Origin of the sequence: Sediminispirochaeta bajacaliforniensis DSM 16054 (assembly GCF_000378205.1) — a bacterium.
GTDB classification, from domain to species: domain Bacteria; phylum Spirochaetota; class Spirochaetia; order DSM-16054; family Sediminispirochaetaceae; genus Sediminispirochaeta; species Sediminispirochaeta bajacaliforniensis.
This window is the reverse complement of the sequence record NZ_KB899414.1, coordinates 57,672-173,014: the sequence shown is the minus strand read 5'-3', so window position 1 is coordinate 173,014 and position 115,343 is coordinate 57,672. Positions and strand designations below refer to the sequence as shown.

At 49.8% G+C, this 115,343-nt stretch carries 103 protein-coding genes and 1 tRNA gene (2 of these 104 cut by a window edge); 45 read left to right on the top strand and 59 right to left on the bottom strand.

Annotated elements, in window-relative coordinates; genetic code table 11:
* Together F459_RS0110375 and F459_RS0110370 are read left to right on the top strand one after the other, a co-directional pair.
* Positions 1-1,139: the 3' portion of an ABC transporter ATP-binding protein gene (locus F459_RS0110375; protein ID WP_020612661.1), read on the top strand. Its footprint begins 577 nt before the window's first position; only the last 1,139 of its 1,716 coding nucleotides appear in the window; its start codon lies beyond the left edge, outside the window; its stop codon occupies positions 1,137-1,139.
* A 59-nt stretch (positions 1,140-1,198) separates the two neighbouring features.
* Positions 1,199-3,010: a bifunctional diguanylate cyclase/phosphodiesterase gene (locus tag F459_RS0110370; RefSeq protein ID WP_020612660.1), complete on the top strand. Its 1,812-nt coding sequence runs from the start codon at positions 1,199-1,201 to the stop codon at positions 3,008-3,010.
* On the opposite strand, the gene F459_RS22190 is transcribed toward F459_RS0110370, so the two are convergent.
* Positions 2,992-4,137, bottom strand: coding sequence for a YibE/F family protein (locus F459_RS22190; RefSeq protein WP_020612659.1), 1,146 nt, complete (start codon positions 4,135-4,137; stop codon positions 2,992-2,994). The genes F459_RS0110370 and F459_RS22190 overlap by 19 nt on opposite strands.
* A 231-nt stretch (positions 4,138-4,368) precedes the next feature.
* Positions 4,369-5,850, bottom strand: a complete 1,482-nt coding sequence (locus tag F459_RS0110360) for an alkaline phosphatase (protein ID WP_020612658.1) — start codon at positions 5,848-5,850, stop codon at positions 4,369-4,371.
* Between the two features lie 214 nt (positions 5,851-6,064).
* On the opposite strand from F459_RS0110360, the gene F459_RS0110355 reads away from it, so the two are divergent.
* The 5 genes from F459_RS0110355 (at position 6,065) to F459_RS0110335 (ending at position 11,850) form a co-directional block, all read left to right on the top strand.
* Positions 6,065-7,594, top strand: coding sequence for an ABC transporter ATP-binding protein (locus F459_RS0110355; RefSeq protein ID WP_020612657.1), 1,530 nt, complete (start codon positions 6,065-6,067; stop codon positions 7,592-7,594).
* 4 nt (positions 7,595-7,598) lie between these two features.
* A complete protein-coding gene (locus tag F459_RS0110350) occupies positions 7,599-8,858 on the top strand; it encodes an ABC transporter permease (protein ID WP_020612656.1) in 1,260 nt (419 codons plus the stop codon).
* 4 nt (positions 8,859-8,862) lie between these two features.
* Positions 8,863-9,810 (top strand): ABC transporter permease, encoded by a 948-nt coding sequence (locus F459_RS0110345; RefSeq protein ID WP_020612655.1) that lies wholly within the window; start codon positions 8,863-8,865, stop codon positions 9,808-9,810.
* Positions 9,811-9,888: 78 nt separating this feature from the next.
* Complete coding sequence (locus F459_RS0110340) at positions 9,889-10,947, top strand: BMP family lipoprotein (protein WP_020612654.1); 1,059 nt, start codon at positions 9,889-9,891, stop codon at positions 10,945-10,947.
* 78 nt (positions 10,948-11,025) lie between these two features.
* Complete coding sequence (locus tag F459_RS0110335) at positions 11,026-11,850, top strand: purine-nucleoside phosphorylase (RefSeq protein ID WP_020612653.1); 825 nt, start codon at positions 11,026-11,028, stop codon at positions 11,848-11,850.
* A 12-nt stretch (positions 11,851-11,862) separates the two neighbouring features.
* On the opposite strand, the gene F459_RS0110330 is transcribed toward F459_RS0110335, so the two are convergent.
* Positions 11,863-13,179: an amidohydrolase gene (locus tag F459_RS0110330; protein WP_020612652.1), complete on the bottom strand. Its 1,317-nt coding sequence runs from the start codon at positions 13,177-13,179 to the stop codon at positions 11,863-11,865.
* Between the two features lie 41 nt (positions 13,180-13,220).
* On the opposite strand from F459_RS0110330, the gene F459_RS0110325 reads away from it, so the two are divergent.
* The 6 genes from F459_RS0110325 to F459_RS0110295 all read left to right on the top strand — a co-directional run bounded on the left by F459_RS0110325 (position 13,221) and on the right by F459_RS0110295 (position 22,183).
* The gene (locus F459_RS0110325; protein ID WP_020612651.1) at positions 13,221-14,495 is read left to right on the top strand and encodes a M24 family metallopeptidase; all 1,275 of its coding nucleotides are present in this window, start codon (positions 13,221-13,223) and stop codon (positions 14,493-14,495) included.
* 98 nt (positions 14,496-14,593) lie between these two features.
* A complete protein-coding gene (pheS, locus tag F459_RS0110320) occupies positions 14,594-16,135 on the top strand; it encodes a phenylalanine--tRNA ligase subunit alpha (RefSeq protein WP_020612650.1) in 1,542 nt (513 codons plus the stop codon).
* 2 nt (positions 16,136-16,137) lie between these two features.
* Positions 16,138-17,859 carry a phenylalanine--tRNA ligase subunit beta gene (gene pheT, locus F459_RS0110315; protein ID WP_020612649.1) on the top strand — a complete coding sequence of 574 codons (1,722 nt, stop codon included), beginning with the start codon at positions 16,138-16,140 and terminating at the stop codon, positions 17,857-17,859.
* Entirely contained in the window at positions 17,859-18,350 is a 492-nt protein-coding gene (locus tag F459_RS0110310; RefSeq protein ID WP_020612648.1) for an adenosine-specific kinase, read from the top strand. The genes pheT and F459_RS0110310 overlap by 1 nt, the downstream gene beginning before the upstream one ends.
* Before the next feature lie 135 nt (positions 18,351-18,485).
* On the top strand, positions 18,486-19,757 hold the full coding sequence (locus tag F459_RS0110300) for a response regulator (RefSeq protein ID WP_020612647.1): 1,272 nt from the start codon (positions 18,486-18,488) through the stop codon (positions 19,755-19,757).
* A gap of 8 nt (positions 19,758-19,765) precedes the next feature.
* Positions 19,766-22,183, top strand: coding sequence for a response regulator (locus F459_RS0110295; protein ID WP_020612646.1), 2,418 nt, complete (start codon positions 19,766-19,768; stop codon positions 22,181-22,183).
* On the opposite strand, the gene F459_RS0110290 is transcribed toward F459_RS0110295, so the two are convergent.
* The 5 genes from F459_RS0110290 to F459_RS0110270 all read right to left on the bottom strand — a co-directional run bounded on the left by F459_RS0110290 (position 22,150) and on the right by F459_RS0110270 (position 27,265).
* The gene (locus tag F459_RS0110290) at positions 22,150-22,878 is read right to left on the bottom strand and encodes a DUF4230 domain-containing protein (protein WP_020612645.1); all 729 of its coding nucleotides are present in this window, start codon (positions 22,876-22,878) and stop codon (positions 22,150-22,152) included. The two genes, F459_RS0110295 and F459_RS0110290, sit on opposite strands and share 34 nt — an antisense overlap.
* Positions 22,875-23,396: a DUF4230 domain-containing protein gene (locus tag F459_RS0110285; RefSeq protein ID WP_245540140.1), complete on the bottom strand. Its 522-nt coding sequence runs from the start codon at positions 23,394-23,396 to the stop codon at positions 22,875-22,877. The genes F459_RS0110290 and F459_RS0110285 overlap by 4 nt, the downstream gene beginning before the upstream one ends.
* Before the next feature lie 71 nt (positions 23,397-23,467).
* On the bottom strand, positions 23,468-26,071 hold the full coding sequence (locus F459_RS0110280) for a HEAT repeat domain-containing protein (RefSeq protein ID WP_020612643.1): 2,604 nt from the start codon (positions 26,069-26,071) through the stop codon (positions 23,468-23,470).
* Complete coding sequence (locus F459_RS0110275) at positions 26,068-26,502, bottom strand: GAF domain-containing protein (protein WP_020612642.1); 435 nt, start codon at positions 26,500-26,502, stop codon at positions 26,068-26,070. The genes F459_RS0110280 and F459_RS0110275 overlap by 4 nt, the downstream gene beginning before the upstream one ends.
* The gene (locus F459_RS0110270) at positions 26,462-27,265 is read right to left on the bottom strand and encodes a DUF72 domain-containing protein (RefSeq protein WP_020612641.1); all 804 of its coding nucleotides are present in this window, start codon (positions 27,263-27,265) and stop codon (positions 26,462-26,464) included. Before F459_RS0110270 ends, F459_RS0110275 begins: the two co-directional genes overlap by 41 nt.
* A gap of 207 nt (positions 27,266-27,472) precedes the next feature.
* On the opposite strand from F459_RS0110270, the gene fusA reads away from it, so the two are divergent.
* Positions 27,473-29,563, top strand: coding sequence for an elongation factor G (gene fusA, locus F459_RS0110265; RefSeq protein WP_020612640.1), 2,091 nt, complete (start codon positions 27,473-27,475; stop codon positions 29,561-29,563).
* 60 nt (positions 29,564-29,623) lie between these two features.
* Positions 29,624-30,325 carry a hypothetical protein gene (locus tag F459_RS0110260; RefSeq protein ID WP_020612639.1) on the top strand — a complete coding sequence of 234 codons (702 nt, stop codon included), beginning with the start codon at positions 29,624-29,626 and terminating at the stop codon, positions 30,323-30,325.
* Between the two features lie 131 nt (positions 30,326-30,456).
* Here F459_RS0110260 and trpA read toward each other — a convergent pair whose 3' ends face one another.
* From trpA to F459_RS0110215, 9 genes are all read right to left on the bottom strand, one after another.
* On the bottom strand, positions 30,457-31,239 hold the full coding sequence (trpA, locus tag F459_RS0110255; RefSeq protein WP_020612638.1) for a tryptophan synthase subunit alpha: 783 nt from the start codon (positions 31,237-31,239) through the stop codon (positions 30,457-30,459).
* Entirely contained in the window at positions 31,236-32,489 is a 1,254-nt protein-coding gene (gene trpB / locus F459_RS0110250) for a tryptophan synthase subunit beta (protein WP_020612637.1), read from the bottom strand. The genes trpA and trpB overlap by 4 nt, the downstream gene beginning before the upstream one ends.
* The gene (trpF, locus tag F459_RS0110245; RefSeq protein WP_020612636.1) at positions 32,486-34,066 is read right to left on the bottom strand and encodes a phosphoribosylanthranilate isomerase; all 1,581 of its coding nucleotides are present in this window, start codon (positions 34,064-34,066) and stop codon (positions 32,486-32,488) included. The genes trpB and trpF overlap by 4 nt, the downstream gene beginning before the upstream one ends.
* Positions 34,056-35,681: a bifunctional anthranilate synthase component II/anthranilate phosphoribosyltransferase gene (locus tag F459_RS0110240; RefSeq protein ID WP_020612635.1), complete on the bottom strand. Its 1,626-nt coding sequence runs from the start codon at positions 35,679-35,681 to the stop codon at positions 34,056-34,058. The genes trpF and F459_RS0110240 overlap by 11 nt, the downstream gene beginning before the upstream one ends.
* Positions 35,678-37,120, bottom strand: a complete 1,443-nt coding sequence (locus tag F459_RS0110235) for an anthranilate synthase component I (protein ID WP_020612634.1) — start codon at positions 37,118-37,120, stop codon at positions 35,678-35,680. Before F459_RS0110235 ends, F459_RS0110240 begins: the two co-directional genes overlap by 4 nt.
* A 261-nt stretch (positions 37,121-37,381) precedes the next feature.
* The gene (locus tag F459_RS0110230; protein ID WP_020612633.1) at positions 37,382-38,056 is read right to left on the bottom strand and encodes an endonuclease III domain-containing protein; all 675 of its coding nucleotides are present in this window, start codon (positions 38,054-38,056) and stop codon (positions 37,382-37,384) included.
* The gene (gene ispF, locus F459_RS0110225; protein ID WP_020612632.1) at positions 38,053-38,553 is read right to left on the bottom strand and encodes a 2-C-methyl-D-erythritol 2,4-cyclodiphosphate synthase; all 501 of its coding nucleotides are present in this window, start codon (positions 38,551-38,553) and stop codon (positions 38,053-38,055) included. The genes F459_RS0110230 and ispF overlap by 4 nt, the downstream gene beginning before the upstream one ends.
* Entirely contained in the window at positions 38,550-39,251 is a 702-nt protein-coding gene (locus F459_RS0110220; RefSeq protein ID WP_020612631.1) for an IspD/TarI family cytidylyltransferase, read from the bottom strand. The genes ispF and F459_RS0110220 overlap by 4 nt, the downstream gene beginning before the upstream one ends.
* Positions 39,248-39,763 (bottom strand): CarD family transcriptional regulator, encoded by a 516-nt coding sequence (locus F459_RS0110215; RefSeq protein ID WP_020612630.1) that lies wholly within the window; start codon positions 39,761-39,763, stop codon positions 39,248-39,250. Before F459_RS0110215 ends, F459_RS0110220 begins: the two co-directional genes overlap by 4 nt.
* A 77-nt stretch (positions 39,764-39,840) precedes the next feature.
* On the opposite strand from F459_RS0110215, the gene malQ reads away from it, so the two are divergent.
* The gene (gene malQ, locus F459_RS0110210) at positions 39,841-41,409 is read left to right on the top strand and encodes a 4-alpha-glucanotransferase (RefSeq protein WP_020612629.1); all 1,569 of its coding nucleotides are present in this window, start codon (positions 39,841-39,843) and stop codon (positions 41,407-41,409) included.
* On the opposite strand, the gene F459_RS0110205 is transcribed toward malQ, so the two are convergent.
* The 5 genes from F459_RS0110205 to F459_RS0110185 all read right to left on the bottom strand — a co-directional run bounded on the left by F459_RS0110205 (position 41,384) and on the right by F459_RS0110185 (position 48,423).
* Positions 41,384-43,051, bottom strand: coding sequence for a peptide ABC transporter substrate-binding protein (locus F459_RS0110205; protein ID WP_020612628.1), 1,668 nt, complete (start codon positions 43,049-43,051; stop codon positions 41,384-41,386). The genes malQ and F459_RS0110205 overlap by 26 nt on opposite strands.
* A gap of 3 nt (positions 43,052-43,054) precedes the next feature.
* Positions 43,055-43,414 (bottom strand): response regulator, encoded by a 360-nt coding sequence (locus F459_RS0110200; RefSeq protein WP_020612627.1) that lies wholly within the window; start codon positions 43,412-43,414, stop codon positions 43,055-43,057.
* A gap of 58 nt (positions 43,415-43,472) precedes the next feature.
* Positions 43,473-44,483, bottom strand: a complete 1,011-nt coding sequence (locus tag F459_RS0110195; protein ID WP_020612626.1) for a lipoate--protein ligase — start codon at positions 44,481-44,483, stop codon at positions 43,473-43,475.
* 89 nt (positions 44,484-44,572) lie between these two features.
* Positions 44,573-46,690, bottom strand: a complete 2,118-nt coding sequence (locus F459_RS0110190) for an ABC transporter ATP-binding protein (protein ID WP_020612625.1) — start codon at positions 46,688-46,690, stop codon at positions 44,573-44,575.
* The gene (locus F459_RS0110185) at positions 46,690-48,423 is read right to left on the bottom strand and encodes an ABC transporter ATP-binding protein (protein WP_154651665.1); all 1,734 of its coding nucleotides are present in this window, start codon (positions 48,421-48,423) and stop codon (positions 46,690-46,692) included. Before F459_RS0110185 ends, F459_RS0110190 begins: the two co-directional genes overlap by 1 nt.
* A gap of 91 nt (positions 48,424-48,514) precedes the next feature.
* Here F459_RS0110185 and F459_RS0110180 point away from each other — a divergent pair, with 91 nt between their 5' ends.
* Positions 48,515-49,288: a 16S rRNA (uracil(1498)-N(3))-methyltransferase gene (locus F459_RS0110180; protein WP_020612623.1), complete on the top strand. Its 774-nt coding sequence runs from the start codon at positions 48,515-48,517 to the stop codon at positions 49,286-49,288.
* Here the strand turns inward: F459_RS0110180 and F459_RS0110175 are convergent.
* Both F459_RS0110175 and F459_RS0110170 read right to left on the bottom strand, forming a co-directional pair.
* Positions 49,251-50,114, bottom strand: coding sequence for a zinc ribbon domain-containing protein (locus F459_RS0110175; RefSeq protein WP_020612622.1), 864 nt, complete (start codon positions 50,112-50,114; stop codon positions 49,251-49,253). The two genes, F459_RS0110180 and F459_RS0110175, sit on opposite strands and share 38 nt — an antisense overlap.
* 4 nt (positions 50,115-50,118) lie before the next feature.
* Positions 50,119-51,399: a hypothetical protein gene (locus F459_RS0110170; RefSeq protein ID WP_020612621.1), complete on the bottom strand. Its 1,281-nt coding sequence runs from the start codon at positions 51,397-51,399 to the stop codon at positions 50,119-50,121.
* Between the two features lie 112 nt (positions 51,400-51,511).
* On the opposite strand from F459_RS0110170, the gene thyX reads away from it, so the two are divergent.
* Positions 51,512-52,351 (top strand): FAD-dependent thymidylate synthase, encoded by an 840-nt coding sequence (thyX, locus tag F459_RS0110165; RefSeq protein WP_020612620.1) that lies wholly within the window; start codon positions 51,512-51,514, stop codon positions 52,349-52,351.
* Between the two features lie 14 nt (positions 52,352-52,365).
* Here thyX and F459_RS0110160 read toward each other — a convergent pair whose 3' ends face one another.
* The 5 genes from F459_RS0110160 to F459_RS0110140 form a co-directional block, all read right to left on the bottom strand.
* On the bottom strand, positions 52,366-54,801 hold the full coding sequence (locus F459_RS0110160) for a nucleotidyl cyclase domain-containing protein (protein WP_020612619.1): 2,436 nt from the start codon (positions 54,799-54,801) through the stop codon (positions 52,366-52,368).
* 53 nt (positions 54,802-54,854) lie between these two features.
* Positions 54,855-55,844: a LacI family DNA-binding transcriptional regulator gene (locus F459_RS0110155; RefSeq protein WP_211213999.1), complete on the bottom strand. Its 990-nt coding sequence runs from the start codon at positions 55,842-55,844 to the stop codon at positions 54,855-54,857.
* A 25-nt stretch (positions 55,845-55,869) separates the two neighbouring features.
* Positions 55,870-56,727 carry a carbohydrate ABC transporter permease gene (locus F459_RS0110150; RefSeq protein ID WP_020612617.1) on the bottom strand — a complete coding sequence of 286 codons (858 nt, stop codon included), beginning with the start codon at positions 56,725-56,727 and terminating at the stop codon, positions 55,870-55,872.
* On the bottom strand, positions 56,724-57,644 hold the full coding sequence (locus tag F459_RS0110145; protein WP_020612616.1) for a carbohydrate ABC transporter permease: 921 nt from the start codon (positions 57,642-57,644) through the stop codon (positions 56,724-56,726). The genes F459_RS0110150 and F459_RS0110145 overlap by 4 nt, the downstream gene beginning before the upstream one ends.
* Positions 57,645-57,713: 69 nt before the next feature.
* Positions 57,714-58,991: an ABC transporter substrate-binding protein gene (locus F459_RS0110140; RefSeq protein ID WP_020612615.1), complete on the bottom strand. Its 1,278-nt coding sequence runs from the start codon at positions 58,989-58,991 to the stop codon at positions 57,714-57,716.
* A gap of 229 nt (positions 58,992-59,220) precedes the next feature.
* Here F459_RS0110140 and F459_RS0110135 point away from each other — a divergent pair, with 229 nt between their 5' ends.
* Positions 59,221-60,126, top strand: coding sequence for a nucleotidyltransferase family protein (locus F459_RS0110135; protein ID WP_020612614.1), 906 nt, complete (start codon positions 59,221-59,223; stop codon positions 60,124-60,126).
* 22 nt (positions 60,127-60,148) lie between these two features.
* Here the strand turns inward: F459_RS0110135 and F459_RS0110130 are convergent, their stop codons facing one another.
* Positions 60,149-61,033, bottom strand: a complete 885-nt coding sequence (locus tag F459_RS0110130) for an SDR family oxidoreductase (RefSeq protein WP_020612613.1) — start codon at positions 61,031-61,033, stop codon at positions 60,149-60,151.
* A 99-nt stretch (positions 61,034-61,132) separates the two neighbouring features.
* Here F459_RS0110130 and F459_RS23205 point away from each other — a divergent pair, with 99 nt between their 5' ends.
* Positions 61,133-61,675: a TetR/AcrR family transcriptional regulator gene (locus F459_RS23205; RefSeq protein ID WP_020612612.1), complete on the top strand. Its 543-nt coding sequence runs from the start codon at positions 61,133-61,135 to the stop codon at positions 61,673-61,675.
* A gap of 57 nt (positions 61,676-61,732) precedes the next feature.
* Positions 61,733-62,653 (top strand): putative 2-dehydropantoate 2-reductase, encoded by a 921-nt coding sequence (locus tag F459_RS0110120; RefSeq protein ID WP_026294988.1) that lies wholly within the window; start codon positions 61,733-61,735, stop codon positions 62,651-62,653.
* Here the strand turns inward: F459_RS0110120 and F459_RS0110115 are convergent.
* Positions 62,650-63,093, bottom strand: a complete 444-nt coding sequence (locus tag F459_RS0110115) for a DUF3795 domain-containing protein (RefSeq protein WP_020612610.1) — start codon at positions 63,091-63,093, stop codon at positions 62,650-62,652. The genes F459_RS0110120 and F459_RS0110115 overlap by 4 nt on opposite strands.
* A gap of 67 nt (positions 63,094-63,160) precedes the next feature.
* Positions 63,161-63,934 carry an RNA polymerase sigma factor gene (locus tag F459_RS0110110; RefSeq protein WP_020612609.1) on the bottom strand — a complete coding sequence of 258 codons (774 nt, stop codon included), beginning with the start codon at positions 63,932-63,934 and terminating at the stop codon, positions 63,161-63,163.
* Positions 63,935-64,041: 107 nt separating this feature from the next.
* Here F459_RS0110110 and F459_RS0110105 point away from each other — a divergent pair, with 107 nt between their 5' ends.
* Positions 64,042-64,608 (top strand): GNAT family N-acetyltransferase, encoded by a 567-nt coding sequence (locus F459_RS0110105; protein ID WP_020612608.1) that lies wholly within the window; start codon positions 64,042-64,044, stop codon positions 64,606-64,608.
* Positions 64,609-64,610: 2 nt separating this feature from the next.
* Here F459_RS0110105 and F459_RS0110100 read toward each other — a convergent pair whose 3' ends face one another.
* Positions 64,611-65,255, bottom strand: coding sequence for a response regulator transcription factor (locus tag F459_RS0110100; protein WP_020612607.1), 645 nt, complete (start codon positions 65,253-65,255; stop codon positions 64,611-64,613).
* Positions 65,233-66,498 carry a sensor histidine kinase gene (locus tag F459_RS0110095; protein ID WP_020612606.1) on the bottom strand — a complete coding sequence of 422 codons (1,266 nt, stop codon included), beginning with the start codon at positions 66,496-66,498 and terminating at the stop codon, positions 65,233-65,235. Before F459_RS0110095 ends, F459_RS0110100 begins: the two co-directional genes overlap by 23 nt.
* Before the next feature lie 171 nt (positions 66,499-66,669).
* Between F459_RS0110095 and F459_RS0110090 the strand changes: the two genes are divergently transcribed.
* From F459_RS0110090 to F459_RS0110070, 5 genes are all read left to right on the top strand, one after another.
* Complete coding sequence (locus tag F459_RS0110090; RefSeq protein ID WP_020612605.1) at positions 66,670-67,989, top strand: ABC transporter substrate-binding protein; 1,320 nt, start codon at positions 66,670-66,672, stop codon at positions 67,987-67,989.
* Positions 67,990-68,058: 69 nt separating this feature from the next.
* The gene (locus F459_RS0110085; RefSeq protein WP_020612604.1) at positions 68,059-68,937 is read left to right on the top strand and encodes a carbohydrate ABC transporter permease; all 879 of its coding nucleotides are present in this window, start codon (positions 68,059-68,061) and stop codon (positions 68,935-68,937) included.
* 2 nt (positions 68,938-68,939) lie between these two features.
* Complete coding sequence (locus F459_RS0110080) at positions 68,940-69,770, top strand: carbohydrate ABC transporter permease (RefSeq protein WP_020612603.1); 831 nt, start codon at positions 68,940-68,942, stop codon at positions 69,768-69,770.
* A gap of 14 nt (positions 69,771-69,784) precedes the next feature.
* Positions 69,785-70,783, top strand: a complete 999-nt coding sequence (locus tag F459_RS0110075) for a Gfo/Idh/MocA family protein (RefSeq protein WP_020612602.1) — start codon at positions 69,785-69,787, stop codon at positions 70,781-70,783.
* Between the two features lie 7 nt (positions 70,784-70,790).
* Positions 70,791-71,441, top strand: a complete 651-nt coding sequence (locus F459_RS0110070; protein ID WP_020612601.1) for a carbohydrate-binding family 9-like protein — start codon at positions 70,791-70,793, stop codon at positions 71,439-71,441.
* 63 nt (positions 71,442-71,504) lie between these two features.
* On the opposite strand, the gene arfB is transcribed toward F459_RS0110070, so the two are convergent.
* Complete coding sequence (arfB, locus tag F459_RS0110065) at positions 71,505-71,918, bottom strand: alternative ribosome rescue aminoacyl-tRNA hydrolase ArfB (protein ID WP_020612600.1); 414 nt, start codon at positions 71,916-71,918, stop codon at positions 71,505-71,507.
* 93 nt (positions 71,919-72,011) lie between these two features.
* On the opposite strand from arfB, the gene F459_RS0110060 reads away from it, so the two are divergent.
* From F459_RS0110060 to folB, 4 genes are all read left to right on the top strand, one after another.
* The gene (locus F459_RS0110060; RefSeq protein ID WP_020612599.1) at positions 72,012-72,899 is read left to right on the top strand and encodes a leucine-rich repeat domain-containing protein; all 888 of its coding nucleotides are present in this window, start codon (positions 72,012-72,014) and stop codon (positions 72,897-72,899) included.
* A 74-nt stretch (positions 72,900-72,973) separates the two neighbouring features.
* Positions 72,974-74,113 carry a calcium/sodium antiporter gene (locus tag F459_RS0110055; protein ID WP_020612598.1) on the top strand — a complete coding sequence of 380 codons (1,140 nt, stop codon included), beginning with the start codon at positions 72,974-72,976 and terminating at the stop codon, positions 74,111-74,113.
* 27 nt (positions 74,114-74,140) lie between these two features.
* The gene (locus F459_RS0110050) at positions 74,141-75,028 is read left to right on the top strand and encodes an alpha/beta hydrolase (RefSeq protein ID WP_020612597.1); all 888 of its coding nucleotides are present in this window, start codon (positions 74,141-74,143) and stop codon (positions 75,026-75,028) included.
* Positions 75,029-75,082: 54 nt separating this feature from the next.
* Entirely contained in the window at positions 75,083-75,460 is a 378-nt protein-coding gene (gene folB / locus F459_RS0110045; protein WP_020612596.1) for a dihydroneopterin aldolase, read from the top strand.
* Here folB and F459_RS0110040 read toward each other — a convergent pair whose 3' ends face one another.
* The 8 genes from F459_RS0110040 to F459_RS0110005 all read right to left on the bottom strand — a co-directional run bounded on the left by F459_RS0110040 (position 75,461) and on the right by F459_RS0110005 (position 84,661).
* Positions 75,461-76,624 (bottom strand): iron-containing alcohol dehydrogenase, encoded by a 1,164-nt coding sequence (locus F459_RS0110040; RefSeq protein ID WP_020612595.1) that lies wholly within the window; start codon positions 76,622-76,624, stop codon positions 75,461-75,463.
* 74 nt (positions 76,625-76,698) lie between these two features.
* Positions 76,699-76,772, bottom strand: a tRNA-Ala gene (locus F459_RS0110035).
* A gap of 16 nt (positions 76,773-76,788) precedes the next feature.
* On the bottom strand, positions 76,789-78,123 hold the full coding sequence (locus tag F459_RS0110030) for an SPL family radical SAM protein (RefSeq protein WP_020612594.1): 1,335 nt from the start codon (positions 78,121-78,123) through the stop codon (positions 76,789-76,791).
* Positions 78,120-78,836: a FadR/GntR family transcriptional regulator gene (locus tag F459_RS0110025; protein ID WP_020612593.1), complete on the bottom strand. Its 717-nt coding sequence runs from the start codon at positions 78,834-78,836 to the stop codon at positions 78,120-78,122. The genes F459_RS0110030 and F459_RS0110025 overlap by 4 nt, the downstream gene beginning before the upstream one ends.
* Before the next feature lie 53 nt (positions 78,837-78,889).
* Complete coding sequence (locus F459_RS0110020) at positions 78,890-79,813, bottom strand: MBL fold metallo-hydrolase (protein WP_020612592.1); 924 nt, start codon at positions 79,811-79,813, stop codon at positions 78,890-78,892.
* Positions 79,810-80,691 (bottom strand): HDOD domain-containing protein, encoded by an 882-nt coding sequence (locus F459_RS0110015; protein WP_020612591.1) that lies wholly within the window; start codon positions 80,689-80,691, stop codon positions 79,810-79,812. The genes F459_RS0110020 and F459_RS0110015 overlap by 4 nt, the downstream gene beginning before the upstream one ends.
* Positions 80,688-83,120 carry a tetratricopeptide repeat protein gene (locus tag F459_RS0110010; RefSeq protein ID WP_020612590.1) on the bottom strand — a complete coding sequence of 811 codons (2,433 nt, stop codon included), beginning with the start codon at positions 83,118-83,120 and terminating at the stop codon, positions 80,688-80,690. The genes F459_RS0110015 and F459_RS0110010 overlap by 4 nt, the downstream gene beginning before the upstream one ends.
* 2 nt (positions 83,121-83,122) lie before the next feature.
* Complete coding sequence (locus F459_RS0110005; protein WP_020612589.1) at positions 83,123-84,661, bottom strand: LamG-like jellyroll fold domain-containing protein; 1,539 nt, start codon at positions 84,659-84,661, stop codon at positions 83,123-83,125.
* A gap of 156 nt (positions 84,662-84,817) precedes the next feature.
* Between F459_RS0110005 and F459_RS0110000 the strand changes: the two genes are divergently transcribed.
* From F459_RS0110000 to uvrC, 8 genes are all read left to right on the top strand, one after another.
* Positions 84,818-85,801 carry a sugar ABC transporter substrate-binding protein gene (locus F459_RS0110000; RefSeq protein WP_020612588.1) on the top strand — a complete coding sequence of 328 codons (984 nt, stop codon included), beginning with the start codon at positions 84,818-84,820 and terminating at the stop codon, positions 85,799-85,801.
* A complete protein-coding gene (locus tag F459_RS0109995) occupies positions 85,798-87,279 on the top strand; it encodes a sensor histidine kinase (protein WP_020612587.1) in 1,482 nt (493 codons plus the stop codon). Before F459_RS0110000 ends, F459_RS0109995 begins: the two co-directional genes overlap by 4 nt.
* Entirely contained in the window at positions 87,264-88,778 is a 1,515-nt protein-coding gene (locus F459_RS0109990) for a response regulator (RefSeq protein ID WP_020612586.1), read from the top strand. The genes F459_RS0109995 and F459_RS0109990 overlap by 16 nt, the downstream gene beginning before the upstream one ends.
* Positions 88,765-89,820, top strand: coding sequence for a substrate-binding domain-containing protein (locus F459_RS0109985; protein WP_033301542.1), 1,056 nt, complete (start codon positions 88,765-88,767; stop codon positions 89,818-89,820). Before F459_RS0109990 ends, F459_RS0109985 begins: the two co-directional genes overlap by 14 nt.
* A 137-nt stretch (positions 89,821-89,957) precedes the next feature.
* Positions 89,958-91,055, top strand: a complete 1,098-nt coding sequence (locus tag F459_RS0109980; RefSeq protein ID WP_020612584.1) for a sugar ABC transporter substrate-binding protein — start codon at positions 89,958-89,960, stop codon at positions 91,053-91,055.
* A gap of 75 nt (positions 91,056-91,130) precedes the next feature.
* The gene (locus F459_RS0109975; RefSeq protein ID WP_020612583.1) at positions 91,131-92,654 is read left to right on the top strand and encodes an ATP-binding cassette domain-containing protein; all 1,524 of its coding nucleotides are present in this window, start codon (positions 91,131-91,133) and stop codon (positions 92,652-92,654) included.
* A 16-nt stretch (positions 92,655-92,670) separates the two neighbouring features.
* Positions 92,671-93,867, top strand: a complete 1,197-nt coding sequence (mmsB, locus tag F459_RS0109970; protein ID WP_020612582.1) for a multiple monosaccharide ABC transporter permease — start codon at positions 92,671-92,673, stop codon at positions 93,865-93,867.
* 44 nt (positions 93,868-93,911) lie between these two features.
* Positions 93,912-95,717 carry an excinuclease ABC subunit UvrC gene (gene uvrC / locus F459_RS0109965; RefSeq protein WP_033301539.1) on the top strand — a complete coding sequence of 602 codons (1,806 nt, stop codon included), beginning with the start codon at positions 93,912-93,914 and terminating at the stop codon, positions 95,715-95,717.
* Between the two features lie 279 nt (positions 95,718-95,996).
* On the opposite strand, the gene F459_RS0109955 is transcribed toward uvrC, so the two are convergent.
* Together F459_RS0109955 and F459_RS0109950 are read right to left on the bottom strand one after the other, a co-directional pair.
* On the bottom strand, positions 95,997-96,737 hold the full coding sequence (locus tag F459_RS0109955) for an ABC transporter permease (protein ID WP_020612580.1): 741 nt from the start codon (positions 96,735-96,737) through the stop codon (positions 95,997-95,999).
* Entirely contained in the window at positions 96,734-97,480 is a 747-nt protein-coding gene (locus F459_RS0109950) for an ABC transporter ATP-binding protein (protein ID WP_020612579.1), read from the bottom strand. The genes F459_RS0109955 and F459_RS0109950 overlap by 4 nt, the downstream gene beginning before the upstream one ends.
* Positions 97,481-97,597: 117 nt before the next feature.
* Here F459_RS0109950 and F459_RS0109945 point away from each other — a divergent pair, with 117 nt between their 5' ends.
* The 4 genes from F459_RS0109945 to F459_RS0109930 are packed head-to-tail and all read left to right on the top strand — an operon-like array spanning position 97,598 to position 101,479.
* Positions 97,598-99,037 (top strand): menaquinone biosynthesis decarboxylase, encoded by a 1,440-nt coding sequence (locus tag F459_RS0109945; protein ID WP_026294986.1) that lies wholly within the window; start codon positions 97,598-97,600, stop codon positions 99,035-99,037.
* A complete protein-coding gene (locus tag F459_RS0109940) occupies positions 99,034-99,915 on the top strand; it encodes a 4-hydroxybenzoate octaprenyltransferase (RefSeq protein ID WP_245540139.1) in 882 nt (293 codons plus the stop codon). Before F459_RS0109945 ends, F459_RS0109940 begins: the two co-directional genes overlap by 4 nt.
* Positions 99,912-100,523 (top strand): UbiX family flavin prenyltransferase, encoded by a 612-nt coding sequence (locus tag F459_RS0109935; RefSeq protein ID WP_020612576.1) that lies wholly within the window; start codon positions 99,912-99,914, stop codon positions 100,521-100,523. Before F459_RS0109940 ends, F459_RS0109935 begins: the two co-directional genes overlap by 4 nt.
* Positions 100,520-101,479 (top strand): ABC transporter substrate-binding protein, encoded by a 960-nt coding sequence (locus tag F459_RS0109930; protein WP_020612575.1) that lies wholly within the window; start codon positions 100,520-100,522, stop codon positions 101,477-101,479. Before F459_RS0109935 ends, F459_RS0109930 begins: the two co-directional genes overlap by 4 nt.
* A 16-nt stretch (positions 101,480-101,495) precedes the next feature.
* Here the strand turns inward: F459_RS0109930 and holA are convergent, their stop codons facing one another.
* The 14 genes from holA to F459_RS0109860 form a co-directional block, all read right to left on the bottom strand.
* Entirely contained in the window at positions 101,496-102,524 is a 1,029-nt protein-coding gene (gene holA, locus F459_RS0109925) for a DNA polymerase III subunit delta (RefSeq protein ID WP_020612574.1), read from the bottom strand.
* The gene (gene lexA / locus F459_RS0109920; RefSeq protein WP_026294985.1) at positions 102,524-103,138 is read right to left on the bottom strand and encodes a transcriptional repressor LexA; all 615 of its coding nucleotides are present in this window, start codon (positions 103,136-103,138) and stop codon (positions 102,524-102,526) included. The genes holA and lexA overlap by 1 nt, the downstream gene beginning before the upstream one ends.
* A complete protein-coding gene (locus F459_RS0109915) occupies positions 103,135-104,499 on the bottom strand; it encodes a sigma-54-dependent transcriptional regulator (RefSeq protein WP_026294984.1) in 1,365 nt (454 codons plus the stop codon). The genes lexA and F459_RS0109915 overlap by 4 nt, the downstream gene beginning before the upstream one ends.
* Positions 104,500-106,287 (bottom strand): sensor histidine kinase, encoded by a 1,788-nt coding sequence (locus tag F459_RS0109910; RefSeq protein WP_020612573.1) that lies wholly within the window; start codon positions 106,285-106,287, stop codon positions 104,500-104,502.
* Positions 106,284-106,814 (bottom strand): hypothetical protein, encoded by a 531-nt coding sequence (locus F459_RS0109905; protein WP_020612572.1) that lies wholly within the window; start codon positions 106,812-106,814, stop codon positions 106,284-106,286. The genes F459_RS0109910 and F459_RS0109905 overlap by 4 nt, the downstream gene beginning before the upstream one ends.
* Before the next feature lie 31 nt (positions 106,815-106,845).
* Positions 106,846-107,112, bottom strand: coding sequence for an HPr family phosphocarrier protein (locus F459_RS0109900; RefSeq protein WP_020612571.1), 267 nt, complete (start codon positions 107,110-107,112; stop codon positions 106,846-106,848).
* Between the two features lie 8 nt (positions 107,113-107,120).
* The gene (gene hprK, locus F459_RS0109895; RefSeq protein ID WP_020612570.1) at positions 107,121-108,104 is read right to left on the bottom strand and encodes an HPr(Ser) kinase/phosphatase; all 984 of its coding nucleotides are present in this window, start codon (positions 108,102-108,104) and stop codon (positions 107,121-107,123) included.
* 6 nt (positions 108,105-108,110) lie between these two features.
* Complete coding sequence (gene hpf, locus F459_RS0109890) at positions 108,111-108,431, bottom strand: ribosome hibernation-promoting factor, HPF/YfiA family (protein ID WP_020612569.1); 321 nt, start codon at positions 108,429-108,431, stop codon at positions 108,111-108,113.
* 62 nt (positions 108,432-108,493) lie between these two features.
* Positions 108,494-109,879, bottom strand: a complete 1,386-nt coding sequence (gene rpoN / locus F459_RS0109885; protein ID WP_026294982.1) for an RNA polymerase factor sigma-54 — start codon at positions 109,877-109,879, stop codon at positions 108,494-108,496.
* 46 nt (positions 109,880-109,925) lie between these two features.
* On the bottom strand, positions 109,926-110,675 hold the full coding sequence (gene lptB / locus F459_RS0109880; RefSeq protein WP_020612567.1) for an LPS export ABC transporter ATP-binding protein: 750 nt from the start codon (positions 110,673-110,675) through the stop codon (positions 109,926-109,928).
* Positions 110,672-111,346, bottom strand: a complete 675-nt coding sequence (locus F459_RS0109875; protein ID WP_020612566.1) for a hypothetical protein — start codon at positions 111,344-111,346, stop codon at positions 110,672-110,674. The genes lptB and F459_RS0109875 overlap by 4 nt, the downstream gene beginning before the upstream one ends.
* A complete protein-coding gene (gene lptC, locus F459_RS0109870) occupies positions 111,336-111,965 on the bottom strand; it encodes an LPS export ABC transporter periplasmic protein LptC (protein ID WP_020612565.1) in 630 nt (209 codons plus the stop codon). Before lptC ends, F459_RS0109875 begins: the two co-directional genes overlap by 11 nt.
* Entirely contained in the window at positions 111,943-113,559 is a 1,617-nt protein-coding gene (locus F459_RS0109865) for a CTP synthase (RefSeq protein WP_020612564.1), read from the bottom strand. Before F459_RS0109865 ends, lptC begins: the two co-directional genes overlap by 23 nt.
* Positions 113,560-113,615: 56 nt before the next feature.
* On the bottom strand, positions 113,616-114,107 hold the full coding sequence (locus F459_RS0109860; protein ID WP_013256581.1) for a bifunctional nuclease family protein: 492 nt from the start codon (positions 114,105-114,107) through the stop codon (positions 113,616-113,618).
* A 94-nt stretch (positions 114,108-114,201) separates the two neighbouring features.
* Here F459_RS0109860 and F459_RS0109855 point away from each other — a divergent pair, with 94 nt between their 5' ends.
* Positions 114,202-115,017 carry a CheR family methyltransferase gene (locus F459_RS0109855; RefSeq protein WP_020612563.1) on the top strand — a complete coding sequence of 272 codons (816 nt, stop codon included), beginning with the start codon at positions 114,202-114,204 and terminating at the stop codon, positions 115,015-115,017.
* Positions 115,018-115,053: 36 nt separating this feature from the next.
* On the top strand, positions 115,054-115,343 hold the beginning of the coding sequence (locus F459_RS0109850; RefSeq protein ID WP_211214000.1) for a protein-glutamate methylesterase/protein-glutamine glutaminase. It continues 880 nt past the right edge of the window; the window shows 290 of its 1,170 coding nt (coding positions 1-290); the start codon lies at positions 115,054-115,056; its stop codon lies beyond the right edge, outside the window.

Here is a 115,343-nt window from a genome sequence, read left to right as displayed (position 1 = left end):
ACAGCACCGTTGAAAATGCGGTGCAGGGGATAAGAGAGGTGCAGGCCTTCACCAACGAATGGCTGGAAGAAGAGAAATTTCGGGTTTCCAACGATAACTTTAAGCAGGCAAAATCCCAGGCCTATACCCAGATGGCGCGTTTCCATTCGGTCATGAATTTCCTTCGGGATATTTACTATCTTACGGTGGTTGGCGGGGGTGCACTTCTGATACTCCAAGGTGTGATTGAAGTGTACGATCTCCTGTCCTTCGTTCTTTTTGTGGGGATCGTGCTGCCTCCCATCGATCGCCTGATCAACTTTAACGAGCAACTGCAGCAAGGCTCCGCCTCTTTCGAGCGTTTTATCGAGATTATGGATATCGAGCCGGACATTGTCGATAAAAAGGGGGCAAGGCCTCTTTCCGGGAATCGTTTGCCGATCTGTTACGATTCGGTCTCCTTTCGTTATCAGAAAGAGACCGGGGAGGTCCTTTCTCAGGTCAATCTTGATATCCCTGCCGGAGGGACCGTTGCCGTTGTCGGTGAGTCCGGTGCGGGAAAGAGTACCCTTGTTACCCTCCTTCCGCGATTTTATGAGCCTAGCGGGGGACGGATTCTTATCGGAGGGCAGGATATCTGTGATGTTACCCGGGTATCCCTTCGGGAAAAAATCGGCATTGTTCAGCAAAACGTCTTTCTTTTCGATGCGACGATTCGTGAGAATATCATGTACGGCAATCATGATGCCGGGGAGGATCAGATGCGGGAAGCTGCCGCTTCGGCGAATATTCTTTCCTTTATCGAATCCTTACCCGATGGATTCGACACCGAGGTCGGAGAGCGGGGCGTGTTACTTTCCGGTGGGCAGAAGCAGCGGATTTCCATTGCGCGGGTCTTTCTGAAAAATCCCCCCATCCTGATTTTCGATGAGGCAACCTCGTCTCTGGACAATGAGTCCGAGGCAATGATACAGGAGGCGATGTTTCGTCTTTCAAAGGATCGCACGACCGTCATTATTGCCCATCGTCTATCTACGGTGCGTAACGTCGATACCATCCATGTGATGCGGGCGGGAAAGATTGTTGAGTCGGGAAGCCATGATGAACTTCTTGTCCGGAAAGGCTACTACGCCTCACTCTATAGGCGGCACGCTTTCTAACGGATTTCTCATCAAAATCTCACTGTTCCGACCGGAAGCGGGGATACTATCATTTCCACATGGATATTGACGATCCGAACCTGGAACGAGAGGACTTTCTCCGCTATCTCTCAAGCGGAGAGATTCGAAGCTATTTTCAGCCCATCGTCGATCTCTACACCGGACGGGTATTCGGTTATGAGATGCTGGTCCGGGGAAGTGGCCGGCTCTTTTCTCCTGCAGCCCTTTTTGCGGAAGCCGGCTGCCTTGATCTCGGCTGGGAATTGGAATATGCCTGCAGACGGGCTGCCCTGAATGCCATAGCCGAACGACATGAGGAGCTGCCTGGAGTCTCTTTTTTTATCAATGTAAGCCCCAGTGTTTTTACCAGCAGCGGTTTTCGCAACGGTTTTACCGTGCATGCCCTCAAGGAACGTGGAATCGACGGCAGCCGCATTGTGCTTGAAATTACCGAAACCACCAGTGTCAGCGACTATACCGTTTTTGATGAGATGATTCGTCACTATGTTGCCGAGGGGTTTCACATCGCACTTGATGATTTTGGAGCGGGCCATTCCGGACTTATCACCCTGGTTGCCATTACACCCCACTATTTGAAACTGGACCGTGAGTTGGTGAAGGGAATTCATCGTAATCACTACAAACAGGGGCTTGTAAAGCATATTGCAACCTTTGCCGACAGCGTGGGAAGCCATGTCCTGGGTGAAGGGATAGAGACGGAAGAGGAACTCAACACCCTGTTACGTCTTGGGTCCCGTTACGGACAGGGCTTCTTTTTCGGCAGGCCGGCTTCGGAGCCCCGGCTTCCCGATCCCGAGGCTGTTCGCTGCTTGATGCGTCTCGGAAAGGAGCATCGTCGCAGCTATTGGTCTCTCGATTTCTCCCTTTATCGAATGGTGGTGCGCCCCGAGACGGTTGCTCCGGGGACCATGACCTGTAATGCCCTTGATCTTTTTTTTTCGGGACACAACAGCGTGAGTCACATCGTCGTTGTCGATGAATCGGATCACCCCCTCAAGTTAATCACCCGTCAATACTTTTACTCTCTTCTTTCCGGGCGCTACGGATTTTCCGTTTTTCAGCGAAAACCGGTAGATGCCATTGCAAAGGGCGATTTTCTCATTGTGGAGGAGGGGACCGACCTTCGTGTACTGAGCAAGCTTGCTATGGGGCGGCCAGAGGATGAGGTCTACGATCCTGTGGTCGTAGTGGATGATGAAGGAAAACTTTCCGGAACCATCACCATGAAGCAGCTCCTTGCAAAGGCCTTCGATGTAGAGGTGAAGTTTGCAGTTAGCGCAAACCCCCTAACCCAGTTACCAGGCAATATGGTGATCCGAGTCTGGCTAGAAGACCTCCTGCATCGGGGTCTCTTTACCATCATCTATGCCGACCTCGACAAATTTAAGGAGTACAATGACTCATACGGTTTTTCTTCCGGCGACGATATGATCAAGCTTTTTGCGGAACTTCTTCAGAACCATGTTCAACATTTTGATTCTGTTGCCCGACTCGGCCATGTCGGTGGTGATGATTTTATTGTGCTTGTTGAAGGAATTGTAGACGATGAGCAGCTTCTTCACCTCTGTGAGGATTTTGATCGGAAAAAGGAATCACTGTTTCGGCAGGAAGATATAGAATACGGTTGTTACCACGCTCTTAATAGAATAGGAGAAGAGGTCGATGTTCCTCTGGTAACCGTAAGTCTCGCGGTGGTAACCAATGAAAACTTTCTCCGGCCTCCTCATCCTGGTAAATTAGGGCAGAGTGTCGCCCTTTTGAAACGTAAAATAAAGGAACGAAATGCCGCGACGGGCCGCTCCGGCTTTTTACGGGAGCGGCGGGTTTACGACTATGACGGCGTGAATTGATCCTCCTTTTCTCTTGAAGGACGAAGCATAAACCCCCCTATGATGGCGGTAAATGGAGCAACCAGGACCAGACCGAAGCTTCCCACCAACGTGTGAAGTATCTCCGCCGCCACATAACCGAGATTCACAATGTTGATTCCCGGTGTTCCCTGGGCCATGAAAACCATCAAAAGGGCGGTGTATCCTCCAGAGTATGCAAGAAGCAGGGTCGTGGTCATGGTACCGATAACGGCCCGTCCGACGGCAAATCCCGAGTGGATCAGTTTCTTTCTTTCGACAGTGGGATTGTGTAAGACAATCTCCTCCATGGAAGCCGCGATATCCATGGCGATGTCCATCACCGCTCCACTGCTTGCAAGGAAGATTCCTGCGAAGAGGATGTCCGTTAGATCCAGGTGGGGAAAGCCTGCGTACAGGAGCATCTCGGAAAAGGGTTTTATGGCGCCGTGAACCCGAAAGGCTCTTCCGAAACCGACGGCGAGGATGGCGGTGGCAATCACCCCGACCATTGCCCCGAGGAAGGCTATGAGACTTCGCTTGCCCCTGCCTCCCACGAGGAAGATAATGGTCGCCGTGATGATGGCGGTGACTATCATGGTGAGAAGAATAGGGGGGAACCCCTTGAGAAATCCCGGTATCAGGATTTTCCATATAACCGCTGCGGTAAAGAGAAAGCTGACGATGGCCTTCAAGCCCGTCCATCTGGCGTAAAGGAGCAGGAAGGCGAAGAAGGCAAGGACCAATAGCGCCTCCACCCTGATCCGATAGTGATCGACCGGCTGTACCGTAAGAATCTCATCTTTGGCTTCATTAAGCTGCAGCACAGCCAAAATCGTGTTTCCCGGTGTGTAGAAACGGTCAAGCTCGAGCTTTCCCATCAGGAGGTTGTCGCACTCTTCTTCTTTTCCTTTAAAGGGGCCTGAGGAAATCCTAACGTGCAGATGCTGGGTTCCCGTTCGAATGATGCCGTTGTGGGCCACATCGCTTTCATCGGTGGAGAGTACGACCGCTCGTACTCGTCTTTGCAACTCCCTCCCCGGCCTCTGAAAACCGGTGGGGACAAAGAGCAGGCCGACAAACCCGGCCAAAATCAGGAAGACAAAAAGTTGTTCTTTTGTATCGATCAATCTGTTTCTCCTTGTCGAAAAAGTCTACTGTTCGGAATCCTGGTGGTTGAAAGACGGCAAATCCTTTTCTCTGCGTCAATTGAAAGCCAAACCATGGGAAAACGTATGCCTCGGCATAAAAGAAAGGTATCTACCAGCTGAAGGGCCTGTGTACCACCAGGATTCCGAACACTAAGTAAAAAAAGCGGGAAGGGACAAATGCCCTTCCCGCAGGAGGTATAGGAAATGATGTTATCGGGCCATGGCGACGGAAGCACCGGCAAACATGGCATTGGAAAGCTTGGTGAAAATATCGGTATTGTCGTAATACCCGTTGAACTGGCCGCTTGAAGCGCCAAGGGCGAAGGTGGCAACCGGAACACCGGTGTGGCTGTAACTTGCCCAGGCGATTCCCGCCCGCTGGTTCAAAAGATGGGTGATGGTAACCGACAGGGGTTCATAGCCTCCATAAAGAAGGTACTCATCCTGGCTTTTCGGCCGTTCAACCTCTCCTCCCATGGAGCGGGTAAAGGCTTCCTGCAGCTGAGCCGTTTCGTAATCAGTCAGATCGGTAAGGCCGAAGGTTTCTTTGATCTTAGGCATCAGATCGGCAAGAGAACCATTGGGGGTGTTCTCTTTATAGGGTTTCAAGACGTAGGTGTCGAACCACTCGAAAGACTTTTTTTGTTTTGCAATTTCATCGAAAGCACTATCGTACTGCGTTCCGGCAAAGCCGAGGGAGAGCCCACCTGTTTCATGATCGCCGGTCACGACGATGAGGGTTTCGTTGGGATGGCGGTTGTAGAAATCAACGGCCTTCTGTATCGCCTGGTCAAAGGCAATGGTGTCGTAAATCGACGCAGCGGCATCGTTGGCATGACATGCCCAGTCGATTTTTCCACCTTCCACCATCATAAAAAATCCCTTGTCGTTATCCAAAAGTTCGATTCCCTTTTGGGTAAACTCTGCAAGGGTGATCGCGCTGCTATCCATATCGATGGTGTAATCCAGGGCGTTTGCGGCAAAACCGGTGTTATAGGCGTAGTACTGTTTTCCCGCTTCCGGCTTCATGGCGTTGAACTGCTCCCTGTCCGATGCAATGACAAATCCCCGTTCCTTCATGATGTCGTGGGCGCTTTTCTCTCCTGCAGGGGTCTTGTCTATCCTCACCATACCTCCGCCGAAGTAGTCGAAGTTACTCTCAGCCATCTGAACATTGATGGCGTAGTAGTCACTGCGGCTTTTTTTGTGGGCATAAAACACTGCAGGAGTCGCATGGTCGAGGTTTACGCTTGAAACAATTCCTACCTTCATTCCTGCTTCTTTCGCCATTTCTGCGAGGGTTTTGTAGCTGGTCAAACCGGTGGGATCCATCGAAATGACACCCGAGTTGGTTTTGTGCCCGGTTGCAAGGGCTGTCCCTGCCGCGGCGCTGTCGGTAATAAAAGCATTGGCTGCGTAGGTCGTTGTCAAACCTTGTACGGGAAATTTCGAAAATGTAAGCTTTTCCGGAGTGCTTTGATTATCTTTCGTTCCAAGAAGGGCTTCGGCGGCATTGATCTGAGGCAGTGCCATACCGTCTCCAATAAAGAAAAAAACGTACTTTGCCCGGGCCGTTTCTGCCTGGTTGGTCTGTGCTTCTGTGTTTACCGTCTCGGCATTCCCTCCGGCAAAAAGGGCGGCGGAAACAAGAAGCGAGAGGGTCAGTGCAAGAATCCTTTTCATCCTGGTCATGATCGTCTCCTTTTTTGGTTTTGTAAGGAGAGCTTATTAATCAATTGTCAGTACTTGATTACGGATCTGTCGATATTTTGTAAATTGCTTGACACTAGAATGGTCGGGGCGTAATCTGTTGTAAGATGTTTCAAATTTTCCTTTTCACGAGCTTCTTTATGCGGTATAATTCTTTTCCCCGAAAATAAATTCAATTGATGTAAAGGATTTTTGTATGGGTTCCGAAAGCAACGGAAAGGTGATCCTGGAAACCCGTCACGTGGTAAAGCAGTTTCCCAAAGTGCTTGCTAATGACGACATCAGTATCATCCTGAAAGAAGGGGAGATCCTCAGCCTCCTCGGTGAAAACGGCGCCGGTAAATCGACGCTAATGAATGTTCTCTATGGCCTATACCAACCCACTTCCGGCGAGATGCTCCTTGACGGAAAGCTGGTCCAGTTCGACTCTCCCAAAGATGCTATTCGCCTCGGTCTGGGGATGGTTCATCAACATTTTATGCTGGTGGAAACCCTTACTGTTACGGAAAACATCATTCTGGGTGCCGAGCCTGGAAATGGTGCTGTGATCGATTACCGGAAGGCTCGGCAGGAGGTATTTGCCCTTTCCGAGAAATATGGTTTGAAAGTCGATCCTGATGCGAAAATCGAGACCCTTTCGGTGGGGCTCCAACAACGTGTTGAAATCCTCAAGGCGCTCTACCGAAAGGCAAAGATTCTTATTCTCGATGAGCCGACGGCGGTTCTTACCCCTCAGGAGGTGGAAGAGCTTTTCGACGTGATCAAGGAGCTGCGTAAGGGCGGGGTTTCTCTTATCATCATTACTCACAAGCTTGAAGAGGTAATGGAGATCAGTGATCGTGTCTATATTCTCCGACGGGGGAAGATAGAGGGTGAACGGGCGACAAAAGAGTGTACGAAAGAGGAGCTTGCGAACCTGATGGTCGGTCGGAGCGTTGTGCTCACCGTCGAAAAGAAACCAAAAGTCCCGGGAACCGAGGATGTCTTTCGTATCGAGAATCTGAAGGTCTTAAACGATAAGGAATTTCCTGCGGTCGATGGTCTTTCTCTTCATGTTCGTCCCGGAGAGGTCGTCGGTATCGCCGGTGTGGACGGTAATGGTCAGACCGAGCTTGCCGAGGCGATCATGGGGCTAAGGTCTGTGGCGGACGGAAGAATTTTTCATCATGGTGACGACATTACCGGCATGAGTACCAAGGCGTTGATCGGACGAAGTATTTCCTATGTTCCTGCCGATCGACAACGTTTCGGCCTTGTTTTGCCCATGACCGTAAGCGAAAACATCGCTATCGGGTATCATGATCGTGTTCCCAATGTACGAGGCATCAATTTAAACTTTCGTGCAATGGACGAATATGCGACAGAACTTGTCGAACGTTTTGATATTCGTCCTCCTGTGGTCGATGTGGCGGCCGGCAACCTTTCCGGTGGCAATCAGCAGAAGGTCATTCTTGCCAGAGAATTTTCCCGTAAACCGACTTTTCTGCTGGTAAGTCAGCCCACCAGGGGCCTTGATGTCGGAGCCATCGAGTATATCCATAATCAGATCTTGGCTATGCGGGACAAGAATGTTGCTATCCTGCTGATCAGTCTTGAGCTTGAGGAGATTTTCTCCCTTTCCGATCGGATCCTTGTTTTATATGAAGGAAAGGTCGTAAAGGAGCTGTCTCCCGAAAAAACCACTGAAAAACAGGTCGGTTTCTATATGACCGGCGGAAAGGAGTAGGGCGATGAGATCATATCGAAATACGCTTTTGATCGCCCTGGTATTGATTCTGGCCATCTCCGGAACAATTCTCTATCTGGGCAGTTATTTTTGGGGTGGTTTGCTGATTATGGCGGCCGGGGCCCTTTACCTTGTGAATGCCTATTTCGAAAAGGGGAAGGCCGAGGTCCTGTCGATGATACGTCGATACGGCAGAACGATCCTTATTCCGATCATCGGAATACTGGCTTCGCTTCTCCTCGGCATCATCATCATGCTGGCCACTGGTTACGATCCGGTACGGGCCTTTAAGGCGCTTTTCTACGGAGGATTTGTCAAAAACTGGCATATTTCCGTGCTTAATGCTGCCCCGCTTATTTTTACCGGTTTGTCGGTCGCTTTTGCCTTTCAAGCAGGATTGTTCAACATCGGAGCCGAAGGACAGTATTACATAGGAGCAATGGCCGCCGCCTGGCTCGGCCTTGTACTCAACCTGCCTGCCCTTATTACGCTTATTCTTATCTTTGTGGTGGCTGGTATCCTGTCTGCGGCGTGGAACTTTGTCCCTGCGCTCTTGAAGGTGAAAACCGGTGCGCATGAGGTCATCACCACGATGATGCTGGCCCATGTCGCTCGTTATCTTTCCCCGATTTTCATCAGGGCCTTCGGCGGAGATCCTTCCTCGAGTAAGCATCCCTACGTTACCGATACGATCCTCGAATCGGCATGGCTGCCGCGCTTTCAGCAGTTTCTTCCCAAGTCCAACTACAGGCTGCATACGGGAATCATTATCGCTATCGCCATGGCATTTGTAGTCTATTATATTCTTTATAAAACAAAATACGGTTTTGAGATCAGGGCTGTCGGAGCAAATAAGGATGCCGCCAGAGCTCAGGGGATCAGCATTGGAAAGAATATTTTTCGGGCCTTGCTTTTCGCCGGATTCCTTGCCGGTTTCGCCGGTGTGAATCAGGTTGTCGGTCTTGACCATAAACTGTTTGAGAACCTTCAGGCAAACTACGGTTGGAACGGGATTAGTGTGGCGCTTCTTGCCGGCAATAATCCCATTGTCGTCATCTTTACCGGCCTGCTTTGGGGGGCCCTCGATGCGGGGGGCCAATACATGGCAAGAACGACCCAGACACCCAATGCCATTGTCGAGATTGTCAAAGGTGTCATGCTTTTTCTTATTGTCGCAAAATACATCTATGTGTATATCGGCAACGGCCTGAAGCGACGCAGTAAAACAAAAGCGGCCCCGGATGCCGCAGAGGCGAGGGGGTAGTCAGATGCTTGCAATATTTAATACCGACCTTCTTGTTGCGATGATACGCCTTTCCACGCCGATTACCCTGGCAGCCATCGGTGCAACCATTTGCGAACGGTCGGGAATCGTCAATATCGCCATGGAAGGCATCATGATTGTGGGTGCCTTTTTTGCAACGGTTGTCGCCTATTATACGGGTAGCCCCTGGCTGGGACTTCTTGCCGGTGTGCTTGCCGGTGGCCTTTACAGCATGATCCATGCGGTGGCGACGGTGACGTTTCATCTGGAACATGTGGTTTCCGGTGCTGTTCTCAATGTCCTTGCCGTCGGCATTACCCGCTATTTTATGGTCCTTTTTTTCGGTCATCCCGGGACCACCGATCCCGTTCCCAAAGGGCTTGGCGAATACCAGTTCGCTATTCCCTTTCTATCGAAGATTCCCGTATTGGGGCCTGCTCTTTTCAACCAGACGCCCATCGTCTATATGAGTTTCATTCTCGTTATCCTTTTCACCTGGCTTCTGAAGAAGACGAAGGTCGGACTGCATATTCGGGCTGCGGGAGAACATCCCCTTGCCCTTGAGACCATTGGTGTCTCGGTCTATAAGATGCGTTATCTCGGTGTTTTTATTTCCGGCCTCACTTCCGGACTTGCCGGTGCTTTTCTTTCCATCGAAAACGGGGTTTCCTTTACCGAGGGAATGAGCAACGGAAAGGGATTTATCGCTCTTGCTGCCATGATTTCCGGCAGCTGGAATCCCGTTGGGGCCTTCCTTGCTTCGCTTTTTTTCGGTTTTGCCGATGCGCTTCAAATTCGGTTTCAGGTTTTCAAACTTTTGCCGATTCCCGAAGAACTCTTCATTATCTTCCCCTATCTTGCGACGGTCATTGCCGTTGCCGGCTTGGTGAGAAAAAGCCGGCCGCCTAAAGAAGATGGTGTAGATTTTATGATCGAGAAGACGGGAGAGTGAATTGGTAATCATTGTGCCTGTACGGCAGAGTGATTATACTATATGTTCTAACGAAAAACGTAACAGGAGGAGTTACAAATGAAAAAGAACTTTCAAATGCTTGCAATCGGTATTGCACTGTTTCTTTCCGTCGGTATGGTATTTGCCGGTGGACAGCAAGACAATGCAGCTGCTGGAGATGGTGGACAGCTGATTGCGGCTATGGCCACCGATGTCGGCGGCCTTGGTGATAAATCTTTCAACGACGGAGCCTACGAAGGCCTGAAGAGAGGTGAGGCTCTCGGCTTCGAAGCCCGGGTTGTTGAATCAAAGCAGCAGACCGACTATGTACCAAACCTTGCCGGTCTTGCCGAAGATGGTGCTAATATTGTGTTTGCCGTTGGTTATCTGATGGAACAGGCCGTCAAAGAGGCAGCTGTCCAGAATCCGAATACCTACTTTGCCGGAATTGATATCGGTACTAGCGAAGGCGACCCCGAAAACTTCCTCGGCATCCTCTATAAAGAGCAGGAGTCCGGTTATCTCGCAGGTGTTGTCGCTGGTCTTATGACAAAGCAGTACGCTTCCGCTTCTCCGAAGCTGAACGATAAAAATGTTGTCGGGGTTGTGCTTGGGATGTTTATCCCTGCCGTAGAGAAGTATGAAGTTGGTTTTATTCAGGGAGTGAAGTCGGTCAACCCCGATTGTAAGGTCCTTTCGGTTACCACCGGATCCTTTGTGGACCAGGCTAAGGGAAAAGAGGCAGCCCTCGCAATGATCGATCAGGGGGCCGATATCGTTTTCCATGCTGCCGGACTTACCGGGCTCGGTGCCATCCAGGCGGCAAAAGAGCGGGGCGTTCTTGCTATCGGTGTTGATGTTGATCAGAGCTCGGTGGCTCCCGATACCGTTCTTACCAGTGCCGTTAAGAAGATCCCCGAGTCCGTCTATATCGCCCTCGAAGAGGTAAAGGACGGAACCTTCAAGGGCGGAACAAAGGTCTTCGGTATCGAAGAGGACGCTACTGGAATCAGCCCTTTCAACCAGTTCAACGATGTCGTTCCTCAGGAAGTGAAGGATGCCGTTGCCAAGGCCATCGCAGACATGAAGGCCGGAAAGGTCAAGATTGCGACCACCCGTGCCGAACTGGGCCTTTAAAGATTTTGAATTGTACATTGCGGCCAGGCGTATATCGTCTGGCCTTTTTTTTCTAAGTTTTTTAAGGAGAATGCTATCATGAGCGAAAGATTAGAGGCAGCCCAAAAAGCCGTGGAAGTCATTCTTTCCAAGATTGGGGCCCCTCCCGAAATTGGTCTGATTCTTGGTTCGGGGCTTGGGGTTCTTGGAGATGAAATTGAACGACCCGTTATAATCGACTACAAGGATATACCCGGATTCCCCGTATCGACTGTTCCCGGTCATGCCGGTCGTCTTGTCGTTGGTGAACTGGAGGGGCGCCGGGTTTTGGTGATGCAGGGACGCTTCCATTTTTACGAGGGATACGGTTTCGACCAGGTCACCTTTCCGGTCCTTGCGATGAAGGTCATGGGCATTGAAAACCTTCTGGTTACCAATGCCGCAGGCGGGGTCAATATGGCTTTTCATCCTGCCGACCTTATGCTGATCACCGATCACATAAAATTCTTCGTCGACAGCCCGCTGCGGGGAAAAAATATCGACGAGCTTGGACCCCGTTTCAACGACATGAGTGAAGCCTATTCCCGTAAGCTGCGGGACCTTGCCAAAAAGGTTGCTTCAGAGAAGGGCATAGATCTTCGGGAAGGGGTGTATGCTTTCATGGGAGGGCCCAGTTTCGAAACTCCCGCAGAGATTCGCATGCTCAGAACCCTCGGCGCCGATGCCGTGGGTATGTCCACCGTTCCCGAGGTTATTACCGCGGCCCATGCGGGGATGAAGGTGCTCGGCATCAGCTGTATCAGTAATATGGCGGCGGGAATCCTTCCTCAGCCCCTGAACCATAAAGAGGTGATGGAGACCGGAGAGCTTGTAAAAGAAAAGTTCCTTAGCCTCGTCCGCGGTATTATCCGGGCCTGGCTATAAGCTGCTTCCTTTTCAGTTTCGACCTACAAGGGCTGTAGCGGCTTCGGCCGCTGCGGCTACGATGGCCTCTTCTCCGGGGACCTTCCCTCCGGCCATAAGAACCGATCCGTCGCACATGACCGTATCCACACAAGCTCCGTCAGCTGCATAGGCGATATTGCTGATGGGATTGTGTAATGGTGCCATTCGGGGAGCGCTAAGGTCGAGGAGAATGATGTCCGCCGGTGCTCCTGCACGAATCTCGGCTCCCAGGTTTCCGAAGGGGCCGATTCCCTTGTCATGCTTTGCCGAACCTCCGGTGGTCAAAGCAACTATCTCCTCGGCCGGTAAGAGGGTCGGGTCTCCGAAATGATGTTTCTGCAGTAAGCCTGCGAGGCGGCCGTCGGTGAAAAGGTCGAGGGCATTGTTGCTGGCACAGCCGTCGGTTCCGATCATAAGGGGAATCGCCCGCCTCCGATACTCCTGGTAAGGAAAGCATGAACCTGCCGATGTCTTCATGTTGCTTGCAGGATTGTGCACCATGGTGACACCTCTGGCTGCGAGAATATCAAGGTCCTCTTCATCTACCCAAATCCCATGGGCGGCAATGCAGTTTGTATCGAGCACCCCAAGCTCGTCGAGATAGGCGACAGGTCGTTTCCCGGTTTCGGCAAGGCAGTCGGCAACCTCTTTTTCGCTTTCCGCCAGATGAATGTGAAAAGGAATATTTTCCTGTTTTGCCGTTTCTGCACACCATTGCAGGGTACCGGCCCCGACCGTGTAGATGGCATGGGGTGCGATGGTCAGTGATACCCGCTTTCGTTCATCGGCCTCGCTGCCTTTGGGGCCGAAGCGATCGACTTCTTCTAAGATTTGTCGGCGGATCTCTTCGGTTTTTTTCGGATCGGAGAAATCGATGATTGCCGATCCCAGGGCCGCTTTTACTCCCATCTCCCGATAGGCCCGCCATGCTTCCGGCAGGAAAAAGTACATATCGTTGCAGAAGATTGTTCCGCTTTTTATCATTTCCAGACAGGCAAGGCGGACCCCGTGGTAGACATCTTCGCCGGTAAGTTTTGCCTCTGCCGGCCAAATTTTCTCGTTGAGCCAGGGATAGAGTTTCATGTCGTCTGCAAAGCCGCGAAGGAGGGTCATTGCAGAATGCGCATGACCGTTCTTCAGGGCCGGCATGGCAAGTTTACCGCTGCAATTCACCTTCAGGTCCGCGGGCTCCTGTTCCGCCGCTTTTCCGACGGCAGCTATGTTCGTGTCGTCGACAAGAATGGAACTATTGTGAAGCACTTCATTGGGTGTGAGTAAAATATCGATGGTATGGTACAGTGTTTTCATGGCATGATATCATATCATACTTCAGCGAGAAGGAGCCTTAGATGATACGTCCGCGATGTGATATTTCAATTCTTTCTTCCCGTCGGCAGGCCGAAATCTGGAATGATACCCTTGCCTTCCGGCTTGAACATCTTCTTTCCCATTTGATGGAGCGGGAGGGGTTTGATGCGTGGATCGTTGCCGCCCGGGAGTATAACGAAGGCCCTCTGTTGCCGACCTTCCTTCCCGAACCGATGATGACTGCCAGGCGTCTGACCATACTCTTATTCCTCCGAAAAGAGGACGGTAGCCTCGAGCGGCTTTCTTTCTCTCCTCCTTATCCGGAACTTGCTCCCTATTATCGCCCTGCCTGGTCGAAGGCCTCGGGTATCGATCAGTGGGATACCCTCGCCGGGGTATTGCAAAAAAGCTCTCCGTCTCGAATCGGAATCAATGTCTCCCAGGAGTTCGCTTTTGGCGACGGCCTTTCGGTCGGACTTTTTCGTCGACTTGAGGCGGCCCTGGAGAAGGCCGGCGGTATTGCATTGGTCCATGCCCTTGCCAGTGCCGAATCGCTTGCTGTCGCCTGGCTGGAAACTCGCACCGCTTTCGAGCTTGAGCGTTACGGAAAGATTGTTGCTCTGGCCCACCGCATTATCGATGAAGCCTTCAGCCCTGCGCTTATACACCCCGGCGTCACATCCACGGACGATATCGCCTGGTGGATAAGGGAGCGTATCGAAACCCTCGGCCTCTCTGCCTGGTTTATGCCTACCGTTGACCTTCAGCGACGGGGTTCGGACGATCCCCAGTGTTCGGGGCTTGTCATTCAAGGTGGGGATCTTCTCCATTGCGATGTAGGACTGCGTTATCTGGGGCTCTGCACCGATACCCAGAAGTTGGCCTACGTTCTTAAAGAGGGAGAATCCTGTGCACCGGAGGGGATCATCAGCCTGGTCAAAGAGGGAAACAGGCTCCAGGATTTTCTTACCGATCGCTTTGTTGCGGGCAGAAGCGGTAACGAAATTCTTCTCTCGACCCTGAAAGCGGCAGAGGACGCAGGTATGGAGGCGACGGTATACACCCATCCCATAGGATTTCACGGCCATGGAGCCGGCCCTACCATCGGGCTCTATAATCAGCAGGAGACCATCCCTGTTAAGGGGGATTACCCGCTTTATAACGACACCTGCTATGCGATTGAGCTGAATGCCGCCCTTCCGATAGCCGAGTGGGAAGGTCAAAAAGCCTATGCTTTTCTTGAACAGACTGCTGCCTTTACCGGTGGAAGCGTGATCTATTTAGACGGAAGGCAAACAGAGCCTATCCTGATCTAAAGACGGACTCGGGTTTGAGATGCAAAAGGTCGGGGCTTTTACTTTCCTGCGATCTTCTTTACAATAATTGGGACACGGTTTATCCAGGAGAAATATACATGGACATTGATGTGAAGAGTCTCCACCCTCTGGAGATCAGGTTGCTACGATCTGTCCGGTTCGGCGAGGATATTTCCGCCGACGGGATCGTACGGGAACTCAACTACAAACTGGGACAATGTAATCAGGCCTTTAGCTGGCTTTCCAGCCGCGGTTTTATCGAAGAGTCGAGCCGCACCGCAAGGACTTTTTTTGAAATAACCGATCTCGGCCGCAGTTTTGCCGCCGAAGGGACCCCTGAAGAACGGATTTTTACCCTTCTGACGAAGGAAGGTGCAAAAACCATGCCCGACATTGCCTCATCGCTGTCTCTTGAAAACAGGGATGTCGGTTCAGCCTTTGGCCAGTTGAGTAAGGAAGGGGTTCTGCGCATAGGCGAAGGCAAGCGGGTCGAGCTTGTAGCCGACGGGCCTTCGGCCAGAATGGAGCAGATACGGAAGCTGCTGGAGAGCGGGGTAAAAGAGGATCGCCTGGAAGAGCGTTCACTTTCGAAAGAGCAGCTGGAGGTAATGAAGGGGATCAGCAAAAAGCGCGGTGCCGCAGCGGCTCCCTTCAGGGTCAGCGAACGCGAAGAAGTGCTCTACCGGTTGACGGAGCTCGGCGCCGAAGCAAAGAAGGTTATCGAGGCCGAGGGACTTACCGGTGAGGAGATCGGTTCGGTGACACCTGAACTTCTCTCCTCCGGAAAGTGGAAGAACGTCGACTTCCGCGAATATAGCCTCAACACGACACCGACGCGTGTCTTGCTCGGCCGAAGAAATCCCTATTCGGAGTACCTTCAGTGGGTCAAGGATAAGCTTATCAGTCTCGGCTTTGAAGAGTTCGATGGTCCCCTGGTTGAGACCGAATTCTGGAACGGTGATGCCCTCTTTATGCCTCAGTTTCACAGCGCCAGGGATATCCATGACGTCTACTATATTGCCGAGCCCGAACAGGCCCGTGAAATAGAACAGCCCTATCTTGATCAGGTTGCGGCAACCCATGAAAACGGATGGAAGAGCGGCAGCCGCGGCTGGGGCTACACCTTTGACCGGGATTTTACCCGTCGGCTGATTCTCAGAAGCCAGGGAACGGTTCTCTCTGCGAAACAGCTTCCCAAGGCGAAGATTCCCGGAAAATACTTCGGCATTGTTCGTTGTTTCCGCTACGACCAGGTCGATGCGACTCATGGTGCCGATTTCTATCAAACCGAAGGGATCATGCTCGGTGAAGACGTTAATTTGCGCACCCTCCTCGGGCTTTTGAAGATGTTTGCCGAAGAGGTAGCCGGGGCCGAAGAGGTCAAGTATGTTCCGGGATACTTTCCCTTCACCGAACCTTCAATCGAGGTTCACATTAAACACCCTCGGCTTGGTTGGTTTGAGCTTGGGGGAAGCGGCATCTTCCGTCCCGAGGTGACGAAAGCCTTGGGTGTCGATGTTCCGGTCCTTGCATGGGGACTTGGGATTGATCGTATGGCCCTCATGAATCTGGGGCTCAACGATCTTCGGGAGCTCTTTACCGCAAATATTGAGAATGTACGGCTTCGGAGGAGGAAATAGCGATGCCAAAGATTGAACTATACGCCGACGCCCTCTATGGTTTCGCCGGAAAACGCTATACAGAACAGGGCCTTGAAGAGGTTTTTCCCTGTGCCAAGGCCGAACTCGACGGAAGCGACCCCGATGAAGGGATCCTGAAGGTCGAATTGAACGACACCAATCGTCCCGACCTTTGGTCTACCGCAGGGCTGGGACGTCAGCTTTGTTGTTATGAAACAGGAAAACTTCCCAGCTATTCCTTTTTTTCCACCGCTGACAAGCCGCAGGACTATGGCGACAGGATCGTTGAAGTGGATCCCGCCATCAAAGAAACGCGCCCCTTTATCGTCGCTTTTGCCATTTCCGGTAAGGGGGTGGATGAGGCGACCCTCAAGGATCTGATTCAGACCCAAGAAAAGCTCTGCTGGAATTTCGGACGAAAGAGAAAATCCATTGCCATGGGGGTCTATCGCAGCGATCTTTTCACCTATCCGATTCGCTATAAGGCAGTCGATCCCGATACAACGAAATTTGTTCCCCTTCAGGAAGAAAGGGAAATGAGTCTCAGGCAGATTCTCAGCGAGCACCCCAAGGGTAAGGAGTTCGGCCACATTGTCGCCGCCGATCGTCTCTTCCCCTTTATTGTGGATAAGGACGAAAAGGTTCTCAGTTTCCCTCCGATCATCAACAGCGCGGAGATCGGTGCCGTAAAGATCGGCGATGGCCACCTCTTTGTCGAACTGACCGGGACCGTTATGGAAGACCTTGCCCTGACGGCCTCGATCGTCGCCTGTGACCTTGCCGATGCCGGCTATACGATCCTGCCGGTCAAGGTAGTCTATCCCTACGATACACCCTTCGGCCGTGAGGTGGTCTTTCCCCTCTATTTCCAGCAGCCGATCCAGGCTAAGGTTTCTTATATTCAAAAGCTTCTCGGTGAAGATCTTTCGGCACAGGAGTGCGTGGAAGCCCTTTCCCATATGGGAGTTGCAGCTTCCGCCGACGGTTCCGAAGATCCCCTGTTGACGGTTAGAGTCCCCGAATATCGCAACGATTTTCTTCATCCTGCGGATGTTGCAGAAGATGTCATGATTGGGCGAGGGGTCGCGACCTTCCCTCCCGTGTTTCCTTCCGACTACACCATCGGCCGTCTTTCTGCCGAGGAGCATTTTGCCCGCAGAATAAAGGATATCATGGTCGGGCTTGGTTATCAGGAAATGATGTACAACTATCTTGGCAGCCGGAAAGACTATATCGAAAAGATGCATGTGGAGGGAAACGAGTATATTCGTATCGCGAACCCTATGACCGAGAACTACGAATATGTTCGTGCCTCTATCCTTCCAAATATGCTGGAATCGGAATCGGTGAGCGGAAATGCCGTATATCCCCACAAAATCTTTGAAACGGGAAAAATTGCACGACTTGACGAAAGGGATAATTCGGGGACGGTTACCAAGAATTGCCTTGGTTTTCTCATCAGCGACCGAGAGGCGGGGTTCAACGATGCCCTGAGTCACATCTCCGCAATCTTCTACTACCTTGCCAAGGCGTATGACCTCAAAGAACTGGACGATCCTCGATTTATTTCGGGGCGTTGTGCTCGAATCTTCAGTGACGGGAAGGAGCTCGGACTGTTTGGGGAAATTCATCCTGTGGTGCTCGAAAGCTGGGGAATTCAGATGCCTTGTGCCGGGGGCGAAATAGATCTTGATCTGCTTTTAGCGGCAAAAGGAGAAGCGTAATGGATCTTACACTCAAGGCGGTTGATCTCTTCTGGGAAGAGGGATGCAACATTATTGTCGGACAGAGTCATTTCATCAAAACGATCGAGGATATCCCTGAAATTCTTGCCACGTCCGTACCTGGTATTCAGTACGGCCTTGCCTTCTGTGAGGCCAGTGGTCCCTGCCTGATACGGACCGAGGGGACCGATTCCGATCTCATAGATCAGGCCGTTGCTTGTGCCCAAAAGGTCGCCGCCGGTCATACCTTTTTTCTTATTTTGCGAAACTGTTACCCCATCAATGTACTTGACCGGATCAAGGCCTGTCCCGAGGTCGTTCACCTTTTTGCGGCTACCGCTAATGAGCTCCAACTGGTGGTTGCCTCAACCGATCAGGGTAACGGAATCATTGGTGCCATCGACGGTTTTGGCCCAAAGGGTGTGGAAGGCGACAGCGATAAGGCTGATCGAAAATCCTTGTTAAGGACCATCGGCTACAAATTAGGTTGAAATCGGACGGACCTTCGGTGTTTGATGTTTCATGGCAAAACGGACCGGGTCGGCTCTTGTCAGCCGTTCCGGTTTTTTTCTCTTCTTGATTTATGAGGGTTTCGATTTATAATCTATAAAAAGACGGGGGCAGCTATGGCAAAACGGGTACTTCTTATTGATGAATCGACACTTTTTCGAAACTATCTGAAAGAAAAATTAGAAAGCCACGGGGTAGAAGTTCTTGTCGGTGTCAATGGACTTGATGGTTGGGTCAAAATGCGAAACGAACTACCCGACCTTGTCGTCATGGATTACTATCTTTCTCGAAAAGGGTGCATTGAGATTCTAAAAGAGAAGAAAACAAACCGGAACATAGAGCATATTCCGGTTATCATGCTTGCTCCCAAAATCGACCGAGGGCACGTACTCGAGCTTGCCGGTATGAACGTAAAAAAGATTTTCTCAAAACCGGTCAAAATGGAAGGCTTACTGGAGACCATCAGTTTGCTTATCGGGCAGAGCATAGAGATGGACAAAAGCCCATGTGTGGTCGAGGCCCACTTCAACGAAGATATCCTATTCATTGAGATCGCCAGAGGTCTCAATGCGGAAAAGGTTGAATTGCTCGGATATAAAATTGTCGAGTTGCTTGAATTGTATGATGTCGTTGTTCCGAAGGTCCTGCTCATGATGTCGAGTGTGGAACTTCCCGAGGATCATATCTTTAAACTTAAACGGCTTCTCGATGTTATTTTTCAATATGCACAACCCAACCCCCGGCTTATAAAGATCCTGACGGCTAACGATCGGATAAAGAGCTATGTTCAAGGTTCTACCGATTATCAGGATATTTCGGTCTTTTCCAGTCTCGAAGATGCAATGGACGAACTGGTCGGCCTTAAGGCCGATTCCATTGCCCATGACGAGGTTGCCCAGAAAAAATTGCTTACCAGCAGTAAACCCAAAAAAGAGATGGATGAATCGATTCAGCTTCGCTACGACGCCGGAGAGCGTATAAAGGACGATGAAGAAAGGGAACCAAGGGGCGTTTTTGCGAGTGAAGCAACGGTCGCAATCGTTGATGATGATTTTATTATTCAGGAACTGGTAAAGACTGTTTTTTCCGAGACTAATTGGAACCTCAAGGTGTATGGAGACGGCAAAGACTTTTTGCTTGACGAACCGAATCAGAACTTCGATCTGGTCTTTCTTGATCTGATGATGCCGAAGGTGAATGGTTTTCAGGTATTGGAATATTTGAAAACAAAAAAGCTTGATGTACCGGTCATCGTCTTTTCGGCCCTCTCGAAAAAAGAGACTATTGTTAAGGCTGTCGGTTTTGGGATTAAGAGTTATTTGATTAAACCCATGAAGCCTGAACAGCTGTTGAAAAAAGCGACGGAAGTGCTGAGCACTTCATTTTAGCGAAGAATATGCCTGACCAGGAACGAATATTTAGTTCGATCTTCATGGATGCTCCGGTGGGAGTTGTCATACTTTCTTCCTCCGACGAGGTCCTTTTCTCCAACAAACTTTTTTGCGATATCATTGGAAAAACAGAGCTGCCACCTTCTACGAAATTTTCTTCTTTTCTTGAGGAGTGGACCGATGAGCGGTTCCTTGATTACCTCGATGAAATTGCTGCAAGCGTTAGCGGTTCGGGTGCAAAGGAGATGCGCTATCGTCGGAGCGACGGATCGGTTTCCTGGTGGCGTCTGAATATCTCAAATCTTCGTTCAAAAGATTCCGTTGGTTCCGATGCAAAGCGATATGTTGTGTTTGCCGAGGATATCAGCCTCCGCAAGCTCTATGAGCAGGAACTTAGGGAGGCAAAGGAGTCCTCTGAACGGGCACAGGAGGCGGCCGAACGGGCGACAAGAACGAAAAGCGAATTCCTGGCAAATATGAGCCATGAGATTAGAACGCCGATCCATACCATCATCGGCATGTCGGAACTTCTTTCTGAGACGGCCCTCGATCCTGAACAACAGGAGTATACCGAGCAGATTCAGTTCGGTGCCGATGTCCTTCTTAGCCTGATAAACGATATTCTTGATTTTTCCAAAATCGAGGCTGGAAAGCTTTCACTCGAGACCATCACCTTTGATCTTTACGATACTGCGGAAGATGCGGTGGATATGGTTTCTCTAGAGGCACATAAAAAGGGGCTGGAAACCATTGTCTATATCGAGAATGATGTACCGCATCTCCTTTTGGGTGATCCCGTCAGGCTGCGGCAGATTATTGTCAACCTTTTTAATAATGCAGTGAAATTTACCGAAAAAGGTGAGGTTGAGCTTCGGATTTCTCTTGATAATCGCTCTGACGGGAAGGTGACGCTTCGCTTTCAAGTTCGTGACACCGGGATCGGAATAGCCGAGGAAAAGGTTCAAAATCTTTTTCGGGTCTTTACCCAGGTGGATAGTTCAACCACAAGAAAATACGGAGGAACAGGACTTGGCCTTTCGATCAGCAAGAATCTCTCCGAGATGATGGGCGGCCGGATCGGTGTCGAAAGCAGGGAAGGTATCGGCTCCAATTTCTGGTTTACCGCTGTATTCGGCCTTCAGGAGGAGGAGAGCTTTTATCATACCCTGCCTCCCGGTTATTTTTCGGCCAAGGTACTGGTTGTTGACGACACGCCCTCGGTACGGGAGGCTGTTTGCGCCTATCTGTCCGAATGGGGATGTAGTATCGAATGCTCATCGAATGGTCCTGCGGCCCTCGATGTACTCCGTAGTCATGCCGCCGAAGGCAACGGCTTTACCCTTTGTATTGTCGACCAGATGATGCCGGGTATGGACGGCTGGCAATTTGCCAGCGAGGTGAATTCCGACGAGAGCCTGCGGGGAATTCGTCTCTTCCTGATGAGCCCTTCGGGCAAGAGCGGCGACGAAGCAAAAATGAAACTATTGCATTGGTATCATGGCTACCTTTCAAAACCTATTCGCAAGAGTCGTCTCTTCCGCGAGATGGTGAAATGCTTTCTCAGTGACGACGAGAAGGAGACTTCCGAGGAGGAGGTCGAGGAACTGGAGCCGTTGGAAGAGCTCGCGGATGGAGATGCCGTTGATCTCGTAGAAGAGCTGACTGGTAGTATCATCCTGGTTGCGGAGGATCATGAAGTCAATCAGCAGCTTTTTAAGACCATCCTTGAAAGCTTTGGGCACGAAGTTGATTTGGCTTCGAATGGAAAAGAGGCCGTGCAGGCAACCCACGGCCGTCGTTATGATTTGATCTTTATGGATGTCCAGATGCCGGAGATGAATGGCTATGAGGCTAGCAGTGCGATACGTTCTTCAGGAATCGATACCCCGATCGTTGCCGTCACGGCGAGCGCCCTGCGGGGAGAAGAAGAGCGATGCCGTAATGTCGGTATGAGCGGATTCCTTGTTAAGCCCTTTAAAAAACGTGATTTGATTCCCGTTCTCGATCGATGGCTGGGGGGCCGTGATGATCGTTTTAGCTCTGAGGAGGAGACAAATACTTCGGTTTCTTCGGCTTTGTCCGAAGAGATTGTGTTGGATTGGAACGACGCTCTCGACACCTTTATGGGTAAGGAAGAGGTCCTGCGCAAGGTGCTTGCCGCCTTTCTCGATAAGTTGGCAGAACAAATCCCACTGCTTCATGAAGTTGCTGCAGATGAAGATACCGAGGCCGTTCGAGGCTATGCACATGGTTTAAAGGGCGGATCGCTCAACCTTAGCGCAAAACCTCTGGGAAATGCCGCAGCCGCCCTTGAAGCTGCTGCGGCTGATGGAAAAGTCGAGCTTTTCCCTTCGTTGCTTGAAAAGCTTGACGATGCCTATGCCCGGTTTCAGTCGTACGTGCGAAAGGAAATCTTATCGTAACCTGCCTGGGAGAAAAGAAGCTCGAGATAGGCTTTCCCCCTCCGCTGTGCTTCTTCAAGGATTCCCTCTTCTATAACCCGCTTTCTGATTGCTCTTTGTGCTATTGAGGTGATTTCTTTCCAGGTCGCCGGGCCCGCCTGTATATCGGGGTAGGGATAGCGGTCGCTGGTTTCATCTTCCACCACGCATTCGGTTATGATCGGTTTGGGCAGAGTGATGGTGACATTGTGTTTCCCCGGCCTTTCTCCGTCCGTCTCTTCTATGCCGATACCCTTTTGGGAAAGGTCGAAGCCACCCTTTACCCTGGTGGTAATGACGGCAAAGGTGTACTGCTCCATGTTGAGATCGATGCCGATCTCCGCGCAGAGCCGGTAGAGGTCGATCAAAGCTTGTTCCTCGTCGGTCAGCTTTTCGTTGCGAAAGAGGGAGGAGAAGAGCTTTCGGAAATCGGTACCCTCGGGAATGAAATCATACGGAAAAACGGATTTATATAGATACTCCACTGTTGCGAGTCGGAGAATTTCCCTGCTTTCGGAGAGTACGACCTTGGAATCGGCTTCTCGCTGATGACTAATAAAAGGTAGTTGAAAGGTGATATCCAGACGAGCGGCAAGCAGATAGCCCCCGGCAATGAAGGCGAAAAGCAGAAAAAGAAGCGTGCTGGCTTTTAGGATGGTTTTTTTCAATTGCCTCACAGCTCTTCTCCTTTCCCGGCTTGAGATCGGAAACGGACGTTTATCTTTCGATCTGCATCGGATGCAAAGAGGCCGCCGACGGCATCGCGTGCCAGCTCTTTACTTTTTTCGATGATTCCCCGTTCGATTGCTTCTTGGCGGACTCGATCTTTACCTTTCTCAATTTCGTCATAATAGTCGAGGCGGCTTATCGCCTTACCGTGTTCTTTGAGGAAATATTCCCGAATAGTCGATTCGTCGGCATCCACCAAAAGGATTTCCGGTTCGGGCAGCAAAACTACGAGCGATCCATCCTGCGCAGGGAGAACCGATATCTCTTTTAGGAGATCGATGCCTGCCTGAATTCTGATATCGATACTAAATAAAAGTTTGGTGTCGATGTGTTTAATTCCGAAAAAACGAGCCTCTTCTCCGACATACACGATGTCGTGATAGCGTTGTTCATAGAGGGGAAGCTCGAAAACAGTGCGAATTCGGGATTCGACGATGTCGGGGGAGAGCTTTTGTGAAGGAGCCATGCGACACCCCGGAAGTAAAAACGGCAACAGGAACAGGATGCTGGTAAAGACACTTTTTTGCTTCATTGCGTCTAATTCAGAGCCTCCGCTTTGAGACGTTCTTTCGCCCACCTTGCATATCTGCGAACTCGTGGAACAGGATCACGGGTGAGATGTTCGAGGATGGTTAGACCTCGTTGATCTTTCAATGCCTGGAGCGCCTTCGTCGCTTCGACCCTGACCTTTTCGGATGGATCCTTGACCGCGAGAACGATGCCTCGGTATGCCCCGTTTGTTCCTATTCTGGAAAGCAACTGTGCCGCTTCGAGCCGGATATCCGGGTTTCGTGCGGAGAGTCGGCGCATGGTTCGTTCCACGGTTCCTGCCGCCTCGAGGGCTGCCGCCGCACTGTCACGGAGGGGAACCGGTTCTTCAAGAAGGGAAAGTAAAGCGGCTTCTCCCCGTTCACCGGAAGCGATTAGCATCTTCAGAATCTTTTCTCGTAGGTCATCGGGAGCTGTTTCCAAACGTCGTACAAAGGGTTCGAATTCGCTCCCTTTGTCGAATCCTGCGGCCGCATCGATGATTTCTTCCTCAATCTCAAGCTCTTTTTCCAAAACAGCAAGTAAAAAGTCGGCAGCCTCTTTACCCCCCGCCGATGCAATCCCCTTGAGGGCAGCCTGTTTGACCGATGACACTTCGTTGGGATCCATAACAAGCTCTTTCAGCTCTTCAAGGCTTGTGATTGTCCTCCCTGCCAGGGCCGCAACCGTTTCCCTGACCTGGGGGACGGGGTCGTGTAAAAGGGCCATCACCTTTTTCTTTTTCTGATCGAAAAGAGCGATGGCAGCGGCTTTCCGTACCTCCGGATCGGGGTCGTCCAAAGCCTCTGTGATTGCCTCGTTAAAGCGCTTGATAAGCGAGCTTGGAATCGCCGAGATCATCCTCGCCCGCAAGGGGCCGTCATTGCCCGCAAAAATAGCGGCCAGTCGTTCTTCGAGACCGGTGGGTATAAACTGTTCAAGCCACCCGGCGCACTCTGCCGCTTCATCAAGTTCCATAAGCGACATTTCTTCGAGAATCCCTTGTATTCCCGCCCTTTCTCCCTTCCTAAGAAGGACCCTTATCGCCCGTTTTCGACCGATAAGTGGGGCCTTTCCCGGCGACCGTACCAGATCGAGAAGGGCGTGAACCGAAATATCGGCAGGGAGTTCGGCAATCTTCGAGATTAACAACTCTTCTTCGTGATAATCCGGATTTTTCAAAAGTTCCAACAGCGCTTCAATAAAAAGATCCGCATAGGAGCGGGATATATTTTCGATAATTGTTCGCTGCAGCGCTTCATCGTAGGGATGAGTGAGGAGCATGTGTGCCGCCATCTTCATTGCTTCCTCATCCCCCCGCTTTGTTGCCGCTTCCAGGGTGTTCAGCAGTATTTCCCGTCCCTCAGAGCTTTGCTGTTTTTCTTTTGGAAGGGCGGAAAACCGTTTGAGGAGGGCACCTATAAGAGGCCGTGCTCCCTCCCGTAAAAGCAGCCTTGAAGCGAGCAAAAGCGAAGCGGGAGATATTGGGGTTTGCTGGAACAGCACATTGAGATACCCGAAGCAGTGGGATATGGCCCCTTTTCGAAGCAGCTTTTCGATACGTCGCATCCCGTCCTCATCTCCTGAATCAACGGCCATAAAGAGTCGGGAAAATGCACCGCAAGCATCGAGAAATCGTGCCGCGATCAGGGAAAGCTCCGGGTCATCCGAGAGAAGAAATTTGAAAGCGAGATTTTGATCTTCGCTTCTGCCGGGATTGAGCAGTTCGGCAATCCTGATCGCTTCTATGGTGTTCAGTGTCTCTGCTTCCGGAAGCTTTGCATCGGGAAACTCTTTGTAGAGACGTCCTGCCGCCGTGATTCTTACCTGGTGGTTGGGGTCTTCTTTCATTACCTCTATGAGATGTTTGTAGAAAGCGTCCCGTTTTTCCTCCTCCGGACTGTAGAGCCTAATTGCCGCAATACGTATCTCCGGATGCTCATCGGAGAAGGCCTTGTGAACGACCGATCGATCCTGTTCCTGGTCACCGGCGGCTGCTATTCGCAGTGCAAATAAGCGAGCCCGATAATCAGGGTCCTCGGCAAGGGCCCATATCTCCTCCGTATGTGATTCCAATAGCCGTAAGGCTTGCTTTCCGTCAAAGTCGGTGCCGCCTGAGCTAATGGCAAGCCTTCTCAGGACAAAAAGTTCTCCGGCGCCTTCCAGCCAACTTTCCAGCTCAAGGGCAACCTTCCGTCTCTTCTGAGCCAAAAGAAATATGGGAAAAAGCGCCTGGTCCGGAAGAAAGGCGAGCGTTCGTCGAATATCAGTACGGGAAATCCGTTTGCGGAGGCCTTTTCGTTTTCTTTCTGCGGAAATACGTCCGATCATTCGGTCCTCCAAACCGAATATCAGAAAAAGGTTGACACCGCTTTCCATGCTTCGTTTTTCCAATGTTCTGCCGAAAAGTTCCAACACGGCCGCAGGGAGTCTGCAGGGGCGCTTCTCGCGATAACGATGCCAACTTTCGACAGCCTGCCGGATCGCCTTCCTCAACCGAAGGAACGTGATCAAGGTAACAATAATCATCAATAGGAGTATGGCGGCGACACTTGCATCTATAACAAGCAGCCACATAGGGATCTCCTGCAAAAATGAGAACAGGGTGTTCATGGTTCTTCCTCCAACGGCAGCATACGGGATATCAGCTTCTCAACAGTTTGGATCATAGCACCGGAAAAGGCGTACGGTGCCGGCGAAAACAGGAAAAATATCCCCTTCGGCCCCTCTTTCCCAGCCTCCGGAACGGGTACGGCCAGGACACTTTCGGCTGTTTCGTCAAGGAAAAGTCCGGGCAGCGGCGTTTCTTCTCTGCTGTTTGCAACCACCGACCGTCCGCTTTCCTTCAGAAAATCGTACAGCTCTGGATCGACTCGGATTGCCTCGGGAAATGCACTGCTTCCTCTCCAGCATTCACGGTAAAGGATTTCTTTCTCTTTTCCCGAGAACGTGTAATAGACAAGCCGATCGTAACCGGAGCAGCTGGAAATATGTTCGATAAGCTTACGGGACCGGTTCGCTCTTTTTTCCCTGGGATGTTCCATGTAGTATCTCCTGAAACTTTTCGGCATTGTCAGGTGCCTGCCCATCTTTATGGTTGTTGAAGGCGGTAAAAACGTTTCGAGCCTTTTTTTCTGCCGCCAATACCCCCTCCGCAAGCAGGAAAAGTTCTTTTTCCGAATAGCGATAATCATACCGGGTGGCGTTGTCTCCTGTCCACCATGTTACACTATTTCGTCCATGAAAGCGAAAATAAGCATCTTGGTTAGTGATTTCCGGGCAATATCGGGGAGTCCCACGTAACTGTGGGGCGTCGGTAACGACCAGCCCGCAGTTGCGCCGTTTGAGCCCCTCAAAGACCCTTTCGATCTGCCAGTCGGTATTGCGAAACTCGACAAAACAGGGAGTGGTGTATAGTTCTCCCAGGAGAGCATCGAGATAAATACGATTTTCAGGAGTGTAGTGGAAGCTAAAAGGGAACTGGAGCAATACTCCGGCAAGGGCATCGGCTTGTACCAGGGGGGCGAGGGCCGTTTGAAATTGTTTGCAATGATCTTTCCACTCTTTCGTCCTTTGATGAGTCAGCGATGCATGGGCCTTTACACTAAAGAGAAAGCCTTTCGGGACCGAAGCAAGCATCGAGGCAAAGATGTTTTCCTCCGGCATTCGATAGTAGGTGAAGTTGATCTCGGTAAAGGAAAAGAATCGGGCATACCAGGAAAGAAAGTCGCCGGATTTTATCCCTTTGGGATAGAAGGGTCCGATCCAGTCTGAGTATGAATAACCGCTTGTTCCAATGTAATGCATCTCTATATTGTAAGAAATCTATGAGAACCCTTCACGTTAAGTGCCCGGCGGGATTGAACATAATGGATATTTCAGCTACACTACCGTCCCTGAGCGGACTGAGAAAAACCGCAGAGACCACTGACAGTAATTGTATCATGTGAAATGACAGTCTTCAACCAAAAGGTTGGGGCTAACTCGATATTATAGGGAGAGGGTTGAAGAACTATGAGCTATGACATCACCAAGATGAGGAATATCGGTATCAGTGCGCATATCGATTCCGGAAAGACCACCCTGACCGAACGTATCCTCTACTACTGCAAGCGAATACACGCAATCCACGAGGTACGCGGAAAGGATGGTGTCGGAGCGACCATGGACTCCATGGAGCTCGAACGAGAACGGGGAATTACCATTGCGTCTGCGGCTACGCATGTTGAATGGAAAGGCCATCCGATCAACATTATCGATACTCCGGGACACGTAGACTTCACTATTGAGGTAGAACGGGCCCTGCGGGTGCTTGACGGGGCTATTTTGGTACTCTGCTCCGTCGGAGGTGTCCAGTCTCAGTCCATCACCGTTGACCGCCAGATGAAGCGTTACAATGTTCCTCGGATCGCCTTTATCAATAAGTGCGACCGTACCGGTGCAAATCCCTACAAGGTAAAAAAACAGCTTGTTGAAAAGCTTGGCCACAACGCCGTTTTGATGCAGATTCCCATCGGACTGGAAGACAAGCTCGAGGGAGTTGTGGACCTTGTGACCATGAAGGCTCTCTACTTCGAAGGCCCTTCCGGGGATGATATGGTCGAACGGGATATTCCCGACGAACTGAAGGCCGAGGCCGAGGAGAAGCGGGAAGAGATGCTCGATGCGGTTTCCATGTTCAGCGATGATCTGATGGAAGCGATCATGGAAGAGAAGGTAACCGAAGAGCTGATTCGGGATGCAATCAGAAGGGGAACCCTTAGCCTCGAGCTCACTCCCGTGTTTATGGGATCGGCCTATAAGAACAAGGGTGTACAGCCCCTGCTCAATGCGGTACTTGCCTACCTGCCGAATCCCACCGAGGTAAACAACATCGCTCTTGATCTTGACCATGATGAGGCTGAAATCCTTTTGAAAGCGGGGGATGATCTGCCTACCGTTGCTCTTGCATTCAAGCTTGAGGACGGTCAGTACGGTCAGCTTACCTATATCCGTATCTACCAGGGAAGCATCAAGAAGGGTGACGAGCTTTACAATATCCGAAGCCGAAAGAAGTTCAAGGTTGGTCGTCTGATTAAGATGCATGCCGATCATATGGAAGATATTAACGATGCTCATTCCGGTGAGATTGCCGCTCTTTTCGGTATCGATTGTGCCAGCGGTGATACCTTTACCGGGGACGGCAATAACTGGTCTATGACCAGTATGTTCGTTCCTGAGCCTGTTATCAGCCTCGCCATTACGCCAAAAGATAAAAAAGCCGCCGACAACATGGCAAAGGCCCTCAACCGATTTACCAAGGAAGATCCTACCTTCCAAACCTATGTTGATCCCGAATCCAATCAGACCATCATCAAGGGAATGGGAGAGCTTCACCTCGATGTCTATATCGAACGAATGAAGCGTGAGTATGGTGCCGAAGTTGAGACTGGTATGCCCCAGGTCGCTTATCGTGAGACAATCAGCCAGCGGGCCGATTTCAACTATACGCACAAAAAGCAGACCGGTGGTTCCGGTCAGTACGGTCGTGTTGCAGGTTTTGTCGAACCCTTGGCAGAGGGTAACTACGAGTTTGTCAACGAAATCAAGGGTGGATCCATTCCGACCGAGTACATTCCTGCCGTTGATAAGGGATTCAAGTCCGCATTGACCAAAGGAAGCCTCATCGGTTTCCCTGTCGTAGGAGTTCGGGTAACGATAAACGATGGTCAGAGCCATTCCGTCGACTCTTCCGATATGGCCTTCCAGGCTGCGGCCATCGGTGCTTTCCGTGAGGTATACCACAAGGCAAAGCCGGTTATCATGGAGCCGATCATGAAGGTCAGTGTGGAGGGACCCACCGAATTTCAGGGGAATATCTTCGCCAGTATCAACCAGCGTCGCGGTATGATTGTTGCTTCTGTAGAGGAGGGCCTTTTCTGTCAGGTTGAAGCCGAAGTCCCCTTAAGTGAGATGTTCGGGTATTCGACGACCCTTCGTTCTTTGACCCAGGGTAAGGCCGAGTTTACCATGGAATTCCTCAAATACGGAAAGGTTCCTCAGAGTATCTCCGACGAACTGATTAAGGCGTACGAGGAAAAGCGGAAAAAAGAGGCCGGAAAATAGTCCGGCCTCGCGATCTGCCGGTTGTCGTAGTATAATCAGGAATAAGGAGAAGTTATTCATATGGTGAAGAAAGAACTTATCGACCGTAGTCCCCTCCGAGTGTTCGAGAAATCGATTCAAGGCGGAGTGGGCAAGGGCAACATTGGTGTTGTCGCCAGCAAGAAGGGTGTGGGCAAGACTGCGTGTCTGACCCATATTGCCGTGGATAAACTGCTTCGAGACCGACGCGTCCTACATGTTTCTTTTGCGGGAAACGTAGATCACATCATTAATTGGTACGAAGACATTTTTCGCGAAATTGCAAAGAAGCGTGACCTGGAAGAGGTTCAGCGCATACATGACGAGATCATCAAAAATCGTGTCATCATGAATTTCAGTTTTGCGGGAACAACGACCGAACAGATCCTTGGAAGCATTAAGGCAATGATCACCGAAGGTCATTTCCCTGCCGACTCCATCATTGTTGACGGCTATGATTTTGAACATGGTTCCTTGGAACGGTTTCAGAAGGTTTCTGCTTTTGCAAAAGAGATGCAGATTGAGGTATGGTACTCCGCAAGTCTTAAAGGTGAACAGCCGAAATTCAATGCACAGGGTATTCCTGTCGAGGTGGAACCATATCTTAATGCCATCGATGTTCTGATAAATCTCCGCTATGAGGGTGAGTATGTGCACCTGGAAGTGGTGAAAAATCATGACGAGATTGGTGTTAAGGATCTTCAACTTAGTCTTGATCCAAAGACGCTTCTCATTGCAGAGTAAGTATAAATCTTCTCTAAAAATGCAATAAAAGCCCGCTTTTCCAGTCGGAAGAGCGGGCTTTTTCTATCTCTATCAGTCAGGTGTCGGTGTGCGGTTGTGCAAAAAGGAACCGGGACCTGCCCTGGATTATGTCAGCTCAAAAGCCTCTCCGCAGCTTTTCGAACTGCGGCTGCCGGGGCCTCTCCCGTCGATTGAGCCCCTGCAACGGCTTGAACGAAGAAGGTTCCTGCTACCACCGCATCGCTGTGGCCTGCAAGGAGCTCTATCTGGCCGCTACTTGAGATACCAAAGCCTGCAATGGTCTTGGTTCCCCGTTGCCGAATATCTTCGAGTAGTGCCATTGCCTTTGTGGTAAGTTCCGTTTGCGAACCGGTGATTCCCGCTCTGAGAGCCGTATAGGCCCAGCGGGCTGGTCCGGCGGTGGCCATAATCTCCTCTACCCGCTTTTGAGGTGTGGTGATCGGGATGACCGGTACACAATCCAAACCGCTTTGCGCACAGGCCGCGTAAAGTCCTTCATCTTCTCCCACTGGAAGGTCCGGAGCGATGATTCCGGCTGCTCCTGCTTTACCGCTATCATCGACAAAGCGCTTGATGCCTCGGGCGTATATCTGACAGGCGTATGCCATGATGTAAAGAGGCACCTTGGTTGCCTCGACAATACGTTTGGCAAGCTCAAACCCCTGATCAAGGCGAAGCCCTCGGTCGAGGGCCTGGGAGCAGGCTGCCTGGATGGCAGGCCCGTCGGCAGCAGGATCGGAGGAGGGCATCTGCAGCTCGAGCATTTGGGCACCCCCTTCGACAAGGGCTTTCGCTATCTCGAGGCTTGTAGCGAGGTCGGGGTAGCCGGCGATAAGATGCGCCATCAAGAGAGGACGGCTATGGCTGCTGTTCCTGCTATTCGTTTTCTTCATGATAAGGCCTCCGCTTCACGGCGGAGGAACTCCGCCCATTCTTTCGGTTTTTCGTTTGCCGCGGTGATGAAAAGGTCTTTATCACCTCGTCCCGACATATTGATAACGATGACCTTTCCCGGGCCGAGGCGTTTTGCCTCTTGCATGGCCGCGTACCCGGCATGGGCGGATTCCAGAGCAAAGAGGGTGCCCTCGGTCTTTGCAAAGAAACGCAGGGCCTTTAGGGCTTGTTCGTCGCTTACCCTCGTAAACTCGATCCTGCCCTGTTCATGCTCCCAGGCAAGGCGTGGGCCGATGCCCGGATAATCGAGACCGGCGCTGATGGAGTGAGTACCGTAGACCTGGCCGTCTTCGTCTAGGAGAAAGAGGCTCTTGTAGCCTTGAAAGATTCCTTCCTTTCCTGAGCCGTCCATACGCGCCGCGTGCTCCCCTGGGGCCCTGCCCTTTCCTCCTGCTTCTGCTCCCAATAGCCTGGTTTTTAGGTGCTCATTCGAAGTCGGCTCATCTATCCAGGGAGAGAAGAAGCCGACGGAATTGCTTCCGCCCCCGACACACGCAACCAGAAGGTCTGCTTTTACCCCGGCCTCCGAGAGTTGCTGTTCGGTTTCCCTTCCAATGACGGACTGAAATTCTTTCACAATTGCCGGAAACGGGGCAGGACCCAGCGCCGACCCGATAAGGTAGTGGGTGTTTGAAAAACTTCCGGCCCAATCCCGAAGGGCCTCGTTTACCGCATCTTTGAGGGTTCCGGAACCGCCCTTTACGGGGATAACCATGGCGCCGAAAAACTCCATGTACATGACATTGGGATGCTGGCGCCTATGGTCTTTCTCCCCCATATAAATGACACATTCCAGACCGAGGCGTGCACAGGCAGCCGCAGTGGCAAGACCATGTTGGCCCGCCCCTGTTTCGGCGATGATACGTGTCTTGCCCATTCTCTTTGCAAGCATGGCCTGTCCCATGGCGTTGTTGATCTTATGGGCTCCGGTGTTGGCTAAACCCTCAAGTTTGATGTACATTTCGGCCCCGCCGATGGCCCGACTGGCGTTTCGGGCATGGAGCAGGGGGGTCGGACGGCCGATATACTCTTTCCCAATCCTATCAAGTTCTGCGAGGAAACTCTGATCCTTCATAGCCTTGTCAAAGGCTACCTCAAGCTCCAGGAGGGCCGGTCTCAATACTTCGGCAACATATGCCCCTCCAAAGCGGCCGAAGTATCCTGACTTCTTCGAATCCTCTCTATTCATGATATGCAGCTCCTTTGTATTGCTTCGAAAAGCTGTTCGATACGATGGTGGTCCTTGATTCCTGGTCTCTCTTCCACGCCCGAAGCTATGTCGATAAGCTCCGGCTTATAGCGTGTCACAATGGCTTCCACATTTTCCGGAGTGATACCCCCGGCAAGCCAGAGAGGCCTGCCCGAGTGCTCGATGACGGCCCGCACGATATCAGGGTCCACCGTTTTTCCCGTTCCCCCATAGGCCTCTAGTGAAAAGGCATCGACAAGTATCCTTGGGCAGCGATACCCTCCCTCTTTCGGCGTTGCAGCCAGCTGTTTTGCCCCGGCAACCGAGGAGGGGCGCAGCGCCTTGAAATAGGGGAATGCAGTGGCGACGCAACGCTCGGGGGAACTATCACCGTGAAGCTGAACTCCGTGGACAGCTCCCTCTGCCAGCAGCTTTCTGGCTTGAGCAATCTGCTCTTGAGCCTCTATCCCCTCTTTCTTTTCTACAATGACCGCCACCCGTAGTGCTCTGCCAAGGGGGGATTCCGGTCTATCCTGTGCCGCAGAAGCTACCGATCGAATGAAATCGGCCTCTGCTTTGCGTTTGGATGGAGCGAGAATGAATCCGAGAATGTCTGCTCCGGCCTCGGCCGCCTTTTGCGCATCTTCCATACGGGTAATGCCGCAGAGCTTCACCAAAGGGCGAGCTCTCTCCGGCCTCTTTCCATTTTGGGCTGCATCTTGCAGGGCCGCTTGCTTAACGGCCAGGGCTTTCCAAAAAAAGGGAGTGCCGTTTTTCTGGTCCGCTGCAGAGAGTGCTGTAATGATGTCGGGAATTCTTTCCGGGGCGGTGACCGCCCCCTCTCCGACAAGGGCCGCGGCAAAGCCGCATCCTGCTGCGATCTTCGCCTCTTCGGTGCCGAGAATCCCGGATTCCCATACAAGAACGGTGGGCCACTGGATGGCATCGGCAAGGGCGGCGGGGCCGAAGGGGTCGATCCGAAAACTTGCCAGGTCCCTGCTGTTGATGCCGATGAGCCTTGGTGCGAAGCATCTGAGCCTCTCGATATCTTTCCTGCTGTGGGCCTCGGCAAGTACCGCCATTCCCAGTTCTTGGGCGGCGGAGACTATTTCTTGGGCGGCGCTTTGTTCGAGAATCCGAGTGATGAGAAGCACTGCATCCGCCCCAAAACGCCTGCTTACCACTACATCTTCACCATCGAAGAGAAAATCTTTGCGCAAAAGCGGCAGAGCGGGAAGCTTGTCTTTAATCCTTGCCAGATCGTTGAGAGAGCCTCCAAAGTGGTCTTCCTCGGTGAGTACGGATATTGCCGAGGCTCCCAGTTGCCGGTATCGCTTTGCCAGAGCGACCGGATCCGTGATCTCGGCTATGTGGCCCCTGCTCGGGCTTTTCCGCTTTACTTCACAGATGAGTCCCCCCTGGGGAAGAAAAGGCAAAGGGGCAGGGGCCTTGTCGTTTCCCCATGGAGGCGCCTGGGCCGAGAGAAGTCTTCCTTCTGCTGTAAGACGCTCCCTGCGCCTTGCAACGATCCGCTCGAGAATATCGGGAAGCTTTGTACCGACTGTCTCAGGCGACATCGCCCCGCTCCTCTTTCATTGCGATCCTGGCGCTGCTTGCAATAACCGCCTCCAGCTGTCGCTTTACAGAGCCGTCGCTGAGGGCTTTCATAACCATCTCGGTCCCTTCCCTGATCGATTTACTTATACCGTAGACCGTCAGGGCTGCGCCACCGTTTACTGCAACCGCATCCCGTATGGCTGTCCGCCCTTTTCCTTCGAGGATCTCTCTGGCAAGTTTGCCGTTTTCCTGCCCATCTCCTCCGATAAGCTCCTTCAATGGATGGGGACCGATTCCAAGCTCTTTGGGATCGAAGGTGCTTGTAGCCATGGTGCCGTCTTCCTCCATCATAACGATTCTGGATGGGGAACATACGGAAATTTCATCCTGCCCGTCGGTTCCGTACACTACCATTACTCGTTTGATCCCGAGCATATGCGCCGCCTGTGCCATGGGCTCGCAATAGGCCTCATCGAAGACCCCGATGATCTGATACTGAGCCGCCGCGGGGTTTACCAGGGGACCTAAGAGATTCATGATGGTTTTTATACCGAGTTCCCGTCTCGGTGTTGCTGCAAAACGCATGGCGCTGTGGTAGGTCGGGGCGAAAAGAAAGGAGAAGCCGGTCTCTTCCAGTACTTTTGCCGCTCCTGCAGGTTTCAAACCCGTTCGTATGCCGAGAGCCTGATAAAAGTCGGCGCTTCCGCTGCGGCTTGAAACCGCTCTGTTCCCGTGCTTTGCCACCTTTGCCCCGCATGCGGCCGCGGCCAGGGCCGCGAAACTGCTGATGTTGAAGGTGCCGATTTCGTCCCCGCCGGTTCCGCAGGTGTCCAGGAGATTGCCCTCCGCTACAAGGGGCGTACGTTTGCGCTGGAGTACGGCAGCGCATCCCGCTATCTCTTCCGGCGTAATCCCCTTGGCGTTCATGGCCACCAAAAAACCTGCAATCTGACTTGGCGTCATGTTTCCGTTGGTCAGGTCTTCCATGATATTTTCGGCTTCACTTCTGCTTAGGTCTTCGCCAATGAGCATCCTGGATATGTAGGCCTTGGGTGAGAATGATTCACGGTGATAGTGGAGAAAATTTCCAAGAATCCTTCTGCCTTCTGCCGATCCTACCGATTCTGGATGGAATTGTACCCCTTCGATCATATGTTCCTTGTGGCGTATTCCCATGATCTCTCCGTCGCTGCTGCGTGCCGAGACCTCGAAACAATTGGGAAGGGTCGCCTCATCTACGGCAAGAGAATGATATCTGGTAAAGGTAGAAGGTGACGGGACGGAGCGAAAGAGCCCCCGGCCGTCGAGATCCATGTATTCTGCCTTACCGTGGCAGATATGCTTTGCTCCGACGATTTTGGCACCAAAGGCGGCCGCAATTGCCTGGTGACCGAGACAGATTCCGAGAAAGGGAAGTCTTCCTGCAAAATGACGGATTACTTCCAGGGTAATTCCAGCCTCTTCCGGACGGCCTGGCCCGGGGCTGATGACGATTTTTGAAGGAGCCAACGCTTCGATACTTTTGATGTCTGTTTCGTCGTTACGCAGCACCGTTACCTCTTCGCTGCTCAATTCGCTGATCATCTGGAAAAGGTTGTAGGTAAAGGAATCGTAGTTATCGATCAATACAATCATGCTTCTGCCTCCAGACCGACGGCCTGTGCAAGGGCCGAAAGTTTTGCTTCGGTTTCATCGTATTCGTTTTCAGGTATGGAGTCGTACACAAGTCCGGCTCCGGCCTGTAGGATGAATCTCCCCTCTTTCTTCAGGGCAGATCTGATGGTGATGCAGGTATCGAGGTTCCCACCGGGTTCCAGGTAGCCGACAACGCCTGAATAGAAGCCCCTCCTGTGAGATTCGATGGCATCGATGATCTCGATGGCCTTGATTTTAGGTGCCCCGCTAACGGTACCTGCAGGAAAGGTCGCTCTCAGTGCATCTATTCCCTCTTTGCCGGAGGCAAGTTTTCCCGATACCCTGGAGACGATGTGCATCACCTGGGAAAAGCGTTCTATGCTCATAAAGTCGTCCACCTTCACTGTCCCCGGTTTGCACACCCTTCCGAGATCGTTTCGGGCAAGATCGACCAGCATAAGGTGTTCGGCTTTCTCCTTCGGATCTTCCCGAAGCGCAATCTCCGCCTCAATATCCTTCTCCCGGCTTTCCCCCCGCCGTTTTGTCCCTGCAATAGGTTTCATGGATGCCGTTCCTTCCTTGACCGAAACGTGCACCTCCGGGGATGCTCCGAAAAGCTCGCAGTCGCCGAAATCGAAGTAAAAATGATAAGGGGATGGGTCACCTGCCCGCAACCGAGCATAGGCATCGATGGCCGCCATGTCGCTTTCGAAAACAATCCTTCTCGATAAGACTCCCTGGAGCAGGTTCCCTGCAATAATCTCTTCCCTCACCTTTTGAACACCCTTGAGATACCATTCCCGCTCTTCTTTCGAACGCCCGGAGACCACTGTGCCATGTTTTACCGACATTGTTTCCCCAGGCGTTTCCTGCAGGCCTGTCTGTTCAGCAAGGATCTGCTCAAGTTCGGCCATTGAAGGTTCCAGGTCGATGCGATGTTCCCGGTAGTTAATTCCGATCAGGTAGAGCAAACTTGTGCGGTGGTCGACGATGACAAAACGGTGACCAAAAAGGAAGAGGGCTTCCGGCATATCGAGAGGGTCTTCCCTATCGATAAAGTGTATGGTGTCGCACTTGGCCGAGAACTCATAACTTACATACCCGATTCCGCCGGCGGGAAAGGGAAAGTCCTGATGGGGCGGGGCGTATCGGTTGGCAATCTCGTTTAGCGCATCGAGAATATCTCCCTGTACATCGTAACGAAGCTCTCTTCGGTCCTCCGGGCATTTGAAATAGATTTGATCTTTACGCTGAACGAGGCGGAAGGCTTCGTCCACCATGATCATGGAATAGCGAGCCTTTCCATCTTCGAAGGAGGCTGATTCAAGTAGAACCTTGGCGTTGAGCAGACGCGCCAGCTGATGGGGCGCTCTGCCGGCGCCTGGGATCATCTTAATCAAATGCTTTTCCTTGTCCTGTTCTTTCTGTTTTCTTTTCATGCTTTCTCCTGTTGAAGACCATAAAAAAAGACCGCCTCTTGGCGGTCTTTTACAAAAAAACCGCGAACCCATAAGAAGGGTCCGCGAATATCTCGTCTCGGGACCCGGCTACAGCTGCCAGGCCCACCAATTGTTCTGTATCGATACTGTTATAAGGCTTTTCTTTTCCATAGTCACATCTTAAAAGAGCCTTCTTTTTCTGTCAAGTTACTATAAATAGAAACGTGTAAAAAAAGAATGTTATTTTAGCGTGATTTCCCGTTATCTACTGCGTTCAACTCCATTTTTTGGGCAGGCGTCCGCAAGAGGGCAACGCGAGCAAAGCGGACTGACCGGTTTACAAAGTGTTTGGCCGAAGGCCACAAATAGGGTATTGATCTCAATCCAGTACCGGCGGGGCAAGATAGCCTCGAGGGCCAGTTCACTTTTTTCAGGAGTTGTGGTGGTAACCAATCCCAACCTGTTGGAAATGCGGTGAACATGGACATCCACACATATTGCAGGAATACCGAAGGCAAGGCCGAGGACAAGGTTGGCCGTTTTTCTGCCGACCCCGGGAAGTGCAAGTAAGCGGTCGCGTTCTGCCGGAACCCCAGTCTCTTTCAGTTTCGTCGCAATGGTCTTCAACTGTGCGGCCTTTACCCGGTAAAAACCAGCGGGATAAATCAGCTTTGCTATCTGTTCCGTTTCCATGGCTGCCAGGGCTCCGAGGTCCGGTGCTTCCTGGAAAAGCCGTCTGGAAGACTCAAGGGTTACCGCATCCTTTGTACGCAGGCTGATAATGGTACTAACAAGAACACGGTAGGGATCCCTTACCTCGTCGGCAACCGCCGTAACCGAGGGGACCGGTGCACGTCCCGTGGCCTTGCGAAGGTTCTCAATGAGGAGGTTCCATCCTCCGTAACGCTCGATGGAAAGATGTTCAGCCGAGTTCATAACCAGACAGAGGGATCGTCTTCACCAAGGAGTACCACCACCATTGCCTCGATGGCTTCGCCATGGCCGGTTGCATCAACCCCCTCCTTTGTTTTTGCTTTTACCGACACCTGTTCGGCGGAAAGCTCGAGCAATTGTGCCAGCTTATTCCGTATTGCCTCCCGATAGCCGGAAAGCCTGATTTCCTGAAGAACCACGGTGGAGTCGACATTTACCGGACGAAAGCCAGCTTCCCTGACCAGCTTAAGGCTCCTCAGAAGAAGATCGCCACTGTCGGCATCTTTCCAGCGATCGTCGGAAGGAGGAAAGTGGGTGCCGATGTCTCCGAGGGCGGCGGCTCCGAGCAGGGCATCGATAAGGGCGTGAATGAGGACGTCGCCATCGCTATGCCCGACTTCTCCCTTGGGTGAGGGAATCTCCACACCTCCGATGATAAGGCGTCGGCCGGATGCAAGGCGATGAAGATCCCAGCCTTGACCAATTCGCACGTTGCTCATGATAGGTCGCTCCTGTAGGTTATTTTTCGGTTATTTGGGTCCCCGTCGACGGTAAAAACCGGCCCGATGACCTTGTCATAGACCTCGGCATCGTCGATATAGAGTTTTCCGTCGCCGAAGACCTTTCGATGGGCGGTGAGAATTTCCGGAAAGCGGAAGCCTTGGGGAGTCTGAGCCTCTACCGTTTGGCTGCGGGGCAGGTGGCAAAGGATGTTTCCTGTCCCATCTACCATTTTCATGGCGCTGGTGGAAGGAGATACTGGAATTGCTGCGCCATGTCCTTCGACTCCGTGCATCACTCGTTCAATGACTTCTTTCGTTATCCAGGGTCTTGCACCGTCGTGGATCAAGACGATAGCGGCACCGCTTCCTTCGAGGGCCTCTAATCCTGCAAGTACCGAGGCTTGTCTGCTGGAACCTCCGGAAACCAAGAACGGAAAGCGGTTTTCAAGAAGCGGGGCAAGGGCCCAATCCTTCAATAGGTGGGTAACTACTTCTTCATCTCCCGGAGGACAGGTAATGACGATGTTTCTGACTGTTGAAATTCGAAGAAAGGGTTCAAGAGCATGCAGAAGGACTGGAACTCCGGCAATATCCGCATACTCTTTTTTTTGTTTTTGAGCGCTCGAGGCAAGAAATCGGGAACTGCTTCCCGCGGCGGTAAGCAAAAGTGCCGCGGGAAGGACCTCCGATTTCACTCACTCTCCAACCGTTCGAAGATGAGCTCCTCTACATCGCTTTTTTTCTTGCCGAGAGAGCAGGTTACCTCATCAATAAGGATCTTCATCGCATCGTCGTAGAGCTTTCGTTCCTGTATCGGAAGTTCTTTTACCTTACTTCGATGATAGAGTGCGCGAACCACAGTGGCAATGTCGTTGATGCTTCCGCTTCGCAAAAGATCAAGATTCATCTGATATCGCATTTTCCAATCTGCGGTAACGGGTTCATACTCTTCACTTATGAGTTGAAGTGCCTTTTCTGCCTCTTCCTTCGGTACAATTGCACGAATGCCCCGCTCTTCGGTCTTATCGGTCGGGATCATCACGGTCATGTCCGAAAGTTCCAGGTAGATGACATAATAAAGGGTCTTTTTCCCTTTCAGTACCCGTTCTTGAATATCGGTTATGATGCCCACTCCTTGAAGTGGGTATACCACGTGCTGGTTAACCTTGAATGCAGGGGTATCCAGGATAGAATTATCAGCTTCCATATATAGCATACTATCGAAAAGTACCCATTTCGTCAAAGGGGCCGATTGATTATACTGCCTTCTATGGAGGGTGTTTTATGGTTGGGGAACGAAGAGCGGGAGTTCTTTTTCACCCGGTTTCTTTACCGGGCTCTTATGGAATCGGAGATTTGGGCGGTGAAGCATATCGTTTTATCGATTTTCTGGAACGGGCTGGTATCACTCTTTGGCAGGTTCTTCCCCTGGGGCCTACCGGTTATGGGGAGTCGCCGTACCAGTGCCTTTCGACATTTGCCGGCAACCCTTTGCTGATCAGCATCGATCGCCTTCTTGAGCAGGGTGATCTTCCGGCTCGGATGGTGGAGCATATTCCCGATTTTCCCATATGCACCGTGGATTATGCACGGGTACGTTCCTGGAAGGAGCCCCTGCTCCGTCATGCGGCTGGCCGTTTTCTCGACAGCGGCAATGCAAGTCGTTTGGAAGCATTCGGCAAATTTTGCGAAGAGAAGGTCTCATGGCTCAATGATTTTGCCCTTTTTACAACCATCAAGGAATTCTACGATGCAAAAGCCGAGGAAGAGGGAGCAGAGGATGCAAGCTGGAATGTCTACTGGGATAAGGCCCTTGCTCTCAGGGATAGTGAGGCATTGGAGGCCTTTTCTGCCGAACATCAGCGAGAGATCGAAGAACACATGGTTCTTCAGTTTTTCTTCTATGAACAGTGGCAGGAGCTCAAGGCTTATGCCAACGAGCGGGAAATTTCCATTATCGGGGATATTCCCATCTTTGTAAGCCCCGACAGTTCGGATATCTGGGCCGAACGTCACCTTTTCTTAACCGATGAAAAAGCTATGCCTACTCATGTTGCAGGAGTCCCGCCGGACTATTTCTCTCCTACGGGACAGCGATGGGGAAATCCCCTCTATGATTGGGATGCCATGAGAAAAGAGGGCTTCTCCTGGTGGATTCACCGTATTAAGGCGATGCTCGATGTGGTCGACATCATTCGCATCGACCATTTCCGGGGCTTTGAAGCCTACTGGAAGATCCCTGTCAAGGAGAAGACCGCTGTCAAAGGCAAATGGGTCAAGGCTCCGGGGAAAGAGCTCTTCGATGCGGTAATAAAGCGTCTCGGCCCCATCCCCATCCTTGCGGAGGACCTTGGCGTCATTACTCCGGAGGTGGTCAGGCTTCGGGATCGTTACGCATTTCCCGGCATGAAGGTTCTGCAGTTTGCCTTTGAGCACGACCGCGACGGAAATCTTACCGCGACAAACGGATTTCTGCCTCATACCTATGATAAAAACTGCGTAGTGTATACCGGTACCCACGACAACGATACAACCCTCGGCTGGTATCGTTCCATCAGCGATACGGAACGGGATTTAGTCCGGCGTTATTTGGCCCGTCCGGACGACGATGTTGTCTGGGACCTGATCAGGACCGCCTATGCTTCGGTGGCGAAGTATGCAATCATTCCCATGCAGGATTTCCTGGTTTTGAATACCGATGCCAGAATGAATCTTCCGTCGACGATCGGAGGAAACTGGAGTTGGCGCATGACCCCCGGAGTGGCCAACGACTGGGTCGCCGGCCGGGCCCGGGAGCTTGCATGGCTGTACGGACGGCTCACTCGGCCTAAACAGCCCCGTCCGGAAGAATGAACTGTTCGAATTCAAGATACTTGAACGGATGGATATCAAGGGGATTGGGGAACCATCCCCTTACGCGATCAAGATCGATAATATTAAACGCGGGGGCATGTTTGATAGGCAATACCGTAGCATCATCAAGCAGTAGCTGTTCCGCCGTTGCCATCTCTTTATAGCGTTCGATTTCGTTTTCTTCCGTAGCGGCTTCTGATACCATTGCATCGTATCGGTCGTTATGGTATTTCCCGACATTCAGGGCGGCGTCGCTGGTCCACATCTGAAGAAAAGAGAGGGGATCTGCGAAATCTCCCACCCATGTCAGGACACCGAGGGTAAAATCTTCATTCTTGATCCTCTCATAATAGTCACCAAAACCGGCGCTCTCAATCGTCACCTTCACGCCGAGGGCCTTCCTCCAGGCTTCGGCCATCAAGTCGGCGATGCGCTGCGCTTCCGTTCCTTCAGGAATTAAGAATTTGATTTCCGGAAGCCCTTTACCGTCGGAAAATCCCGCCTCGTCGAGAAGCTTCATCGCTGTTTCGGAATCCGTGGCGGTTATACCGTGAACGGTGGGGTAGCTTGATATCTGAGGTACCAGGGTGTCGGTGGGAAGATACATATATTGAGTATTCCTTACTTCATCCCAGGGAACCAGAAGGCCTAGGGCCCTACGCAGCTGAGGATTGTTATAGCTTTCGCTTTGACTGGGAGATGAAGAAAAGAAAAAGTAGGTTGTCGAGAAGACCGGATTGAGGATCATGGCCTCTTTATTTTCAAGCACGTCGAAATCGACATTACCTTCTGCCCAGTGTAGTGTCCCGTTGTCGATTGATCTCGCCGCCCATTTCCCGTCGTCGCTATAGACGATTTTTATTCCATCGAGGTGAACGGCGTTACTATCCCAGTAGAGCTGGTTCTTTTTTAGCACCATTTCCGTATCGTTCGACTCCACAATGGTAAAGGGGCCGTTACCCAGAACCGTTGTCATGTTGCTCCAGTCTTTAACCTCAAGCATCTTCGGGTGCAGGGGGGAAAAACTGTGGTGGCAGAGAATCTTGAGGAAATGAGGTGCCGGTTTTTCCAATTCGACTTGGAGGATCCCTGGCTCGGGAACGGTAATACCTACCGAAGTTGGATCATCGTTTAGGCCGAGACGATAATCTCTTGCGCCCTTTATGATATCGAGCAGGGAACCATATTCGCCGGGATTTGCAGGATTAATCAGGACCAGCCAGGTGTCCCTAAAATGTTCGGGCTCCACCTGGTCGCCGTTCCAATATCGGGCGCTTTCCCGTATGTGAAAACGATAGGTTTTTCTGTCGGAAGAGATCTCCCAGTATTCGGCAACCGCCGGCATCGGCTCGAGGGTAAAGGGGTGATAGGTAACCAGCCCCTCGTAGATGGCCGTATAAATTTGTGCCTCGGTACTGGTAAAGGTATGGAGCGGGTCAAGGTTGATCTTCGGCGGAGAGAGTGAGACGACCAGCATGTTTTCGTCGTTTGCCTGCGGCTCTTGTGCCTGATTTTCGCTTTGTGGTTGAGACCGATCTTCGGGCTCTTTGGTATCCGCCTGGGATTTTGCCGTGCTCTGGCAGGATGCAAGGAGCACACAAAAGAGCAGGCTGATCGTCACGATTTTTGTCGTTGTTTTCATTGGTTAATCCTGTAAATGTTTGAGAATACGCTGCATATAGGCCGGTCCATACAGCGGTTTGATAAAAATTTCATTACATCCGGCATTTTTAAGGGTGGGAATTTCTTCATCGTCGCTGGTGATTGCAATGATGGGAATAGTCGTGTTTTCCGATCGAATCGATCGCGCGACGTCCGCACCATTAAGCTCCGGCATATAATTATCGAGGATCACCAGATCATAACTGCGACTGCGGAAGAGGTCGAGGGCCTGCCTGCCGTTTTCAGCCAGGTCGCATGCAATCCCTTCTTTGCGAAGACGTATTTCGATTAATTTTCTGTTGATAAACTCATCCTCGGCATACAAGACGCGTTTTCTTATCATCGAAAGACTCCCTACGATACTGTAAAGCTACCCTGTTAGGCGCATATCGTCCAGCATCCTACGCATCTCCTATTGCCTGCTCAAGCCATCGGGCAACATCTTCCAGTTCTTGATGAGCGGAAGGCAACTCGTCCATAAGAGAAGAAACCCTTTCCGCAATCTCGATCGAATCGTAGCGCACGCCGGGAAGGGTTTCGATAAGTTTTTCGACCATGTCCGGCTTAAGACAGTCGGAAAAAATGCTTACTTCCCTGATGAGCCCCCCCTTTGTATCTATGTGGAGGTCGATCGATCCCCATTCAAATCGCTCTTTTAGGCGGTAGGTAAATTCAGGGGTCTTTCCAAATCTCCATTCCCAGGCCGAAAGCTGCTGAAAATAGCTCGACAGATGGGGGATGCGTTTTAATGTTTCATGGTCGAGGATTTCTATATCGCATCGAGTCCCCTTTGCCTCAAAGAAACTTTCGATGATTGCATCGCAAAGTGCTTCATGGCTGATATCGGGGGCAAATTCCGAAAGATTTGCGACCCTGGATTGTACCGAAGAGATTCCTTTGCTAAGCAGCTTTTTCTTTTCCGGAGTAAGATAGTCGGCTATTTTTGTAAGGGCCGCGTCGATCAACAGGGTCCCGTGGTGAAAGGCACGGTCCGAAGTGAGTTTGTAGGCGCTTCCCGATATCTTTTTCCCTTCGACCAGGATGTCGTTTCTGCCCGATGTTTCCGCGTGGATGCCGAAGCGACGGAGTGCATTGATGATGATCTTGCTGTTTGCCTCTTTATCGTAATCTTTTCTGCCGGAAAGAAAGGTAAAGTTGGTGTTTCCCAAATCGTGATAGACGGCTCCTCCACCGCTTTGTCTGCGGGCAAGTTTTACATTGTCCCGTTCCATCGCCTTGAGATTACACTCGTCCCAGGGGTTCTGGTAACGACCGATGACAACGGTGTTATCGTTTCTCCAAAGAAAAAGAGTATCACTCTTCGGATCCATTTCTCTGAAAATCCAATCCTCCGTTGCAAGGTTGAACCATGGGTCATAGGTCTCCGAAAGCAGGACTCGAACCTTTTTCATGAAACGTGCCTCCTTTTCTCTGTCGAATGGCTATTTGTATCACATTTTTCCCAAGCCCTCTACCGAAAGTCGGATTTCGGGACGTGAAATCATTCCTGAACGGCGTCTTTATACTGAAGGCGGTACAGGTTCGCATAGATACCGTCCTTTGCTAAAAGAGCGGCATGATTTCCCATTTCCACCAGGCGTCCACCTGAAAGGACCATGATACGGTCGGCGTGCTGAATTGTTGAAAGGCGGTGGGCTATCACAATGGACGTCCTCCCCTGCGTAAGCCGTTCCAGCGCCTTTTGAATCAGCTTTTCCGTTTCTGTATCGATGCTTCCCGTCGCCTCGTCGAGGATAATGACCCGGGGGTTCTGGGCCACAACCCTCGTGAAAGCAAGTAACTGCCTCTGCCCTGTGGAAAGATTGGCCCCCCGTTCGCTGAGCACCGTATCGTAGCCCCTGGGAAGAGCCTCTATGAATGGGGCACTTTGAACCGTTTCCGCTGCCGCTTTGATGCTTTGTTCGGGGATATCCCTGCCAAGGGTGATGTTTTCCCGTATCGAAGCGGCAAAAAGAAAAACATCCTGCTGGACCGGGACGACGGTAGACCGCAACTCCGATAGGGATATCCGGGAGATATCGATACCGTCCAAAAGAACGGTACCGCTCTCAATATCCCAGAGCCTTGTCAGAAGATTTGCGATGGTCGTCTTCCCGGCCCCCGTGTAGCCGACGATGGCGACGGTTTCTCCTGGTTCGATGGTAAACGAGAGATCGCGAATGACTTGTTCGTCGTTTGTGTAGCCGAAATTGACGTGGCTAAATTCTATCTTCCCTTGTACTGGATCGGGGAGCCCCCTGTCGCCATTGTCCGGGATTATTTCACTTCGGTCGAGAAGATTGAAAATTCGCTCTCCTCCGGCCATGGCGGACTGGAGAATCGTAAAATTTTCGGTAAAGTCCATGACCGGTCGGTAAAACATCTGCATCAAATTAACGAAGGCAATCATGACACCGAGGCTTACTGCCGAATTAAGGACCATGGAAGCACCGAAATAGAGAACGGTCCCTATGGAGATGGATGTAAGAAGGCTGATCAACGGACGAAAGGTGGCAAAAACATACATTTCCGCGAGATTTGCAGAAAGCAATTGTCCGTTTATCTTTTGAAAGTTCTCCTGACTCCTTTTTTCCCGGTGGAAGGCCTGTACCACATCCATGCCGGAAATATGCTCCGACAAAAAGGCGTTGACCTTACTGGTCCAGATCCTCACCCTTCTGTAGGCATCTCTTGCACGATTTCTGAAGATGATGGCAAGAATCACCACCGGAGGAAGGCTTGCAGTGGTGATAAGGGCGAGATGCGGATCGAGATAGAAGAGGATGAAGATGACGCCTCCCATGGTGGCAAAGTCTCTGAGTAATCCCGTTGCCACCGATGTAAAGAGCTCGTTGATGGTTTCGACGTCGTTGGTGACCCGCGTGACGAGAATGCCCACCGGTACATTGCCGAGATAGCCGAGGTTCTGACTCATCACATGATTGTAAAGCTTCTCCCGAAGTCCACTCATCACGCCCTGGCCGGTATAGGCCATGAGGTAGACCTGCAAAAAGGAAAACAGCAGCATGGCGATGAGAAAAATAAAATACACGCCGGTCTTGTGGGAGAGGCTCTTTTGGTCGTTGGCACGGAGGAGATCGAGGTTCTCCTTGTCTATCTTTTTCAGGGATGATGCCGGCATGGCGATCCAGCCATCTTGAAGTATTGCTTCGGCTTCGGCCGGTAGTGAGGATACCACCTTTTCTGCGTTGTCCAACTTACCGGAAAGGTACCATTCTCTGGTATCGACAATGTTCGCATCGAACAATTTTTTCCGTTCTTCGGCAGAGAGCCTTTCCAGCATCGATGAAGTGATAAAGCGATTATCACCGAAAAGAGGAGGATCACTTTTCCGAAAAAATTGGGGAAGGACCGGCGGAGCGAAAAGCCGCTCAGCCAGAGCATCGTCCATCTTCGAAAGAGAGATGCGGTGGTATCGGTTTACAATATCCTGGTCGATAGACTTTTGAAGAATCACCGGGCCCAAAAGTTCCGCAAGGGTTGCCAGAATCATTGCCAGAAGGGCGATGGTGACCAATTTTTTATAGGGAGCAACAAATCCGAGCAATCTTCGCATGATGACCGGGTCATATCCCTTTACGATCTTTTCTTCTTCCATCAGAGGCTCCCTTCCTGTTGCAGCAGATAGATATTGCGATAGAGGCCCTCTGCCGCGAGCAGCTGCGTATGACTTCCTTGCTGGATAATTCGTCCCCGATCGAATACCACGATATAATCGGCCCACTGAAGGGTCGAAACCCTGTGGCTCACCAGAATATTACTTTTCCCCTTGCGGTGCTCCAGAAAGGCGTTGAGTATCTTCTCCTCCGTTTCCGTATCGACTGCCGAAAGGGAATCATCGAAGATCAGTATTGGTGGGTCCGGGAGTATGGCCCTGCTGATTGCTATCCGCTGCTTTTGTCCTCCGGATACGGAAAGGCCCCGTTCCCCCACCTCTGTTTCCCATCCTTTAGGAAATTTCTCTATTTCCCGGTCTATGGTGCTGATTCGTGCGGCATCCATGATCTCACTTTCGTCGGCATCCGGCCGCGCAAAGCTTATATTCTCCCGCACCGATGCGCTGAAAAGAAAGGTATCCTGGGGAACAAGGGCTATCGCGTTCCTTAAGGTTTCAAGATCATACTCCCGAATATCGACACCGCCGAGAAAAACCGTTCCGGAGGGGGGATCGAGAAGCCTCGGCAATATGCGGACCAGAGTACTTTTTCCGCTTCCCGTCCTTCCGAGGATGCCGAGGGTTTTTCCTTCTTCAAGCATAAGATCGACTTGATCCAGGGCCTTGATCTCCGAATCAGGATAGGAAAAGCTGAGTTTCTTGATTTCGATACCGGTGTGAGCGATGTGCGTGCGCCCCCTGGGGGGGGATACGATGTCCGGTTTTTCGTTGAGGATCATGTTTATCCTGCCCAGGCTTGCCGCCCCCCGCTGGATCATGTTTACGGTCATTCCCATACCGATGACGGGCCACTGGAGCATCGAAAGGTAGGTAAGGAAGGCAACAAAATCACCAGGTGTGAAAGAACCGAGCATAACGGCTACTCCGCCGAATCGCATCAAAAGCAGGGAGGTGAGTCCCGAAATGAACATGATAAGGGGAAAGAAAAAGCCCCAAAGCTTTACCAACTGCATATTTTTTTGCATATAGGCATCGCTTGCATCGACGAATCGTTCCTGCGCCCAGGATTCCCGGACGAAGGATTTTAACACCCGGACACCGGAAAGCGTCTCCTGGACATGTTCGCTCAGTCGGCTGAACCCTTCCTGCACGGCCTTGAATCGTTGCCCTATGACACTACCGAAGGCAAGGATGATGATGGTGATCAGGGGAAGGGGGATAATCGTTACGGCGGCCAGAGCCGGATTAGTCGTAAAGAGGATGATGAGGATCGCAAGGGTAAGGAACAGTCCGTCCATGAAAGCAACCAGTGCCATCCCTGTCGCCATGCGGATTGCATTCATATCGTTTGTCGCCCTTGCCATGATATCTCCGGTCTTCATGGTGCCGTAGAATGATGGGGAGAGGGTAAGCAGGTGAGCAAAGAGCTTGCCTCGCAGGTCCCGCTCGATGCGTCTGCTAGCGCCATGAAGAAAAAAGCGCCAGCCGAAACGGGAGAGGGCGACGATTGCCGCCAGGGCAATCATGATAAGTACCGGGGTCGCAATCGCAGCCGGAAGAAACCCTCCCGATGCAATGATATTCGTGGCCCGTTTTATCATCTGGGGAATCAACAGCTCTCCGGCATCGGTAACGATAAGGCTGATAAGTCCGGCAACATACCACCACCGATATTTCTTGACCATGGGTAAAAGGGTCTTAAACTCTTTCAGCACACAAAACCTCGCTTCATTTCAATATAAGGGTTTTGATTTTTGTCGGCTACCACGTTGCGGCACGAGAAGATCGGTCGTATAGTAGAACGGCATGAACATTCTACTGTTTTTCCCTTCCGATAGAAGCGACAAGGGGCAATCCAATTTCTTTCTTCCTCTGTCCGATGATCGGGCCCGCCATCTACTTAAGATCCTGGGGGCGAAAAAGGGCGATACCGTAAGGGCCGGTATTGCAAACGGTCTCCGGGGGAAGGCTTCCGTTGATGAGATACAAGAAGATGGTATAGTGCTTTCCTTTGTTCCCGATTCCGGGGAGAGGGAAGAGCCCGCCGGAATCGGCCCCTTTCTGTTGGATCTTGTTGTCGGTCAGGTCAGGCCTATCTGCGCCAAACGTATCCTGCGGGAGGCTGCCATGCTGGGGGTCTCCTCCATCAGTTTTGTCGGAACGGACCTCGGAGAGCGGAGCTATCGGGAAGCCAAGCTCTGGAGCTCGGGAGAGGCCGAACGCTATCTGATCGACGGAGTCGTCCAGGCTTCAGCCACGATGATTCCTGCTCTCCGCCTCTTTGAGAGCCTCGATCGCTATCTTTCAGATGCCATATTTTCTCCGGAGTACCTGCGGATTACCTTGGATAATATAGCTCCGTCGAAACCGCTTTTCGAATTTGCCGGAAAGCTGCCTGCTGTGCTTGCGGTGGGAAGCGAACGGGGCTGGAGCGATCACGAACGGGAGCTTTTCAGTAAAGCAGGATGGAGCTTTGCTGGGCTTGGTGGGCGAATTTTGAGAACAGAAACAGCATCCACTGCAGCCCTTGCCATTCTTCTTGCTACAGATGAAGGGCTTTTTTCCAGTCGGTATCGTTGAACAAGACCACATGCAGCACATAAAAGAACGCCGATATGGGAAGAAAGATCAGTGCTGTAATCAATGACCAGGTCAATTTCCCCTGAATAGAGAGATTAAGAACGATCATCATCACCGTGAGGTCGAGAAAGAAAAAACCGGCGAGGTTTAGTCCCTTTTTCTTTGTGTACCGGGCATAGACAAGGTAGAGTCCCAAGGGAAAAAGGGCGGATACAACGATCAGGGACCAGGAAAGCGTAGCAGAGGTGATTAGTTCGATCGCGACAATTAGAAGGATTGCATCCAGAACAAGGAAAGCCAGTAGTAAAAGTACCGGGGGCCTGCGTTTCACGATGTAGAGGAGAAAGAGTTCCACCGCCGCAAACGAAGCCAGAAAATAGGGAAGTTCCGACGCATGGATGGACCTGCCGGGGGCATTGCGATACCCCACCAATAGCTGGATGATCAGGACGATAAGCATCATGGCAGTAACCGAGATGAGCGGCTTTTTCCCATATTTGACAAAGAGCCAGGCGATGATTGCGCCACCGATGAGGGGAACTGCAACATAGTAGGACCAGGTGACATCGCCGTTTCTGGCAAGATCGATACCTGCGGTGAGAGCTATGGGGAAGAGACCGAGAAAGAGAATAAGGGAGACCCGAAGGATATTCTTCTGTCGGTCGGTGAGTTTTCGATAGAGAGGTTTGGGCGGAATAACATCCTTTGGAAAGCTGGCGGGCTTTTCCTGATGCTCTCTTACTTCCTGGGGGATGGGGGTATCGCAGAGGGGGCAGGCTTCGAGCCTGTCTTCAACTTCGACCCCGCAGCGGGGACAATATGCCATAGGTTTACCTCCTGTTTGTCGTAACAGATACGCGGATGCCCATCTTCCGCAATCGGGTGTATACCAGGCGTTCGACAGAACGGTCCTGGACCGTCGAGGTGATAAAAAGGCTGGTCTTACCGGCGTAGGCGACGGATGTGGCATTGACGCTTTGCTTAAGAGGCGGTGGAAGAAATTGGTAGGCCTTGATAAAGGGTTTCATCTGCTCGGGGATTTGGATTCGCCCCAGATTGGAAAAACTCAAGGTAAAGGCCTTTCTTCCGAAAATGCCGTAAAAATGACGAAGCAGTGGATCTTTAAAGAGCAGCGGGGTGATCCTGACAAAAGGATTCTTTTCCCCTTCGATGTTACGGGCAAGCTGCCGTTTGATCATCCGCTGATCGAGTTCCATCTTCATAAAATGGTGAACCTTTGCAACAATATCGCCAAATTGAAAATCACCAAGCCGCGGATCGATCTCCGGTTCCACCGACAGGGCGAAATTGCGCATGGTGATCGAGGGATAGACCTTGCGGAGGTTAATGGGGATGCTGATGCGAATAGGGCGCGGTTTTAACTTTCTGCGTGCCATCACCTCTTGTGCCACATCGATCAGTAAGGCGGTGATGAACTCTCCGATAGTTGCCCCGTAGCGGGAAGCCTCCCGTTTCAGATCGGCACTCTCCATCCTCCCTTCCGTAACATGGAAAATGGGAGGCTTTTCCTGTTTTCCACCGAGCTGAAGGGCCGGAGGAAGTTGTTTTGCCTGGGGGACCCCTTTTTCATAGTGGATGCGAAAACTGTCCTCGCCTTCTTTGGGATCGGGTGGATCTGTACATTCGATGATACGCCCTTCGGGATCGATCTTCTCCCCCCGGCGGCGGAGGTATTCAAGCAGAAGGCCGTTAAGAAAATTGAGAGCACCGGTCCCGTCGGTAATGAAGTGGGCAATCTCGAATGCTATCCTGTTTTGGTAGGCGAGGACCCGAAAGGGGAGGACTCCCGGCTTTTTATAGGGTAGATAGAGGCAGGGATACCTGCTTTCCGCCTCGATTCGCGCTTCGCTGTCACACGGTTCGAGATAATACCAGAAAAGGCCCTTGCGCAGGTGGACCTTGTAATAGGGACAACGAACAAGCATCGCCGACAGGCTCTCCTGCAATATCCTAATATTCACTGCTTTGTCGATATTTGCCGAGAGGCGAAATATCGTTGTCTGTTGTTTTGTCAGCAACGAGGGGAAAATCTTCGCCGCGTTGTCGAGGCGAAACTCTTGTTGAGGTTCATGTGCCTCGCGTATGTCCATACCCATATCCTTACACGATGGAGAGGGGCTCTGTCAATGAATTCTGACCTTGTTGACTGGCTTGTTGATCTCTGCGTTGATGGGCTACAATACATCCGGAGAGGAGACTGTGATGGCACGTTTAGAGAATCAGGAAGCCGATAAGCTGCTTGATAAGGAATTTCCGGTATTGGACAAGGGCTTTGTTTGTCTTGTCGATTATCTTGGTGATGATAGGCGCATCGTCGAGGCGGCCAGGGTAAGTTATGCAGGCGGTACGACCAGTTATCGCCGCGACCGGGGATTGATTCGCTACCTGATGAGAAACCAGCACACCAGCCCCTTTGAACAGGTGGTTTTTACCTTCCATGTAAAGATGCCCATCTTTGTTGCCCGCCAGTGGGTACGGCACCGGACCGGACGGTTAAATGAAATTTCCGGGCGATACAGCATCATGAAAGAGGAATTCTACCTTCCGCAGGATGAAGATATTGCGTATCAAAGCAGCGACAATAAACAGGGAAGGCAAAACGAGGCTGTGGAAGCGGATGTCGCGAAAGAGGTCCGGGGAGTGTTTGAAAGCGGCAGGGCTGCGGTGTGGGATGGTTATAACCGTATGCTCGATATGGGGATTGCAAGGGAGATAGCACGAATCGATCTCCCCTTAAGCCTTTACACCGAATGGTATTGGCAAATGGATCTCCATAACCTTTTTCATTTTCTGAAGCTTCGCCTCGATGCGCACGCCCAAAAAGAGATTCGTGCCTACGCCGCCGTGATCCTTGAGATCGTCGAGGGGGTTTGTCCCCTGGCCTCCGAAGCCTTTCGTGATTTTGTGCTCAATGCCGAGAATTTTTCTGCTCCCGAGCTGGATGCCCTTCGCAGCCTGATTGCCGGTAATTCCGTCGGACTAGAGGGAAGCGAACGAAAGGAGTTTTTTGCAAAACTGGGAATGGACGATCCTGCTCTTTGACGCTTGGCGCCGTATTAAAGCAACTCCGGTTTCTGTTCTTCCCCATTCCAGAAGTAGATCCTGCTTCCCATGGGAAGCGCTCCTGCAGGCACCGAGGCCTCGATCTCTCCCAGGAGTCCTTTTACATCCGTCTGCTCCTTCTCCTCTTTTTCCGGGGGAATAAGAACGGAAATAACCGGTCCCGGCTTTTCGGGAAGTTCCAGTCGTTGTGCTATGCGTTTTGCCACTTCTACGGCCGTATCTTTTTCGGTTTCGGTGAGAATTGCAAGGAAATCATTTCCGAAGAGCCTGAAAAGCTGATCCTGAAAGAGGCGCAATTCCGATTCGATCCGTTTCGCCGATTCCAATGCCCTTTCGCAGCCGCTTCTGATACGGAGAACAGCCGTACTGCCGCTTCTTTCTGCCAGGACGGCACAGAGTTCTCGCTCCACCAACCCATTTCCGGCAAGACCGGTAAGTTCATCATAATTGCCCGTCAAATCTTCGATATCGGGAGCAGGCGATCTTCTTGCTTCGAATCTTCGTAAAAGTTTTCCGGTATCGAGGCTGGTAACCGAGTAAACAGGCAGGTCCTGCCGCTGGTCGACATGTCGATAAAGGGGAGTCGGGGCGCTATGTTCCTGCCGCAAGATACGGTCGAGCACGAGACTAACTGCGTATGAGTAACGGGCGAGGTTCTTGAACGATCGGCTCCCCTCTCCCTGGTCGAGGATGGTATCAAGACGCCTGCTCAAAGTATTGGGTACCGGAAAGTGATAGGTTTGTGCCGGGTTTTTCAGGGATTGGGCTCCCTCTTCCATTGCCATACAAGCAAAAAGTGTTTTCAGTTGTGAAACCGATTCGTAAAACTTTGGTATGGGCGGCAGGTTCCTGGGACGTAGATATTTGGGGATGGAGTGTTGGAGGTTTGGAAACAGGTATCGTTGGCGGAGAAAGAGAATATCGGCCTCTATGCGCTTTCCGTATTCCGAAAGCACAAAATCGAAGGATCGTTCGACATTCCGGCAATAATCACGTAAGGTTCCAAGATACTGTTTTTCTATGAGCTCGTCGAGGAAACGATGCCAGTTTCCTTCGATCTCTTCAAAGATGGGAGCAATCTCCGTAGGTGTCTCTTTTTCATCAAGGAAGCTTCCCATTTCTGCTTCGCGAAAGCCGTAGAGCAGTTCACTCAATATTACGGTAAGAATTACCACATACTGCATCGGGTCCCCTGGAGGTATGAGGCCGCTTTCTTGGGGAAGTTTTAGAATCGGATCAAAATAGGGGAACAGATCCGGATGATCGGAAAGCCCCATCCAACCCGAACCGGGGAAGAGCCTCTCAAGCATCAAAAGGCTGCGACGAAAACCGATACTCTCAGTTTCCGGGATGTCGGAGGTTTCTTGCTCTTCGTCCCTTGCCTGCGTCGTCGTATGTTCCGTTTCCGCTTGCTTGGCTTCTTCCTCCTCGGATGGCTTTCCCTCGCTCTTCGGCGCAGGGGGATCGATCACTTCTTGCTTATTCAGGCGGAAAAACTCCAGAATTTTCTCTTCCTTTTCGTCGAGTAACTCCCGATACTGCACCGGCTTTTCTGCAAAAAGCAAAAGCAGGAGCGGAAAACATCGCACCGGGAGCGTCTCAAAGATATAGTACAATTCGCTACTCGCCGCCGCATAATAGCGCCGCATCCTATCCGCTTCAAGATTTCTTTTGGGAAGCTCCAGGAGTGAAAGGTCGTAGAGGTGGCGAAACGCCCTCTGGATCGTAACGGGACTCAGCTTCTGAAGCTGGATGAATGGACGGTAGAGAAAAAAGACAACCCTGGAAAAATCCCGTATCGATACGTGTCGGGGATGAAGCTGAATGCGTGAAAGCTCCCGGTGAAGCGCCTCGATCTCCCATTCCTTGATGGATTCGGCAATCTGTCGATAAAAAGGGCTGCGAAGCTGATGAATACGGTTTTTCTCCACTCGTCGGAGAATACCCCGAAGTGAGAGCACCACAGTCTCGACCCGCCGGTAAAAAATTTCACTGCTGTTAAGCACAAATTTAGGATGGAGAAGTTCCTGTGGATGAGAGAACGGCAAAAGAGCGGCCCAGGCGTTGCGTCTCCGCATGATGGCGAATTCGGGGCGGCTTGCAAGATACCAGATTCTGAATCGGCTGGTGTAGCTTCGTTTGATTCCTCCTTCCTGTCGGAAAAAAGTCTCATCGGCTTTCGATATTCCTGGATTTTCCCTGGTTTTTGAGACCGAAAGGGTATCCGCCTGGAGAATTCTGTCACCGTAGGCTCGCTCTTTTAATTTCCTGTATCGTTCTTCAAGAAGGGGGTCTTCCCGCTCGATACCAACCTCTCCACCGAGAAGCTCAGCCATCCGTTGTGCTTCTTCTTTTGAAAGCGGACCGATCCGGTTTCGTGTTCGGTCGAGTTCTCCGGGACGGTACCGTTTTGGGGGCTGCTTTGCCATAGTCATAAGTATATACCGATACTCTTGGAGCGAACACGGTTTCAACCTTTATGTCAGCGGAAAAAAAGCGTTGTTTCCCGTTCAATAAGGCATGTGTCCACTATCCGGAAGTTTGTTGATAGCGGCTCATTTTTCAGCCTCTTAATGAGAAGCTCGGCCGCCTGTATTCCAAGTTGATCGGGGAGGATGTCTACCGAGCTTAGGGTCGGGTGCTGTATCGAGCCTTTGATTGTATTGTTGAATCCTATAATTGGCAGCCTAATATTTTCTTCTTCCATGTATTGCAAAGCTCCCAAAGCAAGGAGATCATCTGCAGCCGCAAAAGCTTCAGGGGCGGCTTTTTTTAGCAATTCCTTTGCTCCTTGATATCCATCTTCCTCCTGAAAACCACTTGAGGTGTGTATCAGTTCCTGATCGATATCGATTTCATGGGTGGTAAACGCCTCTTTATATCCCCTTAATCGGTCCCTCGTTACGCTCATTTCAGGGACGCCTCCGAGAAAAGCGATACGGCGAAGTCCTAGGCCGAAAAGTGTCGCAGTTACATCGTACATTGCCTTGAAATTATCGTTATCGACCCACATTGCATTGGGATATTCATGTCCTGGATGACCGATGACAGCGTAAGGAACCTCCCGACTTTCGAGGTACTCCATGCAACTGTCGTGTTGTCTTGCCGCCATCAGAATAATCCCGTCAACAAGACTCCTCTGGACAAAACGCTGAAGGAACTCAACCTCTTCCGGCTGGCTGGTTGAGAATGCATACATGATATTATACCCCTGTTTCTGGGCTTCTATGCTGATTCCGCGCATCGCCATGATAAAGAAGGGGCGAAAGAAAAGATCATTCTCGGAATTTGGGATAATGAGACCTATAGTCTTTGTCTCACCTCGTACTAGACTTCTTGCGGCTGCATTGGGGTGGTACCCAAGGCTTTTCATAGCCTCTCTTACCCGATTTTTTGTTTGATCGCTGATTCTTGGGCTGTTATGAATGACCCTGCTGACCGTAGAGGGAGATACCTTCGCTAATTTTGCCACATCGCTAATAGTGCTGTCCATTATGCTATTTAATTGAGCCTGCTACCATGCCCCGAATAATATGTTTTTGGGCAAGAAGGAAAAATATGATGATCGGAATCATTGCCATAAGAATGGCTGTTAGAATCAGGTCCCACTGTTTGACATAGGCCCCCGCAAAGTTTGCAACAGCAAGGGGAATTGTTTGTACTCTATTACCCTTGCCAAGTATCAGAAGGGGAAGCAGATAGTCATTCCAGATCCAGATACCGTTCAACACCACTACTGTAGCATGAATCGGCTTGAGAATGGGAGATATTATGGTGAAAAAAATTCTTGCTTTTGAGCAGCCGTCGATAGTTGCTGCTTCTTCTAATTCTAGGGGAATGCTTTTTATGAATCCATGATACATAAAAATCGAGAGGGAAAGGCCGAAACCAAGATAGGCAAGGATCATTCCCTGATACGTTCGTAATAAACGTATTCCTGTTACCGTATAGATCATACGAAACCATGAGAGAAGAGGGAACATGACGATCTGGAAAGGGATGACCATGGCTGCGACGAAAATGAAAAAAAAGAACCTGCTTATCCGTGTTTTTGTCCGTACCAGCACCCATGCTGCCTGACTGGAAAACATAACGATGACGACTAAAGAGATTGCTGTGATGAGCGAGGAAGAGATAAATGAGTTCTGATATTGAATATTTGGATTTGTCCAGATCGATACCATATTTTTGAGGATCATGGACCAATCGTCCGGTAACTTCATAGGCTGTTGGGTGACCTCGAAAGATCCTTTTGCCGAATTGATAAGTACAATAAAGAAGGGGAAAATAAAGGCAAGGAAAAGGAGTGCTGCAATACATTCCAGGATATAGTTTTGATTGCTTTTCTTGTTCATAGTTCTATCTCCTTGCGTTTATTGGCGGAGACTTGGGCAAGGGAAATGATAATCAAAACAATGAAGAAAACAACAGCCCGTGCTTGTCCCTCGGCAAGGTTGTTTGCTGTGAACGCTGTCTGGTAAATATTCAACGCCAGTAGTTCTGTCCCGAAGATAGGTTGCCCCATGAACATAGCCGACGGTCCTCCTGCTGTGAGAGAGACATTTACATCGAATTGTTTGAAGGACTGAACCAGGGTGAGGAACATGGTGATGGTAAAGGCCTGTGCAATCATCGGGATGGTAATAAGCCGGATTCTTTGGAATGTGTTGGCTCCATCGATGGTAGCTGCTTCATGTAGCTCTTCCGGGACCCCCTCTAAAGCAGCGACATAGATCATCATTATATACCCTGCATACTGCCACGTTCCTACTACAACCAGGGCCATGAGGGCAGAATTCCGTTTGCTTAATATAAGATTGGCCGGATCGGCAAGGGCTGATAAAAAGGGCAGCGATTCCCCAATGGCGGGAACGGCATTGTTGAAAATAAATTGCCAGACATAACCTAAAATCAGACCACCTATCAGATTCGGAATGAAAAAACCAACCCGGTAGAGATTACGCAGCCTGAGTTTGCTTGTAACTATAATTGCAAGGATGAATGCTGTAAGATTTATCGCAATCATGTTAAGCACGGTGTAGACCAATGTAAGCAGAAACGAATAAAGGAAGGCCGGGTCTTCGAAACTTTCGGTAAAATTGGAAAGCCCAATACATTGAAGACTTACTCCCGCCCTGGCGGATGAGCTCCAGTTTGTGAAGGAATAAAATACCCCCATAAAGAAGGGAATAACAATGACCAAAAGAAAGGCGATCAGTACAGGGCAGAGGAAAATCCAGAAAATAAGTTGTGTTTCTTGTTTTCTTTTCATGTGAGTATCCTTGAGAAGAGAGTCCGGCCCCAAAGGTGGAGAGCCGGACTTTTTCATCTCTTCGTCAGCTTATCGATTTTCGAAGGCTTTTTTCATCAATTTGATGAAGCCTTCTTTGTCAATGTTGCCGTTGGCGAATTGGTTGTAGATAGGCGCAAGGGTCTGATCCCGAAAATCGCCGGAAAAGTAGTACTGGTCCCAACTATAGACTTTTCCCTCTCCTGCCCATTTCTGAACTGATTTTGAAAGCTGTCCGGCGGGGCTCAGCTTGATATTTCTGAAGGCAGGGATCATTCCTGCTTCGTTTACCATGTAGTTTTGTCCTTCTTCGGTATACACCAGATCATTCAGGAACTGCTTTGCCGCTTCCACATTCTTTGACTCTTTGTTGATAAGATAAAAGGAGGGGGCGGAAACGAAAATTCCCTCCGTTGTCTTTTTCATGGAGCCGTGGGGAGCAAAGGCCATGGGAAAATCAGCCTTTGCGGCTGCCATGTTGGGATCGACCCAATTGCCCTGATGAAGGAAGACGGCTTTTTTTGCAGCAAAGGCACCGACTTGTGCATCGTAGTTGCCAGTAGTAAGGACCGATTTGTCTGCATAGGTAAAAAGCAATTCCACCCAGTCGGCATATTCTTTTAGTCGGGTTTCGTCTACCTTGCCGGCAAGAAGGTCGTTGACAACCGAAAGGTCGCCGTAGGGAAGTCCATTTGAAAGGAGGGAGTTGAAATTATGATGGGCTGTCACCCAACCCATTTCCGGCCCTGCTGCCATTGATACAACTGAATCGATCCCCAGTTCTTCTTTCATCGAATTCAATTTCTCAAAGGCCTTTTTATAGCCATCGTAATTGACCAATCCTGCGGGATCAATTCCCGCCTTAGCGAGCATATCCGCATTATAGGCCATTCCCCAGCCTTCCACAGCCACGGGGAAACCGTAAATCTTTCCGTCGTAGGTAAAAGCTACAGAGGTATCTTTGGCCCATTGCTCATTTGAAAGATCAAGAGCAATTCCCGACCACTCTTTGTAATCCTCAAGACCGTTAATGGCAAAGATGTCCGGCATATCGCCTGCTGCATAGTCGGCTTTCAACTGTGGTCCGAGACCTCCGCTTGTTCCCCCGATGGACTTAATGGTAACTGGTACACCACTTTTTTCCGACCAGGTTGCTGCAAAAGCTTTGAGCTGGGCATCGATTTCCGGTTTACCTTGTGCAAGGGTGATTGGGGCTTTGGAAGGGCCTGCTTCGCTACCTTCTTTTTCCTTTTGTGGATGGTTCCCGCAAGATGATGCAAAGGTTGAAATAATGGCAATAAGCAAAAGCAATGGTGGAAGTTTTTTCATTCGTGTCTCCTCCTATGATACGTTTTTGATGTATTTGCGCAAACGCTTGCACAAATTATCACGCTTATATGGGTATAAGTCAAGAAAAAATAGTTTTTTGCACATTTTTACATTGTATTATGGGTGTTTTATGAGAAAACGTTTGCATATCTTCTATGGCTGCTTCCATGCTGCAAAAAAAAACACTTTATTATATACTTGCACGATATCTCTAACTACGGAGGATGATATGAAACCAAGCTTAGTGATTCTTGCAGCCGGACTTGGAAGCCGGTACGGTGGTATCAAACAAATAGAGCCTGTAGGCGTCAACGATGAAATCATCCTGGAGTTTTCTCTTTTTGATGCCATACGTGCGGGCTTCGGCAAGGCCATTTTCGTCATCAGGGAAGAGATTGAGAAAGATTTTACCAAGCATGTATTGCCCCGTTTTTCTTCGAGCATCCCTTGTAGTTTTGTTTTTCAGCATATGGACGACCTCCCTGAGGGGTTTTCACTCCCTCGGGAGCGGAAGAAGCCTTGGGGAACGGCACATGCGGTTCTTGCCGCCCGAAAAGAAATAGCCGAACCCTTTGCCGTTATCAATGCCGACGACTTTTACGGAAGAGATGCCTTTAAGGTTATTGGGGACTTTCTTTCACAGCGGGCAAATGAGGAAGATCGCTACTGTATGGTGGGGTATAAACTTAAGAATACGGTTAGTGAGCATGGTACCGTTTCCCGGGGAATTTGCGAAACCGATGAGAAGGGGATGCTGACAGGCATGGAAGAGCACACCCGCCTGGAAAAGCTTTCCGATGGTGTGATGAGCTATGTACCGGATGGAAGGGAGCTGAAATTCTCAGGAGAAGAACCGGTAAGTATGAATCTTTTCGGGTTTACTCCTCATGTGTTGCCCGACATGGAAAGGATTTTTGCCGATTTCCTGCGTGAACATATCCATGAGCCGAAGGCCGAATTTTACATACCGACCGTTGCAAACAGGGTTGTCAAAGAACTCGGTGCCTCAATGGCGGTGCTTCGATCGGACGCACACTGGTTTGGCATCACCTATCAGGAGGACCGGCCCGCAGTTGTCGAGGCCATACGGCATCTTGTTCGGGAGGGCGTGTACCCCGAACGACTCTGGAACTAGAATCGTTTTCCGTAGGGTGGCCTTACTGTTTTTCATTCGCTCCTTCTGCAAGTTGCCGATAAAAATCCGACAGATGGTCGCTTCCGTATTCGGGGGCGGCAAGATCTGAAATACCCATTACGGCAAGAAAAAATTGTAGCGGTCCGTAAACCGATAACGGGGTGATGCGGGGTAATACGGCCAGGGTTATGCGGCGAAGCACATCGGGCAAATGTAGGATCTTTTCCGGTTTCCCCGAGGCTTTTAGGGCAAGGCACGCAATCTGGTTCAGACTGAGCGTATCGGGACCTCCAATCTCCAGTTCGCTGAACCTTTCCCCACGGTCTATCTGAGCCCTGCAGCTGCGAATGATCTCCACAGCAAGATCTTTGCCCGATATCGGATTGAAACGCCCCGTGCCTTTTCCGAAAAGAAAAACCCGGCCGGCCTGGGCCATGTTAAAAAAATCGGCCATGTCGGAGAAGAATCCCGTCGGTCTGATTATCGCAGAGGGAATTGTCGATTGGGCGAGAAGGTCGACGAAGTGCTCCTTTGCCTTCACCAGTTTTACCCAACGCAGATCTTGTCCTTTGAAGACCGAAACATAGCAAAAAAGAGCACATTTTGATCGCTCAGCCTCTGCCAAAAGGTTCGCGTTTGCCTGATAGTCGACCTGTTCATAGGTTAACCCGTCCTTTTGTCGGGTTATGCCGAGGCTGCTGAAGACAATATCGCAGTTTTCCGCGAGCCCTTCGAGATCGGCTGGTTTTGTCGCCTCACCAACGATGATTTCATCGGCAAGGGAAGAAAACGATGCGGCCTGGCTTTCTGTTCTCAGAAGCACCCTGACCGTGAAACCCACTTTCTTCGCTTCTTCGCTTACATGTCTGCCAAGATATCCGCTGGCTCCGGCTATAAGAATTCTCATGTAATCTCCTTATTTAGTCCAAACGGTCTAAATAAAATATACTACTTGGATCCTTGTTTTGCAAGTGATATAGTCCAAATGGACGAAAAAGGAGGGGTGGTGCCGAAAATAGTGAATAAAGATGAGGTTCGGACAGCCCTGGCGACAAAGGCGCTTGCGCTTTTTCGCCGTTATGGCTATCGCTCTTTAAGTTTAAGAACACTTGTCGCGGAATTGGGGATCTCAAAAAGCGGTTTTTATCACTATTTTGCAGGAAAAGAGGAACTTTTTCATTTCTGTGGGGAGCTCTTGACCGACATGCTTGAACGAGAGCTTGCCTTGGTCTCTTCTTCTGCCGTGACAGAAACCGATACTCAGGCCCTTATCGAGATGCTGATTTCCTATGGAAAGAAGCTTCTTCCCGATTATCTTGATGAGCTGGGACTATTGGTCGATTTCGCCAGGGAAGATGGTGCCGGCCGGTCCGCAAACAGCGTTATCGATCGCTATCGGGGCCTTTTTCGGAAAATCTTCGGAGAAGCCGGATATAATGCCGCGATGCAGCTTTTCTTCGGTTTTCTCTCTCTTACCGCTGTCGAGGGCGGGGCGGCGGATTGGGATCAGTTGAGGAACGGGCTGCACCTCTTTATCCGCTCTTGTTGACTTGGGCGACGGCTTTGGTCTTTAATAACGATATCCTACCATCCCGAGGTAACTGTTGTGAAATATACTGTACTTGGAACTGGAGCCATAGGCGGTTATTACGGAGGTATGCTTCGAAAGAGCGGTCTTCCTGTTGATTTTCTTGCCCGCAGTGATTATCAGTACATAAAAGAACATGGCCTTATGATTGACTCCATAAAGGGCGATTTTATTCTGAGGGAGCTTGATGTTTATGATTCCGTGGAGAATTTGCCGGATACGGATGTTGTCATCGTATCGATGAAAACAACGGCAAATGAAAACCTCTCCGAACTTCTATTGCCTATTGTGAAAAAGGGAACGGTAATTTTTGTCTTACAAAACGGTTTGGGAATGGAAGAGGAGCTGCAGAAACAGTTTCCCCATGCCGTCGTGATTGGCGGGATGTGTTTTATCTGTTCCCAGAAGCGGGGGCCGGGATATATTGTTCATCTCGATAAAGGGCCGATTACCGCCGCCCCATTGCATGAGAGTGCTTTACCTATCGCCGAAAAGTTGCGGTCCGATTTTGTACAGGCGGGAATTGAGATGACGCTGAGCAGGAACCTGAAGCATGCCCGTTGGGGAAAGCTTTTATGGAATATACCGTTTAACGGGCTCTCGGTTGTCCTGAATGCCAACACAAAAGAGATTATGGATAATCCTTATGGTTTATCCCTTGCACAAAGACTTATGGAAGAGGTTTCTCGTGGGGCGAGTGCCTGCGGCTGCAATCTCCCTTCCGGCTCAATTGCGGGTATGCTGGAATCTACCCAGACGATGGCCCCTTATGACCCGAGTATGAAACTTGATTATGATCATAAGAGGCCTATGGAAGTTGAATATATGTATCGGAAGCCTCTGCAGGAAGCACGAAAGAACGGAGCCGATTTGCCCCTTGTCGCAGCCCTTGCAGATCAGCTTTCCTTTTTGAATCAAGTGGTGGAAGTACCCGTTTAATATCTGGGTTTGCCAGCCTGCATATCGTAGAATGATTCGATTCCCTTTGTTCTTATGAATTCACCGTTTGCAAGCCAACGCTTATGGAGGTCTTCATTGTATCGATTTCTTGAACAGGGGAATTCCTTACATTCTCCGCAAAAGTCGCCCTTCATTTCTTTGAAACAGCTTTTTGCCGCACAATCTGGATATCTGCTGTCGCCCGATCGACATCCGTCGCATTTCGCATCTGCAAAGAAGCGAAGAATCTCTTGAAAAGAATCAAAGTGGGCAAAGGGTTCGAAAAAAGCGGTCATCTTTTGTGCCATCCGTTGGTAGTCGCCTAAAGCTTCCAGAAGTGTGCGACTCTGCCTCGCTATCGGGCCCCCTTTGAAAGATGCGCAACGGGAACAGTCGAGCCCGCATGGGGCCAGTTTGCCAAGAATTTCTGTTCGTTTCATCATAATTCTCCTTATACAAATAAAGATGCAGAAGAAGCTTCAAAGATGCGGGTAGGATCTCTTTTTTCTATTTTTTTAACAGCGAACCGACAAGATATGCCGTTTTGCTGTACCAGGATGCATCGGGTCTTCGTTCCGGTAAATTCCTGAAAAGTGAAAGAACCTTTCTCATGGTAGACGGATCGCTTTTTGCCGCATATTCGGGATCGGCAAAATCCGGAGGTCCGCCATGCTTTCGTACTTCTTCCCGTAAATCCTCTCTTCGTCTGGAGAATTCATACCACGCTTTGCAGCTGCATGAGTTTTCCGGCAGAACCCACTGGCAGTGATGCCCAAAAAAAGCATTTAGGTTTTTACGAGCGCGAAAAAGAAGAGATTTAATTGATGATTGAGAAAGCTTTAGGATTTCGGCCGCCTCTTCAATTGAAAGACCAAACATATCCACCAGGATAAATGAGCTACGCTGGGCCAAAGTGAGGCGAGATGCCATTGCGGTAAAACAGCCGTCCTGCAGCTCCCGTACCGATTCATCAACTAAAAGCTCCTGTTCCGGCAGTGGGCCGATATCTGTGAGCATATCCTCAAAACCGTCTTCGATCTGGATAATGTGTCTCGCCTTCCTCTGTGCATCAAGGTAAAGATTCAGACAAATTCGTCTGAGCCAAGCGGAGATTTTTGCAGGTTCCGCAAGCTGGCTTCGCTTTTCCCATGCGGAGAGAAGAGCCTGCTGTGCGAGATCTTCAGCATCATGAGCATCGGCGCAGAAGCGGAAGGCTACCGTGTAGATGTACCGTATATGGCTTCTGAGCAGCTCTGCAAAATCGTCGTCATATGCTTCCATTGGTCGCCGTCACCATACTAGTGAAAAAGAATATACGTCAATATCAGCAATATTCGGAACAGTAGGAATTTGATACGATAGTGTAAATTCCTGAAGGGAGGTTACCGGTGTCCTATTATCAAAAGCTTGTGGGAGAACGTCTTTACCTTTCTCCTGTTTCCGATGATGGCCTTGAGCTCTATACCTCATGGGTGAATGATCTCGAAACTACACTGAACCTGCAGCTTGCCGCAGGCATCATATCCCGGGATAAAGAGCGTGATATGCTTCAGAAGTTACAGGATGGCTACAACTTCAGTATCGTTCTTAAGGAAAATGATCAGTTGATCGGCAGCTGCGGCCTGATGGATGTCGATCTAATCCAAAGCCGAGGTGAAATGGGAATCTTCATTGGAGAAAAATCGCAGCGGGGAAAGGGCTTTGGGGGAGAGGCCATCGGTCTGCTTCTATCGTATGCCTTCCACCTCCTTAACCTGCACAATGTTATGCTTAGGGTCCGCTCCTTTAACGAAGTTGCACAGCGTTGCTACCGAAAGCTTGGCTTTCGCGAAATTGGAAGGAGAAGCGAATGTGTTTGCATCGGTGGCCGCTATTTCGACGAGATCTACATGGAGATGCTCGATCGGGACTTTACCGCTACCCTTCCGGAGGTTAGGGCGCTGTCGGATGAGTGATACTACTTCAACATCCTGTTAGCCAGTTTAATTATCTCATAGCGGTTCTTAATACTGAGCTTTGATATAATTGAACTTACATAATTTCGTACTGTCTGGTACGCGATACAAAGTTCATCGGCGATTTCGGTATTATCATATCCCCGGGAGATCAGTTTAAATATTTCCTTTTCCCGTCTGGTAAGATCTTTGTACCATTCTATGGATGTTCCATTATTGTCTTTGTCGGTATATTTTGATTCTACTATATTGGCCGCTATTGCAGGGGAAATTTGTGTTGCTCCGTTATAAGCGGCTCGTATTGATGCAATTAATTCGGTAGGCGAGATATCTTTCAGCAGATACCCAAGAGCTCCATAGCGTAATGCCTTTTTGACAAAATCTATTTCTTTGAAGGTAGAAAGCATAACGACTTTGATTGACTTATGTGATTGCAGAATGATTTTTGTGGCTTCAACCCCGTCAAGTTCCGGCATTTTCACATCCATGAGGATGATGTCAATGGTAGTGTTCTCCACCCAAGAAATAGCTTTTTGACCATTTTCTGCGATTCCAACGATTTCAATATCATCAGTATATGTTGTTAAAAGAGTTTTTAGACTTTCCGCAAAAAGTTCCTGATCGTCAGCTATAAGTACCCTGATCATATTTTTTCCCCCCTTTATGTATGGGAATCTCCGCCTTGATGCTGAACCCGTCAATAGAGTATTGAAATGTTACCCGTCCCCCTACGTTCGCTACTCGTTCTTGGACTCCAGTCAGTCCGATACCAAAGCTTGTTTCTCCATAATTTCTGCCATTATCTCTGATGTAGAGTAAAATATCCTCTCTTACTTCACCGAAGTAGATGAAGACCTTATCTGCATTACTATGCTGCAAAATATTGGTCAAGGCTTCACGAACGATAGAAAAAAGGATAGCATCTGTCACCTTTCCATAGGATTGCTTGGAATTTATTATCTCCAAGTGTGTTTCGATATCTGTGACCTTTCTAAAAGTTTGTATTAAATGAAGAATGCTGGCTTCATCCTCGGCGTTATTGGGCTGTTCCTGATTTCGGGTATATGTAAGTATTTTTCGAGTCTGCTTCAATCCATTTTTTGCTTCTTTTTTTGCTGTCATATGGATCTCGGTAAGACGATCAAAATCTTCATCTCCGAGACTTATCGCAACGTCCATCAACGAGATAATATTAGTAAAGCTATAGCCCGTGGAGTCGTGAATTTTCTGGGTGATTGCTCTGCGTTCTTTTCGTTTTGCGTTATTTTCAGCGGTATAGGCATAATCTTGAAATCGCTGATTCAGCCGCAGTAGTTTTGATTTAATTGACTTTTCCAAAGATAGTTCTCTGTGGAGCCGAATCAACTGTTCACGATAATATATCATGAGAAACAGGCATGTTGTGAAGAGAATAGTCAGAAGCAAGAACATTGAGTAGTCCCAAAACAATGGAACCTTAAAATCCCATGAAAGAAAAGCTGTACCAAATAGGGGATTGGGGAACTGAAGTAAGGCTAAAAGGCATAAATACACGGATAAATAAATGATGCTGTATTTCCAGTTGTTTCGGTAACGGGTAGGAATGGAATAGTCTATGTATAGAAGAATTTCCAGTAGAAAATCATCTTGTATGGTATAAGAGATGATGAGAATGATAAAACCCCGGAGATAAAACAGAGCAAGATTGGGTATGGTTAAAAGCTTTATGATGTTGATTATTGCTATGACGGCATCAATAAAAAGAAGAACAAGTACGCTCTGTATATAAAATAACGGCATTCCTGAGAATTTCGATGTTTGATGGTATTGAAAAATGCAAACGATATGAATGATAAGAGTAATACTGGTTAGGGAGATTTTGGCATCAACATAATTATTAGCATGTTTCATCTTTCAGTATTATACCACAGAGCTATTTTCTTACAAAAGAAAGAGATCCTCATCCATATCCTTGAAAATGAAATTAGTATTAATGTCCTGTCTTTTTAGTACTTTTGTTTATTGTTAATGATGATGACTGATCGTACTATGCTATACAAAATCGCTAAAAAGGAGGTCGCAATGAAAAAAACACTTGTAGGAACATTGATTATCGTTTTGTTGTCGGTATCAACTATGCTGTTTGCAAGCGGTAATCAGGATGATGATGGAGGGAAGATAAAGCTATCCTTCGCTACTTCAATTTATGTTGAAGCTCCGCATAAGGCTGTAATCGACAAATTGATTAGCACCTACAATGCACAAAACCCGAATGTTGAGATAGAGGTTTATGGAGCGGGGTGGAGCAGTTTTTGGGACAATATGACTACGGAGATACTGAGTAATAATGAGGCTGACATTATTCAGATGTATACTTCGAATATTGCACAATACCATGCACTTCGACCGGAGGGAACATTTCTAAATCTGAACGATAAAATCGTAGGGACATCCTATGAGAAAGATTTGGTCGGACAGGACGAGTGTAAATATGACGGTGATTATGTTGCGTTTTCCAATTATGCTTGGGGAACAACTGGGCTGTTTTATCGAAAATCAATATTAGAAAGGGCAGGTGTGGATCCTTCATCGATTAAAAGTATGGAGGATTTTAGGAACGCAAGCTTGAAACTTACAAACGACAATGTATCAGGATTTGGAGTTTTGGTTTCTTCGCATAGCTTTGTCGTTTCCGAATGGGCACGATTTATAGCCAGGGTTATTTCAGGAGGCCTCTATTTTCCCGGGGAAAAAGGACCTTTCACGCCGGATCGCATAAATGTAGCTGATCCGGCCAATATCTGGGCGGCAGAATGGTGGCAAAATATGATCCTTCAGGATAAATCGGCCAGGGTTCTTAAAGATAAAAAAGATGTGCGTGAATTATTCTGGAATGGGAAGATCGCATTTAATCTTGATGGACCTTGGTTTATTGGCATGACCGAATCACGTGATCCTGCTCTTCTTGAGGATGTAGGTCTCATTCCACAGCCTGCTGTGGAATATGAAGGTAAGACATATAGGCCCAATCCTTCTCAATATCCCCTTATCACGGTCATCAGCAAAAATTGCAAACACCAGGAAGAAGCTTGGGATTTTCTTAAATGGATGGCATCGAAAGAGGCTCAGGAGATCATTGCCGAATGCGGTATGATTCCCAACAGCAAATCATATGTAACCGAGTCGAATTATAAAGCTACACATAAGCTTGCTTATCAGTTTTATGATTTTATCGCCAATTACTATGATCCTCTGATCAGTGATCCATCCATTCCTCAGATCGGGGAATTGCAGCAAATCATGATAGAAGCAACTCAGCGTATTTTTTCATCAGCAGATGCAGATGCGGCGGCTATTTTGGAAGATGCCAAGAAAGAGATGCAGGTGGTAATGGAGCGCTAAATATTATCGGCTACAGGATGCTAAAAGCATCCTGTAGCCCTTACAGCACCAGGTTTAGAAGGAGCGTTCATGAGTGATTCCCGCATCTTTAATAAATTCCCAACGGGATTTCTTTTCCTTCTCATCATAGTCATTCTCGTTTTCTTAATTTATCCGATTTCGAAAACAGTTTTGATGAGCATACAGTATTGGTATCTTCCTAAAAAAGGACCGAATACAACTTTTGTCGGACTGAAGAATTTCTTCCATCTTTTTTCTGATAAAGCGTTTCTATCATCTTTGGGAAAAACATTTATTTATATTACTGTAACGGTATTTTTCCGATTTGTATTAGGCTATCTTGTTGCTTTTCTTTTAGATCTGAAATTTAAAGGAAGGGCACTTGCACGGGCATTAATAATAATTCCGTGGGCAATACCGGAAGTCGTTGCATGTCTAGTATGGATACTCATGTATGATCAGGAATTTGGAATTATCAATTATATCATAACAAATTTTCATATACTTCATGAAAATGTTCGATTTCTTGAGGATCCAGGAACGGCCCTGCCGGCGGCTATGGTTGTAAATATTTGGAAAGGATTTCCATTTGTTGCCATCATGATATTAGCAGGACTCCAAAGCATTCCCAAAGAACTGTATGAAGCGGCCACGGTAGACGGCGCTTCCGGATTTCAGAAATTCAGAAATATCACCGTTCCCATGTTAAAACCAGTTTCAAAGGTTGTATTTCTTTTATTGATTATCTGGACAATGAAGGATTTCGCTATTGCGTATCTTTTGGCGGAGGGGGGACCTTCTCGGGCAACCGAAATCTTAACCATATATGTGTATAAAACATCGTTTAAATATTTTGATTTTGGGGTTGCTGCGGCAGGAGGTTTTGTTCTCTTGTTATTCTCATTGCTTTTTACGGTATTTTATATGCGTGATTTGGAGAGTGCATAAGTATGAAAAGATCATTGATATATATAGGTGTCATAATAGTTCTCCTTTTCACTTTGTTTCCATTTATTTGGATGGTATCAACTTCTTTTAAACCGGCTGGAGAAGTCTATGCTTATCCGCCGAGGATTATACCGAACGAGCCTTCTGTTGCAGGATATAAGAATATTCTGTTTAGTAATGGCCAAAGTAATTTTAGCTTTCTCCGCTGGGCTTGGAATAGTTTTGTGGTTTCTTTACTGACTACAATTTTTTCGATGATCATCGCTCTTCCCGGTGGATATGCTTTGTCCCGTTATTCTTTTAAAGGCAAACAGACTATTGGCTATATCATCCTTATTTCTCAGGTTCTGCCGGGGTCGGTTATGATTATTCCCTTTTATTTCTTAATGGGAAAATTACATCTTTTGAATACTTTGTTTGGGCTTGCTCTTGCGTATATCACCTTTGCCGTGCCTTTTTGTACATGGATGATAAAAGGATTTTTTAATGCTATTCCGAGTACTCTTGATGAATCAGCCATCGTTGAGGGCTGCAATATGTTTCAGGTTTTTTCCCGGGTTATTTTGCCTTTAACCATCCCGGGAATTGCGGTGACATCTGTATTTTCATTTATCACTGGCTGGAATGAATACATCTTTGCCAGTGTTTTCATGAAATCGTATAGCAAATGGACCCTTTCTTTGGGGATTTCCAGTTTCCAAGGCCAGTATACTACGGACTGGTCAACTATTATGGCAGGGTCTGTTTTTATCGCTTTGCCGATTGTGTTCCTTTTTCTTGTACTACAAAAATACCTCATCAGCGGTATGACGGCTGGCGCCGTAAAGCAATAACAAAGGAGATCGATATGATTCATTTTGGAATTATCGGAGCGGGAATTAGAGGATCTATGTATGCCGATACACTCTCGCAAAACTCTTATGCTGAATTAACAGCAATCTGCGATGCCGATCAGAGAAAACTTGGGAAATTCGGTCAGCAGGGAATAAGGACGTACGACGATTATAAAAAGATGTTTGATGATGCAAACCTCAATGCCGTTATTATTGCAACACCCGACTTCCTCCATCTCGAACCCGCTCTCTGTGCGGCTGAGGCCGGTTGTCATATTTTGGTAGAAAAACCTCTGGCAACCACTAGTGAGGATGCTTCTTTAATAGCAAAAACCATAACGGAACATGACGTACTCTGTATGGTTGCTTTTGAGAACCGGTGGAATGCCCCTTTCGTTGCAGTGAAAAATGAAATTGCTTTGGGTAACCTTGGTAAGGTCGTTTCGATTAATTTTACACTGAATGACACTATTTTTGTGCCCACGGAGATGTTACCTTGGGCGAAGCTCTCATCTCCCGGCTGGTTTTTATTTCCCCATGCCATTGACCTGGTGTGCTGGCTGACCGGCGATCAAATCAAACGCATTTACGGTTGGGCTGGAGAGGGGGTTCTTAAAACAATGGGGATTGAAACCTATGATTCTATGAAGGCACTTTTGGAATTTAATTCAGGTTTTGCTGCAAGTTTCAACAGCACATGGACACTACAAAATACACTGCCACTTGTGTATGATTTAAAAGTAGAGATTATCGGATCTAAAAATAGTTATTACATCGACCTGCAGGATCAAATGGTCAGGCAGTATGGAGGAGAATATAAGAATCTTCATACCCTTGGATATTCGGTAGATGGCAGGATGCTGGGAGCTCCGAGCCTCATGTTATTTGATTTTATAGACCATATTCGAAAAGGGAAAAAACCTGAATCCGACCATATCCATGGTGAATACATAACAAAAATAATTGATGCAATTCATGTTTCTGCTAAAGATCACAAAATAATTGAGGTATAGAAATATAATGGGAAGAAACAGTGTTTTCAAATACTTAGATTTCTCTGGATGCAATAGGAATTTCGATGAAATTGATGCATATATGAATGAAAATATCCTGCCTGAACCTATTTGTATTGCGTCTTGGAAGGAGTATTCTTATAAGCCTGAGGTAACGGTCGGGACAGGGTGGAGTGATAATGACCTCTATCTGAAATTTACCGTTCGCGAAAGGACGACCAGGGCGAAATTCCGGATGGCGAATGATCCCGTTCATTTGGATAGTTGTATTGAATTTTTCATTGATCCTGGCAACGGCAGCTATTTTAATATAGAAATGAATTCAATCGGGACTGTCTATTTAGGATACGGGACGTGTAGAGCGGACAGTAGGCCGATGGCAGAAGCAACAACTATAACATCCCTGTCTTCTATAGGAAGGGAGCCCTTTGAAGAAAAGCACATAAAAGAATGGACCATCACGGTCGATATCCCTTTGAAACTTTTTCAGGGTACACCGTTACATGAACCAGGAGGAAAAGCGTTTAGGGCCAACTTCTATAAATGTGGGGACGAATTGAAAGATCCACACTTTCTTAGTATGTTCAAAATTGAAAGTGCTCATCCCGATTTCCATAGGCCTGAATCCTTTGGAACAGTTGTGTTTGAACAACCATAATCAAGGCTTCCCTGCTACCCTTCCGGAGGTTAGGGCTCTGTCGGAAGGGCACTGAAGCCGAGCCTATTCCTCCGCAGGAGGCCGACGAAGCTGCTTTTTTCGGGAGGAAGCGCGCTTTTTTTCCAAACGCCGCTGTCGTGATGCCTTTGTCGGCCGGGTGGGATGCCTTGGCCGGGGCGGAACAATGGCGGCGGATATGATTCTTGCAGCCCGGCCTATGGCTTCTTTCCTGTTTGCCTCTTGGCTTCTCGACCCACTACTTTCTATGATAAGTTCGTCGTCACCGGTGATTCGCTTACCAAGTTTGCTTCTGAGACGGGCAAGCTGGCTTTCGGAAAGGCCAAGTTTTTCCAGGGGAATACGCAACAGGACCTTTGTATTGACCTTGTTGACATTTTGGCCTCCCGGTCCGGAGGACCTTGCAAATTGTTGACTTGCCACCGCACGAATCAGATCGGCAAGAATTCCATTTTCCATGAAAAAAGGGTATCATGCTTAGACCTATGGCTCAATATTTCTGACATATATATTCTATAAGGCAGTACCCTTTGCCGTCTTTCGGGAGTGTTTATGGCTGACCCTGTATCACCGATAGCAACATTGAAGGAATCCGTTGAAAAACAATTGACGAGTGCTCGGCTTCAGGAGCTTACACGGCTGGTCATCGAAGCCCACCGCGGTGGGGATGTCGCGCTTTTGCGAGCCTATGCCGAGCGGGCGGGGTTTGGGCCGGAAGTGGTTTCTGCTCCGGCAAGGACCCTTTTTTATCGGATTGTGGCTATGGTACATCCTGACAAGCTCCCTCATCTATGTGAAGATTTTCGATCTGCCATAGAACGGGAGGATGTGCAGGCCCTGGAAAAATTATCTTCTCTTCTTGCTTTTCGTCGAAGCGCCTCGGTGCCGAAACGGCGTGTCGATTTCGATATCCGGGATTACAGAGAGGAGCATATATGGGATGACGGCATATGGGGATGTGTCGATGATGCCGATGTTGAGAGCCGATGGGAAGATGCTGAGGGACTCTCTTTTCTGGATGCCGTAAAGTTTGATTCGGTGGGGAATCTCGATATTGAGATCTCTCCTTTTGAGTTTTCCCATCTCGATGGTCCTCTCGATGTTTCCCATTACGGCCTTTATGATCTGGACGGTTTTGAATTCTGTACCAACATCTCTGCCCTTGATGCTTCTTGGAACAATCTCACATCGGTTGGGGAACTCGGCTCTTCAGACCATTTGGTGGAACTCTATCTTGCAGGCAATAGTATATGTGATATTACACCGCTTGCAGGAATTTCTTCCCTTGAGATTATCGATCTTGAAGACAACGAGATTGAGGATATCGCGCCTCTTCTTGAGCTATCTGCCTTGCGATTCGTAAATCTTCGAGGCAACCCCATAGAGGAGCGTCATCTCGTCGATGATCTTATTCAAGCCGGGGTGGTTGTAGTTCTTTAGCTCCTGTTGACCTTGAGATCGGTGAAGCATACTCTATATAAAGAGTCGTAACTGAATGCTTAATGGAGATCATCATGCTGCTATCTCTTGGAATGATTCTTATAGGCTTTATCTTGCTTACCTACGGTGCTGATCTTTTGGTAAAAGGGGCAGGACGACTTGCTCTTTTAGTTGGTATTTCTCCGCTGGTAGTCGGTTTGACAGTGGTCGCTTTCGGTACGAGTGCACCGGAGGCTGCGGTAAGCCTTAAATCTGCTTTGATCGGTAAGGTGGGGATCACAGTCGGTAATGTGGTCGGAAGCAATATCTTCAATACTTTTGTTGTTCTCGGTGTTGCATCGTTAATTGCACCCCTTGTGGTACACGCTCAGGTGATCCGTAAGGAGGTTCCCCTACTGGTCGGAGCCTCTTTTTTGCTTCTGGTGCTCTCCCTTGACGGTGTGATCTCCCGATGGGACGGTGTACTTCTTTTTGTTTTGATTGTTGCATACACCTGGTGGTCGATCCATTCGAGTCGAAGAGAATCTTCCGATGTTTCTGACGAATATGGTCAGCGATTCGGAGAAGAACATGATCATTCTATTCCTGATGAGGTACCTGGTCTCAAACAAACCGGTCCGAAAGCCGTGTTTGTGAATCTGTTTCTTCTCTGTATCGGCGTCGGGATGCTTATTTTCGGAAGTAATGTGCTTGTTAATGGTGCGGTCGCTATCGCGGAGCTCTTTGGAGTCAGCGATCTTATTATCGGCCTTACCATCGTTTCGATAGGGACCAGCCTCCCCGAACTTGCCACCAGTATCATGGCCGGTATTAGGGGAGAGCGGGATATTGCTGTAGGTAATGCCGTCGGCAGCAGTCTTTTCAATATCCTTGCCGTTTTGGGATTATCTGGCCTTGCGTCTCCTTCGGGGGTACCTGTTGCTTCTTCCACGTTGCATGTGGACCTGCCTGTTATGATTTTTTCCGCTCTGGCCTGTCTCCCCGTTTTTCTTACAAGTCACAAGATCAGCCGCGGTGAAGGTGTCGCTTTTGTTCTCTACTATTGTATCTACATCGCATATCTTATCCTCGATGCGGCGGCAAGCCCCCATCTTTTCCTGTTTATTCGACTTGTGTTATACATAGTGGTTCCGTTAACGGTGATCTTTGCCGCATATTTGTTGATTAAAGGAATCAGACAACACAGGCGAGGTGAGTATACCCTTAAACGGTGAACACAAATTTGGGCAAGCGGGGATTTGATGAAGAAAATGCGGCAGAGTGTCGACAGCAAGCGGGCTGAGCGGTTTTTCAGAGCCATCGGTACGAAACGTCTTATGCCCCTAACCAACGCGTTCATGAACTTTATCGATGCAAAACCTTCCAAGCGGATGAGAAAGGATTTTGACGTCTCCTGTGAGACCAGGATGGGGAGCGATGTCTGGACCATCGCACCAAAGCAGCGGAGCAGGAGTATCCATATCATCTATTTTCATGGTGGATCCTATATTATGGGATTCCACCGTCTTCATTGGCATCTTATCGGTAACTTGGCCCGCAGCCTCGGAGTTAGCGTTACTGCACCGGATTATCCCCTGGCTCCAAGGTCGACGGTGAAGGATGTTTTCGATTTGATTCTACCTCTCTATCGCGATATTTCCGCCCGATATGAGCATATTATCCTGATGGGGGATTCTGCAGGAGGGGGGCTTTCCCTTGCTCTGGCCCAGAAGGCCAGAGATGAAGGGCTTCGTGCCCCTTGCCGCCTCATTTTATTTGCGCCATGGGTGGATGTCACCATGACAAATCCCGACATTGCCGAGCTGGATTCCCGCGACCCCTGTCTTAACCGATCCGGCCTTAAGTCGGCCGGGCTCTCCTATGCGGGAAGCACTGATCCGGCCCATTTCCTCGTAAGCCCCCTTTACGGAGATTTGAAGTCTCTTCCCCCAATTACCATCTTTGTCGGAACCAACGATATGCTCCTTGCCGACTGCCGTCGTCTGCGCCAAAAAGGGATGGAAGTCGGGAGTAATGTCGAGCTTCATGAGATCGAAGGCCTGGTACATCCCGGCATCATGCTTCCCCTTCCCGAATCGCAAGCCGTGCTCCAGGAGGTTGCTCATCTTGTACAGACATCTACATCTTGAACCTTTAGACCGAAATCTCTATGATGCGATGATCATCTTCACGGAGGTCGGTTTATGCGAAAAGAGGATATTCTGCTTGTTGAAGGAATGCGTTTCTGGGGGACTCACGGCTATTTCCCCGAAGAAAATAAGTTGGGGCAGGAGTTTATTGTAGATATTGAAGCGTTGATCGATATGACCGATATGTGCGAACAGGATGAATTTGTATGGGAGATTAGCTATGTGGCCCTTTTTAAGGCTGCCAAAAGGGTTGTCGAAAATGAGGAACACAAATTGATTCAGCGGATTGCCTATCGCATTATCGAAGAGGTTTTTACCGATACCCCTGCATCCAGGGTGAAAGTGACGGTAAAAAAGCCGGCTGCGCCCATCGGCGGCATTTTCAACCACACCGGTTGTGTCATCGAACGCGGCCGCGAAGAGATGCAGTAGCTACTTCTGATTCATAAGAGTCTTCAGAAGGCAGAGGTAGTCGCTCTTTTCCATCGGCCTGGGGTTGTCCCTGTTGCTTCCGTTTTGCATCGCGTGTTCCGCAAGCTCGTCCAGATCCTCAGGCCGGACCCCAAGAGAACGAAATTCGGGAAGTCCGATTTCCTTTGCCAGCTGCTGTACCCGCCTGACAGCGATTTCTGCTCCTTCCTGTTCCGTGGAAAAGTGAAAACCCATGGCTTTTGCCACACGTGCGTAACGTTCAGCAGCAAAAGCGAGATTGTACTCCATCACAACGGGAAGGGCGATTGCGTTGCAAACTCCATGTGGGGCATCGTACTTACCGCCTAAGGCCTCCGCAATACAGTGAACGGACGCAACATCCGAATGGCTGAAAGCAATTCCCGCCAGAAGACTTCCCATCATCATGGCCTCTCTGGCCTGAGCATTCTCCCCTTCGAAGACCGCCTGTTTGAGATTGCTGTTGATAAGTTCAATAGCATAAAGGGCAGCCGCGTCGGATAAGGGAGTTGCAACCTTGGCGGTAAAGGCCTCGATAGCGTGGGTAAGTGCATCCAGTCCCGTTGCTGCGGTGAGTCCGGCAGGCATGGAGTGGGTATATGCAGGATCGATAAAGGCTATCTTCGGGGCGATGGCGGGAGACTTTATGGTGAACTTGAATCGTTCCCGGCTGTCCGTGATGACTGAACTGAAGGTCACTTCGCTTCCTGTTCCTGCCGTGGTGGGAATGGTATACAGCGGCAAGGTCGGCTTTACTATCAGATTCCGATCTTCATACGTACGAGCCGCTCCTCCGTGGCTTGCAACGACGCCGACAGCCTTGGCGCAATCAATGGGGCTCCCGCCTCCGAGGGCAACCAAGGCTTCGACATGCAAATCGGTGGCAAGCCGTGCCGCTTCTTCCACGTTGTGATCCTTGGGGTTGGCCTCGACACCGTCAAACAGGTGTACCTCAATTCCTCCATTTTTGAGCTGGTTGATGATTTCCTGACAGAAAGGCTGGCGGCGAATGGCCGTATCGGTGATCAGCATAACCCTTCTGACCGAGGTTTCTTTGAGCACTACTGGCAGCTCGTGAATGATTCCTTTACCGTAGCGAATTTCTGTCGGAAGGATGAAGTGAAATGTGTTGACGGAAAAGTTCAAGACGTGCCCCCATTGTAATTCGATAGAAAAAAACCGGCCGCGCAAGGCTCACCGGTTTTCTGGGTACAGGATAATGGAGCTGATGGGAGTCGAACCCACGACCTGTTGATTGCGAACCAACCGCTCTATCCAGCTGAGCTACAGCCCCCTGTAATGCGAAGAAATTATACCATTTTGGAAGCTTTTTTCAAGTAGGCGATCGAATCCATTTTCTTGCGATAGGATTGCTTCATATCCCTTTCAAAGGCCTCATTGTCCGAATAGCTACGGCCGAAAACCGGCTCCCATAAGTCGATTTCCTCCATACAGAGGTAGAAGAAGACACCGCTCTTCCATGCTCCTGAAAAGCTGTTGTAGGCATAGGAAAAAAGCTCACGTTTTATCTCAAAGGGATAACTTTGTTTTCCCTCTGCATCGCTAAGAGGCATCTGCAAAATTTTACTTCGCAGCTTTCGACGCCGAAGTTGTCGAATGACGGGGCGAATGAAGGTCAGGGTCCCGAAGCTTATGGTGACCACCTCTTCCGGTAAGAAAAGCTCCTGCACCTGTCTGAAAAGTTCACCGTATTCTTGTTTCCAACGGTCGTAATGGACGATGGGATGAAAATGAAATCCGACGGCTATTCCTTTATCAGCACATCGTCGGGCAGCGGCAAGTCTGTCATCCAGAGATGATGTCAGGTGTTCTTCCGCATCGATGATGGTTTGTGGATTAAGGGACCATGTTGCAAGAATGTTCGAAGGAAGCTGGTGCCCTTCCAGCCAGGATGTATTGGCCGATTTTGTTTTCAGTTCGAGAATGATTTCGGGATTTCGCTCTGCAAAGCCACTTAGCTTTTCCAGTAGCCCGTTTCTGTTACCCCACATAAGGGAGTCGGATGATTGTCCGGTTCCGATATGACGCAGCCTCGTTTCTCCGCTTTTCCGTTCGGCGATAAATCGTCGTTCCAGTTCTTCAAGCTTTTCGTCGAGGTTGTCGACAAAATAGACCCGGCCCTGATCATAGAATGATTGAATACTGCAATAGGAACAGGCAAAACCGCACTGTTTTACCACATCGAGGGTCTCGAGATTGCAGCAGCGTGTCCGCTCGCTTGCAACCGGGCAGGTGCCGAGGATCTCACCCTGGTGCGGAGCGTCTATCGGTATGCTTTTTCCTCCCAGATCCGATGAAGCAGGAGGAGAGAAGGTGTCGTAGCTTTTAGGCCCTTTCCGTAAGCGCTCCCATACTTCTTCCGCTCCCTCAATCAGCTTTCTTCTTAGTGGTTTTCCCGATAGCTTTGGATAGTTGCGGGCAATGAGATCGGGGTTCCATAGAGAGGAGAGCTCCCCCTCATTCCACATTTCCACATCGGATGCAAAGTCGATGAGCTGTTTTATCTCCTGAAAGGTAAAACGATATCGTACCCATACCGATTTCAGAAAACGACGTTCTTCATGGGAAAGGGAACAATATTGTTCAGTTTCGGGAAAGATATGTGCCGACGGAGGTGCTTTCACGGAAGCAGCAGCTCCTCCTGGCGTAATTCCGAGGCCTGTGCAAGAAGCCCACCCTGAGAATCGCTACGCAACAGCTCCCGTATTCGTTCTCGTGCCGTATATGAGTTTACCGACCCGAGCAGCGTAAGGAAGAGGTCCGAAAAGCGCTCTTCACCCTCGTCGGCGATTCGGGAAGGGGTCAGTTTCAGAAGTGCTGGCCCGATGAGGCCCATGACCCTGTTTCCGCTCAGCAGAAAAATGAGAGAAACAACGTTACGGTAGGCGACTGTAAGCTTAGCCCCCTCAGTCCCCTTGAGCCGAAGGGTTTGATACGCTGTGATGGCCTTTGCCACCTCATCAAGGGATTTTTCGTTTTCTTGTGCGATCAACATTCCACAGGCTTCGGGAAGCAGATATCTGATTACACCCTCCACATCGGCTGTGGCGGCTCCCCTCTTTTTTAGGGCATTCAGCAAAACCTCTGCGAAGGCTTCGTTTGCATCGGGGGTGACAAACATGCCTTTGCCCTGGATGATCTCGATCATACCCCGTGCTTCGAGAATCCGTGTGGCGTCCCGTATGACGGCCCTGCTGACACCAAACTGATCGGCCAATTCCGGCTCCGGTGGGATGGCGCTTCCTTCCGGATAATCCCCCTGAAAAATCGCTTCTCGAATGGACGCAGCTATTTCATGAGAAAGGTTTCGTTTGCGGTGCACGCTTTTAAACGCCAACTACATCTCCTTATCTTTCCAATTATATCCCGCAGAAAACTTATCGCAAGTAATTAAATCGAATAGAGGGAACCTTCCCGTGCGATTTCGATAATGAGTTCGCTTTTCCCTGTAATTTTCGATCGGTATTCGTCCACTATCGTTTCCAATTGATCATCGCTTCTGTTCGGATCGTGATGGAAAAGCAGCAGTTTCTTCACGCCTGCCTTGTGTGCAGCATTGATGGCATATTCGAAGGTGGAGTGTCCCCAGCCGACCTTACCGTTTTTGTACTCCTCGAGGGTGTACTGGGAGTCATGAATAAGGAGGTCGGCCCCCTGGAAAAAGCGAAGAATCTTCTCATTTTCTTCCCGTGCAGCCAAGGCTCCCTCTTCTGCCGCGGCAGAGTCGTAATTGGGATCCTCCGGATCCTCGGGGAATACGTTACGAAAAGGTTCGGTATCATAGGCAGTACAAAAGACCTTTCCCTTATACTCAAAGCGATATCCAAGGCAAAGAATCGGATGATTGAGGTACTTGGTGGTGAGCCAGAGCCCGTCTCCGAGTTCCATGCTGCGTTCTTTCAGCGGATGATAGGTGATCTTTGCGGCCAATTCACTATGCTTTACCGGAAAGTAACGATATCGAAGCTGATCGCCGACGATTCGATCCAGCCCCTCGTCTTCGTATGTGACGGGACCGTAGATTTCCAGCTCACTTCCCGGAATGAAAATGGGGGTGAAAAAGGGAAAGCCCATGATGTGGTCCCAATGGGTGTGGCTGAGAAAGATCTTTGTTCTAATCGGCCCTTTGGGAAGGTCGTTTTTCATAAGATAATCACCAAGCTGACGGATACCGCTACCCGCATCGATAATGAAAAGGCGTTCGTCATCGCCGACTCTCAGTTCGATACAGGCGGTATTGCCTCCGTACCGGACCGTTGTTGGGCCGGGGCAAGGGATGGAACCGCGAACCCCCCACAAACGAACCTTCATCATGCTTCACCTCCCAATTTGAGGAATATCCTCGCCCTCTCGATTTCCTCGTTCACTACCTCTTCGATCTCCTCGAGCCAGTCGAAGCTGACGCCTATTTCGTCAAAAAGCTCAAGAGCTAGCTTCTCCGGGTAGCGGTCGCCGGAGAAGCCTATCTCCAGGAAGTTCGCAAGGTAGTTGGCGGCGGCTATGGTCAGCACCATCTCCCGGTGCTTCCCCTCATACGCTGAGGGTGTGTGATGGTAGATAATGGCGTCGCTGATCTCCTGGCCGAGATTCCAGGTCTTTGCAATAAGTTGTCCGGCTTCACAGTGATGTATCGCCATTGCCCGCTTTTCCGCCTTATAAAGGGGCATTGTTTCCCGATCCGCGGTACTCATTGCAAGAAAATACTGATCCGACAGACGATTGTTCAAGGGAATCTTTCCAATATCATGAAGCAAGCCCGCGACGAAAAATTCTTCTATCTTTCTCGGATCGACCTTCCTTTTTTTCGCTATCTGTTTGGCGGTAACGCCGACACAGAGGCTGTGGCGCCAGAATCCATCCATGTTGAGAGCCTGGAAATGCTCTTTGCCGCCTAGGTTTCCCAGAATGGCCGTAGAGAGGGCAAGATTCTTTACGGTGTTGATGCCGAGCATGATGATCGCCCGAACAAGGCTGGTGATTCGTTGATTAAGACCGTAATAAGCGGAATTAATAAGCTTCATGACCCTACCCATGAGAACCGGATCAATGCTGATGACTCGGTTTAAATCGGCGGGGCTTGCATTCGGATCATTGCTGATCTCCATGACCTTTGCAACACTTGTCGGAAGACTCGGCATTTTATTAATGTACAGCGCGACGATTCTTAGATTTTTTTCTCGATCCTCACTCATTCAGACTCTCCGTCGATTTGTCTCAGTATGGCTCCAATACGCTGTTTTAGGGATATTTTTACCTCTTCTGCCGGTAAATAGGAAGCCAATTCATCAAAGAAGGCGAAGCTGTCCTTCACCTTGGCCTTACGAAGAGGTTCGGCCGGAAGCGGTTCCGGCTTTATCACTGCGGTCGGCCCGGAAAGGCGTTTTATTAATCCTTCCTTTCCTTTCAGTTTAGCCCGTAGTGATTCCATTCTCAGCGGCATATCGCTTTCTTCAAAATTTTCCCGGAGTTCCTCCGGCAGATATTGGGCCAAGCCTTCAAGGTATGCAAGTAAATCTGCCGATTCTTCTGCGGCATTCTCCGAAATCGGTTCTTCTTTTTCTTTCTTGTGTGAAGCGCTTGTCTCCACCGGTTTTAGTTCTTCGATAGGTTCTTCCGTTGCATTGCCTTTCTGATGTGCTTTACGTAGCGGTTTTCCAGTATATATGACCGGAGTGTTCAGCTGAGTCATGAGCGACTGTTTGGGATCCTGCGTAGTTTCTGATGGTTGAGGTGATGGGCCTGGAGTTGTGGGGGCAGGAGGTGCTCCATACCGTTCCGTTCCACCGGGAGACGGCACCTGTTGAGGCTCATCCTGGATGGACTTCACTTCTCTGAGGGGTTCCGGTGGTTCATCCTTCTCATCTTGTTCATCAGGGATGAAAATATCCTCTTCAAGCTCACGAAGATCAAGCTCTTCTTCCTCTTCATCAATGGCAATAACCGGTTCAATGCCGCCGATATCGATGATTGATGCTTCATCCTGACCGAAATCGGGAATGGTTTCATCAATGAGGCTTTCAGTCTCCTCCTCCGTTTCCTTTTCGGCCTCCCGTTCTTGGTGCTCTTCCTTTGCCAGGGCCATAAGATGCTGTTTCCACTCTTTCTCCCGTTCTTCGGCATACTCTTCGGTCATCTTGTCATAGAGATCGAGACTTTCCTCCAGTTCCTCAATCTCTATATCGTCCCCAAGCCCCTCTTTCGTGTGAACAAGTTCCTTTGCGAAACGGACGGCCTCGGCCTGATTGCCCATCATGCGATTCACATTGACCAGCCCTGTAAGAATTCGCTGGTCGAGAGAATTCTTTGCATAGAGTTCCTGGTACATCTCCAACGCTTCTGTATAGAGGTTCTTCTGAATAAGTAGTTCAGCAAGTAAAAGTGATCCTTCGTGGGAATTCCCCTTTGCCTCAAGATAGCGCCCAACCGCTCCCATTGCTTGCTCGACCTCACCACCGTCTTTTGCCATGTATGCAAGATGAAGCCATGCTTCGATGGCCGGGGGATCTTTTTTTAGGGCGAGCTTGAAATGTTGTTCGGCAAGTTCCTTTTTGCCTTGTTGCCTTCTTATTCTTCCCATCAGACAGTGGGCTTCACCGTTGTCCGGGTCGTTTTTCAGCAAAGGAGCAAGGATCACCCCAGCCTTGTGGACCTTCCCTGCATCGATATATGCCTGGACAAAACGGAGTTGGAGGGCAACATCGTCGGGAAACTCGGCGGCCAGCGCCTGGATTGATTTTAATGCTTCTTCGGGGCTTTCGGTTTCCCGCTTCAGGGAACTCAGGTTCAAGGCCGCTTTCCCGTAGCCTGCATTCAGGCTAAGGGCCTTCCGGTAGCAGCGTTCGGCCTCCTCCGCCTTTCCCTGTTCTGCGAGAACAGTTCCGAGGTTATTGTTTCCCTTTACGCTGCCGGGAGCGATCCTCACCAGGTCCCGAAACGTCCGTTCGGCTTCTTCGAGTTTGCCTGCTTTTTGAAGGGCCACTCCAAGATTGTTGATTCCCGAAGGCCATCCTGGGCGGCTCTTCAAACTGCGCCTGTATTCCCGAATGGCCGCCTCGTAGTCTCCCTGGCTCTCCAGGGAGATGCCCAAATTGTAACGAAGGGTAGGATGGTTTGTATCGTACTGAAGTCCCTCTTCGTATGTTGTAATGGCTCTGTCCGTGTGGCCCTGGCTTTCGTAGATGGTTCCCAGATTGTTATAAGCAAAACTGAATGAGGGATTCAGAGAAATGGCATTACGGTAGTACCGGATTGCTTCATCGTAGATTCTCTTGCTTTTGAGGCAGTTTGCGATGTTGTACTGAACATCGGCCCTCTGAGGACCTGCTTCGTATGCACGCTTGAGGTACGTTAAGGCACTGTCCATATCACCGGTACTTCGTAGAGCAACCCCAAGGTTATTCAATGCCTCCACATTATCCGGGGCAAAAGAGAGAATGCGCTCGAAGGTTCCCGCAGCCTCTGCAAAACGCCCGCGCTTCATGGCTATTGTTCCCGAAAGGATCAACACGCTGAGATTGTCCGGATAAAGGCTTTCAAGCTGGTCGGTATATTGCTTTGCTGTTTCGTAATCATGGAGGCTGAGGGCATCACGTGCCAGCTCGTAAAGTTCCCGGGGCGTCACTGTTATGGTCTTCCTTGCGTGTTGTTTTGTGTTGGACGTCCGTACACTTCCCGGCTTAAGGGGCCGGGTCTCTGGGGATCGTCGTTATCGAAGGCTGCGATTCTAAAAAAATAGAGGGTTCCGTTTTCCAGGCCCGTGAGTGTTATACTGGTATTTTCCCCTACATTAATGGGGCTGATACCCTCATGTGCGGAACTACCCCGATAATCATCCGGGGCCGTTCCGTACAAAAGGAGATAGCCGGAGAGATCGTGTGCGGATACGGCATTCCAGCTTATTGTCAGAGATCCGTCTTCCGGAACAACATTGATGAGTGAGGGGGGGACTGGTGGAGGGTCTTGTTCATACAAGATGTGTACTTCCGAAAGCATTGGACTTTTGCTTCCCGTACTGTCGGGAAAGAATTCAAAGCGAAGTTGAAGAAAACGTCCCTTGCTTTCTACCGGGAATGGCATACCCGGAACAAATGGTTTCCATGCCCCTTCAAGTTCTTCATAATCGCTTTTCGTATCACTTTGTCGGTAGAAGTATCCTATCCTGCTCATCCCTTCGATGCTGCTGTCTGCTTCGATGGATACCACCCTGGCGTGTTTACCGCCCAAATCGATGGGAATGGTCTCTGCCGTTCCACGTTTCAGCGGATAGGGTTTTAGATGTGATTTTTCAATAAGGGACTTGCTGATCCTCAGTTCATCGAGAAAGCCGGTATAACCCGTTCCCAGGCGTAAAGGCTCGGCTTCCGGACCGCCTATGTAGGGAAGAAATACCGATGATCCCTCCTGCCCTGTAGCCGTTATGTAGCGAATTGCCTCATCCTTGCCATCGACTTGATAAAGGAGCATTCCCGTTTTTGCGTTAAAACAGAGGCTGTGGTGGTGCCATTGTTCCGGTACCAGAGGTGTTCTTCCCTCGATCTCTATAGAAAGCGGACCATTTCCCGGAGGAAGAAAGATGTTGTCAAAGCGCCATGTGAGGCTCCTGCCGGAGACATACACCTGGATCTCCTGGGCCGCTATTTCCTTTTCGATCTGACGGCTGCTCTGCCACAGCAGTATCGTTTCTCCCTGTTCAAGGTATTGGGGCCTGAGCCAGAACTCTATGGTAAAGTCGCTCCAAAGAGTATCAGGGTACAGGAGTGAAGAGGCTTCAGGCACCAACGCTATCTCATTTTCCGTCTTGCGGAATAGTGCCGCTCCCGGCCCGAATTTTCGTTCTGTCCGGGGATAATGGGCCCCGTCTTCCATAAGACGATAGTAGCCGCCGTTTACCTCGTTTTTTCTATCGAAATGAAGGAGTAGGTCGGTATTTGTATCCGGCCTATAAGAATCTTCGTCGAGCATCAGAACCTGTTGAGATTTCTCTTCAAAGCTAATCCGGTTGCCACCGATAACTGTTTCCCCACTGTCCGAAGGGACCCTCAGTGTCGTACCTGATAAAAGGTGTAAGGAAGCCCACCCTGCGGAACGGCCTATCAATACTTCCGAGGCGATAAGGGGGAAGGGGAGGGTAGCCCATACTGCGGTGAGAAATACTATTCTCACTATTTGGTTCAATAGAACGTCTCTTGTTTTCACAGCTTTGTATCTATTATCGACGCTTTTTGCCGGAAGTAAAACCCTCTCTTCGAGTCCTCCGCTCTCCTAATGTATGATATAATGCCGCTGAACTAATAATCCTGACTATTTTGGACTAATGTTATGAATCGTTTTGCAAGGTTGCCGATGGCATTATTCGGTTTCCTGTTTCTTACGTTTTTTGTCCTCTCGCTCCACACGATCGTCGATCTTGCACGAATTACCAGCGACGAAAGTGCAGGTGAAAGTGCTCAGTATCACTTTGCTCTTTTTCTGCCCGAGGAGTCCTACAGCTTTTTTCATCAGGTGGCCCAGGGGGCCCGAACCGCTGCTACGGAATATAACTGTGCACTTTCCTTTCACCCTGTCGGCTATGGCTCTCCCGACCTCGCGATGGCCCATTTTTCAGGAATCGACGGAGCGGTAATCTATCCGAGTATTGAGGAGCAACAGGTGCGGACGATCCTTGAGCAGCTGAGTGCCAACAATATTTCAGTGGTTCTCGTCGAACATACCATTTCCGATGATGCCCCATGGCCCTTTGTCGGCACGAATAATTTTGATATCGGACGAAAGATCGGGGAATTGATAGCGTTGCAAAGCAGCGATCCTCTTCAGATAGCAGTTGTCTACAGTGAAAAATCTCCCGGTATCTATGCGGAAAAGGATCTTGTCGGTTTGGGAATTACCTCCGCTCTCGGCAAGAGGCTGGAGTCTCCCCCTATTGCAAAAATGACCAATCTGAATCCCCTGGATGCGGAGGCTCTGACCTATCGGATGCTTCGTAGTGAACCGGGGATTACCACCATCGTATTTACCGACGCCAGGGATACACTTGCGGCGACGCAGGTACTTATCGATATGAACCTTGTCGGAACGGTTCAACTGATCGGTTTTGGGGCAGAAGAGACCATCCTCGACTATGTGGAGAAGGGCATTCTTGCAGGAACCGTTGTGACGAATCCCCGAAGCATCGGATATCACGCAATCGAGGTATTGTTCGAGCTGAAGAGAAACGGACACTCTGCCGGCTATGTCGATACGGGTGTCACCATCGTCACGCAAAGCGAGGTGAGTGCCTTTCGGAAAGTGGAGGAGGGAAAATGAAACGTTCTCTCCGGATGCAACTCTTTCTCAATATCATTCTGGGCCTTGTTACCATTGTTTTTTCCATGTCGTATGTCTTTTTCAGCGCCATGGAACTTCAGGAAATTGTCGACACCCAATTTCGTAAAGAGCAGTTTTATCAGAAATTGCAGCTGGAAATTTCCCGAATCAGAACCCCTATTCTCTCCTATCTTTCTAGCCGTTCTTCCAAGGCATTGGCTGAACTCCTTATCAGGGAACAGACACTGCGCCAGATGATACCAAAGGAAATCCCGGTGACGACGGATGCATATCAGCTTGCCGAACGGGAAATTTTCTTTATGCTGAGAAACTATCTTGACCTTGTGGAAGAATCCATCGCCTTTAAGCGGGGAAGGTCCATCGGCGAGTATACACGTAAATATGAAGAGATGAAAAATCTGAATGCCTACCTGACGACGAGGATCGATACCATTAGCCTTTCCGGAATACGGAAGCAGTTGGCTGTTTACGAGTCGGTTATCGATGTCTCGCGGGAATTACAGCTGCGGAACCTTCTGATGATTGTCTTTTCCTTTCTCTTTTCTTTAACCTGGATGCTCTTTTCCATCAACAAGGTTACCGATCCGATGCACCGCCTTGCCCAGATGGCCGGGGAACTGTCGGCCGGGAACTTCGAGATCGAGGATATTCATATCTCTGCCGTAAGCGAAGTAGAGGCGGTAGTCGAGGCCTTTAATGATATGAAGAATGATATTCGGCACAATATTGCCGAAATTCAGCGTCAGAAAAGTATAGAACAGGGATACATGAACGAAAAGCTGCGAAATTTGAAGATGGAACAGCTGCTCAAGCGTATGGAGCTCTATACCATGCAGGCTCAGATGAATCCCCATTTTCTTTTTAACACGATCAATACCGGTGTTCAGCTTGCTATTGTGGAAGATGCCGAAAAGACTGCCGAATTTATGGAACATCTGGCAACCTTCTTCCGCCATAACATTCGCGAGCGTAAGTTGATCGTTCCGCTTCGGCATGAAATTGAAGGACTGCGTTCCTATTTTTACATTCTCAAGATCCGATTTCCGAAAACCCTTGACTGCAGGCTTGATGTCCCGGAACCTCTCCTCGATTCCTGTTCGGTCCCAGCCCTGATTCTGCAACCTCTCGTAGAGAATTCGGTTATACACGCCTTTAAAGGGGTTCATCGAAAGGGGAGCATTTCGGTGAAGGTATGGAAAGAGGGAAAGATGATTATGCTGTCGGTCCGTGATGATGGAATCGGTATCGCAAAGGAGATGATGGATTCTCTTCTCAAACGTTATTCCTGGGATCAGGAACATACTTCCAAGGTGATGGGACTGGAGAATGTCATTCAGCGACTCTATTTCTTCTATCCCGATAATCCGGATATTGTCACCATACAGTCGGGGCCTGATCGTGGAACAGAGGTCGTCATATCCATCGACATGGAGGAGGAACCGTGTATAAAGTTCTGATCGTCGATGATGAGGAACCGGTTCTCAATAGCTTTTCGTATATGGTCGAACATCTTGCAGATGGTTTTACCGTATCGGGAAAGGCTCATTCGGGATTCGAAGCCATCTCTTCGGCACACCAGAATCATCCCGATTTGGTATTCATGGATATCGGCATGCCGGGCATCGACGGTCTGGAGACCATAAAGGAGCTACAGCGGAGCTATCCCGGCATGTTGTTTGTGCTTTCTACCGCGTACGAGCGTTTTGATCTTGCAAAAAAGGCAATTCCCCTCGGAGTTTTTGATTACCTTGTTAAACCGATCTCCCGGAAAAAATTTCTTGATACCCTGGAGCAGGCCCGCCGTCATCTTGACCTGGAACGGGAACGTAATGCCCTCAGGCTGGACAATGTAAAAGGAAGTATGAACTCCAGGGTTTGGGAAGAGAAAAATTTTCTCTTGCTGGCGACCTGGAAGGGGCTGCACCGCAAGGAGTGGGATCGATATCGGCAACTTTTTTCCATCGATAGCGATCTCGCTTCGATGTACCTCATCAAACTTACCGGGGTGGAGGTGAAAGAGCGCAGCCGTTTGCACGAGGAGATCGTGAGGCAAATATCCCTCAAATATCAACAGCTTTCCACCGACTATCTGGGAAAGCTACTGGTTTTTCTTCCCGGTGATCTGGAGACCGAGCGACTTCTTTCCGTTCTCGACACCATTGTAAAGCGTTCGGTTCCCCAAGAAGTACGAGTCACCACCGGCTTGGGAAATCCCCACCCCTTCGATTCTTTCTTTCGTTCTTGCGGTGAGGCCTTACAGTATGTATCGGAAGATGATGAAGAGCAGGGGGTCGGTGAGGATTGGGAGGTGGTCTTCGAACTTCGAAGGCAAATTTCCAGGGCTCATGGTTTGGATGATGTTTATCCTTCTTTTTTCCGATATAGCGAAAATGTATTTCGTTCCTCTCCTTTCCATGTTGCCAAAGCTCGTATGGTTGCCTTTTTTACCCTCCTGCTTGATGACCTTGTCCGTTCTCTCGGGGGAGACCAACCGCCGGCGTTTCCCTTTGAACCGGCCAGAGATATCATGGCTCTATCGACAAAGGAGGAATGGGATGCCTGGGCGGGACGAGCGCTTCGAGCTGTAATTGAAGCTGAGAATCCCTGCCGGGAACGGCAGCTTCCGTCTGTTCTTGCCCGAGCGGTCTATTATATTCAGGGAAACTACGAGAAACCCCTACAGCTTTCCGATGTCGCTTCCTTTTGCAGCGTGTCCCCAAGCTATCTCAGCCGCCTCTTTTCGGAGCATCTCGAAGCCTCGTTTATCGACTATCTTACTTCTGTTCGGATGCGTGTCGCTGAGGAACTTTTGCTGGAAAACAGACTACCCATCAAAGAAATAGCCTATGCGGTGGGGTATCAGGATCCCAACTACTTCAGTCGGATTTTTCGGAAACAGAAAGGGATCCCCCCCACCAGCTTTCTTCAGGAGCAAAAAGATGATGAAGAACGTTAGATTTCAATCAGTTTGTATGTTTGCCATCCTCATTCTCTTATCATCCTGCTGGGGAGGGCGGGAGAAAGAGAGCGGGAAAAAAGATGATGGCAAGGTAACCATCGGCTTTTCCATTGCTACTGATACCTTCATCATCGAACGGTGGAATAAGGACATCAAAATTTTTACGACAGCGGCAAAAAACCTTGGAGCAGAAGTGATACTTCAACTCTCGGCCGGCGGTGCAAAGGCCCAGATAGATCAAATTCACTATTTGCTTGAAAAGGATATCGATATCCTGGTGGTTCTCGCCCACGATACCTCTTTGCTGGCGGGGGCCATTAAGGAAGTGCGAGATCGTCGTATCCCGGTGTTGGCCTACGATCGCCTGATCATGGGGGTACCGGTGAACGCCTATATCTCTTTCGACAACCGCGAGGTCGGGCGTCTTTTCGGAAAGGCTTTGACGGCAAAGGTACCTCGGGGAAACTATCTGATTGTCAACGGCTCGATACGGGATAACAACAGCTATGAAGTGAATGACGGGCTGCATGAGATTATCGATCCCTATATCGAGGCGGGGCAGATCAACATCGTCGATGAGCTGTGGCTTGAACAGTGGAGTGGCGACGAAGCCGCGGTCAGGGTCCGAGAGGTGCTTGAGCGGACTACCGATATCGATGCCATCTCGGCTGGAAATGATCAGATTGCAAATGCCGCGATACAGCTTCTTGCCGAACGTCGCATGGCCGGAGATGTGGCTGTAGTGGGCCAGGATGCGGATCTCCTCTCGTGCCAACGGGTTGTCGAGGGGCTACAGCTCATGACCGTCTACAAACCGATCGAGAAACTGGCGAGCAGGGCGGCAGCTCTTTCCGTTGAACTGGCGAAAGGCGAGATGCCCGATCCCGATCGAATGATCGAGAACGACAGCGGGGTCAAAATCCCTTTTTTCGTTGAGATGCCGCGGGCTGTTTTTAAGGAAAATATGGATGAAACGGTGATTCGGGACGGTTTTCACTCGGTTGAAGATGTCTATCGCGACCAACAAGGAGAATTTTGACCACAAAATTATCCTATTATGTTGTTTTCATAGTGATACAGGTAAAATATCTGAAGTAGTCGACAAATTTCTCCTGTGTGCAGATGTTCATATCCCCTCCATACTGAAGAAAACCATTCATGTTCGGAGGAGTTTAAATGAAAAGAATTGTTGCTGGTGTTGCTGTCCTTCTGGTGGCTGCTGTAACCATGTTTACATCCTGCAGTTCCAAAGAGAAGCTGGATATCGGTCTTGCCATGCCGGAGACCCATGTTGAACGGTGGCAGAAAGATGGTGCCGCACTTCTTGAGGATGCTACCGCCAAGGGGTACACCGCAGAGGTTGCCTACGGCGATGCCGACCAAAGCAAGCAGAATCAACAAATCGAGGATTTTATCACCAAGGGTGCAAAACTTCTCATCGTCGGGTCGGTCAACGAGGGTGTTGTTTCGGTTATCGAAGATGCTGGAAAGGAAGACATCATCACCATCGCATATGACCGCCTTATTACCGGTTCCGATGACTACGACTACTACATCACCTTTGATAACTTCAAGGTTGGTCAGTTTCAGGGCGCTGCCATCGAAAAGGCTCTTGGCCTTGGGAGTGTCAGCAGTGATAATCCGAAATACATCACCCTTTTTGCCGGGTCTCCCACCGACAACAACGCAAACTTCTTTTTCGACGGTGCTATGTCGGTTCTTCGCCCCTACGTAGAAAAGGGCTCTCTTGAAATCGTCGGACCTGCTCCCCTTTCATCTTCCGATGCCGATTTTACCAGAATTGCTACCGAAAACTGGAGGCCCGATCTTGCCAAGGCCAGGATGGAGAATCTCCTCAACAACGATGCCAAAGGTGTGGTACTTGATGCCGTTCTTGCCCCCAACGATACCCTCGCCAGGGCCATCATCGAAGCGCTTTCGACCGATGCCAAGTACAACACGGTGGACAAGCTTCCTGTTGTAACCGGTCAGGATGGAGAGATAGCCTCCATTCAGTATATTCGGGATGGAAAACAGTACATGACCGTATTTAAAGATACCAGAAACCTTGCAACCGCCGCCATCGAGCTGGCCGATGCTCTTCTGAAAGGTGAGACCCCCAACATCAAGGGCGCCCGTCTTGATGAAGAGACCTACGATACCGGCAAAAAGATTGTAAAATCTTACCTTCTTGAGCCGGTCAATGTTACCAAGGACAACTATCAGGAAATCATGATCGACAGCGGTTACTATTCCGCAAGCGATCTCGATTAACAGTCGAATAGGTCATGACAACGGTACCCTTGGGGGTACCGTTGTCGTGCGTATGACGGGTAACAGGGTAACGGTGTGAGCGAATATATACTCGAAGTGCAAAATGTTACAAAGGACTTTCCCGGAGTCAGGGCCCTCGACCAGGTGAGCTTCAACGTCCGAAAGGGAGAGATCCACTGCCTCTGCGGAGAAAATGGAGCCGGTAAGTCGACCCTGATGGGGGTGGTCAGCGGGGTATACCCCAAGGGTGACTACGAAGGAACGGTTTTCATGCATGGGAAGGAAACCTCGTTCCGAAGTATCCGCGACAGTGAAAAGGCGGGGCTTACCATAGTCCACCAGGAGTTGTCTCTCAGTCCTTATCTTTCAATCTATGAAAATATCTTCTTAGGTCATGCAAAAACCAAAATGGGGATCGTTGATTGGAACCAGATGCTTGTCGAATCGGCCCCCCTTTTGAAAAAAGTCGGTTTGACAGAAAAACCTGAAACCATCGTAAGCAAGATGGGAGTAGGGAAACAGCAACTAGTTGAAATCGCACGGGCCCTTTCCAAGCGGACCGAATTGCTGATTCTCGACGAGCCGACCTCCTCTCTCAACGACGACGAAAGTGAAAAACTCTTGGAATTGATCCTTGAGCTGAAAAAGAGTGGCCTTACCTGTATCATGATCAGCCATAAGCTCGATGAGGTCCTGAAAATTGCCGATTCAATAACCGTTCTTCGCGATGGGAAATCGATCCGCAGCTACGACACCAGGCAGGAAAAAGTCGATAAAGCGATGATTATAAAAGATATGGTTGGACGGGATATGACCCATCTGTATCCCCCAAAGACGCCCAATATTGGGGATGTGGTGTTCGAGGTGAAAAACTGGACGGTCTATCATCCTGAATACCACACTCTGAAGGTTGTGGATAACGCTTCATTTTTTCTGCGCAAGGGAGAAATCCTTGCCTTTTGCGGACCTATGGGTGCAGGCCGGACCGAATTGATGATGAGCATTTTCGGAAAATCCTACGGCTCTTCCTGCGAGGGGGAGCTTTTTATCAACGGCGAGTCTCACTCTTTCGCCTCTCCCCATGAGGCCATACGGCATGGACTCGGTTATGTTTCCGAAGATCGAAAGGATCTTGGGCTTATCCTGATTCAGGATGTTAAGACAAATATTTCCAACTCAAGCCTGGATAAACTTTCAAAGCTTGGCATCGTCAATAACTTTGAAGAGATCCATGCCGCCGAGCGTTATCGTAAATCGCTTAATATAAAGACCCCGACCATCATGCAGCTCGTTCGGAACCTAAGCGGAGGAAACCAGCAGAAGGTCGTACTCAGTCGCTGTCTGCTTGCCGATCCGGAAATTTTTGTTGTGGATGAGCCGACCCGTGGCATCGATGTAGGCGCCAAATATGAGATTTACACGATCCTAAATACCCTGGCGAGCCAGGGCAAAAGCGTCATCATGGTGTCCTCCGAAATGCCGGAGGCAATCGGAATGGCGGACCGGATCTATGTAATGAACGAGGGAAAGATAAAGGGGGTACTCGACCGGAGCGAGGCGACTCAGGAAAAGATTATGCATATGGCACTTGAAAACTGATTTCAGGAGTAAATAGATGGCGAAAGCAACAAACGGCAGCGGGCAAGTGACGTTCCTGCAGCTTGCAAAGGAGAATATCAGAAACTACTCGATGTTTATCATGCTCGGGTTGATTTTTGTAGTATTTTCCATTCTTACCGGGGGCGTGAACTTTACCTCGCGGAATATCACCAACATATTCATTCAGAACAGCTACATCCTCATCCTTGCGGTGGGCATGGTGCTGGTCATCATCATCGGAAATATAGATCTTTCGGTCGGATCGCTTTGTGCCTTTATCGGCGCTATCAGCGCAATGATCTATAATGCCGGAATCCCCATCATTCCTACCATCTTTCTTACTATTGTAGTGGGCCTTGTGGCAGGGGTTTGGCAGGGTTTTTGGGTGGCCTATGTCAGGATCCCTGCTTTTATCGTGACCCTGGCCGGCATGCTTCTGTTCCGAGGGCTTACCTACATCATCACCAATGTGACCCCGATCAGTTTGCGGGACGACGGCTTTAAGCGTATCACATCCGGTTCGATTACCATTGAATCACTTAATATCGGAGGACTCCATACCCTTGCTCTGATTGTCGGGGCGGTTTTGATTATCCTTTTCCTCTTTAGCAGTTTTCATGCAAGAAAGGCAAAGCTGCGACGGGGATTTGATGTTCTTCCCATGCGTTACTTTGCCTTGAAGCAGGCCTTCATCATCGCCATGATCGGTCTTCTCTCTTATAAATTTGCCGATTACCGGGGAATTCCCATGATTGCCGTGGTGCTTGGTATTGTCATTGCCGTCTTCGTTTTTATCACGAAAAACACCGTAATCGGACGATATATCTATGCAGTCGGTGGTAACGCTCGTTCGGCAAAGCTTTCGGGCATCAACTCGGAACAAGTTACTTTCGTTGTCCATGTTATCATGGGCGGCCTTACCGGTCTTTCCGGATTGGTTTTTACCGGATACATGAACTCGGCGCTGCCTCAGGCCGGTAATCTCTTTGAGCTTGATGCCATTGCATCCTGCTTTATCGGTGGTGCTTCCGCTACCGGCGGTATCGGAACCATCATCGGCGCCATTACCGGTGGTCTGGTTATGGGTGTCATCAACAACGGTATGTCTCTTATGAATATCGGGGCCGATTGGCAGTATGTCGTGAAGGCTTTGGTTCTCTTGCTTGCCGTCTTCTACGATATCTATACGAGAAGAAAGTCCGGTTTGGGTTGATCATAGGCTCCCGTCGGAAGTATCTTTTCGGCGGGAGTTTTTTTGTGTACGAAGCGTTGAAAGCCACGGTGCGGGATTTTCCCGGAAGCCCCGGTGTCTACCTTATGCGGGACACCGGCGGTGTGATTATCTACATCGGCAAGGCGAAAAACCTGAAAAAACGGGTCTCCAGCTACTTTACCGGAAACAAGGATGTCAAAACACGGGTCCTCGTCGATCGGATCGACAGGATCGAGTATATCACCACCGGCAATGAGTATGAGGCTCTGCTGCTCGAGAACAACCTGATCAAAGAGCATACGCCCCGCTACAACATCAACCTGAAGGATGGAAAAAGCTATCCAGTCATTCGTATTACCGCAGAGCCCTTCCCCAGGATCTTTCGTACCCGCCGGATCATTCAGGATGGATCGGAATACTTCGGCCCTTACACCAATGTGGGGGATATTGATGTCTATCTTGATCTGATCGAACGGCTTTTCCCTTTACGCAAATGCAAAGGGAAGGTCAAAAAGCGTGAACACCCCTGTCTCTACTACCACATCGGCCGCTGTTCTGCACCCTGCTGCGGGAAAATCGATCGAGAGAGTTATTTACGCCATGTGGATGGGGCGCGGCGTCTGCTTTCGGGAGAGACCGAAGAACTCCTTGCCGGGCTCCGACGGCGCATGGAGGAGGCTGCCTCCCTTCTCGATTTTGAAAAGGCAGCGGAACTGCGGGATACCATCTCCGCTGTTGAAACGGTGGGCAAGGACCAGGAAGTGGTCGACTTCAGCTCAGAGAGCAGGGACTATGTTGCCTGTGCCATGAACGATTCACTCTGTTCTTTTGCCGTCTTTCGCATGCGGGATGGTAAATTAGTTGGACGGGATCTTTATCGCGGACGGGCCCTTTCGAGTGAAGATGAGGCCTTTTCTCAGTTTTTTCTCCGTTATTACGGAGAACTCAAGGATATTCCGGAAACGGTCTTTACCTCCGGCGGCTTCGACACGAAGCTGGTAGCCACCTTTTTTAAGAATGAACGGAACAAAGAGGTCTCCATCATCATCCCCGAGGAGGGGAAACATTCCCGTATCTTGCGTATGGTGCTGGATAATGCTCTGCACGATCTGGAAAAACGGCTCAAGGCTGAGGCCAATATCCCCGGTCTGGAAGAGCTCCGTACAATTCTCGGTTTGAAGAAGCTGCCTCGCCGGATCGAAGGCTTTGACATCGCCCAGCTTTCCGGAACATATCCCGTTGCATCCATGGTATCTTTTTATAATGGAAACCCCGATAAAGGCAGTTACCGTCGTTTTCACATAAAAACCCTCGAAGGGAAAATCGACGATTACGAGGCGATCCGTGAGGTTGTTGCCCGCCGTTATACCAGGGTGGTCAACGAGGGACTTGAACGCCCCGATCTGGTGCTGATCGACGGGGGAAAGGGGCAGGTGAACGCCGCCAGAGGCATCCTCAATGCCGTGGGGCTGAAAGATGTGGCGGTGATTGGCCTTGCCAAGCAGTTTGAAGAGATTCACTTCCCGGGAAGCGGCGAACCGGTGCGACTTCCCGAAGGTAATGAGGCCCTGCGGGTCCTCCAGGCTGTCCGGGATGAAAGTCATCGTTTTGCAACTGGGTTCAATAAGCATCTTCGAAAGAAAGGGGTAAAGCTTTCTTCCCTCGAGTCGATTCCCGGAATAGGACCTAAGCGGGCCGCGGCGCTTCTCAGCACTTTTGGTTCCTTGGAGGCCATTGCCGAGGCAAGTGTCGACAAGATTGCAGAGATAGCCGGAAACGGCCAGGATGGGGCTGCGGATGTGCTTCAGGCGGTACAGAATATTGTTAAAAAAAAGCAGCGTGAAATTTGACTTCCGTACATAGGAGTAGTACATTTCTATCACTGATAAGGAGGAATGATCATGAAGCCACCTTACGGAATATGCCGGGTTTGAGCCCCGGCGGAGAAAAGAAGAACATAGTGACGGGAAACGTTCTGCGTTTCTCTTTCAAAACAAAGTGAGGCGTTGATTAGGTTTAAGGCTTTTAGGCCGGATCCTACAAGCCCCTAAAAGCCGGCGATGCGCCGGCTTTTTTTTGCCCATCGAAGCGAGAAAATCCGGCCGATAGGCAAGGGAGTGCCGATACTATTATTTTTGTCGGTTCCAGGGAATAAGCAGATATTCAGCCAGATCAATGAAGGCAAACATTATACCGCCGACTACACCCATGGCAATGATCCCTGCAAACATTTCCGGATAGTTTATCCGCATCCAGCTGTCCATGATAAAAAAACCAAGGCCGTAATGGGTGGCGAAGGTTTCACTGAAGAAAAGAGCGGCAAGGGCCGTTCCCGTTCCCACCCTGAGGGCCGTTATATATCGGGGCAATCCCGCAGGAATAATGACATATCGTAGTTTCGCCAAAGGACCGCCGCCCAGGACCTCTATGGTGGTAAAGTACTGATCGGGAATGTTGGCGGCAGCATCCCGTATCGCCAACATCATCTGGAAAAAGAGTACCAAAATCAAAAGGATCACCTTTGCTTGGTTTCCAAGACCGAAAAGCAGCATGACTACTGGTAACAGGGCCACCTTGGGAATGGGGTAGAGCAGGTAGCTGACCGGGCTGAGGACGCGGTCGATCAGTCTGCAACGTCCGGCTGCGATCCCGAGAGGAACGGCGATAATCGAGGTAACGACAATTGCCGTAACAGCCCGAAGCATGGTGGCCCCGGCATGGACCAACAGGGCCCCAGGTAGGAGAGCAAAAAAGAGCGCAAAGGTTGAAAGCGGCGGCGGAATGATTTCCGGGCGGAAGGAGCTGAGCGCGGCCCACAGCACGATGACCACGCCGAGGCCGATGATTGGACCGGAAAAGAAGCGCTTCATCGGCATGCCTCCTCAAGGGCATTTCGCAGCAACCTGCATCGATCAAAATACGACTGAGAGCTTCGTTGGCTTTTCTCACCTTTCGGCGGTAGTTCTATCAGATTGCCGCTGCTCTCCGGACCGGGAGACATCACCAAGGTGGCGTCGGCCAGATATGCCGCCTCTTCGATGCTGTGGGTCACCAGTACGACGATCATCTTCTCGTCTGTGATGGAGGCGAGTAGTTCCTGGAGCCCCTCTCTGGTGATCGCATCAAGGCTTGAAAAGGGTTCGTCGAGGAGCAGTAATTCGGGTTCGGTAACCAAGGCCCTGGCAAGGGCCACCCTCTGCTGCTCTCCGCCGCTTAAAGCCTCCGGATAGCGGTCGAGGTATCGATCTATGCCCGCGGTTCGTGCGGCCTCGGCTGCCTTTGCCATGCGCACTTTTTTTGCCACCCGACGTAACTGCAATCCCACTTCGATATTCTTTTCGACGCTAAGCCAGGGAAGCAGGCCGAAATGCTGGGGAATAAGACCTATGCCCCTATGCCCTCGTTCTATAGGTCGGCTGTCGAGGCTGATCATACCCTCTCCCTCTCCACGCAGAATGCCGGCGATCATGGCGATAAGGGTACTCTTGCCACAGCCCGAAGGACCGAGAATCGCTATGGTCTTACCCCTTTCTGCGATAAAAGAGATATCTTGAAAAACAGCCGTATCGCTATGTTCAGGATAGGCATATCTACAATGCTTCAATTCCAGCATAAACAAAAGTATAGGGCGGTGGAAGCTTTTGGGTCTACCGAGGGCTACACGGAAAAGGGAAGAATAGATACAATCATGATAAAAATAGTCATCGAAACGAATAATCGGAGTGCACTCATGGCATATAAAGGCATACAGGATTTTATATCGACCCTGGAAAAACAGGGGGAACTGAAGCGGGTTTCCGCAGAAGTGGATCCCCATCTCGAAATAAGCGAAATATACGATCGGGTGGTGAAAGCCGAAGGGCCGGCCCTTCTTTTTGAGCATCCCCGGGGGGCCGAGTTTCCGGTAGCCATTAATCTTTTCGGTAGCATGAAGCGAATGGCCCTCGCCCTGGGAGTCGATTCGATTGATCGGCTTGAAGAGAGTATGAATAAGATCTTCGATCTTTCCCGTTACCGTAATCCCCTGGAAGCCGTTCGATCCCTTCCCGATCTTTCCCGGTTTGCGGCGGTCTTTCCCCTCGGTTCGGCGACCGCTCCCTGCCAGGCGGTGGAGGAGGAGCCTGATCTGGATAAGCTTCCCGTGCTTACCTGCTGGCCCGGAGATGCGGGGCGATTTCTTACCCTTCCCCTGGTCATCACCATGGATCCCGATACCGGACAGCAGAACATGGGGATGTATCGCATGCAGGTTTTCGACAAAACTACCACCGGGATGCACTGGCACCTTCACAAGGACGGGCGTATGCTCTGGGAGAAATATCGCATGCGGGGAGAGAAGATGCCCGTTTCGGTTGCTCTCGGCTGCGATCCTTCGATCATCTACTCGGCGACAGCCCCGCTTCCCTCAGGAATCGACGAGCTTGCCTTTGCGGGTTTCCTTCGCCGCCTTCCCGTTACCACTACCAAGTGCCGAAGCAACGATATTCGTGTTCCCTCGGGGGCGGAGTTCATACTTGAAGGGTATGTTGATCCCGCGGAACCCCTTCGGACCGAAGGGCCCTTTGGTGATCACACAGGGTATTACTCCTTGGCGGACCAGTATCCTGTCTTTCATCTTGAACGTATGACCCGGCGAAAGCATCCCGTCTATCCAGCCACCGTGGTCGGCAAGCCGCCCATGGAGGATTGCTTTATAGGAAAAGCAACCGAGCGTCTCTTCTTGCCTCTGATAAAGTTACAGTTGCCGGAGATTGTCGATATTTCCTTTCCCTTTGAAGGGGTTTTCCACGGCTGCGTTATCGTTTCCATCAAAAAACGATATCCGGGCCACGCCGGTAAGGTGATGAATGCCCTCTGGGGAATGGGGCAGATGATGTATACCAAGATGATTGTCGTGGTAGACGAAGATGTTAAGCCTGACGATTATTCTACGGTTGCCTGGAAGGTGTTCAACAATATCGATGCATCCCGGGACCTGGTTTTGAGTAAAGGGCCCCTGGATGCGCTCGATCACTCCTCGCCCCTGCCCCATTACGGGACCAGGCTGGGAATCGACGCCACCAAAACCCTGCCCGAAGAGGGCCACGATAGGCTTTGGCCAGATGAAATCACCATGAGCGAGGATATCCGTGCCCTTGTCAATCAACGATGGAAGGAATACGGGATTTGAGAGCAGAAAAACGACAAAACAGGCTGCTTGTCTACGGGCGAATGGTGATGTTCAGCCATACCGTGTTCAGCCTTCCCTTTGCCCTTGCAGGGGCGCTGACTACTCCAAAGGGCTTTCCCGGTTGGAATACACTGCTGTGGGTGGTCGTTGCATTCCTTGGGGGCAGGAATAGCGCAAATGCCGTGAACCGAATCGTTGATCGGAAGATCGATGCGGAGAATCCGAGAACAGCGGGGCGACACCTTCCTTCAGGCACGGTTTCTCTTGCGGAAGCGACACTCCTCGCCCTCTTTTTCTTCGGTCTTCTTGTCTTTGCCGCTTTTCGTTTGAATCGTACCTGTGTCTATCTTCTTCCTTTGGCCGGAGCCCTTTTCCTTCTGTACAGCTTTACTAAACGATTTACCTGGCTCTGTCATCTTTTTCTTGGAGCCACCTGTGCCGCTGCCTCTGTGGGAGGGTGGGTGGCCGTTACCGGGGCTGTTTCCTGGCAGGTTCTTCTTCTCGGGGCCGCCAATGCCCTCTGGGTCATGGGCTTCGATATCATCTATGCCACCAGCGATGCCGAACATGACCGGATTGTGGGGCTTTATTCAATTCCTTCAGTCTTCGGCGTTACCCTTGCCCTCGTCTTTGCTGCTGTTGCGCATTTTTTCACACTACTTTTGCTGATTGGATTCGGAATAGTGGTCGGCCTTGGGCTTTTCTATTACCTTGGTGTAGGAGTGATTGGGGGACTGTTCCTCTATCAGCATCGTCTTGTGCGGCCCGGGTGGCTCGAAAAGGTATTCTTTGCGTCCTATACCGTGAACCAGATTGTGGGCCTTGTCTTTTTTATCGCCGTTGTCGGTGATTTCCTATTGCGGGGAGGTTTGTTTTGAAACGATATCTTGTCGGAATAAGCGGTGCCAGCGGTGCCGTATATGCCAGAGTGTTGCTGGAAGCAATGGTAAAGAGGGGCGTCGAGGTCCATGTGCTACCTTCTGCCAACGGCCTCAAGGTGTTCGACTATGAGATCGGTATGGGACTTGATGAAGCCATCGACGAAATATTGAACAGGGCCGAAGAAGAGAATGATAAGCCCGGTACCGTAGGACGTTTCATCGTCCATGAGCCTGATGATTTTTTTGCAGCTCCTGCCAGCGGCAGTTTTCATTGTGAGGGCATGGCCATCGTCCCCTGCTCAATGGGAACCCTGGGTGCTCTCGCTTCCGGAGCAGTCTCAAACCTGCTCGGCCGTGCGGCCGACGTCACCTTGAAAGAACGGCGTCCCTTGGTCCTTGTTCCCCGGGAGAGTCCCATGAACCTTATCCATCTTAGAAATCTTACAACACTTGCCGAGGCTGGTGCCGTTATTGTGCCTCCGACTCCCGGTTTTTATCATCACCCGACCACCGTTGAAGAGCTTGTTTTGCAGACCGTGGGAAGGGTCATGGAACAGCTCGGAGTCGGAAGAGAACTTATACACTCCTGGGGAGAAGAACTATGAGAAAGGTTGTCTATGCCGCCTTGTCGACGGCGGCCATATTGTTGTGTTCGGTATCTCCGCTTTTTGCAGGCGGGGTTTCCGAAAAAGCAGATGGGAACGGGGCGTCGGCTCTGAGAATCGGTATCATGCCGGATGTCGATTCCGTTCCGCTTGTGATGGCTGAAAAGCTGGGGTATTACAAGGATGCTGGGGTTGATGTCGAACTTGTCTCCTTTAAGAACCCCATGAATCGGGATGCAGCCCTTCAGGCCGAAGAGATCGACGGTGCGGTTTCCGATTTGCTTGCCGTCGCCTTTGCCAGGAAGGGGGGCTTTCACCTCGCCGCGGTGGCAAAAACCGATGGCGATTATGTACTTTTGGGGAGTAGTGCCCTCGGCATTGAGGGCATTGACGCCTTGGAAGGAAAAAATGTTGCCCTATCCCGAAATACGATTATTGAATATTCCACCGATCGAATCCTTGCTGCCGAGGGAAAGGATTCGGACTTCATTGAAAGGGTTTCGATCCCGCAGATTCCCGTACGACTGGAGATGCTCAACAGTGGGAAGCTCGCGGGGGCAACCCTGCCGGAGCCTCTGGCCTCATCTGCCGTAGCATCGGGTGCAACGGTGCTTGGATCCGCAGAGAGACTTGGTATTAACCCGGGAGTTCTTGCCTTCTCCTCCGATGCCAGAAACAAAAGAGCCGATCAAATAAAGGCCTTTTTTGGTGCCTACAACCATGCCGTGACCTATCTGAATGGGGAACTCTCGGAAGCCGAGCTTGACGATATCATCAAGGTAATGGGCTTTCCCGAAGGTGTCAGGGGAGTACTCCACTTTCCTTCCTATACCCCTGCCCGTCCCCCTGCCGAGAACGAGGTCCGTGAGGTTGTCAGGTGGTTGCTGTCCCACTCTCTCATCGATACCGAATATCGCTATGAAGACCTTGTCGACGGCTCGCTACTCGCCCCGTAAAGGCAATTAATGAGCTTTATGCGGTGCGGTTCCCTATGGCGCAGTAGGCTTCGGGTACCGCACCCTTTTTTATGATGACATAATAAAGAAAGAGTTCGGTAAGAACCGTTTGCATTTCCACCCTTGTTTCTCTGACCAGAGAGTCAAAGCGGGCGATAAGCACGATAATATGTTTTAGTTCATCGGTTGAGTAGTTTTTGTTGGCAACAATGTAATTACTTTGGTTTCGTTTACCTCGGATCCCCACCTTGGTACAGGCCTCTTGTGGTGCATATTGAAGGTCTGTCAGGCCGGAAAGGCTTAGAAGCCGCTTGAACTGCCATAAGAGCCCTGCAAAAAGCTGTATGGGATTCCCCTCACCCGAGAGAAGCAGTTTCCGAAGGGTTTCGATGGCGCCGGAAAAATCACATTCGCCTATTTTGGCGAAAAGGGTAAAAACATTTTCTTCCTTGGAATGGAAGATAAAGGCATCCACATCTTCTTCGTCGATACAGCTGCCGGGACCAAAATGAAGAGCGAGCTGATCACAGGCAATCTTCATTTCACGGGTATTGTTCTCCACCAATTCGAGAATGAGGTCCAGTGCTTCCGGACTTACCTCAATCTGTTGTCGTCCAAAATAGTTTGCCAGCCAAGAGCGTTTTTGATTTTCGAAGAGTTCCCAAAACATTTTCTTATGCTCTTTGGGAACGGCCGAGGCTATAGCCTTGGCAATGTCCCGCTCCATACCGTTGCTTACCATGATCAATGTAGCATCGGCCGAAGGATTCTTAAGATATTCCCCGAGGAGCGCAGCATCATCCCGCTTGACCGCCTCCACGTTTTGGAGGATCACCACTTTTTTGCTGGAAAAGAGGGAACCGTTTCGCAAGACTCCGACAATGCTTGAGATTTCCGTTTCATAAGGATAAAAACGTGTGGATTCATAGCCGGGATCTTCCGCCGCAATGCGCTTTTTTATCTCTGCTATGAAAGATGCCTTTTCTCCTTCTTCCGGTCCAAGAAGAAGAAACGCCGGAGGAATCGAGCCTTTTTTTGCAGCCATCAGGTGTAATCCCGAATAATAAAACAGAGTTTGCCGAGAATTCTGGCGTGCTGGGTAAAGATGGGCGGATAAACAGGATTTTCCGCTTTCAATCTGATTCTGTTTGTTTCCCGATAAAACCGTTTCAGCGTAACAGCTTCGTCGTTGACCCTTGCAACGACGATATCCCCGTTTCGTGCCTGTTCCGTTTGCTGTATGATCGCCGTATCGCCGTCCAGGATGCCGGCGTTCAGCATGCTGTCACCCTTGACCCTGAGTGCAAAATATCTTCCCGGACGAAGTGCCGATGCGGGAATCTTCAATACCCGCTCACAGTTTTCCTCGGCAATAAGAGGCTGACCTGCCGCAACATTTCCCAAAAGAGGAACATCTATCAGCTCCGGCTGGGCTTCGGGAGAGACTTCACGATTGAGCACCTCAATCGCACGGGAGCGGTTAAGATCGGTCCGAATAGCGTTTTTCTTCTCAAGTGCCTTGATATGATCATATGCAGCCCTCACGGAGATATCAAAATGGGCGGCGATCTCCCGCATCGTCGGAGGATATTGATGCTCTTCTATAAAGCAACCGAGAAAACCGAGGACCTCCTGCTGTCGTTCCGTTAGTTCTTTCATCGCTTCAGCTCTATCCCAAATTTCTTTATTTTTCCATGGAGATTACTAGGATAGACGCCTATAGCCTCCGCGCATTTACTGACATTATATTCGTGCTCTTTCAATTTCATTTCGATAAAACGGCGTTCGAAGGCATCCCTGGCCTCGGAAAGTTTCATTCCGGCAAAGGGTTTCATCTCTTCCGGCCGAACAGTTTTCCGTTTTTCATTGAGAAAAAAGCCGACAGTTTCCGAAGAGACCTCTTCTTCATCACTCATTATCGTAATACGTTCGACGAAATTTTTCAATTCCCGGACATTTCCCGGCCAACGATATGCAAGAAGCAACTCCATTCCCGCAGCCGAGATGGAACGGATAGATTCCTTTACGGAAAACTTTTCAAGAAAATAACTGCACAAGAGGGGAATGTCTTCTTTTCGTTCCCGCAAAGGAGGCACAACGATTGGTACGACATTGAGGCGGTAGAAGAGATCCTCGCGAAAGGCTCCTGAGGCTATGGCCTCCTGAATGTCCTGGTTTGTGGCGGCAATCAGCCGTATATCCACATTGAGTAATTCGTTTCCTCCGACCCGCTCAAATTTCTGTTCCTGTATCACCCGCAGCACCTTTGCCTGTGCACTGAGGCTCATATCGGCAATTTCGTCGAGAAAAAGTGTACCCCCGTCGGCAATCTCGAATTTTCCCTTCCGCCTGGCAACGGCTGAGGTGAAGGCCCCCTTCTCATGACCAAATAATTCACTTTCAAGAAGCGTATCCGGTATGGCGGCACAATTTACCTCGATAAAGGGGCCGTTCGATCGCTTACTCAATCTATGCAGCTGACGTGCTACCAGCTCTTTCCCTGTCCCGTTTTCTCCTGTTATCAGGACCTTTGCGTCACTTGGCGCACTTTGCTCAATCCGTTCCCGTACGGCGTTTATTGCCTTGCTGCTCCCGATCATCTCATCCTCGGGGGCTATTTCCGCTTTCAGACGTTTGTTTTCCTTTTTTAGGCTCTCGATTGCAAGGGCATTTTTCGTAATGGTAATGACGCGTTCGAGGGCAAGCGGTTTCTCAAGGAAATCGAAGGCCCCAAGCTTGACGGCCTTGACCGCAAGATCGATATTGGCATGGCCGGATATGATAATGACCTCCACTTCCGGCTGCTTTTCTTTGATCTCCTTGAGAACATCGATACCGCCTTTATTCGGCAGCCATACGTCCAGGATCACCACATCGACACCGCCATCGTCAAGCATTAAAAGACCTTCAATGCCGTCTCCCGCGCTTCGGACCGAGTACCCCTCGTCTTCGAGAATGTCGGTGAGAACCGCTCGGATGCCCGGTTCATCATCGATGATCAGGATAGTATGCTCTTTCATTTAGGAATTCTCCGTCGGCAGATCTAAAAAGAAGGTTGTTCCTACGCCGATTTCTGTTTCGAACCAGATTTGTCCCCTATGGTCGGCAATGATACGCTCCACAATGGGTAAGCCCAGTCCTGTACCGTTTTTTTTCGTTGTGACGTAGGGTTGAAACACCTTTTCTTTCAGGTGCTCCGGAATGCCTCCGCCGTTGTCTTCAATATGTATCCTACAGTAATGGGTATTCCCCTTTCTGACAAGATCGCTTCCGACGGTGATCTTTCCCCTTTCTTTATCCGCCACCGACTCAAATGCATTTTTCAGTAAATTTGAGAAAACACGTTTGATCTGTGCCGAATCGGCCGAGATTGTTGCATTCGGATCCAGGGAGGCAATGCTAAAATCCGTATTGGGATATACAGGAGCATAGATAGCGGCGACTTCCTCGATGAGAGGCAATAATGCAATGTTTTTAAGGCGGGGTGCGGGAAGCCGTGCAAAGTCTCTGAACTCCTGCAGCATGGTGGTAAGTCCATCTACCTCCTGTATGATGGAGTCGACGGACCGTTCGACGATTCTTCCCAACTGTTCAGGACTATTATGATAGGTTCTGAGAATTCGTTCCGCAGAAAGTCTGATGGGGGTAAGAGGGTTTTTTATTTCATGAGCAAGCCTTTGGGCAATCTCCTGCCAGGCCGTTACCTTTTCGGTTTGCAGCAGTTTCGCTCTTGAGAGTTCCAGTTCGGAGAGCATCTCATTGAACGAGGTTACCAATATTGATAACTCGTCGCGCCCTTCTGAAAGAAGCCTGATGGAATAGTCACCTTCCATCACCCTCCTCATGGCCTCTTCGAGATGTACCAGCGGTTTAACAATTTCGTTACCGGTATGGAATGCAGTAAGCAGGGCTATCAAAAGAAGGGGAACGGCAAAGATGGTATAGAGCAGAATAAGGGCAATCGAGAAGGAAGAACGGTAGGAACGGTATTGGCCGAAGACTTGAATGGCATCGGTGAGAGCCTTTCCATCCTCTTCGAAGCCCACCGGCATCGCTCTGGTGAGCAATGCCTGGCCCGTATGGACCTCTTCCTTCCGGAAAACAGGGTACTTTCTTAGTGCCCGCAGATAGGTCCTTCCCCCTGCCTGATATCTTCCGACGGCCCCTTCGGGTCCCTCCGGCAAGGGGCCGTTGATCATTGCTTCCGGCGCACCAAAGAAGGCGATCGACCGGCCATCCGTATCGAAGAGCTGGAGTCCCGAAAGCTCCGGAGCGATTGCCGTCAAAGAGTGCCACAGTTTCGCTTCTCCATACCCTTCGTCGGCTTCCAGCATGTTGCCGAAAACCAGTGAAGTGGAGAGTGATTCCAATTCTGCCACCGCTTCGTTGTTATAGCGCAGTGCGACCGAAAGACCTCCTTCGAGAGCATCTTCCATTTCTGTATTGAACCACGCCTCAAGGGCAGATGAGATGAAGGTGATGGTAAGAATCCCCTGGGGAATTGAGGCAAAAAGCGTGATGAAAAGAAAGAAACCGGTAAGCCGTGTTTTGAACCGGCTTCCCGGTCGGCCTTCTCTATTATCCCGGATGAGACGAAAGAACTGGATGGCAAAAGAGAAAAAGAGAAAGATAGGTAGTGCAATACCGAGGGGGATGAAGACCAAACGGGTAAGGGTCTCTCCCTCTGCCAGATCCTGAAGAACCTGACGGGAGAAAAAAAGAAGCAAACCGATAAGGAAAAGATAGAGGAATGCTATTGCGGAGAGGGAGGCCACGGGAAGGTCTCCGCCTTTTCGTCTTTGCTTCATCGACTTTGCTCCCCGAAATTGAAATCCCATCGGACCCAGGGACTTACAATTTTTGTTTCGGGAAGAAAAAGATCCAGAAGATTAAAAGGGACCTGAAGCTTTACCCGTTTCAAGCCTACCCTGGCCAGAAGATACGACTCCTCGTCCCGGGCTATCCCCGTAATGACCGTATCTGAAAGGGAAAGCAGCCTTCTTGTATATTCTTCGGCACGTGGGGTGGTCCATTGGTGGCCTTCGGTATCGGTAATGATGAAGCGACCGGAAAAGGGATCCCAGCGGCCATATTGTTCGATACTTTTTTCCCGGATGATTCTATCCCCCGCAATGCCGAGGAAACCCTTCCCTTTGTGATAGATTCGCAGGTCGAAGCGAACCTGAGCCATTTGCCCATCATAAGCACTCTTTACGAGAAGTTTTTCTGAGGCCTCTACCATACTTAACGACACAACCGCGACATCGCCTTTTAATCGAGCCGTCAACAGTGCTCCTTGGCCTGCAGCTGTCTGAGCAACAAGCAGAAACAGCATACACCAAAACAGTCCGGTCGCTGAGCGTTTCCTATTCCTCTTCGAAGCGATTTTCGAAGAGCCGGACGATGGCATCAACGGCCTCCTGTTCATCGTCCCCATCGGCAATAACCTGCAGGGTGCTTTTATAACCGGCACCAAGGGTAATGATTCCCATGATAGACTTTCCGTTTATGCGTACATCTTCTTTTTCAAAAAAAATGTCAGAGGTAAAATTATTGGCGGTCTGCACAATAAGGGCCGCCGGTCGTGCATGAATTCCCGCACGGTTCATGATAGTAACGCTCTTCTCAATCATCGGTGTTCCTAAAACGTATCCTTTTTGTTGAAATAGAGGTTCCGGGCATTCTCACTCTCCAGCCACTTCAAGACGTTCTGGTTAAACTCCTGAGCAGAATGGTAACCCATCTTTTTCAGGCGTTCATTCATAGCCGCCGTCTCGATGATAATCGGGATATTTCGTCCCGGCTTTACCGGAACCTGCAGAAGCGGAACCTTAACACCGAGAATTTCCCGTGACATCTCTCCCGTACCAATTCTGTCATAATTTTTTGAAGAATCCCACTCCTCCAGCTCCACAATAAGCTGAATTTGTTTCTTATCTCGAATCGCTCCGACACCGAAAAGATTACTGACGTTGATAATTCCGAGACCGCGGATCTCCATGTGGTGGGCAAGGACCGGATTCCTGCCGGCCCCCATAAGGATGTTTCCGTTCATACAACGGATTTCCACCATATCGTCGGAAATAAGGCGGTGACCTCGCTCGATCAGCTCCAATGCCGTCTCGCTCTTGCCTACGCCGCTGTCACCAGAAAGCAACACACCGATACCGTATACCTCGACAAGAACCCCATGAATCGATTTTCTCGGTGCGAACATGTCGTTGAGCGCACGCATGAGCCGCATGCTGAACTCACCGGACGGAAGGTGCGTCTGAAGTACCGGGCAGCCGGACTTTTCCGCACATTCCATAAATCGTTTTCCCGGTTGGTTGCCATGAGTGAAGATGACACAGGGAATAGGATAGGTAAACATCTTATTTACCGTTTCCATCTGATTCTCAGCCTCGAGCTTAGTGAGATACGATGCCTCACCCATTCCAAATAGTTGGATTCTGTTGTTTGCGAATTCTTCAAAATAACCACTGAGAGAAAGACCCGGCCGATTAATTTCCTGTTCCGAGATGGTACGGGCAAGACCGGGCCTCCCTCCTATGCACCTCAAATCGAGGGCATTATGTTCCTTCAGATCAAGATCAAGAAGGTCTAATACCGTATAGCTTCTCATGGCCTCCTATTCTATCACGTCATCCTGTGGTTTGGGATGGTCTTTGATCCTATCTTTCTCTTTTCGTACAACATGCTCGAGTTTATCGATCATTTGTTCTATTCCTTCATACAATTCATGTGTCGGGGGGGCCGTTACATGTGAAGAGTGCCCCCAACGAAAATGGACCGATGCCTCTACCGTATATCCCGGCTTTTCTTTGGTGATGGTGATGGCAAGATCGACCATATACTCTTTTGCAAAATCAACTCTTTCCAGCTTCTTGGTGATAAATTCCTTCGTACTGTCACTTACATCGTAATGAACACCTTTGATTTCCAGATTCATAGGAACCTCCTCAGCTGTTTCTTCTATATACAGGATAAGTATTTCTATGATGAAAATCAAACTTAGCGGTCAAAGGAGGAATCGATATTGAGTTCGTTTCGGTATTTTGCTACGGTACGCCGTGCTATGGAGACCCCTTTCTCTTTCAAGAGGTTGCTGATTTTTTGGTCGGAAAGCCGTTTCTTGCCGGTATCGTTTTCCAGAATTTCCCGGATCATCTCTTTTACGCCTTCTTTTGAGAAACGGGAACCGGAAGAACCTGCTCCGCTGATGGAGTTCGTGAAGAAATACTTTATGGGATAGATTCCCCATTCGGTTTGCATGTACTTTGCATTGGCAATGCGGGAGACCGTTGTTTCGTGAACCGAAACCTCTTCCGCAATGTCTTTCAGGGTGAGAGGCACAAGGTACTTGGGGCCTTTTAGGAAAAAATCCCGTTGAAATTCGATAATCGCTTTTGCTATTTTCATGAGCGACCGATTTCTTTGCCGTATCGAGTTGATAAACCATTCGGCTTCACGTACATGATCGCCTGCAAATTTTTGAGCCGATTTCTCATGTTCCGCGGTATGATGTTTTTTTCCGTTTTGCAGGCCCGCGTAGAATGCGGAGATGCCAAGGACCGGAATCTCTATGTCGTTAAGATAGATCTTGAACTCTCCCTCTTCCAAGCGTACCGAAACATCCGGGACCACATAGTGGGGTGTTTCATTACTGTAGAGGCGTCCGGGGAAGGGGGTTAGGCGGCGAATAAAGGCAACGGCCTCTTCTATCTCTTGGACAGAAACGGAAAGGTCCCGGGCAATTTCCTGTATCCTGTTTTTCTCCAGTGCGGGAAGATAGTCTGCAACAATGTCGTCTGCATAGGGTGGGGCTTCCGGATCAAGAGAAATCTGAAGAAGCAAGGACTCACGAAAGTCGGCCACACAGATTCCCGTCGGTTCGAACTCGTGGATAAGAGCGATCATGCGTCGGACCCGCTGGCGTTCGGAATCCTGAAAAAGTTCTTCTATCGGTTCGATGTGAAACCCATTGTCATCGAGATTGAGGATAAGCTTTTCCCCAACGGCAAAATCTTCCTTGTCGAGGGGCTGCAGCCGCAGCTGCCACAAAAGGTGATCATGGAGAGACTCGGAGCGGGCAATGGCGCCTTCGAGAAATTTCTGCTTTGCATCCGAAGCTTCGCTGTCGTAGCTTTCCGAATAGCCGGGATCAGAACTATTTTCGAAAAAATCGTACTCCTCAGACCTTGTAGAATGATCAATCTCGTCGTAGCTCACCTGCGAACGATCTTCAAGCACTTCAAGAGCAGGGTTCCGTTCAATTTCCTCTGCTATACGAAGTTTAAGCTCGGTGATCGGCAGGGCCATCAACTGGATAGACTGAAGCATCTGGGGGCTCAGTTTGAGTCTCTGTTCCTGTATTAATACCGGTTTCTGATACTGCACGACTTCTGTATGATGCTACTGGTAGTGGTAATTGTCAATGCTGCATTCACATGCGAAAGGAATCACCGAGATAGATCTGACGGGCAATGGGATCGTTCAGAAGGGTCTCCCTGTCTCCGCTCACGACGAGCTCTCCCCTGTTGATAATGTATGCCCGGTTGGTAATCTCCAAGGTGTCGCGGACATTGTGATCGGTTATCAAAACTCCAATGGATTTTTCCGACAGACCCCGAATAATGGTTTTAATTTCATGTACGGCAATGGGATCGATTCCTGCAAGGGGTTCGTCCAAAAGAAGAAATTTTGGATCGATGGCCAGGGACCTCGCAATTTCTGTCCTCCTGCGTTCTCCTCCAGAGAGGGTATAGGCAGGCTGCTTTCGTATTGCCTGAATCCCAAATTCATCGAGCAGCGATTCCAGGCGCAATAATCGTTCTCGCCTGCTCAGTTTTTTCCTTGTTTCCAGGATAGCCATGATATTGTTTTCGACACTGAGTTTTCGAAATACAGATGCTTCCTGAGGGAGATAGCTGATGCCCTTTCTGGCCCTCTTGAACATGGGCAAACGGGTGAGTTTATCGTTGTTCAGAAAAATAGTTCCTGCCGAGGGGGTGAGGAAACCGGCAATCATGTAGAAGATGGTGGTTTTTCCGGCACCATTCGGCCCCAGCAGTCCCACGATCTCTCCCCGTTTCATGGAAAACCCTACGTCACATACCACCTTTTTCTTTCCGTAGCGTTTGACAAGGCCCTCCACTCGTAATATATCCGATTGCGGGCTTTGAGACTGATTCACTCTGCCTTCTCCTCTTCTTCGGTAAGAGAGCCTGACACAGATCCCTCCATGACAATGGTGTCGTTTCCCATATTGATCAGAATCCTGTCGGCCTGGTATTCGTCTCCCTTCCATTCTACGGACGGAGAACCGATCAGCTCAAGGCTTTTTTCCCCTCTGTTATAGCGGGCAAGCTCCGATTGGCACACCACTGCTTTCCCGGCGCTGACTGTGTCGATACGCACCCCCACCTGAAGCACCATTGTCTCGGTCTCCTCCTCCTGTTCGAAGTAGTAACAACGGGCGCTGAGTTCGTTTTCAGCATCGACAATTTCGGTATAGCCGCTGCCCCGTGTTTGGCGAAGGGTTCGATCGTGTAGCAGCTTCTTTGTTTTTAATGTAATCCCCTTTTCTGTATCCTCCATGAGGACAGCCCCCGTACATTCGATATAACGGAAATCCGGGCCCGAAAGGGTAATCTCATCGGCTTTTATGCTTGTTTCGTCAAATGTGATGCGGGCATCTCCGCTAAGAACCGTTTTCCGCTCTCCCTCCTGGAGGGTAATGGTGGTTGTATTCCCGCTAAAGGAAAAAGAATTCCCTTTATCTGTATTCTCTTCCTCGGTCGCCGCGACCAGGGGAGCAAGGATGACCAAAAAAAGAGAGAGGGATAAAAACGTCTTACGGCTCATGGGGGTCCTCTCCGTATGTTCCCGATGCCCCTCCGCTGAAGCGGATCGTTCCACTGTCGGTTTCCGCCGAGAAGCCGCGTCCCGTCAACTCTCCTCCACTCTCTTCATCGGAGAAGCGTACCAGGGAGGCGGGGGGGGCCGTTATCAGCTTTTCCTTTTCATCAAAGGAAAAAGCCTCTCCATCAATTTTCGTAGAACCGTTCTCATTTGTTTTGAGAATTTTTACCCCCGATTCCAAATCGATACGTTTTTCGCGGAGATCATACTTCATCCTCCCCGCCGTACTGAGGAATACCTGATCGCCGTTTTGATCGAATTCCCGAAGCGCAACATCCGATAATTTTAGAACCTTCTGGCGAGGATAACTTTCTACCTGAGTAGCCTCTATTTCGTACACAGTGTGATGGCCTATGACGTTTGCCTGCCTAAAACCATGCATGACTGTTTCCGGCGTCTCTTCTCCAAGGTCTTCGGCCATTTTTGCCTTTTCGTAGTCCACCGAGCAAGCGGCAACGATCAATACAATGAAGAGAAGAGCGGAAACACGAAAAAAGCCGGGAAGGAGAAGCCCCCTTCCCTTGATATATGGACTTTGTTTATTTCTTTTCAACTTCCGCATGTTTCAGGCTTGCACCGATAAAACTGGAAAAGAGGGGATGCGGAAGAATTGGTGTTGATTTAAATTCGGGATGATATTGTACCCCAATTCCCCAGGGATGATCAGGCCACTGAACCGATTCAACCAGCTCATCTTCGGGAGTGGTCGCTGCAATGATGAGGCCTCCTTCTTCAAGCTCCTTTCTGTGGGTGTTGTTTACCTCGTATCTGTGCCGATGGCGTTCGTAGATGAGTTCGGTGTCATAGATGTTGGATATCATCGTTCCCGAGCATAGCTTCGAGGCACTCCTGCCCAGTCGCATAGTTCCGCCGTAGGCCTTTACGTCAATCTGCTCTTCGAGCAGGCTGATAACGGGGTAGGTCGTCTGGTGGGAAAATTCGGTACTATTTGCATCGTCGTGGCCAAGTACCGATCTGCTGTATTCGATGACCATGACTTGCATTCCGAGGCAGATACCGAAACAGGGAATCTTATTTTCCCTGGCCCATTTGACCGCCTTGACCATCCCTGCAATACCGCGTTCTCCAAAGCCTCCGGGAACAAGGAGGCCGTCTATGCCTGCAAGAAGTTCGGCTGCCTTTTCATTGGTTTCGATCTCTTCACTGTCGATTTTCCGAAGCACGACCTTGGTCTGATTGGCTATACCGCCGTGGACCAGAGCCTCGTAGACCGATTTGTAGGAGTCGTGGAGCTCGATATACTTGCCGACCACACCAATCGTTACCGTTCTTTTTGCCTTCTTAATTGTTTCGACCATTCTGGTCCAGCAGCGAAGATCAGCGTCTTTGCATTCAATGGCGAATTTTTCCAACACGATTTCGTCGAGATGCTGTTGATGGAACACAATCGGCAGTTCATAGATGGTGGTCTTTACGTCATAAGCCGAAATAACGGCTCTTTTTTCCACGTTTGTAAAGAGGCTGATTTTGCGAATCATCTCATCTTCAAGGGCGTAAGGAGCCCTGCAAAGAAGGATGTCCGGCTGGATACCTATTTCCAGCAGCTCTTTTACCGAGTGCTGGGTCGGCTTTGTTTTGAGCTCTCCTCCTACCGTAAGGGGTATGAGCGTGAGATGAACAAAGAGTACATGCTCTTTTCCGAGATCGTGAATGAACTGACGGGCTGCTTCCAGGTATGGGACGGATTCGATGTCACCAACCGTCCCTCCTATTTCAATGATGGTAACATCCACCTCGGGATCTTCACTTGCAAGATAGATCCTTCGCTTGATTTCGTCGGTGATATGGGGGATTACCTGTACGGTTCGACCGAGGTAACGGCCTTCCCGTTCCCGTTTTATCACTTCTTGGTAGACTTGGCCGGTGGTTATGGAGTTTACCTTTGAGAGAGGAGCATTGGTGAAACGAGCGTAGTTTCCGAGATCCAGATCGGTTTCCGCGCCGTCGTCGGTGACGTAAACCTCACCGTGTTGAAAGGGACTCATCGTTCCGGCATCAACATTGATGTACGGATCGATCTTGACCATACGAATCTGCAACCCTCTACTCTCGAGAAGGTTGCCGAGAGAAGTCGCTGCGACTCCTTTGCCCAGGCTGGAACATACTCCGCCGGTGACGAATACGTATTTCTTCATGTGGGTTGATTATACTTAAGGGGGAGCTGTTACGCAATCCGCGGGAAGCTACACGGCTACATGATTTGCATCGGATGATGGGTCGGGTCGAGATAGAGAAGCTCCGCACTTCCTCCCGCGAGTTCAATGAGTACCCTGTTATCATAATCAGCGGCATCCGCTGCTTCTTTATCGAAGAAAATAGGAGCACCAAGCTTTGCACAGAGTACAATGCCGGTACTCGGGTTGACCTCGGTTCGAAAGGTCCGTATACCTTTCTTGTATACAAGGGTTCCTTTGTGATGACCCCCTTTATTGCGGCGGACTTCAAGGCCGCGAAGGGCAAAACGATGTTTTCGAAACAACTCTACCGCAAGGTCGTATCCGCTTTCTTCTTCCTGCTTCTCTCTGCATTCCATAGCAAGGATAAGAGAACTTGCTTCCGATGCTCCGATCTGCAGGGGGAGGGTGATATCATGTTTTACATCGTGTAGAATCACAAAGGGCGATTCGGTTATTTCGTCGAGAGCAATTCCTTGAACGGAAAAGCAGTACAGGAATCTTTTCATGGTATTTTTAATATAGCACGATCACCTGAAAAAACCTGTTCTATTGACACCGGAAAAGCTGGACCCTACACTTTTAGGTGAGGCACGAAGCAGAATGGAAAGATTTCTTTCGGAAGTACAGTTTAAGAAATTTCGTGATCGTATTTACGACGAAAGCGGTATACACTTTTCCCCCTCGAATCGAACGATTCTCGAAAGCAGGCTGAAGGAACGTCTGCGAAAATCGGGACTGGAAACGATCGATGACTACTTTAAACTGATCAGCATGAAGGACGAGGAGATGAAAATTCTTCTCGACTCGGTGACGACGAACCTCACTCGGTTTTTTCGAAATACCGCTCATTTTGATACGCTGAAGCACTATGTCATTCCCGATCTCGTCTCTTTTAAGCGTGAGGCTGGTGATAAGGTTGTCAGAATATGGAGCGCAGGGTGTTCAACCGGTGAGGAACCCTATTCAATCGCAATGATGCTGAAGGATCAGTTGCCTGCAGGTTTTTCCGGGGAGGTTACCGCAAGCGATCTGAGTCTGAAATCACTCATGACGGCAAAAGAGGGGTTTTATCCGGATAATCGTATGAACGGGGTACCCGAGCATTATTTGAAACGCTATTTTGAGCGAGTCAGTAACGGCTATACGGTTAAGGATGAAATAAAAAAGATGGTGACCTTCGATTACCATAATCTGAAGAACGATAGCGGGAAACGAAGTCTCGATGTGGTATTTTGTCGTAACGTCATCATCTATTTTGATGAGGCCGCCCAACAGGCGGTCATCAATAAATTCTGGGATGCGCTCAGCCGCCATTCCTATCTTTTTATAGGGCACAGTGAATCCCTGTTCGGTATGGAAACAAAATTTGAATTTTTGAAAACCGACTGGGCCTGTATTTATCGGAAATTTTTGTAGCAGAGGCTTTTTGTGGATAAAGAAATCGTTTCCGTAATGATATGTGATGATTCGGCTCTGATGAGGAATCTTGTCGGCAGAATGGTGGAAAAGGCGGAAGGGCTTGAGCTTGTCGGAAAAGCAATGAACGGCAAATTCTTGCTCCAGAAAATCCCGCGGCTGAACCCCGATGTGATTATCCTTGATCTAGAGATGCCGGAAATGAACGGTATCGAGTTTTTAAAAGAACGAAAGCGACTCGGAATTGATATTCCTGTTGTGATTCTTTCATCCATAGCGAAACGCGGTGCAAAGATAACCATGGAGGCGCTGTCTCTCGGTGCCTC

What these genes read in the sequence shown, in the direction of transcription:
- F459_RS0110060 (WP_020612599.1), top strand. Translation starts at nt 72,012, where the DNA reads ATGGCTGACCCTGTATCACCGATAGCAACATTGAAGGAATCCGTTGAA.
- F459_RS0109945 (WP_026294986.1), top strand. Translation starts at nt 97,598, where the DNA reads ATGGCATATAAAGGCATACAGGATTTTATATCGACCCTGGAAAAACAG.
- F459_RS0110275 (WP_020612642.1), bottom strand. Translation starts at nt 26,502, where the DNA reads ATGGAACATCCCAGGGAAAAAAGAGCGAACCGGTCCCGTAAGCTTATC.
- trpF (WP_020612636.1), bottom strand. Translation starts at nt 34,066, where the DNA reads ATGTCGCCTGAGACAGTCGGTACAAAGCTTCCCGATATTCTCGAGCGG.
- hpf (WP_020612569.1), bottom strand. Translation starts at nt 108,431, where the DNA reads ATGAATCTGGAAATCAAAGGTGTTCATTACGATGTAAGTGACAGTACG.
- F459_RS0110110 (WP_020612609.1), bottom strand. Translation starts at nt 63,934, where the DNA reads ATGGAAGCATATGACGACGATTTTGCAGAGCTGCTCAGAAGCCATATA.
- F459_RS0110235 (WP_020612634.1), bottom strand. Translation starts at nt 37,120, where the DNA reads ATGAAAAGAAAACAGAAAGAACAGGACAAGGAAAAGCATTTGATTAAG.
- holA (WP_020612574.1), bottom strand. Translation starts at nt 102,524, where the DNA reads ATGGCTGCAAAAAAAGGCTCGATTCCTCCGGCGTTTCTTCTTCTTGGA.
- F459_RS0110015 (WP_020612591.1), bottom strand. Translation starts at nt 80,691, where the DNA reads ATGAGTGAGGATCGAGAAAAAAATCTAAGAATCGTCGCGCTGTACATT.
- F459_RS0110310 (WP_020612648.1), top strand. Translation starts at nt 17,859, where the DNA reads ATGGATCTTACACTCAAGGCGGTTGATCTCTTCTGGGAAGAGGGATGC.
- F459_RS0110285 (WP_245540140.1), bottom strand. Translation starts at nt 23,396, where the DNA reads ATGGCTCCTTCACAAAAGCTCTCCCCCGACATCGTCGAATCCCGAATT.
- F459_RS0110330 (WP_020612652.1), bottom strand. Translation starts at nt 13,179, where the DNA reads ATGAAAACACTGTACCATACCATCGATATTTTACTCACACCCAATGAA.
- F459_RS0110205 (WP_020612628.1), bottom strand. Translation starts at nt 43,051, where the DNA reads ATGAAAACAACGACAAAAATCGTGACGATCAGCCTGCTCTTTTGTGTG.
- F459_RS0110175 (WP_020612622.1), bottom strand. Translation starts at nt 50,114, where the DNA reads ATGGCATATTGTCCCCGCTGCGGGGTCGAAGTTGAAGACAGGCTCGAA.
- F459_RS0110160 (WP_020612619.1), bottom strand. Translation starts at nt 54,801, where the DNA reads ATGGCAAAGCAGCCCCCAAAACGGTACCGTCCCGGAGAACTCGACCGA.
- fusA (WP_020612640.1), top strand. Translation starts at nt 27,473, where the DNA reads ATGAGCTATGACATCACCAAGATGAGGAATATCGGTATCAGTGCGCAT.
- F459_RS0110055 (WP_020612598.1), top strand. Translation starts at nt 72,974, where the DNA reads ATGCTGCTATCTCTTGGAATGATTCTTATAGGCTTTATCTTGCTTACC.
- F459_RS0110360 (WP_020612658.1), bottom strand. Translation starts at nt 5,850, where the DNA reads ATGACCAGGATGAAAAGGATTCTTGCACTGACCCTCTCGCTTCTTGTT.
- F459_RS0110085 (WP_020612604.1), top strand. Translation starts at nt 68,059, where the DNA reads ATGAGTGATTCCCGCATCTTTAATAAATTCCCAACGGGATTTCTTTTC.
- F459_RS0110200 (WP_020612627.1), bottom strand. Translation starts at nt 43,414, where the DNA reads ATGATAAGAAAACGCGTCTTGTATGCCGAGGATGAGTTTATCAACAGA.
- F459_RS0110350 (WP_020612656.1), top strand. Translation starts at nt 7,599, where the DNA reads ATGAGATCATATCGAAATACGCTTTTGATCGCCCTGGTATTGATTCTG.
- F459_RS0110020 (WP_020612592.1), bottom strand. Translation starts at nt 79,813, where the DNA reads ATGATGAAGGTTCGTTTGTGGGGGGTTCGCGGTTCCATCCCTTGCCCC.
- F459_RS0110075 (WP_020612602.1), top strand. Translation starts at nt 69,785, where the DNA reads ATGATTCATTTTGGAATTATCGGAGCGGGAATTAGAGGATCTATGTAT.
- F459_RS0110270 (WP_020612641.1), bottom strand. Translation starts at nt 27,265, where the DNA reads ATGCATTACATTGGAACAAGCGGTTATTCATACTCAGACTGGATCGGA.
- F459_RS0110300 (WP_020612647.1), top strand. Translation starts at nt 18,486, where the DNA reads ATGGCAAAACGGGTACTTCTTATTGATGAATCGACACTTTTTCGAAAC.
- F459_RS0110140 (WP_020612615.1), bottom strand. Translation starts at nt 58,991, where the DNA reads ATGAAAAAACTTCCACCATTGCTTTTGCTTATTGCCATTATTTCAACC.
- malQ (WP_020612629.1), top strand. Translation starts at nt 39,841, where the DNA reads ATGGTTGGGGAACGAAGAGCGGGAGTTCTTTTTCACCCGGTTTCTTTA.
- lptC (WP_020612565.1), bottom strand. Translation starts at nt 111,965, where the DNA reads ATGCGGAAGTTGAAAAGAAATAAACAAAGTCCATATATCAAGGGAAGG.
- ispF (WP_020612632.1), bottom strand. Translation starts at nt 38,553, where the DNA reads ATGAGCAACGTGCGAATTGGTCAAGGCTGGGATCTTCATCGCCTTGCA.
- F459_RS0110115 (WP_020612610.1), bottom strand. Translation starts at nt 63,093, where the DNA reads ATGAAACGAACAGAAATTCTTGGCAAACTGGCCCCATGCGGGCTCGAC.
- F459_RS0110195 (WP_020612626.1), bottom strand. Translation starts at nt 44,483, where the DNA reads ATGAAAAAGGTTCGAGTCCTGCTTTCGGAGACCTATGACCCATGGTTC.
- F459_RS0110280 (WP_020612643.1), bottom strand. Translation starts at nt 26,071, where the DNA reads ATGAACACCCTGTTCTCATTTTTGCAGGAGATCCCTATGTGGCTGCTT.
- F459_RS0110335 (WP_020612653.1), top strand. Translation starts at nt 11,026, where the DNA reads ATGAGCGAAAGATTAGAGGCAGCCCAAAAAGCCGTGGAAGTCATTCTT.
- hprK (WP_020612570.1), bottom strand. Translation starts at nt 108,104, where the DNA reads ATGAGAAGCTATACGGTATTAGACCTTCTTGATCTTGATCTGAAGGAA.
- F459_RS0109915 (WP_026294984.1), bottom strand. Translation starts at nt 104,499, where the DNA reads ATGAAAGAGCATACTATCCTGATCATCGATGATGAACCGGGCATCCGA.
- F459_RS0110150 (WP_020612617.1), bottom strand. Translation starts at nt 56,727, where the DNA reads ATGAACAAGAAAAGCAATCAAAACTATATCCTGGAATGTATTGCAGCA.
- F459_RS0109985 (WP_033301542.1), top strand. Translation starts at nt 88,765, where the DNA reads ATGAAGAACGTTAGATTTCAATCAGTTTGTATGTTTGCCATCCTCATT.
- F459_RS0110135 (WP_020612614.1), top strand. Translation starts at nt 59,221, where the DNA reads ATGAAACCAAGCTTAGTGATTCTTGCAGCCGGACTTGGAAGCCGGTAC.
- F459_RS0110100 (WP_020612607.1), bottom strand. Translation starts at nt 65,255, where the DNA reads ATGATCAGGGTACTTATAGCTGACGATCAGGAACTTTTTGCGGAAAGT.
- F459_RS0109875 (WP_020612566.1), bottom strand. Translation starts at nt 111,346, where the DNA reads ATGAGCCGTAAGACGTTTTTATCCCTCTCTCTTTTTTTGGTCATCCTT.
- F459_RS0109860 (WP_013256581.1), bottom strand. Translation starts at nt 114,107, where the DNA reads ATGAAAAGATTCCTGTACTGCTTTTCCGTTCAAGGAATTGCTCTCGAC.
- F459_RS0110370 (WP_020612660.1), top strand. Translation starts at nt 1,199, where the DNA reads ATGGATATTGACGATCCGAACCTGGAACGAGAGGACTTTCTCCGCTAT.
- F459_RS0110130 (WP_020612613.1), bottom strand. Translation starts at nt 61,033, where the DNA reads ATGAGAATTCTTATAGCCGGAGCCAGCGGATATCTTGGCAGACATGTA.
- F459_RS0109955 (WP_020612580.1), bottom strand. Translation starts at nt 96,737, where the DNA reads ATGAAGCGCTTCTTTTCCGGTCCAATCATCGGCCTCGGCGTGGTCATC.
- folB (WP_020612596.1), top strand. Translation starts at nt 75,083, where the DNA reads ATGCGAAAAGAGGATATTCTGCTTGTTGAAGGAATGCGTTTCTGGGGG.
- mmsB (WP_020612582.1), top strand. Translation starts at nt 92,671, where the DNA reads ATGGCGAAAGCAACAAACGGCAGCGGGCAAGTGACGTTCCTGCAGCTT.
- F459_RS0110355 (WP_020612657.1), top strand. Translation starts at nt 6,065, where the DNA reads ATGGGTTCCGAAAGCAACGGAAAGGTGATCCTGGAAACCCGTCACGTG.
- F459_RS0110170 (WP_020612621.1), bottom strand. Translation starts at nt 51,399, where the DNA reads ATGGACATACGCGAGGCACATGAACCTCAACAAGAGTTTCGCCTCGAC.
- F459_RS0110230 (WP_020612633.1), bottom strand. Translation starts at nt 38,056, where the DNA reads ATGAACTCGGCTGAACATCTTTCCATCGAGCGTTACGGAGGATGGAAC.
- F459_RS0110240 (WP_020612635.1), bottom strand. Translation starts at nt 35,681, where the DNA reads ATGATTGTATTGATCGATAACTACGATTCCTTTACCTACAACCTTTTC.
- F459_RS0110145 (WP_020612616.1), bottom strand. Translation starts at nt 57,644, where the DNA reads ATGAAAAGAAAACAAGAAACACAACTTATTTTCTGGATTTTCCTCTGC.
- F459_RS0110325 (WP_020612651.1), top strand. Translation starts at nt 13,221, where the DNA reads ATGATACGTCCGCGATGTGATATTTCAATTCTTTCTTCCCGTCGGCAG.
- pheS (WP_020612650.1), top strand. Translation starts at nt 14,594, where the DNA reads ATGGACATTGATGTGAAGAGTCTCCACCCTCTGGAGATCAGGTTGCTA.
- F459_RS0110090 (WP_020612605.1), top strand. Translation starts at nt 66,670, where the DNA reads ATGAAAAAAACACTTGTAGGAACATTGATTATCGTTTTGTTGTCGGTA.
- F459_RS0109900 (WP_020612571.1), bottom strand. Translation starts at nt 107,112, where the DNA reads ATGATTGAGAAGAGCGTTACTATCATGAACCGTGCGGGAATTCATGCA.
- trpB (WP_020612637.1), bottom strand. Translation starts at nt 32,489, where the DNA reads ATGAATAGAGAGGATTCGAAGAAGTCAGGATACTTCGGCCGCTTTGGA.
- trpA (WP_020612638.1), bottom strand. Translation starts at nt 31,239, where the DNA reads ATGAAGAAAACGAATAGCAGGAACAGCAGCCATAGCCGTCCTCTCTTG.
- F459_RS0110070 (WP_020612601.1), top strand. Translation starts at nt 70,791, where the DNA reads ATGGGAAGAAACAGTGTTTTCAAATACTTAGATTTCTCTGGATGCAAT.
- F459_RS0109950 (WP_020612579.1), bottom strand. Translation starts at nt 97,480, where the DNA reads ATGCTGGAATTGAAGCATTGTAGATATGCCTATCCTGAACATAGCGAT.
- F459_RS0109980 (WP_020612584.1), top strand. Translation starts at nt 89,958, where the DNA reads ATGAAAAGAATTGTTGCTGGTGTTGCTGTCCTTCTGGTGGCTGCTGTA.
- F459_RS0110295 (WP_020612646.1), top strand. Translation starts at nt 19,766, where the DNA reads ATGCCTGACCAGGAACGAATATTTAGTTCGATCTTCATGGATGCTCCG.
- F459_RS0109910 (WP_020612573.1), bottom strand. Translation starts at nt 106,287, where the DNA reads ATGAAGCAAAGACGAAAAGGCGGAGACCTTCCCGTGGCCTCCCTCTCC.
- thyX (WP_020612620.1), top strand. Translation starts at nt 51,512, where the DNA reads ATGGCACGTTTAGAGAATCAGGAAGCCGATAAGCTGCTTGATAAGGAA.
- arfB (WP_020612600.1), bottom strand. Translation starts at nt 71,918, where the DNA reads ATGGAAAATGGAATTCTTGCCGATCTGATTCGTGCGGTGGCAAGTCAA.
- F459_RS0110190 (WP_020612625.1), bottom strand. Translation starts at nt 46,690, where the DNA reads ATGGAAGAAGAAAAGATCGTAAAGGGATATGACCCGGTCATCATGCGA.
- F459_RS0109855 (WP_020612563.1), top strand. Translation starts at nt 114,202, where the DNA reads ATGGAAAGATTTCTTTCGGAAGTACAGTTTAAGAAATTTCGTGATCGT.
- F459_RS0110345 (WP_020612655.1), top strand. Translation starts at nt 8,863, where the DNA reads ATGCTTGCAATATTTAATACCGACCTTCTTGTTGCGATGATACGCCTT.
- F459_RS0109995 (WP_020612587.1), top strand. Translation starts at nt 85,798, where the DNA reads ATGAAACGTTCTCTCCGGATGCAACTCTTTCTCAATATCATTCTGGGC.
- F459_RS0110080 (WP_020612603.1), top strand. Translation starts at nt 68,940, where the DNA reads ATGAAAAGATCATTGATATATATAGGTGTCATAATAGTTCTCCTTTTC.
- lexA (WP_026294985.1), bottom strand. Translation starts at nt 103,138, where the DNA reads ATGAAAGAACTAACGGAACGACAGCAGGAGGTCCTCGGTTTTCTCGGT.
- F459_RS0110000 (WP_020612588.1), top strand. Translation starts at nt 84,818, where the DNA reads ATGAATCGTTTTGCAAGGTTGCCGATGGCATTATTCGGTTTCCTGTTT.
- F459_RS0109905 (WP_020612572.1), bottom strand. Translation starts at nt 106,814, where the DNA reads ATGCTGTTTCTGCTTGTTGCTCAGACAGCTGCAGGCCAAGGAGCACTG.
- F459_RS0110215 (WP_020612630.1), bottom strand. Translation starts at nt 39,763, where the DNA reads ATGGAAGCTGATAATTCTATCCTGGATACCCCTGCATTCAAGGTTAAC.
- pheT (WP_020612649.1), top strand. Translation starts at nt 16,138, where the DNA reads ATGCCAAAGATTGAACTATACGCCGACGCCCTCTATGGTTTCGCCGGA.
- F459_RS0110260 (WP_020612639.1), top strand. Translation starts at nt 29,624, where the DNA reads ATGGTGAAGAAAGAACTTATCGACCGTAGTCCCCTCCGAGTGTTCGAG.
- F459_RS0110180 (WP_020612623.1), top strand. Translation starts at nt 48,515, where the DNA reads ATGAACATTCTACTGTTTTTCCCTTCCGATAGAAGCGACAAGGGGCAA.
- F459_RS0110095 (WP_020612606.1), bottom strand. Translation starts at nt 66,498, where the DNA reads ATGAAACATGCTAATAATTATGTTGATGCCAAAATCTCCCTAACCAGT.
- F459_RS0110340 (WP_020612654.1), top strand. Translation starts at nt 9,889, where the DNA reads ATGAAAAAGAACTTTCAAATGCTTGCAATCGGTATTGCACTGTTTCTT.
- F459_RS0109930 (WP_020612575.1), top strand. Translation starts at nt 100,520, where the DNA reads ATGAGAAAGGTTGTCTATGCCGCCTTGTCGACGGCGGCCATATTGTTG.
- F459_RS0109865 (WP_020612564.1), bottom strand. Translation starts at nt 113,559, where the DNA reads ATGAAGAAATACGTATTCGTCACCGGCGGAGTATGTTCCAGCCTGGGC.
- F459_RS0110050 (WP_020612597.1), top strand. Translation starts at nt 74,141, where the DNA reads ATGAAGAAAATGCGGCAGAGTGTCGACAGCAAGCGGGCTGAGCGGTTT.